This window comes from Sedimentitalea nanhaiensis DSM 24252 (assembly GCF_000473225.1).
In the GTDB taxonomy this organism is placed as follows: Bacteria; Pseudomonadota; Alphaproteobacteria; order Rhodobacterales; family Rhodobacteraceae; genus Sedimentitalea; species Sedimentitalea nanhaiensis.
The window spans coordinates 112,429-224,656 of sequence record NZ_KI421509.1 but is presented as its reverse complement, the minus strand read 5'-3'; the positions used below and the strand labels follow the sequence as shown (position 1 = coordinate 224,656).

At 62.4% G+C, this 112,228-nt stretch carries 111 protein-coding genes, 2 tRNA genes and 2 pseudogenes (2 of these 115 running past the window's edge); 49 read left to right on the top strand and 66 right to left on the bottom strand.

Features of this window, described 5'->3' with window-relative positions:
• The 3 genes from hfq to trkA all read right to left on the bottom strand — a co-directional run.
• Positions 1-26, bottom strand: the 5' end (the start) of a protein-coding gene (hfq, locus tag NANH_RS0102690) for an RNA chaperone Hfq (protein WP_027260655.1). 214 nt of this gene lie to the left of the window's left edge; 26 of the gene's 240 nt are visible here — the first part of the coding sequence; it begins with the start codon at positions 24-26; the stop codon falls past the left edge of the window.
• A gap of 129 nt (positions 27-155) precedes the next feature.
• On the bottom strand, positions 156-1,658 hold the full coding sequence (locus NANH_RS0102685; protein WP_245601383.1) for a TrkH family potassium uptake protein: 1,503 nt from the start codon (positions 1,656-1,658) through the stop codon (positions 156-158).
• A 35-nt stretch (positions 1,659-1,693) separates the two neighbouring features.
• Positions 1,694-3,070: a Trk system potassium transporter TrkA gene (gene trkA / locus NANH_RS0102680; protein ID WP_027260653.1), complete on the bottom strand. Its 1,377-nt coding sequence runs from the start codon at positions 3,068-3,070 to the stop codon at positions 1,694-1,696.
• Between the two features lie 119 nt (positions 3,071-3,189).
• On the opposite strand from trkA, the gene NANH_RS0102675 reads away from it, so the two are divergent.
• Both NANH_RS0102675 and NANH_RS25240 read left to right on the top strand, forming a co-directional pair.
• Entirely contained in the window at positions 3,190-3,675 is a 486-nt protein-coding gene (locus NANH_RS0102675; RefSeq protein WP_027260652.1) for a hypothetical protein, read from the top strand.
• 321 nt (positions 3,676-3,996) lie between these two features.
• Positions 3,997-4,260 carry a sterol desaturase family protein gene (locus tag NANH_RS25240; protein ID WP_027260651.1) on the top strand — a complete coding sequence of 88 codons (264 nt, stop codon included), beginning with the start codon at positions 3,997-3,999 and terminating at the stop codon, positions 4,258-4,260.
• Between the two features lie 255 nt (positions 4,261-4,515).
• Here NANH_RS25240 and ntrX read toward each other — a convergent pair whose 3' ends face one another.
• From ntrX to dusB, 5 genes are all read right to left on the bottom strand, one after another.
• Positions 4,516-5,931, bottom strand: coding sequence for a nitrogen assimilation response regulator NtrX (gene ntrX, locus NANH_RS0102665; protein WP_027260650.1), 1,416 nt, complete (start codon positions 5,929-5,931; stop codon positions 4,516-4,518).
• Positions 5,928-8,216 carry a sensor histidine kinase NtrY-like gene (locus NANH_RS25235; protein WP_036049295.1) on the bottom strand — a complete coding sequence of 763 codons (2,289 nt, stop codon included), beginning with the start codon at positions 8,214-8,216 and terminating at the stop codon, positions 5,928-5,930. The genes ntrX and NANH_RS25235 overlap by 4 nt, the downstream gene beginning before the upstream one ends.
• Before the next feature lie 110 nt (positions 8,217-8,326).
• A complete protein-coding gene (locus tag NANH_RS0102655) occupies positions 8,327-9,694 on the bottom strand; it encodes a response regulator (RefSeq protein WP_027260649.1) in 1,368 nt (455 codons plus the stop codon).
• Entirely contained in the window at positions 9,694-10,776 is a 1,083-nt protein-coding gene (locus NANH_RS0102650; RefSeq protein WP_027260648.1) for a two-component system sensor histidine kinase NtrB, read from the bottom strand. The genes NANH_RS0102655 and NANH_RS0102650 overlap by 1 nt, the downstream gene beginning before the upstream one ends.
• Positions 10,773-11,702 carry a tRNA dihydrouridine synthase DusB gene (dusB, locus tag NANH_RS0102645; protein WP_051372208.1) on the bottom strand — a complete coding sequence of 310 codons (930 nt, stop codon included), beginning with the start codon at positions 11,700-11,702 and terminating at the stop codon, positions 10,773-10,775. Before dusB ends, NANH_RS0102650 begins: the two co-directional genes overlap by 4 nt.
• A 242-nt stretch (positions 11,703-11,944) precedes the next feature.
• Here dusB and NANH_RS29205 point away from each other — a divergent pair.
• The 4 genes and pseudogenes from NANH_RS29205 to NANH_RS25230 form a co-directional block, all read left to right on the top strand.
• Positions 11,945-13,082, top strand: a pseudogene (locus NANH_RS29205) (bifunctional 2-C-methyl-D-erythritol 4-phosphate cytidylyltransferase/2-C-methyl-D-erythritol 2,4-cyclodiphosphate synthase).
• Positions 13,079-13,579 (top strand): phosphatidylglycerophosphatase A family protein, encoded by a 501-nt coding sequence (locus NANH_RS0102630; RefSeq protein WP_027260644.1) that lies wholly within the window; start codon positions 13,079-13,081, stop codon positions 13,577-13,579. Before NANH_RS29205 ends, NANH_RS0102630 begins: the two are co-directional and overlap by 4 nt.
• Positions 13,576-14,067: a CinA family protein gene (locus tag NANH_RS0102625; protein ID WP_027260643.1), complete on the top strand. Its 492-nt coding sequence runs from the start codon at positions 13,576-13,578 to the stop codon at positions 14,065-14,067. Before NANH_RS0102630 ends, NANH_RS0102625 begins: the two co-directional genes overlap by 4 nt.
• 132 nt (positions 14,068-14,199) lie before the next feature.
• Positions 14,200-14,678 (top strand): annotated as a pseudogene (locus tag NANH_RS25230) (ammonia channel protein); the annotation flags it as partial.
• Between the two features lie 12 nt (positions 14,679-14,690).
• Here the strand turns inward: NANH_RS25230 and NANH_RS0102610 are convergent.
• Genes NANH_RS0102610 through NANH_RS0102600 form a run of 3 tightly spaced genes read right to left on the bottom strand, consistent with a single transcriptional unit; the run spans position 14,691 to position 17,081 of the window.
• The gene (locus NANH_RS0102610; protein ID WP_027260641.1) at positions 14,691-15,992 is read right to left on the bottom strand and encodes an MmgE/PrpD family protein; all 1,302 of its coding nucleotides are present in this window, start codon (positions 15,990-15,992) and stop codon (positions 14,691-14,693) included.
• Between the two features lie 44 nt (positions 15,993-16,036).
• Positions 16,037-16,573 (bottom strand): DUF4453 domain-containing protein, encoded by a 537-nt coding sequence (locus NANH_RS25225; protein ID WP_245601381.1) that lies wholly within the window; start codon positions 16,571-16,573, stop codon positions 16,037-16,039.
• Between the two features lie 55 nt (positions 16,574-16,628).
• On the bottom strand, positions 16,629-17,081 hold the full coding sequence (locus NANH_RS0102600; protein ID WP_027260640.1) for a type II toxin-antitoxin system RatA family toxin: 453 nt from the start codon (positions 17,079-17,081) through the stop codon (positions 16,629-16,631).
• Positions 17,082-17,157: 76 nt separating this feature from the next.
• On the opposite strand from NANH_RS0102600, the gene hpt reads away from it, so the two are divergent.
• On the top strand, positions 17,158-17,694 hold the full coding sequence (hpt, locus tag NANH_RS0102595) for a hypoxanthine phosphoribosyltransferase (RefSeq protein WP_027260639.1): 537 nt from the start codon (positions 17,158-17,160) through the stop codon (positions 17,692-17,694).
• 1 nt (position 17,695) lies between these two features.
• Entirely contained in the window at positions 17,696-17,857 is a 162-nt protein-coding gene (locus NANH_RS28875) for a hypothetical protein (RefSeq protein WP_036049289.1), read from the top strand.
• Positions 17,858-17,866: 9 nt separating this feature from the next.
• Here NANH_RS28875 and NANH_RS0102585 read toward each other — a convergent pair whose 3' ends face one another.
• Positions 17,867-18,727 (bottom strand): LysR family transcriptional regulator, encoded by an 861-nt coding sequence (locus tag NANH_RS0102585; RefSeq protein ID WP_027260638.1) that lies wholly within the window; start codon positions 18,725-18,727, stop codon positions 17,867-17,869.
• Between the two features lie 96 nt (positions 18,728-18,823).
• Here NANH_RS0102585 and NANH_RS0102580 point away from each other — a divergent pair, with 96 nt between their 5' ends.
• Both NANH_RS0102580 and NANH_RS0102575 read left to right on the top strand, forming a co-directional pair.
• Positions 18,824-19,312 carry a c-type cytochrome gene (locus NANH_RS0102580; protein WP_027260637.1) on the top strand — a complete coding sequence of 163 codons (489 nt, stop codon included), beginning with the start codon at positions 18,824-18,826 and terminating at the stop codon, positions 19,310-19,312.
• A gap of 82 nt (positions 19,313-19,394) precedes the next feature.
• Positions 19,395-20,273: a cytochrome c gene (locus tag NANH_RS0102575; RefSeq protein ID WP_027260636.1), complete on the top strand. Its 879-nt coding sequence runs from the start codon at positions 19,395-19,397 to the stop codon at positions 20,271-20,273.
• 215 nt (positions 20,274-20,488) lie between these two features.
• Here NANH_RS0102575 and NANH_RS0102570 read toward each other — a convergent pair whose 3' ends face one another.
• The gene (locus NANH_RS0102570) at positions 20,489-21,919 is read right to left on the bottom strand and encodes a Glu/Leu/Phe/Val family dehydrogenase (protein WP_027260635.1); all 1,431 of its coding nucleotides are present in this window, start codon (positions 21,917-21,919) and stop codon (positions 20,489-20,491) included.
• A gap of 404 nt (positions 21,920-22,323) precedes the next feature.
• Between NANH_RS0102570 and NANH_RS0102560 the strand changes: the two genes are divergently transcribed.
• From NANH_RS0102560 to NANH_RS25215, 3 genes are read left to right on the top strand one after another with little or no spacing between them, the layout of a single operon-like run.
• The gene (locus tag NANH_RS0102560) at positions 22,324-23,955 is read left to right on the top strand and encodes a pilus assembly protein TadG-related protein (RefSeq protein WP_074920533.1); all 1,632 of its coding nucleotides are present in this window, start codon (positions 22,324-22,326) and stop codon (positions 23,953-23,955) included.
• On the top strand, positions 23,952-24,491 hold the full coding sequence (locus NANH_RS0102555; protein WP_027260633.1) for a TadE/TadG family type IV pilus assembly protein: 540 nt from the start codon (positions 23,952-23,954) through the stop codon (positions 24,489-24,491). Before NANH_RS0102560 ends, NANH_RS0102555 begins: the two co-directional genes overlap by 4 nt.
• Positions 24,492-24,494: 3 nt before the next feature.
• Positions 24,495-25,049, top strand: a complete 555-nt coding sequence (locus NANH_RS25215) for a TadE/TadG family type IV pilus assembly protein (RefSeq protein ID WP_074920531.1) — start codon at positions 24,495-24,497, stop codon at positions 25,047-25,049.
• On the opposite strand, the gene NANH_RS0102545 is transcribed toward NANH_RS25215, so the two are convergent.
• Both NANH_RS0102545 and NANH_RS0102540 read right to left on the bottom strand, forming a co-directional pair.
• Entirely contained in the window at positions 25,025-25,516 is a 492-nt protein-coding gene (locus tag NANH_RS0102545) for a hypothetical protein (protein WP_027260632.1), read from the bottom strand. The two genes, NANH_RS25215 and NANH_RS0102545, sit on opposite strands and share 25 nt — an antisense overlap.
• Before the next feature lie 57 nt (positions 25,517-25,573).
• Entirely contained in the window at positions 25,574-26,530 is a 957-nt protein-coding gene (locus NANH_RS0102540) for an NAD(P)-dependent oxidoreductase (protein ID WP_027260631.1), read from the bottom strand.
• 583 nt (positions 26,531-27,113) lie between these two features.
• Between NANH_RS0102540 and NANH_RS28780 the strand changes: the two genes are divergently transcribed.
• Positions 27,114-27,596: a Hint domain-containing protein gene (locus tag NANH_RS28780; RefSeq protein WP_161631356.1), complete on the top strand. Its 483-nt coding sequence runs from the start codon at positions 27,114-27,116 to the stop codon at positions 27,594-27,596.
• 122 nt (positions 27,597-27,718) lie between these two features.
• Positions 27,719-28,630, top strand: coding sequence for a pirin family protein (locus tag NANH_RS0102530; protein WP_027260629.1), 912 nt, complete (start codon positions 27,719-27,721; stop codon positions 28,628-28,630).
• Positions 28,631-28,648: 18 nt separating this feature from the next.
• Here NANH_RS0102530 and NANH_RS0102525 read toward each other — a convergent pair whose 3' ends face one another.
• Entirely contained in the window at positions 28,649-29,239 is a 591-nt protein-coding gene (locus NANH_RS0102525; RefSeq protein ID WP_027260628.1) for a TetR/AcrR family transcriptional regulator, read from the bottom strand.
• 78 nt (positions 29,240-29,317) lie between these two features.
• Between NANH_RS0102525 and NANH_RS25210 the strand changes: the two genes are divergently transcribed.
• The 8 genes from NANH_RS25210 (at position 29,318) to NANH_RS0102495 (ending at position 35,071) form a co-directional block, all read left to right on the top strand.
• Entirely contained in the window at positions 29,318-29,638 is a 321-nt protein-coding gene (locus tag NANH_RS25210) for a hypothetical protein (protein ID WP_051372207.1), read from the top strand.
• 78 nt (positions 29,639-29,716) lie between these two features.
• A complete protein-coding gene (locus tag NANH_RS0102515) occupies positions 29,717-31,003 on the top strand; it encodes a homoserine dehydrogenase (protein WP_027260627.1) in 1,287 nt (428 codons plus the stop codon).
• Between the two features lie 32 nt (positions 31,004-31,035).
• Complete coding sequence (glpX, locus tag NANH_RS0102510) at positions 31,036-31,998, top strand: class II fructose-bisphosphatase (RefSeq protein ID WP_027260626.1); 963 nt, start codon at positions 31,036-31,038, stop codon at positions 31,996-31,998.
• A 93-nt stretch (positions 31,999-32,091) separates the two neighbouring features.
• Positions 32,092-33,843 carry a single-stranded-DNA-specific exonuclease RecJ gene (gene recJ / locus NANH_RS0102505; RefSeq protein ID WP_027260625.1) on the top strand — a complete coding sequence of 584 codons (1,752 nt, stop codon included), beginning with the start codon at positions 32,092-32,094 and terminating at the stop codon, positions 33,841-33,843.
• 89 nt (positions 33,844-33,932) lie between these two features.
• Positions 33,933-34,007 (top strand) — tRNA-Glu (locus tag NANH_RS0102500).
• A gap of 253 nt (positions 34,008-34,260) precedes the next feature.
• A complete protein-coding gene (locus tag NANH_RS29540; RefSeq protein ID WP_281170993.1) occupies positions 34,261-34,482 on the top strand; it encodes a YodC family protein in 222 nt (73 codons plus the stop codon).
• Between the two features lie 49 nt (positions 34,483-34,531).
• Positions 34,532-34,732 (top strand): DUF6953 family protein, encoded by a 201-nt coding sequence (locus NANH_RS29765; RefSeq protein ID WP_407694652.1) that lies wholly within the window; start codon positions 34,532-34,534, stop codon positions 34,730-34,732.
• Positions 34,733-34,777: 45 nt separating this feature from the next.
• On the top strand, positions 34,778-35,071 hold the full coding sequence (locus NANH_RS0102495; RefSeq protein ID WP_027260624.1) for a hypothetical protein: 294 nt from the start codon (positions 34,778-34,780) through the stop codon (positions 35,069-35,071).
• Positions 35,072-35,149: 78 nt separating this feature from the next.
• Here NANH_RS0102495 and NANH_RS0102490 read toward each other — a convergent pair.
• Positions 35,150-35,236, bottom strand: a tRNA-Leu gene (locus NANH_RS0102490).
• Positions 35,237-35,398: 162 nt separating this feature from the next.
• On the opposite strand from NANH_RS0102490, the gene lipB reads away from it, so the two are divergent.
• Positions 35,399-36,049, top strand: a complete 651-nt coding sequence (lipB, locus tag NANH_RS0102485) for a lipoyl(octanoyl) transferase LipB (protein WP_027260623.1) — start codon at positions 35,399-35,401, stop codon at positions 36,047-36,049.
• An 8-nt stretch (positions 36,050-36,057) separates the two neighbouring features.
• Here lipB and NANH_RS0102480 read toward each other — a convergent pair whose 3' ends face one another.
• Entirely contained in the window at positions 36,058-36,978 is a 921-nt protein-coding gene (locus tag NANH_RS0102480) for a cation diffusion facilitator family transporter (protein ID WP_027260622.1), read from the bottom strand.
• Between the two features lie 131 nt (positions 36,979-37,109).
• On the opposite strand from NANH_RS0102480, the gene NANH_RS28310 reads away from it, so the two are divergent.
• Entirely contained in the window at positions 37,110-37,268 is a 159-nt protein-coding gene (locus NANH_RS28310) for a hypothetical protein (RefSeq protein ID WP_154665555.1), read from the top strand.
• A gap of 91 nt (positions 37,269-37,359) precedes the next feature.
• Here NANH_RS28310 and NANH_RS0102470 read toward each other — a convergent pair whose 3' ends face one another.
• Positions 37,360-37,794, bottom strand: a complete 435-nt coding sequence (locus NANH_RS0102470) for an HIT family protein (protein WP_027260621.1) — start codon at positions 37,792-37,794, stop codon at positions 37,360-37,362.
• Positions 37,795-38,025: 231 nt separating this feature from the next.
• Between NANH_RS0102470 and ctaD the strand changes: the two genes are divergently transcribed.
• The 4 genes from ctaD to NANH_RS0102450 all read left to right on the top strand — a co-directional run bounded on the left by ctaD (position 38,026) and on the right by NANH_RS0102450 (position 41,926).
• The gene (gene ctaD, locus NANH_RS0102465) at positions 38,026-39,699 is read left to right on the top strand and encodes a cytochrome c oxidase subunit I (RefSeq protein WP_027260620.1); all 1,674 of its coding nucleotides are present in this window, start codon (positions 38,026-38,028) and stop codon (positions 39,697-39,699) included.
• Between the two features lie 171 nt (positions 39,700-39,870).
• Positions 39,871-40,593, top strand: coding sequence for a SpoIIAA family protein (locus tag NANH_RS0102460; RefSeq protein WP_027260619.1), 723 nt, complete (start codon positions 39,871-39,873; stop codon positions 40,591-40,593).
• A gap of 25 nt (positions 40,594-40,618) precedes the next feature.
• Positions 40,619-41,413, top strand: coding sequence for an SGNH/GDSL hydrolase family protein (locus NANH_RS25200; RefSeq protein ID WP_074920527.1), 795 nt, complete (start codon positions 40,619-40,621; stop codon positions 41,411-41,413).
• Positions 41,414-41,431: 18 nt separating this feature from the next.
• On the top strand, positions 41,432-41,926 hold the full coding sequence (locus NANH_RS0102450; protein WP_027260618.1) for a DUF2244 domain-containing protein: 495 nt from the start codon (positions 41,432-41,434) through the stop codon (positions 41,924-41,926).
• 10 nt (positions 41,927-41,936) lie between these two features.
• Here the strand turns inward: NANH_RS0102450 and NANH_RS0102445 are convergent, their stop codons facing one another.
• Positions 41,937-42,401 carry a GatB/YqeY domain-containing protein gene (locus tag NANH_RS0102445; RefSeq protein WP_027260617.1) on the bottom strand — a complete coding sequence of 155 codons (465 nt, stop codon included), beginning with the start codon at positions 42,399-42,401 and terminating at the stop codon, positions 41,937-41,939.
• A 184-nt stretch (positions 42,402-42,585) separates the two neighbouring features.
• On the opposite strand from NANH_RS0102445, the gene carA reads away from it, so the two are divergent.
• Positions 42,586-43,749 (top strand): glutamine-hydrolyzing carbamoyl-phosphate synthase small subunit, encoded by a 1,164-nt coding sequence (gene carA / locus NANH_RS0102440; RefSeq protein ID WP_027260616.1) that lies wholly within the window; start codon positions 42,586-42,588, stop codon positions 43,747-43,749.
• Between the two features lie 108 nt (positions 43,750-43,857).
• Complete coding sequence (locus tag NANH_RS0102435) at positions 43,858-45,750, top strand: glycosyltransferase (protein WP_027260615.1); 1,893 nt, start codon at positions 43,858-43,860, stop codon at positions 45,748-45,750.
• A 21-nt stretch (positions 45,751-45,771) separates the two neighbouring features.
• On the opposite strand, the gene NANH_RS0102430 is transcribed toward NANH_RS0102435, so the two are convergent.
• A complete protein-coding gene (locus NANH_RS0102430; RefSeq protein WP_027260614.1) occupies positions 45,772-46,425 on the bottom strand; it encodes a GntR family transcriptional regulator in 654 nt (217 codons plus the stop codon).
• Between the two features lie 102 nt (positions 46,426-46,527).
• Here NANH_RS0102430 and NANH_RS0102425 point away from each other — a divergent pair, with 102 nt between their 5' ends.
• From NANH_RS0102425 to NANH_RS0102415, 3 genes are all read left to right on the top strand, one after another.
• Positions 46,528-47,172 carry a pyrimidine 5'-nucleotidase gene (locus NANH_RS0102425; RefSeq protein ID WP_027260613.1) on the top strand — a complete coding sequence of 215 codons (645 nt, stop codon included), beginning with the start codon at positions 46,528-46,530 and terminating at the stop codon, positions 47,170-47,172.
• Positions 47,173-47,260: 88 nt separating this feature from the next.
• On the top strand, positions 47,261-47,509 hold the full coding sequence (locus tag NANH_RS0102420) for a hypothetical protein (protein ID WP_027260612.1): 249 nt from the start codon (positions 47,261-47,263) through the stop codon (positions 47,507-47,509).
• A gap of 69 nt (positions 47,510-47,578) precedes the next feature.
• Entirely contained in the window at positions 47,579-48,775 is a 1,197-nt protein-coding gene (locus tag NANH_RS0102415) for a UbiH/UbiF family hydroxylase (RefSeq protein WP_027260611.1), read from the top strand.
• Between the two features lie 78 nt (positions 48,776-48,853).
• On the opposite strand, the gene NANH_RS0102410 is transcribed toward NANH_RS0102415, so the two are convergent.
• The 3 genes from NANH_RS0102410 to NANH_RS0102400 all read right to left on the bottom strand — a co-directional run bounded on the left by NANH_RS0102410 (position 48,854) and on the right by NANH_RS0102400 (position 51,017).
• Positions 48,854-49,981 (bottom strand): aminotransferase class V-fold PLP-dependent enzyme, encoded by a 1,128-nt coding sequence (locus NANH_RS0102410; RefSeq protein WP_027260610.1) that lies wholly within the window; start codon positions 49,979-49,981, stop codon positions 48,854-48,856.
• A gap of 125 nt (positions 49,982-50,106) precedes the next feature.
• Positions 50,107-50,565 carry an Lrp/AsnC family transcriptional regulator gene (locus tag NANH_RS0102405; protein WP_027260609.1) on the bottom strand — a complete coding sequence of 153 codons (459 nt, stop codon included), beginning with the start codon at positions 50,563-50,565 and terminating at the stop codon, positions 50,107-50,109.
• Positions 50,562-51,017: an Lrp/AsnC family transcriptional regulator gene (locus NANH_RS0102400; protein ID WP_027260608.1), complete on the bottom strand. Its 456-nt coding sequence runs from the start codon at positions 51,015-51,017 to the stop codon at positions 50,562-50,564. Before NANH_RS0102400 ends, NANH_RS0102405 begins: the two co-directional genes overlap by 4 nt.
• Positions 51,018-51,150: 133 nt before the next feature.
• On the opposite strand from NANH_RS0102400, the gene ilvC reads away from it, so the two are divergent.
• Together ilvC and NANH_RS0102390 are read left to right on the top strand one after the other, a co-directional pair.
• Positions 51,151-52,173, top strand: a complete 1,023-nt coding sequence (gene ilvC / locus NANH_RS0102395; RefSeq protein WP_027260607.1) for a ketol-acid reductoisomerase — start codon at positions 51,151-51,153, stop codon at positions 52,171-52,173.
• Between the two features lie 221 nt (positions 52,174-52,394).
• Positions 52,395-53,309 carry a DMT family transporter gene (locus tag NANH_RS0102390; RefSeq protein WP_036049284.1) on the top strand — a complete coding sequence of 305 codons (915 nt, stop codon included), beginning with the start codon at positions 52,395-52,397 and terminating at the stop codon, positions 53,307-53,309.
• A gap of 18 nt (positions 53,310-53,327) precedes the next feature.
• Here the strand turns inward: NANH_RS0102390 and glmM are convergent, their stop codons facing one another.
• The 8 genes from glmM to NANH_RS0102345 all read right to left on the bottom strand — a co-directional run bounded on the left by glmM (position 53,328) and on the right by NANH_RS0102345 (position 64,615).
• Positions 53,328-54,674: a phosphoglucosamine mutase gene (gene glmM / locus NANH_RS0102385; RefSeq protein WP_027260605.1), complete on the bottom strand. Its 1,347-nt coding sequence runs from the start codon at positions 54,672-54,674 to the stop codon at positions 53,328-53,330.
• A gap of 10 nt (positions 54,675-54,684) precedes the next feature.
• On the bottom strand, positions 54,685-55,683 hold the full coding sequence (gene folP, locus NANH_RS0102380; RefSeq protein WP_027260604.1) for a dihydropteroate synthase: 999 nt from the start codon (positions 55,681-55,683) through the stop codon (positions 54,685-54,687).
• The gene (locus NANH_RS0102375) at positions 55,680-56,600 is read right to left on the bottom strand and encodes a dihydroneopterin aldolase (RefSeq protein ID WP_027260603.1); all 921 of its coding nucleotides are present in this window, start codon (positions 56,598-56,600) and stop codon (positions 55,680-55,682) included. Before NANH_RS0102375 ends, folP begins: the two co-directional genes overlap by 4 nt.
• 559 nt (positions 56,601-57,159) lie before the next feature.
• A complete protein-coding gene (locus NANH_RS0102365) occupies positions 57,160-57,819 on the bottom strand; it encodes a cell wall hydrolase (protein WP_027260601.1) in 660 nt (219 codons plus the stop codon).
• 179 nt (positions 57,820-57,998) lie between these two features.
• A complete protein-coding gene (locus tag NANH_RS0102360; RefSeq protein WP_081710400.1) occupies positions 57,999-60,599 on the bottom strand; it encodes a putative PEP-binding protein in 2,601 nt (866 codons plus the stop codon).
• Between the two features lie 153 nt (positions 60,600-60,752).
• On the bottom strand, positions 60,753-63,053 hold the full coding sequence (gene glyS / locus NANH_RS0102355; RefSeq protein WP_027260599.1) for a glycine--tRNA ligase subunit beta: 2,301 nt from the start codon (positions 63,051-63,053) through the stop codon (positions 60,753-60,755).
• Between the two features lie 67 nt (positions 63,054-63,120).
• Positions 63,121-63,654 carry a DUF6446 family protein gene (locus NANH_RS0102350; RefSeq protein WP_027260598.1) on the bottom strand — a complete coding sequence of 178 codons (534 nt, stop codon included), beginning with the start codon at positions 63,652-63,654 and terminating at the stop codon, positions 63,121-63,123.
• Positions 63,655-63,682: 28 nt separating this feature from the next.
• Entirely contained in the window at positions 63,683-64,615 is a 933-nt protein-coding gene (locus tag NANH_RS0102345; RefSeq protein WP_027260597.1) for a glycine--tRNA ligase subunit alpha, read from the bottom strand.
• A gap of 205 nt (positions 64,616-64,820) precedes the next feature.
• On the opposite strand from NANH_RS0102345, the gene NANH_RS0102340 reads away from it, so the two are divergent.
• The gene (locus tag NANH_RS0102340) at positions 64,821-66,560 is read left to right on the top strand and encodes a serine protease (RefSeq protein WP_027260596.1); all 1,740 of its coding nucleotides are present in this window, start codon (positions 64,821-64,823) and stop codon (positions 66,558-66,560) included.
• A 65-nt stretch (positions 66,561-66,625) separates the two neighbouring features.
• On the opposite strand, the gene NANH_RS0102335 is transcribed toward NANH_RS0102340, so the two are convergent.
• From NANH_RS0102335 to NANH_RS0102325, 3 genes are read right to left on the bottom strand one after another with little or no spacing between them, the layout of a single operon-like run.
• Positions 66,626-67,600, bottom strand: coding sequence for an HAD family hydrolase (locus tag NANH_RS0102335; RefSeq protein WP_051372206.1), 975 nt, complete (start codon positions 67,598-67,600; stop codon positions 66,626-66,628).
• Between the two features lie 57 nt (positions 67,601-67,657).
• Positions 67,658-69,259: a thiamine pyrophosphate-binding protein gene (locus tag NANH_RS0102330; RefSeq protein ID WP_074920525.1), complete on the bottom strand. Its 1,602-nt coding sequence runs from the start codon at positions 69,257-69,259 to the stop codon at positions 67,658-67,660.
• On the bottom strand, positions 69,259-70,707 hold the full coding sequence (locus tag NANH_RS0102325) for a TrkH family potassium uptake protein (RefSeq protein ID WP_027260593.1): 1,449 nt from the start codon (positions 70,705-70,707) through the stop codon (positions 69,259-69,261). The genes NANH_RS0102330 and NANH_RS0102325 overlap by 1 nt, the downstream gene beginning before the upstream one ends.
• Here NANH_RS0102325 and NANH_RS29040 point away from each other — a divergent pair.
• Positions 70,706-71,491, top strand: coding sequence for a hypothetical protein (locus tag NANH_RS29040; RefSeq protein WP_154665554.1), 786 nt, complete (start codon positions 70,706-70,708; stop codon positions 71,489-71,491). The two genes, NANH_RS0102325 and NANH_RS29040, sit on opposite strands and share 2 nt — an antisense overlap.
• Before the next feature lie 145 nt (positions 71,492-71,636).
• Here the strand turns inward: NANH_RS29040 and NANH_RS0102315 are convergent, their stop codons facing one another.
• Both NANH_RS0102315 and folE2 read right to left on the bottom strand, forming a co-directional pair.
• A complete protein-coding gene (locus NANH_RS0102315) occupies positions 71,637-71,975 on the bottom strand; it encodes a hypothetical protein (protein ID WP_051372204.1) in 339 nt (112 codons plus the stop codon).
• A gap of 184 nt (positions 71,976-72,159) precedes the next feature.
• Positions 72,160-73,260 (bottom strand): GTP cyclohydrolase FolE2, encoded by a 1,101-nt coding sequence (gene folE2 / locus NANH_RS0102310; RefSeq protein ID WP_027260591.1) that lies wholly within the window; start codon positions 73,258-73,260, stop codon positions 72,160-72,162.
• Between the two features lie 442 nt (positions 73,261-73,702).
• Here folE2 and NANH_RS0102305 point away from each other — a divergent pair, with 442 nt between their 5' ends.
• From NANH_RS0102305 to NANH_RS0102295, 3 genes are all read left to right on the top strand, one after another.
• A complete protein-coding gene (locus NANH_RS0102305) occupies positions 73,703-74,284 on the top strand; it encodes a hypothetical protein (protein ID WP_027260590.1) in 582 nt (193 codons plus the stop codon).
• Between the two features lie 125 nt (positions 74,285-74,409).
• On the top strand, positions 74,410-75,072 hold the full coding sequence (locus NANH_RS0102300; RefSeq protein ID WP_027260589.1) for a DNA-3-methyladenine glycosylase I: 663 nt from the start codon (positions 74,410-74,412) through the stop codon (positions 75,070-75,072).
• Between the two features lie 73 nt (positions 75,073-75,145).
• Positions 75,146-75,829, top strand: a complete 684-nt coding sequence (locus NANH_RS0102295; RefSeq protein ID WP_027260588.1) for a hypothetical protein — start codon at positions 75,146-75,148, stop codon at positions 75,827-75,829.
• A gap of 602 nt (positions 75,830-76,431) precedes the next feature.
• Here the strand turns inward: NANH_RS0102295 and NANH_RS0102290 are convergent.
• The 8 genes from NANH_RS0102290 to proS all read right to left on the bottom strand — a co-directional run bounded on the left by NANH_RS0102290 (position 76,432) and on the right by proS (position 83,646).
• A complete protein-coding gene (locus tag NANH_RS0102290) occupies positions 76,432-76,833 on the bottom strand; it encodes a c-type cytochrome (RefSeq protein ID WP_027260587.1) in 402 nt (133 codons plus the stop codon).
• 6 nt (positions 76,834-76,839) lie between these two features.
• On the bottom strand, positions 76,840-77,253 hold the full coding sequence (locus NANH_RS0102285; protein ID WP_027260586.1) for a c-type cytochrome: 414 nt from the start codon (positions 77,251-77,253) through the stop codon (positions 76,840-76,842).
• A gap of 204 nt (positions 77,254-77,457) precedes the next feature.
• The gene (locus NANH_RS25190; RefSeq protein ID WP_051372203.1) at positions 77,458-78,180 is read right to left on the bottom strand and encodes an ABC transporter ATP-binding protein; all 723 of its coding nucleotides are present in this window, start codon (positions 78,178-78,180) and stop codon (positions 77,458-77,460) included.
• Positions 78,173-79,459: a lipoprotein-releasing ABC transporter permease subunit gene (locus NANH_RS0102275; protein ID WP_027260585.1), complete on the bottom strand. Its 1,287-nt coding sequence runs from the start codon at positions 79,457-79,459 to the stop codon at positions 78,173-78,175. Before NANH_RS0102275 ends, NANH_RS25190 begins: the two co-directional genes overlap by 8 nt.
• Before the next feature lie 87 nt (positions 79,460-79,546).
• Positions 79,547-80,515 carry a DUF6492 family protein gene (locus NANH_RS0102270; protein ID WP_027260584.1) on the bottom strand — a complete coding sequence of 323 codons (969 nt, stop codon included), beginning with the start codon at positions 80,513-80,515 and terminating at the stop codon, positions 79,547-79,549.
• Between the two features lie 43 nt (positions 80,516-80,558).
• Complete coding sequence (locus NANH_RS0102265; RefSeq protein WP_027260583.1) at positions 80,559-81,413, bottom strand: glycosyltransferase family 25 protein; 855 nt, start codon at positions 81,411-81,413, stop codon at positions 80,559-80,561.
• Positions 81,414-81,418: 5 nt separating this feature from the next.
• A complete protein-coding gene (locus tag NANH_RS25185) occupies positions 81,419-82,303 on the bottom strand; it encodes a glycosyltransferase family 2 protein (protein ID WP_051372202.1) in 885 nt (294 codons plus the stop codon).
• Between the two features lie 2 nt (positions 82,304-82,305).
• Positions 82,306-83,646, bottom strand: coding sequence for a proline--tRNA ligase (gene proS, locus NANH_RS0102255; protein WP_027260582.1), 1,341 nt, complete (start codon positions 83,644-83,646; stop codon positions 82,306-82,308).
• Positions 83,647-83,833: 187 nt separating this feature from the next.
• On the opposite strand from proS, the gene NANH_RS0102250 reads away from it, so the two are divergent.
• Genes NANH_RS0102250 through NANH_RS0102235 form a run of 4 tightly spaced genes read left to right on the top strand, consistent with a single transcriptional unit; the run spans position 83,834 to position 89,407 of the window.
• Positions 83,834-84,901 (top strand): AI-2E family transporter, encoded by a 1,068-nt coding sequence (locus NANH_RS0102250; RefSeq protein WP_027260581.1) that lies wholly within the window; start codon positions 83,834-83,836, stop codon positions 84,899-84,901.
• Between the two features lies 1 nt (position 84,902).
• A complete protein-coding gene (locus NANH_RS0102245) occupies positions 84,903-85,583 on the top strand; it encodes a P-loop NTPase family protein (RefSeq protein WP_027260580.1) in 681 nt (226 codons plus the stop codon).
• 43 nt (positions 85,584-85,626) lie between these two features.
• Positions 85,627-87,813, top strand: coding sequence for an RNA degradosome polyphosphate kinase (locus NANH_RS0102240; RefSeq protein ID WP_027260579.1), 2,187 nt, complete (start codon positions 85,627-85,629; stop codon positions 87,811-87,813).
• Between the two features lie 49 nt (positions 87,814-87,862).
• On the top strand, positions 87,863-89,407 hold the full coding sequence (locus NANH_RS0102235; RefSeq protein ID WP_027260578.1) for a Ppx/GppA family phosphatase: 1,545 nt from the start codon (positions 87,863-87,865) through the stop codon (positions 89,405-89,407).
• Between the two features lie 8 nt (positions 89,408-89,415).
• Here NANH_RS0102235 and NANH_RS25180 read toward each other — a convergent pair whose 3' ends face one another.
• The 6 genes from NANH_RS25180 to scpA all read right to left on the bottom strand — a co-directional run bounded on the left by NANH_RS25180 (position 89,416) and on the right by scpA (position 94,855).
• On the bottom strand, positions 89,416-89,826 hold the full coding sequence (locus NANH_RS25180; protein ID WP_036049280.1) for a hypothetical protein: 411 nt from the start codon (positions 89,824-89,826) through the stop codon (positions 89,416-89,418).
• Positions 89,827-89,863: 37 nt separating this feature from the next.
• The gene (locus NANH_RS0102225) at positions 89,864-90,877 is read right to left on the bottom strand and encodes an endonuclease/exonuclease/phosphatase family protein (protein WP_027260577.1); all 1,014 of its coding nucleotides are present in this window, start codon (positions 90,875-90,877) and stop codon (positions 89,864-89,866) included.
• Positions 90,877-91,557 (bottom strand): molecular chaperone DjiA, encoded by a 681-nt coding sequence (locus NANH_RS0102220; protein WP_027260576.1) that lies wholly within the window; start codon positions 91,555-91,557, stop codon positions 90,877-90,879. The genes NANH_RS0102225 and NANH_RS0102220 overlap by 1 nt, the downstream gene beginning before the upstream one ends.
• A 9-nt stretch (positions 91,558-91,566) precedes the next feature.
• On the bottom strand, positions 91,567-92,091 hold the full coding sequence (locus tag NANH_RS25175; RefSeq protein ID WP_036050324.1) for a GNAT family N-acetyltransferase: 525 nt from the start codon (positions 92,089-92,091) through the stop codon (positions 91,567-91,569).
• 149 nt (positions 92,092-92,240) lie between these two features.
• Positions 92,241-92,726, bottom strand: coding sequence for an MAPEG family protein (locus NANH_RS0102210; RefSeq protein WP_036049279.1), 486 nt, complete (start codon positions 92,724-92,726; stop codon positions 92,241-92,243).
• Positions 92,726-94,855 carry a methylmalonyl-CoA mutase gene (gene scpA / locus NANH_RS0102205; RefSeq protein ID WP_027260574.1) on the bottom strand — a complete coding sequence of 710 codons (2,130 nt, stop codon included), beginning with the start codon at positions 94,853-94,855 and terminating at the stop codon, positions 92,726-92,728. The genes NANH_RS0102210 and scpA overlap by 1 nt, the downstream gene beginning before the upstream one ends.
• Before the next feature lie 221 nt (positions 94,856-95,076).
• Between scpA and NANH_RS0102195 the strand changes: the two genes are divergently transcribed.
• Positions 95,077-95,520, top strand: coding sequence for a DUF4174 domain-containing protein (locus tag NANH_RS0102195; RefSeq protein WP_027260573.1), 444 nt, complete (start codon positions 95,077-95,079; stop codon positions 95,518-95,520).
• Between the two features lie 4 nt (positions 95,521-95,524).
• On the opposite strand, the gene NANH_RS0102190 is transcribed toward NANH_RS0102195, so the two are convergent.
• The 8 genes from NANH_RS0102190 to NANH_RS0102150 all read right to left on the bottom strand — a co-directional run bounded on the left by NANH_RS0102190 (position 95,525) and on the right by NANH_RS0102150 (position 101,852).
• Complete coding sequence (locus tag NANH_RS0102190) at positions 95,525-95,950, bottom strand: hypothetical protein (RefSeq protein WP_139236271.1); 426 nt, start codon at positions 95,948-95,950, stop codon at positions 95,525-95,527.
• Positions 95,951-96,053: 103 nt separating this feature from the next.
• Positions 96,054-98,054 (bottom strand): acetyl-CoA carboxylase biotin carboxylase subunit, encoded by a 2,001-nt coding sequence (locus tag NANH_RS0102185; protein ID WP_027260571.1) that lies wholly within the window; start codon positions 98,052-98,054, stop codon positions 96,054-96,056.
• A gap of 126 nt (positions 98,055-98,180) precedes the next feature.
• Positions 98,181-98,387 (bottom strand): hypothetical protein, encoded by a 207-nt coding sequence (locus tag NANH_RS0102180; protein ID WP_027260570.1) that lies wholly within the window; start codon positions 98,385-98,387, stop codon positions 98,181-98,183.
• A gap of 93 nt (positions 98,388-98,480) precedes the next feature.
• Positions 98,481-98,687: a hypothetical protein gene (locus tag NANH_RS0102175; protein WP_027260569.1), complete on the bottom strand. Its 207-nt coding sequence runs from the start codon at positions 98,685-98,687 to the stop codon at positions 98,481-98,483.
• A 358-nt stretch (positions 98,688-99,045) separates the two neighbouring features.
• Positions 99,046-99,402, bottom strand: coding sequence for a hypothetical protein (locus tag NANH_RS0102165; RefSeq protein ID WP_027260568.1), 357 nt, complete (start codon positions 99,400-99,402; stop codon positions 99,046-99,048).
• A gap of 69 nt (positions 99,403-99,471) precedes the next feature.
• Entirely contained in the window at positions 99,472-99,612 is a 141-nt protein-coding gene (locus tag NANH_RS28865; RefSeq protein ID WP_169730245.1) for a hypothetical protein, read from the bottom strand.
• A 214-nt stretch (positions 99,613-99,826) separates the two neighbouring features.
• Positions 99,827-100,285, bottom strand: a complete 459-nt coding sequence (locus NANH_RS25170) for a DUF6497 family protein (protein ID WP_245601378.1) — start codon at positions 100,283-100,285, stop codon at positions 99,827-99,829.
• Positions 100,286-100,319: 34 nt separating this feature from the next.
• Positions 100,320-101,852 (bottom strand): acyl-CoA carboxylase subunit beta, encoded by a 1,533-nt coding sequence (locus tag NANH_RS0102150; RefSeq protein WP_027260566.1) that lies wholly within the window; start codon positions 101,850-101,852, stop codon positions 100,320-100,322.
• A gap of 178 nt (positions 101,853-102,030) precedes the next feature.
• Between NANH_RS0102150 and NANH_RS0102145 the strand changes: the two genes are divergently transcribed.
• Positions 102,031-103,245, top strand: a complete 1,215-nt coding sequence (locus NANH_RS0102145) for a multidrug effflux MFS transporter (protein WP_027260565.1) — start codon at positions 102,031-102,033, stop codon at positions 103,243-103,245.
• A gap of 63 nt (positions 103,246-103,308) precedes the next feature.
• On the top strand, positions 103,309-104,709 hold the full coding sequence (locus NANH_RS0102140) for a helix-turn-helix domain-containing protein (protein WP_027260564.1): 1,401 nt from the start codon (positions 103,309-103,311) through the stop codon (positions 104,707-104,709).
• A 40-nt stretch (positions 104,710-104,749) separates the two neighbouring features.
• Here the strand turns inward: NANH_RS0102140 and NANH_RS0102135 are convergent, their stop codons facing one another.
• The 7 genes from NANH_RS0102135 to NANH_RS0102105 form a co-directional block, all read right to left on the bottom strand.
• Positions 104,750-104,986: a YdcH family protein gene (locus NANH_RS0102135; RefSeq protein WP_027260563.1), complete on the bottom strand. Its 237-nt coding sequence runs from the start codon at positions 104,984-104,986 to the stop codon at positions 104,750-104,752.
• 99 nt (positions 104,987-105,085) lie between these two features.
• Positions 105,086-105,712 carry a thermonuclease family protein gene (locus NANH_RS0102130; RefSeq protein WP_245601377.1) on the bottom strand — a complete coding sequence of 209 codons (627 nt, stop codon included), beginning with the start codon at positions 105,710-105,712 and terminating at the stop codon, positions 105,086-105,088.
• A gap of 83 nt (positions 105,713-105,795) precedes the next feature.
• Positions 105,796-107,451, bottom strand: coding sequence for a choline dehydrogenase (gene betA, locus NANH_RS0102125; protein WP_027260561.1), 1,656 nt, complete (start codon positions 107,449-107,451; stop codon positions 105,796-105,798).
• A gap of 82 nt (positions 107,452-107,533) precedes the next feature.
• A complete protein-coding gene (gene betC / locus NANH_RS0102120; RefSeq protein ID WP_027260560.1) occupies positions 107,534-109,042 on the bottom strand; it encodes a choline-sulfatase in 1,509 nt (502 codons plus the stop codon).
• On the bottom strand, positions 109,039-109,611 hold the full coding sequence (betI, locus tag NANH_RS0102115; RefSeq protein WP_027260559.1) for a choline-binding transcriptional repressor BetI: 573 nt from the start codon (positions 109,609-109,611) through the stop codon (positions 109,039-109,041). Before betI ends, betC begins: the two co-directional genes overlap by 4 nt.
• Positions 109,612-109,722: 111 nt before the next feature.
• Positions 109,723-110,628, bottom strand: a complete 906-nt coding sequence (locus tag NANH_RS0102110; protein WP_074920521.1) for a DMT family transporter — start codon at positions 110,626-110,628, stop codon at positions 109,723-109,725.
• Between the two features lie 39 nt (positions 110,629-110,667).
• Complete coding sequence (locus NANH_RS0102105; protein ID WP_027260557.1) at positions 110,668-111,267, bottom strand: LysE/ArgO family amino acid transporter; 600 nt, start codon at positions 111,265-111,267, stop codon at positions 110,668-110,670.
• 89 nt (positions 111,268-111,356) lie between these two features.
• Here NANH_RS0102105 and NANH_RS0102100 point away from each other — a divergent pair, with 89 nt between their 5' ends.
• Positions 111,357-112,228: the 5' portion of a LysR family transcriptional regulator ArgP gene (locus tag NANH_RS0102100; RefSeq protein WP_027260556.1), read on the top strand. The gene runs 28 nt beyond the window's last position; only the first 872 of its 900 coding nucleotides appear in the window; the start codon lies at positions 111,357-111,359; its stop codon lies beyond the right edge, outside the window.

Below are 112,228 nucleotides of genomic sequence, written 5' to 3'. Positions count from 1 at the left end.
TGAAGATTTTGTCTATCAGATGCCATTATTCAAATTCTCGCCGTTGTTCTTGCCACGTACCGCGTCTCGGTACACCCCTGATGTGCGAGTATGTCGCGCCGCGCGGGGAACTTCCACCCAAAAAATCAACCTGTTGTATGCTTGCCAGCCGCACCTTACCGGTTGCGCCACAGATCCGGCGTGAAAAGTGCGATGATGGCCAGGGTTTCGAGCCGTCCCAGAACCATCGCGACGCACATGACCGCCTTGGCCCAGGGGCCAAGTTCGACCAGCCGGATCGGCGTTTGCGCCGCCACCTCGATTAACGGGCCGGTGGTGGACAGGGTTGCGATACTGAGCACCATGGCATTTTCGAACGACACCCCCAGCGCCGTCAGCGCCAGGCAGATCACTGTCAGCGACATGGCGAACAGCATGAAGAAGACCCAGGCGATAAAGGCGCCGTCGCGCTGGATGCGGTCGCCGCTCTTGATGCTGCTGACCGATGACGGATGCACCAGAAGCTGCATCTCGCGCAGCCCGTTGAGATACAGCGCATAGACCCGCAGCAGCTTGACCCCCCCGGCAGTGGTGGCAACCCCGCCGCCGATCACCGCCAACCCCAGCAGGATCAGTCCGGGCGTGCCCAACCCGGACCATTGGCGCGCCTCATCCCAGTCCGCACTTTCAAATCCGGTGGTGGTCAGAAACGACATCACCGTGAACACAGCCCCCCACAACGCACGCAGGGCCTGCGACAGATCCTCGGTTGCGCCGATTTCGAGCGAAGCCAGCCAGTGGCGCAGGAACAGCAGCACCGGCAGCCCGACAATCAGCAACAGCGCGATGCGGAACTCGGGATCCTTGTCCAGCCGCGCCGAGGCCGCGCCCGAGGTGTCGGTGGAAAAGGTCAGCCGCGACAGGGCAAAGAACAGAAACAGGAACATCAGCGCCTCGCCCGCGATCCCGGCGCTGGCTCCGTTCATGCCGCCGACCGGCGAGATGCCCGAGGTCGCCATCACCGACATCGCATGGCTCAGGGCGGTCAGAGAGGTTTCGCCGCTGATCAGCAGCAGCATCCACAGGATCAGGGTCAGAGCGGTGTAGATCGGGACCAGAGTCACACTGATGCGCAGCAGCCGCTTGCGCGGATCGGCGCGTTGCATGCGGGTCGCGCCGGAAATGCCCCGCCCCGGCTGTCCCCGGGCCGTCACCTCGAACCCGCCCAGACTGAGCGGAGCCAGAATCGCCGAGGCCGCGACCCACATCATCATGCCACCCATCCAGCCGACCTGAGCGCGCCACAGATGCAGCGGCGGCGACAGGCGCGCAGGATCGGCGAACAGATCGGCACCGGTGGTGGTGATCGCACTGACCATGTCGAAATAGGCGTTCAGAAAACTGGTGGTCTGCAACGCGTCATGCATCGGAATCGCCAGATATACCGGCAGCAGCGCAAAGGCAAAGAGCAGCGACATCAATTGCCCCAGGGTGCCGAACCGGGGGGTTCGCCCGCCCAGCGACAACGCAATCAGGATAACGCAGACCAGCCCCAGCAGGCCGGAATAGAAGAACGACTGCGAGGCCGGGTGGTTGTTGCGCACCACGGCATAGGACGCCGGCACGAACATCGAGGCCGCGAACAACCCCCAGATCAGCAGCGACAGCGGCAGGCGCATGAGCAGGCCCGATGAAGACTGTTGCGTCTGCATGGTCAGAAGAAGTCGATCGAGACCTGCATCAGCCGCTCGACCTCGGGCACGTCGTTGGCCATTGCAAAGATCGCGATCACGTCCCGTTCCTCGATCCGCATACCGCCGACGGGGCGCATCACCTCGCCTTCGCGCATCACCGCACCGACCAGCGCGCCTTCGGGGAAGTCGATGTCGCGGATGCGCTGCCCGGCCATCGGCGAGGTCGACATCACCTCGGCCTCGATCACCTCGGCCTCGGCATCGCCGATGGAATAGACCGCGCGCACCCGCCCGTGGCGGATATGGCGCAGAATCGAGCTGACGGTGGTGGCGCGCGGGTTGATATAGGCGTCGATCCCCAACGGACCCATCAGGGGCACCAGCGTCGGATCGTTGATCAGCGCGATGGCATAGGGGCAGCCTTCGGCCTTGGCGCGCACACAGGCCAGCATATTGGTCTTATCGTCGTCGGTTACCGCCAGCATGGCATCGGCGCGGTCGATCCCGGCCTCGTTGAGCAGTGCCGAATCCAGCCCGTCGCCATGCAGCACGATGGTGCGCTCCAGCGCGTCGGCGGCCAGTTCGGCAGAGGCCCGGCTGCGTTCTATCACCTTGGCGCGGGTGCGGATGGCGCGGCCTTCCAGCGCCTTGGCCACGGTCAGTCCGACATTGCCGCCCCCGACGATCACCAGACGCTCCTGCTTTTTCTGGACCTTGCCGAATATCTCCATCGTGCGGCCGATATCGTCGGTATGGACAAAGACATAGCAATCGTCGCCGACAAACAGCTGGTCATTCGGCTCGGGGGCGAACAGGCTGCCGTCGCGGCGCACGCCCACGACGATGGACCGCAGGGTCGAGAACAGGTCGGTCAGCTGGCGCAGGGGCGTGTTCACGACCGGGCAGTCTTCGTCGATGGTGATGCCCAACAGCTGTGCCTTGCCACCCATGAAGGTTTCGGTGTCAAACGCCGCCGGGGCCGACAGGCGCTGCATCGCGGCGGCGGCGACTTCGCGTTCGGGGCTGATCACCACGTCGATCGGCAGATGGTCGCGGCGGTAGAGATCGGAATAGATTGCCGTGAGATAGGATTGCGCTCGCAGCCGCGCGATCTTGCGCTGGATCGAGAACACCGAATGCGCCACCTGGCAGGTGACCATGTTGACTTCGTCGGAATGGGTGGCGGCGATGATCATGTCCGCATCCCGCGCCCCGGCGCGGTCCAGCACATCGGGATAGCTGGCAAAGCCGGAAACGCCCTGCACATCCAGCGTGTCGGTGGCACGGCGTACAAGATCGGTGTTGCTGTCCACCACGGTGACGTCGTTCTGTTCGCCCGACAGGTGCCGCGCGATCTGCCAGCCGACCTGACCGGCACCGCAAATGATGACCTTCATGCGCTTTTGCCCTTTGGCCCGGTGGTTTCGCCGCGAGTTCAGCGATCCTGTGCATGACAGATGCCCCCAGAGCGGTCAATTCAATTGTCACCCGCAGCGATCTGGGGCAGACTGCGGCCATGAGAGCCATTTTTCGGATTATCGTGGCGGGGCTTGCGCTTGGTGCGTGTGGGCCGCTGTCGCTCTACTATCGCCCCGGGGTGTCGGTCAGCCGGATGGAAACCGATACCACACAGTGCGAAGTGGCCGCGTTGCGCGATGCGCCGGTGGCCAACCAGATCCGCCAAAGCCCGCCGATCTATTTTCCCGGCGGGCGGTATTGCACCGGCGGGGGCTGCTATGCTGCGCCGGGATATTGGGCCGGCGGCGGCGTGTACACCGTGGATTTGAACAGCGATCTGCGCCAACGCGTCCTGGATATGTGCATGGCCGAAAAGGGCTATCAGCCGGTCAGTGTGCCGCGCTGCCCGGAGGCGGTGGCACGACAGGTTCCGCCCGCCGCCACGCGCACCATGCCCGTCCTGACGCAGGGTTCGTGCGCCGTGGCCAACAAGAACGGCACCTGGCAGATCGTGACACCGCAGGCCCCGACCGCGTCCGAATAACCCGGGGAGGAGCCAGCCCCTTGCGGCAAGGGAGGTGCCGCAAGGGGCTGGGTCTGAACGGCGGTGCGATCCCCGGATCGCAGAATGCCGACACCCAGGGGCTCTAGGTGCTGTCACATGCGAGAGCCTGTTCAGGAGATTTAAAGGACAGCAGAGCGGGACAAGGCGAGCAAGATCATATCGGAAGTGAAAGGCAGCTTTTCTGCGGTCTCTTGAACCGGAGCGACGTCTGAGACGGGTGGTATATCGGTTCAACACCAGTCCGGCGGGCCGACATGACATTCCCGCCGCGGCCGTGGCGGCAGTAGCAACAAATGAGGCATGCGCTTGGGGCCATCTGCCATCGCGGTGTTGATCTTTGAGGATGTGTTGAATGGGACGTTTCTATCCAATCATTCGAATACACGCCTGCCATCGAAGCCGGATGCAGTGTTGCGGCTCGTTGTCGTGACGCCCGACATGCATCGGGTTCATCGTTCAATCTTGCCGTCAGAAACAAACAGCGACTTTGGTTTCAACCTGCCCTGGTGGGATCTCATTCCGGGAACTTTCTCGCGCAGCCAAGCGCAGGCCATAGCGGCATGACCCTCGGCATCGCGTAATTCCGGACACGCCGCGATCTTTGGCTGGATCGCCTGTTGGCTCAGCCCTTTCGCGAACCCGCGTCGGGCTATTGCATCAACAGAGAGCGACCGAAGCAAAACGAAGAGATTTGATTGCTGGCCTTCGCGCGCTGCCGAACGCTTGCAGGATGGGCTCTGGGCGGCCCTTGAGCGGGGCCCCCCGGGGTTCCAGGGTACACAGCGCCATTTGCCGTAAATACCCGGGCATTCGGGGCCCCTATTCGGCGGCCTCGGCGGTCTGTTCGTCCACATGTGCCACGCGTGCGCCCGATTTGGACGAGGTCACCACCCCCAGCGATTTCAGCTTGCGGTGCAAAGCGCTGCGTTCCATGCCGACAAAGCTGGCGGTGCGGCTGATATTGCCGCTGAAGCGGTTGATCTGGGTCAGCAGGTATTCCCGTTCAAAGGCTTCGCGCGCCTCGCGCAGCGGCAGGGTGGCCAGCGCACCGGACAGGACAACGCGGCCCTCTTCCGCCTTCTTGTCTTCGTCGCTGGGCAGTTCGTGGGCCTCGATCGGGCCAGTGCCCTCGCCCAGGATCAGCACCCGTTCGACCAGGTTCTTAAGCTGGCGCACGTTGCCGGGCCAGACCATGGTCTGCATCAGCGCAATCGCCTCATCGGAGAGCGGGCGCAGCGGCAAGCCCTGGTTGGCGTTGCAGACCTGAATGAAATGTGCCGCCAATTCGGGAATGTCCTCGCGCCGCTCTTCCAGCGACGGCACGGCAATCGGCACCACGTTGAGACGATGAAACAGTTCCTGGCGGAACCGTTCAGCGCGGATTTCCTCTTCCAGATTCTTGGTCGTGCTGGAAATCACCCGCAGGTCGACCCGCACCTTGTCATTGCCACCCACCCGCTGGAACTGTTGGTCTACCAGCACCCGCAGGATCTTGGATTGGGTGACGATGGGCATGTCGGCGACCTCGTCGAAATAGACCACCCCGCCATGCGCCTGTTCCAGCAAACCGGATTCGACCCCGCGTTCCGGCGATTCGCGACCGAACAACACCTCCTCCATGCGCTCGGGTTCGATGCTGGCACAATTCACGGTCACAAAGGGCGCGTTGGCGCGGTTGGAATGGGCATGGACATAGCGCGCGGCGATCTCCTTGCCCGAGCCTGCCGGGCCGGTCAGCATGACCCGTCCGTTGGATTTGGTCACCTTGTCCAGATTGCTCAGCAGCCCCCGAAACGCGACGCTGGTGCCGATCATATCAGCAACCGACGTATCGCGATGGCGCAGCGCGCTGTTTTCGCGGCGCAGGCGCGAGGCCTCCATGGCGCGGCGGATCACCACCAGCAGCTGGTCGATGTTGAACGGCTTTTCGATGAAATCGTAAGCCCCCTGTTTGATCGCCGCCACGGCAATTTCGATATTGCCATGGCCAGAGATGATCACAACGGGCACATCCGGGTTGTCGCGCTTGACCGATTTCAGAATGTCGATGCCGTCCATCCGGCTGTCTTTCAGCCAGATGTCCAGGATCAACAACGCCGGCGGTTCGGTGTTGATCGCAGCCATGCAATCGTCGGAATTCCCAGCCATCCGGGTGGGATAACCTTCGTCTTCGAGAATATCGGCGACCAGTTCGCGAATATCGCGTTCGTCGTCCACAATCAGAATGTCACTCATCTGCTTCCTGCCTTTTCTGCGGGTTCCTCGGCCTTGCCGCTATCTTGTTCAGAGGGGGTTTTACGTGGGAGGATATTGGTGAAACGGATCACCGCCATCGCTCCGAAATGGGATTGACCGTCAAACACCGGCGCATCCTGCAAGGTCAGGGTGCCGCCATGCTCTTCGACGATCTTGCGCACGATGGGCAGGCCCAGTCCGGTCCCGGCGTCGCGCGTGGTCACATAGGGTTCAAACAGGCGGGCGCGGTCCTCGGGCAGGCCGATCCCGTTGTCCGCGATGGTAATTTCACACCCCTGATCGAAGACCGACAGCCGGACGTGAATTTGCGGATCCAGCTCTTCTGGAGGATTTTTTTCCTTTAACGTTTCAATGGCTTCACCGGCGTTCTTGATCAGGTTTGTAAGCGCCTGCGAAATCATCGTCGCGTCCAGTTCGGCCAGCACCGGCGCGTTCGGAATATCCGACTGAATGCGCACATCCGGCTGACCGGTCTGCTGCAACAGCACTGCGTCGCGCACCAGCTGGGTCAGATCCTCGCTGCGCCGATCCGGTTCGGGCATACGGGCAAATTTGCTGAATTCGTCCACGATGCGGCGCAGGTCGTTGGTCTGGCGCACGATCACATCGGTCATCGCCACCAGCTTGTCACTGTCTTCGGTCAGCACCGGTGCGAACTTGCGCTTGATGCGTTCGGCGCTGAGCTGAATCGGAGTCAGCGGGTTCTTGATCTCGTGTGCGATGCGCCGGGCCACATCGCCCCAGGCCGCCATCCGCTGGGCGCTGACCAGATCGGTCACGTCGTCGAATGCCACAACATAGCCTTCGAGCTGGCCATCCGCCTCGCGCCGGGTGGCCATGCGCACCAGCAGGTTTTCCTGCCGCCCCTGCCGGATGACCTTGATTTCGCTCTGTGCGATCTCGCCCCCGCCCGCCTGCAGGCTGTCAAACAACGGCCCGAACTCGGGCACCGAAACGGCCAGGGACAGCTTGTGTTCGTCCCCAGACCAGTCCAGCAACCGCTGGGCCGAGCGGTTCACAAACGTCACCCGTCCCTGCGGGTCCAGCCCGACCACCCCCGAGGTCACCGAAGACAGCACCGAATCAAACATCCGCCGCCGCCGTTCGATCTGGTCGGTGTTTTCCAGCAGCCGCTCGCGCTGGCCCTTGAGCTGATGGGTCATCTGGTTGAAGTACCGCCCCAGCATGGCAATTTCGTCGTCGCCCTCTTCCTCGATCACCTGCACGTCCAGATCGCCGCCGCCGACCTTTTGCGCCGCCGTGGTCAACCGCCCCACAGGACGCGACAGCCGTTCGGCGAACCAGATTCCCAACCAGATCGCGGCCAGAATCAGGATCACCGCAAAGCCCAGGTACAGCAGCCCGAATTCGAACAGCACCCGGCCGCGTTCCTTTTCGAGCTGGTGATACAGCAGCGCGGTTTCCTTGGTTTCGTCCAACAGATTCAGGATTGCACCGTCGACGTCGCGGCTGACATAGAGAAACCGGTCGACAAAGGCATCCAGCCGCACCAGGGCACGGAATTCGTTGTTGTCCCAGTCCTGAATGATCAGCAGACCGTCTTCGCTGGCCGCCGCGATCTGCCCCTCGCTGAGTTCTTCGAAATTGAACAGGTATGACCCTTCGCCACGGGCCCGGATGTCGCCGGTGCCATCGATAACATAGGCCTCGCGCAGCCCGCGCTGAATCTGGGCCTGTCCCTGCCCCAGAAGATAGCGCAGTTCGGCGTCGTTCAAAAAAAACGTCGCCTGCCGGGCGTTGTCCAGATACAGCCCCAGAATGCGGGCGTCCTGGGCCAAATTTTCGCGGTGCTCAAGCTCGTACGCCTCGGCGGCGGACAGCGAGGTGCCGACAACCTGCCGCACCCGTTCCGAAAACCAGCCTTCGAGTCCGATATTAACCGTCAGCCCGGCAAAGACCGCCACGATCACGGTGGGAATCAGCGCCAGCAGCGCAAACACCCCGGTCAGCCGCAGGTGCAGGCGCGATCCGGCGGACTTGGCGCGCCGCGCGGCAATCATGCGGGCGATCTGCCCCAGCACCAGCGTGGCCACCACCAGGATATAGACCAGATCGGCCAGCAGGATGAACCGGATGGCCGGGGACGAGGCGCCCTGATCGAACGGCCCCAACACCATGAACGTGGCCAGAGCCAGCGCTGGCCCCAAAAGCACCAGCCCCAATGTGCCAACATTCTTGGCGCGACGCGTATGCCGCCAGCGATTGAAGCTGAGCAATGGCCTGTTCTGTGACCGTGTTGTCACGGTTGCCCTCGTAGTTGATGTGCCGCTTACGCGGCTTACCGCCAGATGTCGTGGTCTGATCCGAGCACCTATATCAGTTGGCGCCCGCTTGCCACGCTTCTGTGGCCTTTTTACATCAACTTACGGCGCCGTGTCACCTCTATATCGAGATCGGTGATTTTCTTGCGAAGGGTATTGCGGTTGATGCCGAGCAGATCAGCGCATTTGGCCTGATTTCCGCCGGTCGCCTCTAAGGCGATTTCGATCAAAGGCATCTCAACCTCACGCAGGATTCTGGCGTAAAGCCCAGGTGGCGGCAGCATATTTCCGTGCAGGTCGAAATAGCGCCGCAGGTGGCGCGCCACCGACCCGGACAGTTTCTCGGCTTCGCCTCCGCCCAGCACCGGCTCTACCTCGGGCTGGTTGCCCAGCACCACCTCGACCTCGGGGCGGGTGATCTCGTCGGCGCGGCTGGTCAGCACCAGACGGCGAATCACATTTTCCAGCTGGCGGACGTTGCCGGGCCAGCTGTACGCGCGAAACAGCGTCTTTGCCTCGGTGCCGAGCCAGCGTTTGGGGCCGCCGTCGCGTTCGCAACGGGTCAGGAAATGATCGGCCAATAGCAACACGTCATCGACCCGTTCACGCAGCGCCGGCAGGTGCAGCGACGCGCCGCTGAGACGGAAATACAGATCCTGACGCACGCGCCCCTGCTCCATCGCGGCGGCCAGATCGCCCTGCCCCGTGGCCATGAAACGCGGCCCATGATCGCCCGGCGCATCCATCATCCGCACGATGCGGGCCTGAATCTCGTCGTCCAGATCGGCGATCTCGTCGATCAGGATGGTGCCGCCCCTGACCCGCGCCAGCACCCGCGCCGGGCCTTCCAGTTCCTGCAAATCCGCCGCGCCGGCGGTGACAAAGGGCAAGGTGCGCCGATCGGAAAAGTCGTGGATCGCCCGCGCGATCAGCGACTTGCCGGTGCCGCTTTCGCCCGAAATCAGCACCGGCAGATCGGTGTTCATCACCTTGGCCACCAACCGGTACAGCGCCTGCATCACGGGGGTGCGCCCGACCAGCGGCAGATCGTCGGGGCGCTCGGCCCGTTCGGTGTCATTGCTGGCGGGGGTACGGCGTTTCAGGTCCAGCGCCCGCGCCGTGCGTTTCATCAGGTCGGGCAGATCGAACGGCTTGGGCAGGTAATCATAGGCCTCGGCCTCGGCGGCCTGGATCGCGGTCATGATGGTGTTCTGCGCCGAGATCACGATCACCGGCAGGTCCGGACGATCCTGGGCGATACGCGGCAGCATTTCCAGCCCGTTGCCGTCCGGCATCATCACGTCGCTGATCACCACGTCGCCCTTGCCCTCGCCCACCCAGCGCATCAGCGTGGTCAGCGAGCTGGTGGCGTGAACCCGGCAGCCGGCGCGGGTCAGCGCCTGGGTCAGCACGGTGCGGATCGTGCGGTCGTCATCGGCAACCAGAACGGTTCCATCCATCAGGACCTCTCCTCGTGTTCAGCGACATGCGGTGCCCGCGGCAGGGACAGGCGAAAGACGGTGCGCCCCGGCACCGAGGTGACCGAGATCCAGCCGCCGTGGTCCGAGACGATCTTGCTGACCAGCGCCAGCCCCAGCCCGGTGCCGTTTTCGCGGCCCGACACAAACGGGTCGAACACGTCGTCGCGGATCTTGTCGGGCAGACCGGGGCCGTCGTCGATGATTTCGACCTGCAAGGGCAGGCACTGGCCAGAGCCGTCGGAGCGGCGCAGGCGAAAGGAATGTTCGTAATAGCTGTGCATGCGGATGGTGCCGCCACCGGGATCGGCGGCCTCGGAGGCATTGCGCAGCAGGTTCAACACCACCTGCAACAGCTGATCGGGATCGCCCAGCGCCATCGGCAGCGATGGATCGTAATCCTCAACGATCTTCATATGCGCGCCGAATCCCAGCAGCGCCGAGCGCCGGGCGCGGTCCAGAACGTCGTGCAGGTTGACCGAACGCAGATCGGGCGGGCTGAGATTGCCGAACTGCTCGACCTGTTCGAGCAGTTTCACGATGCGCCGGCTTTCGGCAACGATCAGATCTGTCAGTTCCAGGTCATCGGGCGGCAGGTTCATGCTGAGCAATTGCGCCGCCCCCGTGATACCTGCCAATGGGTTCTTGATTTCATGCGCCAGCATCTCGGCCATGCCAATGGCGGATTGGGCAGCGGATTTGACCGAATGGCTTTGGGTCATGCGCCCGGCCAGCTCACGTGGCGACACCAGCAGGATCATGCTGCCCGGACTGTCCAGCAGGGGCGCGATCTGCAGGTTGCATTGCAGCGGCGGACGGCTGCCCGACCCCGCATCGATGTCGTTGACAAACAGCGGCGTTCCATTGGCGCGGGCCCGGGAAAACGCCTCTTCGATCGGGGCGTCGATGGCGATCTGGTCCCAGACCGGGCTGCCTTGCACCGACCGTGCCGAAGCATTCAAAAAGCCTTCGCCCGCCGAATTGGTGTCGACGATCCTGTCCTGTGCGTCGATGAGAAAGGCAGGCACCGGCAACGAGGCCCAGATAGCGGAGTCAGCGGTCATGCGGCGGCCCGCGCAGGCGGCATGAGGGCACGGGGCAACAGCAGCAGCACCTGCGCCGGATCGCGGGCGGTCAGGACCTGACGGCGCAACCCCGGCTCTGTGCCGACGTGATCCATGTACCAGCCCAGATGTTTGCGTGCGACGCGCAGCCCGAGATCGGTGCCATAGAATGACAGCATGGACTGATAGTGGTCCGCGACCAGATCCGCCAGATCTGTGCCTTGCGGTATCGTCGGCGCGGGGCTGCCCCAGAGGCCGTGGGCGATCTGCGCCAGCCTCCAGGGCATACCCTGAGCCCCACGGCCGACCATCACCCCGTCCGCCCCCGATTGCGTCAGCGCAGTGCGCGCGGTGGTGGTGTCAACAATGTCACCGTTGGCGATCACCGGTATCGTCACCGCGTCCTTGATCGCGGCAATCGCGGCCCAGTCAGCGCTGCCCTTGTAGAACTGGCAGCGGGTGCGCCCGTGGATCGTGACCATGCGCACCCCGGCGTCTTGGGCACGGCGGGCCACATCGGCGGCGTTCAGGCAATCGCGGTCCCATCCCAGCCGGGTTTTCAGCGTCACCGGCACATCCACCGCCTCCACCACCGCCTGGATCAGCCGCAGCGCGTGGTCGGGTGTTTTCAACAGCGCCGAGCCGGAATAGCCATTGGTCACCCTTTTGGCCGGACAGCCCATGTTGATATCGATGATCGCGGCCCCCCGGTCGGCGACCTGCCGCGCGGCCTCGGCCATCCAATGCGCCTCGCGTCCGGCAAGTTGCACGGCGGTATTGGCCACATCGGCGCCGAGTTCGGCGCGTTCGCGCACGCCGGGCTTGGCCTGGACCATTTCCTGGCTGGCGACCATCTCGCTGACCACCAGACCGGCGCCAAAGCGCAGGACCAGATCGCGGAACGGGCGGTCGGTGATTCCGGCCATCGGGGCCAAGAGCACGGGCGGCGTTTGCGAGCTATGGTGTAACTGTGGGATCAAGTGAGCGAACCTTGTGCGAATGCCTGCGGTTTAGCCGGATCGGCATCGGCGCACAATCGGAACCCCGGCACAAACGCCCTGCAAAAGTGCATCTGCCTATTTTTTAGGCATTCGTGCGGGGGCGATTGCCTCACCCGGCATCACGTCCTAAACACATGGCCTGATTCACCCTCAGGAAATGAACCCCGATGACCATCGCCGCCCTTATCGTCGCTGCCGGGCGCGGGACACGTGCCGGGGGAGTCAGCCCCAAGCAATGGCGCACCCTGGCCGGGGATACAGTGGCCGGACACACCGTGCGGGCCTTTGAACGCAGCCCAAGGATCGCACGGATCGTGGTGGTGCTGCATCCCGACGATATGGGCCGGGGCGTGGCATTTTCCGCACAGGGATGCCTTGTGGCCCAGGGCGGCCATGATCGCGCCCAATCGGTGCGCAACGGGTTGGAGGCGCTGACAGGCACCGGCACCAGCCGTGTTCTGATCCATGATGTGGCGCGCCCCTGTGTGTCTCAGGCGGTGATCGAAGCGGTCATCGACGCCTTGGACGGCGCACCGGGCGCGGCCCCGGCGCTTGCGGTCACCGATGCGCTTTGGACCGGGGCCGATGACGTGGTCACCGGCACGCGCGAGCGCGATGGATTGTTTCGCGCCCAGACACCGCAGGGGTTTCATTTGGCCGCCATTCGCGCCGCCCATGCGGCACATCCGGGCGGGGCAGCCGACGATGTCGAAGTGGCGCGTGCCACCGGGATGACGGTTGTCATCGTGCCCGGCGATGAGGACAATCTGAAAATCACCCTGCCCGGCGACTTTGCCCGGGCCGAACGCATATTGAGGGATCGCGATGGACATTAGGCTGGGCAACGGATTTGACGTGCATCGCTTTGGCCGAGGGGATTGCGTGGTGCTGTGCGGCATCGAAGTCCCACACGATCAGGGGCTGGTCGGGCATTCCGATGCGGATGTCGGCATGCACGCGCTGACCGATGCGATTTATGGCGCGCTGGCGCGGGGAGATATCGGTCAGCACTTTCCGCCCGGCGACGCGCAATGGAAAGGCGCCGCCAGCGACATCTTTCTGCGCCATGCCGTCGATCTGGCGGCGGAGATGGGGTTTGCGCTCAACAATGCCGACATCACCCTGATCTGCGAACAGCCCAAGATTGGTCCGCATGCCCCGGCGATGCGCTCACGGCTGTCCGAAATCACCGGGCTGGACATCGACCGGGTGTCAGTCAAGGCGACCACCTCGGAGCGGTTGGGGTTCACCGGGCGCGGCGAAGGCATTGCGGCGATTGCCACCGCGACGCTGGTGGCGGCATGAAACGGCTGGCGCAACTGATCGCCACGGTTGGCGGGGTCGGCTATCTGCGTCCGGCTCCGGGCACATGGGGATCGCTGGCCGCCCTGCCGCTGGGCTGGGTTATCCATGTGATCGGGGGCTTTCCGCTGATGCTGATCGCGGTCGTCGCAACCTTTCTGAAAGGGCTGTGGGCCACACGCGTGATGACCAAGGGCGCACAGGACCACGACCCGTCGGAGATTGTCATCGACGAGGTTGCAGGCCAGCTGATCGCGCTGCTGCCGCTGAGCTACGCAGCCTGGAACATGGATCTGGACATCGCCCGGCTGTGGCCGGGCTGGATCGCGGCCTTTGTGCTGTTTCGGCTGTTTGACATCACCAAGCCCTGGCTGGTGGGCTGGGCGGACCGGCGCGACGACGCCATGGGCGTGATGCTGGATGACGTGATTGCGGGGGTATTTGCCGCCATCGGGGTGATCGTGCTGGCCGGGCTGGCGCATGGGGTGATGGGGCTGTGACGGTTGCCGCCCTCCTGGAGCGCGCCCGTCGCGCCGGTGTGCGCATCGCCACCGCCGAAAGCTGTACCGGGGGTATGGTCGCCGCGGCGCTGACCGACGTGGCCGGATCCTCGGACGTGGTGGATCGCGGGTTTGTCACCTATTCCAACGCGGCCAAACAGGATCTTCTGGGTGTACGGGCCGACACCCTGCAGGCGGTTGGCGCAGTCAGCGAAGACGTGGCGCGCGAGATGGCCGAAGGGGCGCTGCACCGTGCGCCGGTACAGGTTGCGGTGTCGATCACCGGGATCGCCGGACCGGGCGGCTCTGAATTCAAGCCCGAGGGACGGGTCTGTTTCGGTCTTGCGGTGCAGGGCAACCCAACCCGGGTTGAGACCATCGAGTTCGGCGCACCGGGACGGGCACAGGTGCGTGCGGCGGCCCGCGACCATGCATTGGCGTTGCTGGAGCGGGGCATTTCCCTGATCGAACGGAAATTGGGCACCTGACCCTTTTGGCTGCCCCCTTTTTCCGCGGTTGCGCAATTGCCCGTTTTTTGCGCCGCCCAGGCGGGCTTGCCACTTTTCCCCGCCTGCTGTCGGCCTTAACCCCCGGTAGCAAACCGCGAAGGGGAAATACCTGCGAATGCAGCCGATACAGCCTGGATCATTGTGGCCACGGCGTTGGTCCTGTTCATGACCTTGCCGGGGCTGGCGCTGTTTTATGGCGGGCTGGTCGGCATCGTTACCGGCACCATCGCCGGGCTGGCCTCGATCACCCCGGCATCGGGATTTGTCGGCCCCGTCGAGGCCCTGGTCATCGGTGCCGTCGCCGGGGTGCTGTGCCAGGAAGCGGTAAATCTGGTACGCAATGTGCTGAGGATCGACGACACGCTTGACGTCTTTGCGGTTCACGGGGCGGGTGGGATCTTTGGTACACTCATGATCGCGGTATTCGGCGCGGGCACCTGGCCATCGTCGGCCTGTTCACCACGGTGGTGACGGTTGTCTTGGTCGAGCTCGTCGGTGTCATCACCCCGTTGCGTGTCGATGCAGAAAGCCAAAGCGATGGTCTGGACCTCAGTGCGCATGGTGAGCGCGCCTATGAGTTCAGCCGCTGACAGGTGGCGCGGTCAATCGTGCATCAGGGCGGCAAAACCCATGGCGCTGCCGCCCTGGCGCAACATCTCCCAGGCCCGCGCGGCAAGGTCCGGACCGATCAGCGACGCCGCCTTGGCGCGCACCCGGTCTTCGCGTTCGGCCCGCCGCATCGGGGCGAGCAGGTCATGTGCCGCCTCGCGCCGCACACCGTCGCGGCGCAAGACGGTCACCGCCGCCTGGGTCTCGGTCAGCGTCGCGTCGGCCTGAACCAGAACGCGGTTGCGAATGTCCTGAACACGCGGATCGGCGCAGACGGCATCGTCATAGCTGTTCAATTTCGCCGTATCGTAGCCGACCGCGCGCATCGCCAGCACGGTGGCATAGCTGAACTTGGCCCCCAGGCCTGTTTCGGGCGCTGGCTGATTGCACACGCTCATCCAGCGGGGATGGGTGCGCACGACGATTTCGGCGATCTCCGGTGCGGCAATGTCCAGCGTGCGCGCCGCTTCAAGGGCGGCATGCAGCCCGTGGCAACAGGCGTGGAACTTGTGGCTGACCTGTTCGAAGAGCCAGGTTTCACCCAGGCCGTCCAGTGCAGGATCGGTTGCGTTCTCGCCGTGATGGGTGGCGCCAAATCCGAACGCACCCTCGATGGCATCGGGATTGGCGGTCAGCCCCCCGTCGATGAGGCGCGCAACCTCGACCCCGGCGCTGGCGGCCAGGCCGGCGTTATAGGGTTTGCCCATGGTGCCGAATTGCGCCTTGAGCCCCGCCGCGCGTGTGGCCGTCAGCCCCAGCGCGTGGCCCATCGCCGTTGCGTCCAGCCCCAGAATACGCCCGGCCGCCGCCGCCGCGCCAAAAGCCCCGGATGTGGCCGTCTGGTGAAACCCGGCCTGATAATGGCCGCGGCCCAGCCACAGACCGATGCGGATCGACAGTTCCATCCCGACCAGGGCCGCTTCGAGCACATCCACCAGCGGCGTTTCGCGCGCCTCGCCCACGGCCAGAGCCGCCGGAAACACCGCGACCGAAGGGTGGCCGATATGGGCAAAATGCGTATCGTCATAGTCCAGCGCATGGCTGGTTGTGCCGTTCACAAGCGCGGCGGCGCGCGCCGGAACCGCAACATCGCTGCCGAACAGTTGCGCCTGCCCTGCCCCGCTTTCGCCCAGCGCCAGGTCACGGACGATTCGCGACACGGTTTCATCGGCTCCGGCGCGCCCCACAGCCAGCCAATCGAGCGCCGAGAGGCAGGTGATCAGCCGCGCATCTAAGGTTGCGGCAACCGGGGCCGTTGCGAAGTCGGCCAATGTCGAAGTCAATGAACTGCTCATGGGCGCAAGATATGTCGGATGGGCTTGCCCATAAAGGCCAAAACTCAGGGAATGAAATCGGTGCAGGACGACCCGTTCGGAGCGTAGACCCATCCGGCGCTTTTCATCGCTTCGCCGTAAGGCACATGGGTTGTCACATACGTCCAATCCGCGACACTGAGATGATTGTACCCCACATCATCGCCCGGCATGATTTTACCGATCACCTGAAAAGGTTCCTGATGTCCGGCGTACAATGGCGTTTCAGGACCGGACCAGCCGATGCATTTGCCGGGCAATTCATCCAATACCGGCAGGCTGGTCAGCACCTTGCGGAAATTGATGTCGGGCAGATCCAGCCAGGTCCGGTTGGTATCGACCCGACACCCGATCCGGGCTTCGAGCGCCTGCACCTTCTGTACTATGTCGGTTTCACTGGGCGACAGTTCGACCTGCCGCCCGGTACAGTCGCTGTTGTCGAAGACGGTTTGCCCCAGGACGCTACCAAAGCAATACCCCGCCCGATCCATGACGTGATTGCGCGTCATCCACAGGTCGTCGCAGGCACCGTCCGCAAGGACCGGAGTGACGGGGACAAGCATGAGGGCAACCTGGATCCAACGCATGCTGGCAGATTGCGCAGCGCCGGGATCCGGGTCAAGCCCCAGGGCCGTAGAGTTCCTTTGCCCGCGCCTCGAAAGCGCGCACGATGTGTTGCATCGCCTCGTTAAAGACCAGGCCGATGATCTTTTGCAGGATCGCGTTCTTGAATTCGAAATCGACGTCGAACGACACGTCACAGCCCGTCGGGGTATCGTTGAAGGCCCAGTTCGATTTCATGTATTTGAACGGGCCGTCGATATATTCGGTGTCGATCCTGCGGGTCTCGGGCCACAGCATCACCCGGCTGCCAAAGCGTTCGCGAAACACCTTGAAGCTGATCACCAGATCCGCTTCCATCAATTGCGCCGCCCCCATCGGGGTCAGCTTGCGCACCCGGGCGGCGGCGCACCAGGGCAGAAATTTCGGATATTCGGCGACATCGGCCACCAGATCGTACATCTGCCGGGCCGTATAGGGCAGCGGACGGGTTTCTGAATGGTTTGGCATCAGTCAATGGGGCCGTTTCTTGGGTGACAGTGGCGCGTCATGTCGTATGTTGGCGCCAAAAGATCAAGGGGACAGCATGACAGAGCGTCCATATGTCATCGACGAAATGATTACGGCCAAGGCCATCGCCGCTCGAATCGAGACGCTGTGCCGCGAAATCGTCGCGGAGTTCGGCGACACCGACAAGTTGGTTGTGGTAGGCCTGTTGCGGGGCAGCTTTGTGTTCATCGCCGATCTGGTGCGCGAGCTGGATCTGCCTATCGAGGTCGATTTCCTCGAAGCGTCGTCTTATGGCGATGCCACCGAAAGCAGCCGCGAGGTGCGCATTCTCAAGGACCTGCGCGGCGCAATCGAAGGCCGCGACGTGCTGGTGGTCGAAGACATCGTGGACACCGGGCACACGCTGAACCACGTGACCCATCTGCTGGCCAGCCGCAATCCGGCGCGGCTGAAATCCATTGCCCTGCTGGACAAGCCCAGCCGCCGCGAGGTGGATTACCGCGCCGACTGGATCGGCTTTGACATCCCCGACGAGTTCGTTGTCGGCTATGGCATCGATTTTGCCCAACGCAACCGCAACCTGCCCTATATCGGCAAGGTGCGGTTCACCTGAGATGCGCTGGCTGTTGCGCATGTCCCGCTGGGCGCGCAACCCGCCCTCCGCGCGCCGTGTGGTGCTGGTGTTTGGCGTGATCGCGTTGTGCCTCGGCATCGTGGCTCTGGAATGGCTGGGCCTGTGGCCCGAGTGGGCCACGGCGCAGCGCATGCGGCGCTGACCGGCGGCCCTAGCCGGTACCGCCCAACAGACCGGCACGCTGTGACAGATAGTCCAGAATCCGGTCGCGCACGATGCGGATACGCGGCACGTCGCGCAGATCGGAATGAGTGCCGACCCAGATCGGCACCGAGATCCCGGGCATGGCCGTCGGTCTGCGGAGCAGCCCGGCGGTGGTGTCTCCGACAAACACCGGCAGGATCGCCGTTCCCATGCCCAGCAGTGCCAGTTCCCGCAGCACCAGGAAACTGTCGGCCCCGGTGGTAATCTGATCCTGCCGAACATGCGTCGCCATCCATTGCGCCGGGGCCGATCGCGCCAGCGGCCCGGACAGACCCAGCCATGTCTTGGCGGCACCCGGCCGGGAATAGGCCGCAAAAGCCAGATCCGAGCGCGTTTCACCGGCCATATCCTCGGGCAGGGTCTGAGTGGGACGCACCGAGATATCCGCCTGCATGCGCGTGAAGTCCAGATGGTTGTTGCTGCTCAGCAGGTCGACTTTCAGTTCGGACGATTCGGATTTCAGCCGTGCCACCAGCGGCGGCAATATCAACTGACAGATCGAATCCGTGGTCGACACTCGAACCACGCCACGCAACGGCGCCATTGCCCCGTGCATAAGACGTTCCACCGACAGCACAGCATTCTCGACCTCACGGGCGGCTTCGATCACCCGCGCCCGGTCCGGCAACACACGATAGCCGGTGGCGGTTTTTTCAAACACTGCACCGCCGTGGTCGGCTTCAAACGCCGCCACCCGGCGCAGGACCGTGGCATGGTTGACTCCCAGCCGACGTGCTGCGGCGCTGACCGAGCCATGCTCGGCCACGGTCAGCACAAAGCGAAGGTTGTCCCAGTTGAGGTTGTGCATGAATGATGAGGCACTCTGCGTTTTTTTCCAGTATATCTAGAAATCGACACATGTATACTGACCCGAGTGACACGGTTTTCCCCATGGAGGTTCTCGATGAAATACGGATTTGGACTGATTGCAGGTGCAGCGATTGCGGCAGTTGTCGGCACTGCGGCCATCAGCGATAACGGCCCCGACACCAAGGCGATCAATGCCGCCGTCAAGGCGCGGCAGTCTCAAATGACATTGTACGCGTTCAACATCAGTCTGTTGGGCGGCATGGCCAAGGGCGATGTCGAATATGACGCCGCCGCCGCCAGCGCTGCTGCGGCCAACCTGGCCGCCTTGTCCAAGCTGGATCAGTCCCGGCTGTGGCCGCAAGGGTCCGACAACGTGGCCCTGGGGGACGAAATGACCGAGGCCCTGCCCGCGATTTGGGCGGCAGACAGCGACGTCGGCAAAAAGGCCATGGCTCTGGCCGACGCCGCAACCGCGATGGAGGCGGCAGCGGGTGGTGGGCTGGACTCACTGCGCGGCGCCATCGGCCCGTTGGGCAAAAGCTGTGGATCCTGCCACGAGACCTATCGCAAAGCCGACGACTGATCCCTATGTTCCCTGAAGACCCCGGGGGCGGCCTTGGCCGCCCCTGAAACGTGACACCTCGATAAGCAGGCAGGCCGGACCGATGCGCAGTTTTTTGAAAGTCGTGGTGATTCTGGGTCTTGCTGTAGCTGGTGCGCTTTGGGTGCTGAGCCGGCCGAACACTCTGCCCGCGGATGCAATGAACGGGCTGGTCGGGGACCCGGAGCGGGGCGAGACCGTATTCTGGGCGGGCGGCTGTGCGTCCTGCCATGCCGCCCCCAAGGCCGAGGGCGAAGAAAAACTGGTGCTGTCCGGCGGCTATCGCATCGACAGCCCGTTCGGAACCTTTCTGGCCCCCAATATTTCACCAGGCCCGGCCGGCATCGGCGCGTGGAGCGCGCAGGACCTGGCCAATGCGCTGATCGCGGGCGTATCGCCCCAGGGGCAGCACCTGTATCCCGCCCTGCCCTATACGACCTATACCCACATGCGGACGCAGGATGTCGCGGATCTGAAAGCGTATATGGATACGCTGCCGGTCTCGGACGTTGCCAGCCTGCCGCACGAGCTGTCGTTTCCGTTCAATATCCGGCGCGGGCTGGGGCTGTGGAAACGTATCAACCTGACGGAAGAGTGGACTCTGACCCAGGCATCGACACCCGAAATCGAACGCGGGCGGTATCTGGTCGAAGCCCTGGGCCATTGCGCCGAATGCCACACGCCGCGCGACATCACCGGGGGGCTGGACCGCAGCCGCTGGATGCAGGGCGCGCCCAACCCATCGGGCAAGGGCAAAATTCCGGCCATTGATCCGGCGAACCTGACCTGGAGCGCGGGCGATATCGCCTATTACCTGGAGACCGGTTTCACCCCGGAGTACGACAGCGCAGGCGGACAAATGGCCAAGGTCGTGGCGGGCATGGCGCATCTGGACCCCGACGATCGGGCCGCTATTGCCGCCTATCTCAAGGCCCTGCCCTGACCGACCGGCTTTGCCGGAACCATGGCGAATGACGCCACAGGCATGTTCTGTTTCAACGGCGCCGAGGATCGACGGATGTTGGTCACTGGACACCCAGGAGCCGCATTTTTTCCTTACCGCGACGGGGGGCGCAGCGCGCACATCGGTTCTGCGGCCCACCGGGCTGTCTCGTTCGCGGGGCGGCCGTGGTGCCGCCCCTTTTTCGCTTCCGGCCGCTACAACCCCTTGGCGCGGTAACTGGCAGCGACCTTTTCGATCGACACCAGATAGGCGGCGGTGCGCAGATCTTCGACATTGTCACGGCTGTGCCAGACCGCGCGCATCGACTGATAGGCAATGCGCATCGTGTCATCCAGACCCGAGCGGACCAGTTCCAGTTCGTCCGCGCCGCGCAGATATTTCTTTTTGAAGTCCGGGGTCATCGACCAGGCGTCGCCGAGATACCGGTCAAGGCGTTCCAGTTCATCAATCACCAGCTGGTGACGCGCCTCTTCCTGACGGCGCTGCATCCGTCCGAAACGGATATGGCTGAGATTCTTGACCCATTCGAAATAAGACACGGTGACACCACCGGCGTTGGCATACATATCCGGAATAATGACGGTGCCTTTGGCGCGCAGAATGTCATCGGCCCCGGCGGTGATCGGACCATTGGCGGCCTCGATGATCAGCGGTGCCTTGATGCGGTCGGCATTGGTCAGGTTGATCACCCCCTCCAGAGCGGCCGGGATCAGGATGTCGCAGTCTTCCTCCAGCACCGCGCCGCCTTCGGCGGTATGGGCCGCGTCCGGAAAGCCGGTGACCCCGCCCCGTCCCTTGATCCAGTTGTAAACCGCATCCACATCCAGCCCGGCCGGATTAAACAGCGCGCCGTCCCGTTCGATGATGCCCGTGACGATCGCGCCATCTTCGTCGGCCAGGAACTTGGCAGCGTGATATCCCACATTGCCCAACCCCTGCACGATGACGCGTTTGCCATCCAGCGAGCCGCTGAGCCCGGCCTTTTCGATATCTTCGGGATGGCGGAAGAATTCCTGCAGGGCGTATTGCACCCCGCGCCCGGTTGCCTCGACCCGGCCGGCGATGCCGCCCGCGTTCAGCGGTTTGCCGGTGACACAGGCCCGCGCGTTGATATCGGTGGTGTTCATGCGCGCATATTGATCGGCGATCCAGGCCATCTCACGCTCGCCCGTGCCCATGTCAGGTGCTGGCACATTCTGGCTGGGATGGATCAGGTCGCGCTTGGCCAGTTCATAGGCGAACCGGCGGGTGATCAGTTCGAGCTCGTGCTCGTCATACTGGCGCGGGTCAATCCGCAATCCGCCCTTGGAGCCGCCAAAAGGCGCTTCGACCAGGGCACATTTATAGGTCATCAGCGCCGCCAGCGCCTCGACCTCGTCCTGGTGCACATTGCTGGCAAAGCGGATGCCCCCCTTGACCGGTTCCATGTGTTCGGAGTGGACAGAGCGATAGCCGGTAAAGGTCTGGATCTGCCCCCGCAGCCGAACCCCGAAACGCACGGTATAGGTCGCGTTGCAAACCCGGATCTTTTCCTCAAGCCCCGGTGGCAGGTCCATCAGCGCCACCGCGCGATTGAACATCAAATCCACACTTTCGCGAAAACTGGGTTCGTGCTTGAGGGTCATTTCCGGTCCTTCCAAAATGAGCAACGACTCGCTGTCGTTGATGTCGTGCCTCTCAGACTATGACGAGATCATTAATCAGTGCGACCTTTTTGAGCAGAATGTGAAACCGCAGACTCGCCCCGTTTACAGGTTTCAGTGTTTCACCGGCCTATTTCGGCGATTGTAGCGGGATGCGAAACGGTGAAGCGGGGCCGCGGCCATCGTCGCGAAACTTGTACATTTATGGCATGAATTTTGACAGATTTCGCCCAATTTCGGACAAGATTTCAAGCCATTCAGGTCCCGAGTTAATGTATCCGGCGTTTCAGATGCCGCCATTGGCAAAGAGGTGACACATGAATTTTCGGCCAGGACCGACCAGGATCAGAGAACCGAACGGGCCGGTGTCACCTTGGCTTTGCACAATGGGGTATCTGACCAAATTCCGGCGCGACGAAAGTGGCGCAATGCTGATTTTCTCGCTTTATGCCTTTCTCATCATTCTGTTGATCGGCGGTATCGGGGTCGATCTGATGCGATTTGAGCGCGACCGCTCGCGGTTGCAGTACACGTTGGACCGTGCGGTTCTGGCCGCCGCCGACCTCGATCAGCCCATGCAACCCGAATCCGTGGTGCAGGACTATTTCGCCAAGTCCGGGCTGGGCGACTATCTTGCGTCGGTCTCTGTGGATGAGGGCATCGGATACCGGGTGGTCTCGGCCACGGCCAGTGCGGATATGAATACGTTGTTCATGCATATGAACGGCGTCGATACCCTGACCGCACCAGCGGCAGGCACTGCGGAAGAACGGATCGACGGGGTCGAAATTTCGATGGTCCTGGACGTCTCGGGATCGATGAACCAGAACAGTCGGCTGCCCAACCTGATCGTCGCCGCCCGCGATTTTGTCGACACAATGGATGAAAACAGCGCAGAGGGCGACCTGTCGATTTCCATCGTGCCCTATGCAACCCAGGTGTCGGTTCCGGATGTGTTGATGCAACAGTTCAACGTCTCGGACGAGCATGAGTATTCCAACTGTATCAATTTCGAAAGCGCGGATTTCGACAGCCCGTCCCTGTCGGCATCCCAACCCTATCAACGCACCATGCATTTCGATCCTTGGAAGGACTATGACGGGATGGACAATAATCCAAAGGTGTTGATGGGCGACAACAGCAGCACCCTGCCGGTATGCGAAGCTTTGCCTGATCGTGAAATTCTGGCGATGCAAAACGATGTAACGGTGCTGAAGAACTACATCAGCAATCTGACGGCACGCGGCAACACATCGATCGACGTGGGGATGAAATGGGGCACCGCGTTGCTGGACCCCAGCCTGCGCCCGGTCATCGGCGAGATGATCGCCGCGGGCGCGGTTCCGGCCGAATTCGCCAACCGCCCGCAGAGCTACAACGACGGCGAGACCCTGAAAGTGCTGGTGCTGATGACCGACGGCGAGAATACCAGCCAATATTACGTTAATGACGGGTACCGCGAGGGTCCGTCCGACCTGTGGTTCAACGACGACGAGGACCGCTGGTCAGTCTACTACCCGCCCTATGACGCCTATTACTGGCCGCATGAAGACAAATGGGCAGACCATCCCTATGGGCAGGACGGCATGGGCTGTGTCGGCTACGATACGTGGAACTGGTCCTGCCAGGACCGGACCGAGGACGGATCGGCGGCCAACGTCGAATACCCGGATCTGTGGGCGTATGTATCGCTCAAAGCCAATGTCAAACGCCGGTATTATCCGTTCATGAACGATAGCACCGCCTATAGCCAATGGTATTCCAGCGTTCGCAACTATGTGAACGCAACCGTCAAGAACGCCCGCACCAAGGCAATCTGCGATACCGCCAAGAACCAGCAGATCATCGTCTTTGCCATCGCCTTTGAGGCCCCCAGCAACGGGCGCGCCGTGCTCAAGGACTGTGCCAGTTCCGACGCCCATTATTTCGAGGTCAAGGCCGACGGAAGCGGCATCAAGATCGACGATGCGTTTGCCTCGATCGCCAGCTCGATCCGCAAGCTGAGGTTGACCCAATGATCCGTTCATTCCTGCAACCGGCACGCCGGTTTCTGCGCCGCGAAGACGGTGTTGCGACCCTCGAATTTGTGCTGACGTTTCCGGCGATGCTGATGATCATGTTGTCCAGCATCGAAGTGGGGATGATGACACTGAACCATTCCGGGCTGGAGCGCGCCATGGATCTGACCGTGCGCGACATTCGCCTGAGCACCGGCACCGCACCGCAATATGACGAGATCAAGAACCGGATCTGTCAGCGCGCCGGGTTCATCAAGGATTGCGGCAACAACCTGAAACTGGAAATGGTCCAGGTAGATCCGCGTGACTGGGTGGGTGTCTCGCGCGAGGTGACCTGTACCGATGCCTCTAAGGAAGTGCAGCCCAAGACCATGTTCAAGAACGATGCCAAGGACAACGAACTGATGATCCTGCGGGCCTGCGCCAAGATCAAACCGATCTTTCCGACCACCGGGCTGGGCAAGAGCATCAAGAAGGACGGCGCCGGTCAGTACGCGCTGGTCTCTACTTCGGTCTTTGTCCAGGAACCGAGGTAAGCCATGTTTAAGCACCGTCTGATCCGCCGCCTCAGGGCCTTTGCCGACGACACGCGCGGCAGCATCATCGTAGAATTCGTGATCGCGATCCCGTTCATCTTCTGGTCGTTCATGGCCTCATATGTCTATTTCCAAGGCTACCAGCAAAGCGCGTCCAATTTGAAGGCCGCCTATACGATCAGCGACCTGATTTCGCGCGAGACCAGCGATATCAACGACGCCTATATCGACAGCATGGTGAACCTGTTCGACATGATGACACGCACGCCCTCCAACAGCTCCATGCGGATCACCGTGATCCGCTGGGACGGGCCGGACAACCGCTATTATGTCAACTGGTCGGCCAATCGGGGTTTTCCCGCAGAGCTGACCGACGCAAACGTGTCAGACCTGGCCGACAGGTTGCCAACCATGCCGGACAATGAGATCGTCATCCTTGTCGAGACCAACAACGAGTTCGAGCCGCTGTTCAAGATCGGCCTGAACGATCTGGTCCTTGAGAATTTCGTCTTTACCCGTCCGCGTTTCGTCGATCAGATCAAATGGCTGGACGCCTGATCGCGTTCGGCCAACCGCGTTGCCAGCGCCTCGGCCATATACTTGGCCTGATGGGCGGGGGTGACGCCGCCAATCCCGATCCGCGACCCGAACCGCCACCACAAACCCGGTCGCCAGGCGCGCGCGCCCGTGGTGCGGGTGCGCAACAGAAACCCGTTGGTCGGCTTGAAGGCGAACGATCCGCGCTGCACGGACTTGATGTCGGACAGGCGCGCGATCTCGGCTCCGCTGCTGTCGCGCAATCCATCATCGGTCAATTCGATCCGGAATGCCGTCGCTTGCCACAGACGCAAGGCGATCCACAGAACCACAGCCGCCAATCCGATCAGAACCGTCTGCCACAGCGGGTTGGGCGGGCTCGAAAACGCCCCGTAGACCATCAGAAACGCTATGGCCGCCAGCATTCCCACCCCGATCCAGCGCCGCACCGCGCTGGCCTCGATCACCGCGCGCACGTCGTGGTCCATGTCCCGCCTTTCGGTTGTTCAAAGACGGTCTAAACCGAATTCGCCGTCAGGAAAAGATCACTCGGCGACCGGGCGGTGTGGCATCACCTCGGCCCCGGGTTCTTCGGGTTCATCGTCGCGTATCTCAGCCGGAAAGCCGGGCGCGCGAATATCCAGCCCGGTCGCCTCTTCGAGACGCCGGATGATGTTGGGGGACAGTTCGCGCGGGCCGTACCGTTTGATCCCGTCCGCAAAGATCTCGATCAGCTTCGGACTCAGCTCCAGCGGCACACCGGCGCGGTCCGCCACCTGCTGGAACAGCCCGATGTCCTTGGCGACCAGATCCATGGTAAAGGAAATGTCGCGACTGCCGTTCAGGATCACCTGGCTTTCGGTCTCGTGCACAAAGCTGGTTCCCGAACTGATCCGGATCGCTTCATATGCCACATTCAGGTCCATTCCCGCCGCCTTGGACACCACCAGCGCCTCGGCACAGCTGACCAGATTCGCGGTCGCCAGATAGTTCGTCACCACCTTCAGGACGCTGGCGCTGCCCAGATCGCCAGTGTGCAACACCCGCCGCCCCATGATCGTCAGCAAGGGCAGAATTCGTTCGAATGTGGCCCTGTCACAGCCGGCAAAGATGCTGATGTTACCGGTATCCGCCCGATGGCAACCGCCCGATACCGGACAATCCACCGCCGCGCCGCCGCGTGACAGAACCTCGCCGCCCAGTCGTCTGACCTCGACCTCGTCCGTCGTGGACATCTCCATCCAAATCTTGCCGGGGCCGATTTCAGGCAGCATCGCCTCCATCACTGCGGCGCTTGCCGCCGGGCTGGGCAGGCAGGTGATCACCGCGTCGCAGGCGCGCATCATCGCCGCCGGATCGCCGCCAGCGGTCGCGCCACGGGCCACCGCCCCGGCGACCAGGTCGCTGTTCAGGTCATGTACGACCAGCTCGATACCATTGCGCAACAGGCTGCCCGACAGCTTGCCCCCCACGTTGCCAAGTCCAATGAAGCCGATGCGCATGACGGGTCCTTTCACGGTGCGGTTTTGCTGCAACTTCGCGTGCCCGTAAACGACAGTCGCCTCTGTTTGCGACCTTCCCTAAACGGTCTTTACCTTAACAATGCTGTTCTTTGCCGCCGATCGGGGCGCGCCTGGCCGTTGATCTGCAACGTTTCGCGCCAGCGCAACCGGGGCAAGCCTGCGGAGTGGTGGCACGGAGCCGCCAGACGCTGGGGGCAAAGCACCCGTTTGATGCGAGCAGGCTGACGATCTCGCCGCATGGGTCAGATTGTTTCCTAAAACCACATAAAATCGTTTTATTTTAACCAGCTAAATGAGAATCTGTAGAAAATTTCATTCAATTCAATATTCTATTCGCATGAATATTTGGACACATTTCAGGGCGTCAGCCGACGCACGCCAGGCCGAACGCCCTGGCGCAGACCACCCGGGTCCCCACAGGCCCGCAGGATCCGGTGTTGCGACACCAGAGTGCCATGTGCCTGCTGGAGGCGGTCTGCCGACCAAGGGAGGCCGTCCGTCTGCGCGCGATCACAATGCACGGGACGCGGATCTGCTAAGCGCGGTGATGCGGCAAACCGCTATGCCGGACACATCCGCCCAGACCCGCACGGTCGCGAAACCGGCCGGCCCGATCTTCTGGACCTTGCCCGGTTTTGAGCGACGGTGCCGGGTGTCCACCAATTTTGGCGAGTTGCCAATTCAGGCACTGCGCGTGCGCGACAAGGTCAAAACCCTGTCCGGTGGCTATAAGGAAGTGCAGTGGATCGACGAGATCCGGCTAGACGCCGATTTCCTGTCGCGCCATCCCGAGGCGCAACCGGTATATCTGCGTACCAAGGCGCTGGCCGCCGGACAACCGACGCGACACATGCTTGTGTCACCAGCCCAGGTGATTTGCACCGATGGCCGGATCGGCACCAAAAAGACCGGGCCCGCCACCGATTTCGAAGGTCATCCCAGCATATGCCGGGCCCCACAGGTCGAAATCACATACTATCGGTTTCATTGTGGCGAACCGGTTACGGTCTGTGTCGAGGGGGCCTGGTTCTGCGTCACGCCCTGATTTGGGCAGCCCGACCGCCCGTATTGCGCATTTGCGCACAGAACCGGTGAGATGGCAGAGATTGCCTGCCACCGCCGCGCGCCTATCTGATTGCCAAAGAGGCAAGCCCAGGAGGCCACGATATGTCCCTCAGACCCACAGTTGAGACCCGCAAAGCCGTTCCGACCATCGAGGGCGCGGGGGTGAAACTGCACCGCGCATTCGGCTTTCAGGATCCGTCCGAGCTGGACCCGTTCCTGTTGTTCGACGATTTCCGCAACGAACGTCCCCAGGATTATCTGAAGGGGTTTCCATGGCATCCGCATCGCGGCATCGAAACCATCACCTATGTTCTGTCCGGCAGTGTCGAACACGGCGATTCGCTGGGCAACACCGGGACGTTGGAGGCCGGAGACGTGCAGTGGATGACCGCCGGGTCCGGCATCATGCACCAGGAAATGCCGCACGGAAACGAGCGCGGCCAGATGCATGGTTTTCAGCTGTGGGGCAACCTGCCCGCGGCGCAAAAGATGACGGCGCCGCGCTATCAGGACGTGACCGCCAAGGATATTCCCGAGGTGATCGACGACGATGGCACCCGTGTCCGGGTCATCGTCGGCAGCTTCTGGGGCCGGACCGGCCCGGTCGACGGCATCGCGGCGGATCCGCAATATCTGGATGTCTCTGTCCCGGCGGGCGTGAAAAAGACATTTCGCATCGACACCTATCGGCGCGCCTTTGCCTATGTCTTTCAGGGCGCGGCAGCCTTTGCCGACGCCTCGGCCCCGGCGGGCGTGCTGCTGGAAAAAGAGGTTGCCGGGCAAGAGGTGAACATCCGCGACCTGTCAGGCGACCGCACGCTGATCCGCTTTGGCAGCGGCGACGAGGTCACGGTTCAGGCAGGTCCCGACGGAGTCCGGTTTCTGTTGATTTCCGGCGCGCCGATCAACGAACCGATTGCCTGGCATGGGCCGATCGTGATGAACACTCAGGAAGAATTGCGGCAGGCGATGCGCGATCTGCGCAACGGCAGCTTTATTCAACCGGCGCATTGAACCGGTCGCAGGATTGCGTCAGGCGGCCGCCACCGCCTTGCGCACCATATCCCAATAGATCGTTTCCACCTCGCTTACCGACAAGCGCCCGCCGCTGCGGTACCAGGTATTCACCCCGGTCAGCATGGCGATCACCGCCAGGGTTGCGATCTTGGTGTCGGGCACGGTGAACAGGCCCGATTTCACCCCGTTCTGCAGGATCTGTTCCAGCTGATCCTCATAGGTACGGCGCAAACCTTCAATGGTCGCGAAATTCGCCTCATCGAGATTGCGCAGCTCCATATAGGACACAAAAACGGCGTCCGGACGTTGCAGGTGAAAGGCAATGTGAAAGCGGGTGAAATCCTCGAGCTGTGCCATGGCGGTATCGGGTAACCCTCGATCCGCGCGGGCCTGCAGCAATTCTTCCATGTGGCCCTGCATCAGGCTGAACAACAGGTTCTGCTTGTCGGGGGTATAGTTGTACAACGCCCCGGCCTGTACACCGACCTCGGTCGCGATCCGGCGCATCGAGACCGCTGCATAGCCGTGGCGGGCAAACAGCTGAAGAGCGGCCTCGCGGATGCGAGGCCCGGTGATATCGGAATGTGAACCGGTGGTACGTGCCATGTCCTGACGCTATATGAACGGTTGTTCAGAAAAAACCCCTGCTTGCGCCTTTTCCGACAAACAGGCACACACTGATCCATGTTTTTGTCCGAGGTGCCGATGCCGCCGACCCGCACAGCCCTGATTTCCGCACTGATCGCGGTCTGCCTGACGGGATGCGGCAGGGCGCCCGAACTGGACGCCACCATCCCCGACGGCCTCAGGACAGCCGATTTCCCGGCACTGGTGCCGATCGAAACCCTGATCGACCCGCTGCCGGGTTCGCTGGAACAGTCCGAAATCGAGCTGCAGAAACTGCAAATCCGCCACGAAAACCTGAGGTCGCGGGCCAATCGGTTGAACCGGCCAATCGTCGATGAGCAAACCCGCGCACGCATGCGGGCCGGGGTTGCCGGATAGGCGGCGCCAGTTGACGCGTTGCACCGCTGCGCCGAACCGGCTAAGGCACATCGAAACGCAAGATCAAGGGACAGCTTTATGACGACACCGTTGCGCCTGGGAGTAGCAGGTTTGGGAACCGTGGGCATGGGCGTCGTGTCCATTGTGCGGCGTCAGGCGGCGCTCTTGGCCGCGCGCACCGGTCGGGATATCACCATCACCGCCGTCTCTGCCCGCGACGCAGGTAAAGATCGCGGTCTAGATCTGTCGGCCTATGCCTGGGAGAGCGACCCTGTCGCATTGGCGCAGCGGGATGACGTGGATGTGTTTGTCGAACTGATGGGCGGCGAAGACGGCCCAGCCAAGGACGCAACCGAGGCGGCATTGGCCGCAGGCAAGGACGTGGTCACGGCCAACAAGGCGATGTTGGCAATCCACGGTCAATCCCTGGCCGAAATGGCCGAGGCCGCCGGCCGCGTCATCCGGTTCGAGGCCGCCGTTGCCGGCGGAATCCCGGTGATCAAGACACTGACCGAGGGGCTGGCCGGAAACGAGATCACCCGCGTGATGGGGGTGATGAACGGCACCTGCAACTATATTCTGACCCGGATGGAGAACGCGGGCCTGCCCTATGAAACCGTATTCAAAGAGGCCGACGATCTGGGCTATCTGGAAGCCGATCCGACGCTGGACGTCGGCGGCATCGATGCCGGGCACAAGCTGGCTTTGCTCAGCTCTATCGCCTTTGGCACCGTTCCGGATTTCGACGGCATCGAAATCGAAGGCATTCAGCGCATCGCCATCGAGGACATCCGGCAGGCCGCCGACATGGGCTATCGCATTAAGTTGCTGGGCGTGGCACAGCGGACCGGGCGCGGGCTGGAGCAACGCATGCAGCCCTGCCTTGTGCCTGCCAGTTCGCCTCTGGGGCAATTGGAAGGCGGCACCAACATGGTGGTGATCGAAGGCGATGCAGTGGAACAGATCGTGCTGCGCGGACCCGGCGCGGGCCAGGGTCCGACCGCCAGTGCGGTGATGGGCGATGTTTGCGACCTGGCCCGGGGATTTCGGATGGCGACCTTTGGTCAGCCTGCGACAACGTTGCAGAGCGCCCCTTCGACCCGCGCGGCCCTGCCTGCGCCCTATTATCTGCGCCTGGCGCTGCTGGACAAACCCGGCGCGTTGGCCAAGATCGCCGCGATCCTTGGCAATTCCGGGGTTTCGATTGACCGGATGCGCCAGTATGCCCATTCCGAGACGGCCGCACCGGTGCTGATCGTCACCCACAAAACCACCCGCACCGCGCTGGACGAAGCATTGGCGGCGATTGAAAAAACCGATGTGGTGGTGGCCCCCCCGGTCGCTTTGCGCATCGAGAGCGTCTGACCCAACCCAGTTCCCCAACAGGAGTTACATTCATGACCGGAACAATAGAATTCCATGACCGCCTGCTGTCGCTGGGGCTGGCCCGCGTCGCCGAACAGGCCGCGCTTGCCTCGGCCTCGCTGGTTGGGCGCGGCGATGAAAAGGCCGCCGACCAGGCCGCCGTCAATGCGATGCGCGAACAGCTGAACCTGCTGGATATCGCCGGCGTCGTGGTGATTGGCGAAGGCGAACGCGACGAGGCCCCGATGCTGTACATCGGCGAAGAGGTTGGCACCGGAAATGGCCCCGGCGTCGATATCGCGCTGGACCCGCTGGAAGGTACCACGCTGACGGCCAAGGACATGCCGAACGCGCTGACCGTGATCGCCATGGGGCCGCGCGGCTCGATGCTGCACGCGCCGGATGTGTATATGGAAAAGGTCGCCATCGGCCCCGGCTATCCCGAGGGCCTGATCACGCTGGACATGCCCGCCGCCACACGGGTGTCGGCGCTGGCCACCGAAAAGGGCTGTTTGCCGTCCGATATCACGGTCTGCATCCTGGAACGGCCGCGTCACGAAGAGATGATCGCCGAGGTGCGCAGCACCGGCGCCTCGATCCGCCTGATCACCGATGGGGACGTGGCCGGGGTCATGCATTGCGCCGAATCCGAAAAGACCGGCATCGACATGTACATGGGCTCGGGCGGCGCACCCGAGGGTGTGTTGGCGGCGGCGGCGCTGAAATGCATGGGGGGGCAGATCTATGGCCGCCTGCTGTTCCGCAACGACGATGAAAAAGCCCGCGCGGCCAAGGCCGGGATCACCGATCTGGACAAGATCTACGGGCGCGACGAGATGGTGCAGCAGGACGTAATCTTTGCCGCCACCGGTGTGACCGGCGGCACCCTGCTGGCGGGGATCAAACGCGAGCCGGGTTGGTTGACCACGCAGACTCTGTTGATGCGCTCCAAGACCGGCTCGGTGCGGCGGATGGAATACCGCACGCCGGTCTGACGCCCCGGACCTGAGCGGGCTGCCCCGGCGGGCCAATTGCGCAACACCAAGGCCGGGTCCAAAGGGATCCGGCCTTTGGCGATGGAGGACAGGATGGCATTTCTGGGTGTCGAACACTCGCTGACAGGGCGGCGCTGGGTCGGGCCGGACATCGAGACCGAGCGGGCCTCGGATGCGATGGTACAGGCGACGGGGCTGCCTCGGGCGGTCTGTCAGGTGCTTGCGCGCCGGGGCATACCGCAGGCCGAGGCCACCGCCTTTCTGACGCCCCAGCTGCGCGATCTGCTGCCCGATCCCCGCGGACTGAAGGACATGCAAGTGGCAGCCGCGCGGTTTCTGGTCGCCGTTCAGCGCCGCCAGCGCATCGCCATCTTTGCCGATTACGACGTCGATGGCGGCAGCTCCGCATCCCTGCTGATCAGCTGGCTGCGCGACATGGGGCTGACCGCGACCCTGTATATCCCGGACCGCATCGACGAAGGCTATGGTCCCAATGTGGCGGCGATGCAGCAGCTGGCGGCTGCGCATGACCTGATCGTCTGTGTCGATTGCGGCACCCTGTCCCACGAACCGATCGCTGCCGCCGCAGGCACCGACGTGATCGTTCTGGACCACCATCTGGGCGGCGAGACCCTGCCGCCTGCGCTGGCGGTGGTGAACCCCAATCGTCAGGACGAAAGTGGCGATCTGGGCTATCTCTGTGCCGCCGGCGTGGTGTTTCTGATGCTGGTCGAACTGCGCCGCCAGATGCGCGATGCCGGTGGTGGCACCGGTCCCGATCTGATGGCGCTGCTGGATCTGGTGGCCCTGGCCACGGTGGCGGATGTGGCGCCGCTGATCGGGGCCAACCGGGCGCTGGTGCGCCAGGGGCTGACCGTCATGGGCCGCCGCGCGCGGCCCGGGCTGGTGGCCCTGGCGGACGTATCGCGTATGGATGCAGCCCCCAGCACCTATCATCTCGGGTTTCTGCTGGGTCCCAGGGTCAATGCGGGCGGACGCATCGGCAAGGCGGATCTGGGCGCACGCCTTCTGTCGACCGCGTCCGTTCCCGAAGCCCAGGCACTGGCCGAGCGGTTGGACGCCTTGAACGCCGAACGCCGAGACATCGAGGCCGTCGTGCGCGCCGCTGCGTTGGAACAGGCCGAAGCGCGTGGACTGGACGCACCGCTGGTCTGGGCCGCTGGCGAAGGCTGGCACCCCGGCGTCGTGGGCATCGTCGCCTCGCGGTTGAAAGAGGCCGCGAACCGCCCCGCCATCGTTATTGGCCTGGACGGGAACGAGGGCAAGGGCTCGGGCCGGTCGGTGTCCGGCGTTGACCTGGGCGCGGCGATCCAGCGGCTGGCTGCGGAGGGTCTTTTGATCAAGGGCGGTGGGCACAAAATGGCCGCCGGGCTGACAGTCGCGCGCGATCAACTGGAGCCGGCCATGCAGCGGCTGTCAGAGCTGTTGGCAAAACAGGGTGCTGACCAGCGCGGGCCGGCAGATCTGAAATTGGACGGCACCCTGATGCCGTCGGCCACCAGCGTCGAACTGATCGAAGAGATCGAGTGCGCGGGCCCCTTTGGTGCCGGTGCCCCTGCCCCGCGCTATGCTCTGCCGGACCTGCAAATCCGCCATGCCCGCCGCGTCGGCGAGTCACATCTGAAACTGTCGCTGGCCGACGGTATGGGCGGCAGCCTGAACGCCATCGCTTTTGGCGCGTTCGACACCGATCTCGGGGCGCGGCTGACCGATCATGGCGGTGCCCGCTTCCACATGGCGGGCCGCCTGGAAATCAACACCTGGAACGGGCGGCAGTCGGTCCAGTTGCGTCTGGATGATGCCGCCTCTGCCAGCGGAGGCTGATACATGGAAAATCAGATTTCTTGGCCCGTCCGTGTTTTTTTCGCTTGCGCCCAAACCGGCGATTGCCTAATGAACCGCTCACTAACAGTGGCCCGTTCGTCTATCGGTTAGGACGCCAGGTTTTCAACCTGGAAAGAGGGGTTCGATTCCCCTACGGGCTGCCACTTATCCCTGTAAAGTATTGTATTTACTGGATAAATTCTTAGCCGCCGCGCCTTGCCTAAGCATTGTCTAATGGGTCCAAGGCCACAGAACCGTCTCAGAATACCCGGAGAACGCTCACGAAGACGTGAATACACTTCGCGTGTCGCCCTGTCGGCACCGCTGCGTCAAACCATTCGACCGGACGCACTACGTTAGCCTCGTTCTGGGCTACGACGCAATATCGCATATGATGGCACAAGATACGTCCACCTATTGCGAAAGAGGAACTACATCACGTCCGCTAAGTTCTCCCCCGGCGATATTGTTCAACTTAAATCTGGCGATCCCGCGATGACCGTTTCAAAGGTCGAGACAGCTTTCGGTTCGAGCAGAGAAGGTTACAACTGCAAATGGTTCAAAGGCGATTCGAAGGAACGTACCCATTTCGAAGAAGAAACATTAAAAGCGTACGTTGCCCCACAAAGCCATGACTGAAGCGGAAGCCGCGCAATGGATGCTAGATGAATACAAGGAATTTTGATTATTGTATCAAGAAGCTGTCGCAAGTCACCTCTTTCAATTAAACGAAGAGACATTGGCATACTTCGACAAGTCTTCGAACTTGTGCCTTGGCAAAGACGTATTGAAGATTTTTAACCAACTTACGTCCGAAGCTGTCTATGAACGTACGGGCAAGTTCTGGCGCATTCGGCTTGAAACCGATCAGCCGGGGCGACAACAGTGAAGATGTTTCCGACCCGTAATTGCGGCGAAGGCACAAGGTTCTTGTATGGATAGCGTTACTTCCGACATACTTACTGTTTTAGGCTTGGCTATTACCCTTGCCGGGGCTTGGATCACGGCCCGCGCTGTTATCCTAAAGGAAGACGACGCAATCGATATTGGACTTGCTAGGTTTTCCGGCAAAACACGCGAAGAAAATTTGCGCCTCCCCATGGTGCAAAACCTGCTTGCGTCTTCGCGTGGGGCGCGGCGGGGTTTGCTTTTCATTGCGGGCGGAACCGCGTTGCAGATTGTGCCAATAGCCTTTCGCCTGATTTCGCTGGCCATCACATCACCTTAAAATGGATCGTCAGGCACCTATGTGTGACATTTTACAGGGCTAAAGACCTGTTCTTATGTTATTTTAAGGAGTTGGAGATGGTGCGGCCGAGAAGACTCGAACTTCCACGGGTGTTACCCCACAGCGACCTCAACGCTGCGCGTCTACCAATTCCGCCACGGCCGCACACCTAGGCTTGGTGAAGCCGGGCTATAGACCAACGCCTGCGGCTTGTGAAGAGAAAAAGCAGGCGGCGGCGCCCCCCATTGGCGGGACCGGTACAGCAACCGCGCTTTCGCTGCTCCCGAGGGCTTTTCCCCTTTGCCCGGGCAGGCTAAAGCATGGGGTATGGTAGAGTGGATCACATCGGACGGGATGACGGACTATCTGTCCGCAGTTGCCTTTATGGAGGCGCGCGCCGCTGCGATTGCCGAGAGCAGAGCCGAGGAATGTATCTGGCTGCTCGAACACCCGCCGCTGTACACCGCCGGCACCAGCGCGCGGCCTGCGGATCTGACCGATCCGCACCGTTTCCCGGTCCACGAGACCCGGCGCGGCGGGCAGTATACCTATCACGGGCCGGGGCAGCGGGTGGTCTATGTGATGCTGAATGTGGGCCAGCGCGGCCATGATGTGCGCGCCTTTGTCAAACAGCTGGAAAACTGGGTGATCGCGGCGCTGGCCGAGTTCAATGTCACCGGCCACATTCGCGAGGGCCGTGTCGGGGTCTGGGTCGAGCGCGACGACAAGCCCCGCACCGCCACCGGCGCCAGGGCCGAGGACAAGATCGCTGCCATCGGCATCCGGTTGCGCAAATGGGTCAGCTTTCACGGCATCTCGATCAACGTCGAGCCAGATCTGGAACATTTCGGCGGCATCGTGCCCTGCGGAATCACCGAACATGGCGTCACCAGCCTTGTCGATCTGGGCCTGCCGGTGACGATGGCCGATGTGGATGTCGCGTTGCGCCGCAGTTTCGATACGGTTTTCGGCAGCTAACGCCCGGATCAATGCCCGATCAGCTGCGCCCCGCTACAGCCGTGGGCGGCGCTCTCCAGTTCCAGTGTGGTATGGGCAATGCCAAAGTTGCGCGCCAGACGCGCCTTGAGGTCGGAACGGATCGCCTCGGCACCGGGCCAATCGGTGCTGGCGACCACCACATGCGCCTGCAGTGCCGCCTGGTGTTCCTGCATCAGCCACAGGTGAACATGGTGTACATCCTCGACACCCTCCGCCGCGCGGATGTCGGCGATGACGTCCCCGGTGTCCACTCCCACCGGTTGCCCCAGCATCAGAACCCGGATGACGCTGCCGATCTCGGCCTTGACATGCCACAGGATGTAACCGGCGATCAGCAAGGTCACCAGCGGATCGACCCAGGTCCAGCCCTTGAGGATCACCAAAGTCCCGGCGACGATGACCGCAACCGACCCCAGCGCATCGGCGACGTTATGCAAAAAGGCGGCGCGAATGTTCATGCTGTCGCGTGACATCGAATAGGTCAGCGCCGCTGTCACCAGATCGATCACCAGCGCGATGACCGCGATCCAGACCACCAGCCAGCCGTCAATGGGTTGCGGGTCAAAAAAGCGCGCAACCCCTTCGTAAACCAGATAGATCGCAATCACGACCAGCGTCGTATAGTTGACCAGCGCCGCCACCACTTCGACCCGCCCATACCCGAAACTCATCTGCGCATCCGCCGGGCGCCGGGCGATCTTGCGCGCGGCAAATGCAATGATCAGCGCCACCGCGTCGGAAAAATTATGCAGCGCATCCGCGATCAACGCCAGCGATCCGGACAGCAGCCCGCCGATAACCTGCGCCACCGTCAGCGCCATGTTGACGGCCACGGCCCAGGCCACCCGGGCATCCCCGGCCTGCGGATCGATGTGATGATGATGGTGGCCATGATGATCGTGCGGCATGAATCGGGTCCTTTACCAGTCGCAAGTGGCAGTCTAATATCTTTAGTCGCTAGAGGTTCAAGAGGTATTGCGTTGTTTTCTATCGGCGAGATGGCACGGCGCACGGGATCAGGTGCCGACGATCCGGTTCTATGAGCAAAAAGTTCCTGCTGCCCGATTTCGATCGCATCTCTTCAGCTTGCGATGGCAACCATGATCATGGTTGCGCCGCGCGGCATGCTTCCGGCGATACGGCCGCCGCCAACTGCATCGGCCACGCACCTGATCATTTCGGCCTTTTCCGTCGCTGAAAACACAGTCTCCAGCACCTGGATCTCCATGGATGGCATATCCCATCTCGCCGTTTGGCGTTGCGAAAACGACCGGCGAGACGATCGGCGCCTAAATGCTCAGAGCGGCGCGAATCCGTTCGGCATGACCCGCGATCTGCTCCATGTCGCCCATGTTCCCTGGCGGGCGCAGACGGACATCGGAATGGCGCGGCAGGATGTGAAAATGCAGGTGAAACACTTCCTGCCCTCCGTCCGCCTCGTTGAATTGCTGGATTGTCACCCCGGTGGCCCCAAAGGCCCGCATCACCGCGTGGCTGACCTTTTGCACCGTCTCCATCACCGCCGCCAGCTGGGCCGGACTGGCATCCAGAATATTGCGGCAGGGCGTTTTTGGAATCACCAGGCAATGACCGTCCGCACGCGGCATGATATCCATGAAGACCAGCGTCGCGTCATCCTCATAGACCCGGGTCGATGGAATTTCGCCACGCAGGATCTTGGCAAAAATGTTGTCTGGATCGTAAGAAGCGGAAGCCTCGCTCATGAAAAACCCTTTCTGCGGCCTGAAACGTTTTGCGGTTTGTGAGCCGCACCAGAGCGCCCGTCAAGCCCGAGAACGGGCGGCGGCGGGCTCAAATGCAAGGGGGCGCGGCAATTTATCTTGATCCAGATCAAACTCGGCCATTGAAGCCTCCTTACTGCCATTCTAAAACCTGAAAGGAGCACACGCGTGCCGTAACCTCGGTGCGCGGCCATTTTCAACAGGAGGCGCCAAATGGCAGACGCAGCCATTCATGGTCACGAGCACACGGACGAGCGCAGTTTCTTCACGCGCTGGTTCATGTCCACCAACCATAAGGATATCGGGATTCTGTACCTGGTCGTTTCCGCATTTGCGGGACTGATTTCGGTCGGGTTCACCGTCTACATGCGACTCGAGCTGATGGAGCCCGGGGTGCAGTACATGTGTATGGAAGGCGCCCGGCTGATTGCCGACTCGGCGGCGGACTGTACGCCCAACGGTCATTTGTGGAACGTGCTGATCACCGGCCACGGCATCCTGATGATGTTCTTCGTGGTGATTCCGGCCCTGTTCGGCGGCTTTGGCAACTATTTCATGCCGCTGCAGATCGGCGCGCCCGACATGGCGTTCCCGCGGATGAACAACCTGTCCTTCTGGCTGTATGTTTTCGGCACCACCCTGGCGGTGTGCTCGGTGCTCGCACCGGGGGGCAACGATCAGGCCGGATCGGGCGTGGGTTGGGTTCTGTACCCGCCACTGTCGGTGAACGAAGGCGGCATGTCGATGGATTTCGCCATCTTTGCCGTGCACGTTTCCGGTGCCAGCTCGATCCTGGGTGCGATCAACATGATCACCACCTTCCTGAACATGCGCGCCCCCGGCATGACCCTGTTCAAGGTGCCGCTGTTCAGCTGGTCGATCTTTGTCACCGCCTGGCTGATCCTGCTGTCGCTGCCGGTTCTGGCCGGTGCCATCACCATGTTGCTGATGGACCGCAACTTCGGGTTCACCTTCTTTGATCCCGCAGGCGGCGGCGACCCGATCCTGTATCAACACATCCTTTGGTTCTTTGGCCATCCGGAAGTGTATATCGTGATCCTGCCCGGTTTCGGCATCATCAGCCATGTCATCGCCACCTTCAGCCGCAAGCCGATCTTCGGCTACCTGCCGATGGTCTGGGCGCTGATCGCCATCGGGGCGTTGGGCTTTGTGGTCTGGGCGCACCATATGTACACGGTCGGCATGACGCTGAACCAACAGGCCTATTTCATGCTGGCCACCATGGTCATCGCAGTCCCCACGGGCGTCAAGATCTTTAGCTGGATCGCCACCATGTGGGGCGGTTCCATCGAACTGCGCGCGCCGATGCTGTGGGCCTTTGGCTTCCTGTTCCTGTTCACCATCGGTGGCGTCACCGGCATCGTGCTGAGCCAGGCCGCCGTGGACCGCTATTATCACGACACCTATTACGTGGTGGCGCATTTCCACTATGTGATGAGCCTGGGAGCGGTGTTCGCGATCTTTGCGGGGATGTATTTCTACCTGCCCAAGATGAGCGGACGGATGTATCCCGAGATGGCGGCCAAGGTGCACTTCTGGATGATGTTCATCGGGGCCAACCTGACCTTCTTCCCACAGCACTTCCTGGGCCGTCAGGGCATGCCGCGGCGCTATATCGACTATCCCGAGGCCTTTGCCTACTGGAACTACTGGTCGAGCCTGGGCGCGTTCCTGTCCTTTGCGTCGTTCCTGCTGTTCTTCGGCATCGTCTGGTACACGCTCACCCGCGGTGCCCGCGTGACCGAGAACAACCCCTGGAACGAGTATGCCGACACGCTGGAATGGACCCTGCCCTGCCCGCCGCCGGAACACACGTTCGAAACCCTGCCCAAGCAGGAAGAGTGGGATCACAAGCACGCCCACTAAGCGAAACCGAAAGATCTGCAATCAAGGCCCCCAAGCATCGCTCGGGGGCCTTTTTACTGCGCGGTTCGGTCACGGACAGCGGGGTTGAACAACGGTCGGACATGGTGTTCCCTGAACCGGCCCGGACCGCGTGCCGCGGGGGCAGACCGCATTGCACCCGGAGAGTGCCCCATGATCGAAGCCATCCCTGTAAATGACCAAGGCGTCATGGAAATCCATTTGACGGGCAAACTCACTGCGCCGGACTATCACGACATCCTGGCCCCGGCTCTGGATCAGGCGCTGACCGAGCATCACCGGCTGCGGATGCTGGTGCACATCGGACCCGGGTTCGACGGGTTCACACCCGGTGCCGCCTGGGCCGATATGCGCCTGGGTCTGCGTCACTGGACCGGGTTCGACCGGATCGCGGTGGTGACCGGTTCCGACTGGATCGAGAACGCGGTCAAGGTGATGGGTTTTGCCCTGCCCGGCCCGGTCGAAACCTTTGATCTGGACGAGCTGGACGAAGCGCGCCGCTGGCTGACGGAATCGCTGGGCAGCATTCACGTGACCGCCCTGGACAACGGCGTGCTGCATGTCCAGCTGATGGGCAAGCTGGACGCCGAAGCCTATGAGCGCGCCGAAGACGGCCTGGACGCCTATGTGCGCGAACACGGGGCGTTCAAGCTGTTGCTGGACCTGCGCGAATTCGATGGCTGGCAAGGTCTTGCGGCGCTGGGGGATCACTTCAAGCTGGTCCGCGATCACCACCACATCCCGACCCGCGTGGCAATTGTCGGTGACGAGGGTTGGCAAAAGCTGGCGCAAAAGGTGCTGCGCCGGTTCATCTCGGCCGAATCCCGGTATTTCGACGAAAGCCGGTTCCACGAGGCCAAGCAGTACCTCGCCTGACCGCACCCGCCGGAGTCCGGTCACCATGTCACGAACCGTCGACATCCTGTCCCGAACGGTGCTGCTGCCGCTCTTGGCGGCACAGGGGCTGCATGTGCGCCGCAAAGCGCTTATTCTGCCCGAGGCCGAAGGCCCGCGCGCGGGTATCGACGGCACCGGCCCGGATCTACATCTGCTGGTGCTCGGCGATTCTTCGGCTGCCGGTGTCGGCGTGGCCCGCCAACAGGATGCGTTGAGCGGACAGTTGGCCGCCGCGCTGAACCCGCATTTCCGCCTGCATTGGCGTCTGGAGGCGCGCACCGGCGAGACCACCCGGTCGACCCTCGCACGGATGCGCGACATCCGCCCCATGCGTACAGATGCGGTGGTGCTGGCCCTGGGCGTCAATGACACCACCCGCCTGGCCGCGCCGGGTGGCTGGTTGCGACGACAGCAGGCCCTGTATGACCTGCTGCGCCGGGACTGTGGCGCGCAGCAGATCTATGTCACCGCCGTTCCGCCACTGGGTCAGTTTCCGCTGTTGCCACAGCCGCTGCGCTGGGTGTTGGGCCGACATGCCCGCGGGTTGGACCTGCACCTGCAACGCCTGCTGGCGGATCAACCCGATTGCACCCACATCAGCCTGAACCTGCCGCCGGATCCGGCGCTGATGGCCGACGACGGGTTCCACCCCGGTGCGCGCGTCTATCGCCACTGGGCTCGGCTGGTGGCAACCCGCATTCGGCAGGACTTTGCCCCCAGCGCGGGCACAAATACCGTTGGCGGATCCCACCTTCAATCACCTGATGCCTCCGCCCAATCACCCGACGCCCCCGAATGATACCGCAAGCGCAGCGCCATGCCCTATAGCTGGACAACAGCCGACCCCACCGCGCCGACCCGCGAGTTGCATCTCTGGCCACACCAGTCGCTGCCGCCAACGGGGTTTGCCGGATTTATCCTGGCCACCTTTGCGATGATCCTGATCCCCCTGCTCGCGCTATTGGGCAGCGTATTGCTGTGGGGACTTCTGCCGTTTCTGATGCTGGCAGTGGGCGGTATCTGGTTCGCACTGGCGCGCAGCCGCCGAAACGCCCGGATCCTAGAAATTCTGACCCTGACCCGCGAACGCGCCCATCTGGTGCGCCACAATCCAAACGGCGCGACCCAAGAATGGACCTGCAACCGCTATTGGGCAACCGCGCAGATGCACCGAAAGGAGGGTCCGGTGCCACATTATGTCACCCTGCGCGGCGGCGGGCGCGAAGTCGAAATCGGTGCCTTTCTGTCCGAGGAAGAACGCATCGCCCTGTACCAGGAATTGCAGCGCGACCTGCGGCCTCTACCGCGATAGCCGCCAGGCGTTACCCGGCGCAGAGACGCTCCTTGACCAGCGGGCCGACCTTGCCGAAATCCATCTGGCCGGTGTAGCGGCCCTTGAGTTCGGCCATCACCTTGCCCATGTCGCGGATCGATTCCGCACCGGTCGACTCGACCGCCTTACGCACGGCGGCGGCAACCTGATCGGGGTCCAGCTGTTTGGGCAGAAATTCCTCGATGATCGCAATTTCCTGCAATTCGCGCTCTGCCAGATCCAGCCGCCCGCCCTCTTCATAGGCACGCGCGCTTTCCTGACGCTGCTTGGCCATCTTGCTGAGGATCGCCAGCACTTCGGCATCGCCGACTCCGCCCTCTTTGCCTTCGCCGCGCGCCGCGATTTCCTGATCCTTGATGGCGGCACAGATCAGCCGCAGGGTCGACAGGCGGGTCGTTGCCTTGTCACGCATCGCCTGTTTCAGGGCCGTATTCACCCGAGAACGCATGTCCATATCTTCTGTTCCATCCCCATGGATTAAGAAACCCCGACTCTATCTAAGGAAAATGAGCGGCACAACCATGCTGTTCTCCATTCAACCCATTGAAAACAAACAATGTCGAGATTCCTGCCCAGCCTTGACCACACCCGACAGGCCCCTTAGGTATCCATCAGTTCAGCCCAAGAGGAGTCGCGCCATGGCCCATTCGGCCCCCTCCAAGCCCACGGCCTGCCTGGCCCTGGCGGATGGTTCAGTTTTTTACGGCACCGGCTTTGGCACCACCGGACAAACCACTGCCGAGCTGTGCTTCAATACCGCGATGACCGGCTACCAGGAGATCATGACAGACCCGTCATATGCGGGACAGATCGTGACCTTTACCTTTCCCCATATCGGCAATGTCGGCGTCAACGGAGACGATGACGAAACCGCCGATCCGGTGGCCTCTGGCATGGTGGTGAAATGGGATCCGACAACCCCCAGCAACTGGCGTTCGACCGAGGATCTGCGCGACTGGCTTGCGCGGCGCGGACGCATCGCCATCGGCGGCATCGACACCCGCCGCCTGACCCGCGCGATCCGCCAGCAGGGCGCGCCGCATGTGGCCCTGGCGCATGATCCGGACGGCAATTTCGATCTGGCGGCGCTGGTCGCAGCGGCGCGCGGATTTGCCGGGCTCGAAGGCATGGACCTCGCCCGCGAGGTGACCTGTGCGCAATCCTATCGTTGGGACGAGATGCGGTGGGCCTGGCCCGAGGGATATACCCGCCAGAATGACCCAAAACACAAGGTCGTGGCGCTGGATTACGGGGCCAAACGCAACATCCTGCGCTGTCTGGCCAGCGCCGGCTGTGACGTGACCGTTCTGCCCGCCACCGCCACCGCCGCCGAGGTTCTGGCGCATCGGCCGGACGGCGTGTTTCTGTCCAACGGTCCGGGCGATCCGGCCGCAACCGGCAAATACGCGGTTCCGATGATCCGCGAAATTCTGGACACCACCGACATTCCGGTCTTTGGCATCTGTCTGGGTCATCAGATGCTGGCGCTGGCCCTGGGGGCGAAGACCATCAAGATGAACCACGGCCACCACGGTGCCAATCACCCGGTCAAGGATCTGGAAACCGGCAAGGTCGAAATCACCTCGATGAATCACGGATTTGCCGTCGACGCCCAAAGCCTGCCCGAGGGAGTCGTCGAAACTCACCGCTCGCTGTTTGACGGCTCAAACTGCGGCATCCGCATGGCGGACCGGCCGGTCTATTCCGTACAGCATCACCCCGAAGCCAGCCCCGGTCCGCAGGACAGTTTCTATCTGTTTCAGCGCTTCGCGGCAGCCATGGCGGCGCGCGTACCCGCCTGAACGGCCTGCACATCCGGGCATCTGGAAAATTTTCTCTTGTTTACGGACCGTTAACCCTGTTCCCCCACGCTAAGGCCTGAATTTGTCTTAGCGTGTTGGACCGCTCGAATGAGCCCTCAGAATCTGCGGTTGCTGGCCAACGGCCCCGCCCCCACCCTGCCGCTGGATGCGCCGCGCCAACCGCTGGGCCGCTATCTGGTCCAAAACGGTGTCATCACGCCCGGCCAGCTGATCCGCTCCTTGCGGCTGCAGCTGACGCTGAGGGCACCGATCGGCGAGATACTGGTCTGCGAAGGCTGGGCCAGCCGCGCGGAAATTCAGGCCGCTCTCGCCCAACAGCACGGTATCGCGCAGGCGGATCTGACCCGCCAGCGCCCGGATCCCGGCCTTTGCGGACAGATGCCGTTTGCATTCTGGCTGCACCACCGGGTCATTCCCTGGAAAAGGCAGGGGCAGGCGGTACTGATCGCCACCGATCATCCCGATCAATTCGAATGTGCCCGCAAGGCTTTGTCAGACACGTTTTCCCATGTGGTTCCGGTACTGGCGACCGACTCCCAGATCGAGGCGGCCATCGCCGATCACTTTGCCGCCCCAATGGCAGAGGCGGCGGAATGCCGCGTGCCGGCCCGTTTCAGCTGCCGCACCTGGCAATCCGGCAACCGGCTGATACTTCCAATGATGCTCTTCGCCCTGCTGACGCTGTTGATTCTGGCACCGGTCATGACGCTGGGCGTGCTGAGTCTGGTGGCGATCTCCACGCTGGCGATGTTCGCGGCGCTGAAACTGACCGCCGCCACCGTGCATCTGGTGGGGCATCGACACCTGACCGCACCTACCGCGGGCGGCGACCCTGTCACGGCCCCGATCCGGCGGCCCAAGGTTTCGGTTCTGGTGCCGCTGTTTCATGAAAAAGAGATCGCCGGCGCATTGATCCGCCGCTTGGCGAAACTGACCTATCCCAAGGCGCTTCTGGACGTGATTCTGGTGCTCGAAGAACACGACGAAATCACCCACGCCACACTGGAGCAGACCCATTTGCCCGCCTGGATGCGTGTCATCCGGGTGCCCGCCCATACCGGGCTGACCACCAAACCACGGGCCATGAATTATGCGCTGGACTTCTGCCGCGGCGAAATTATCGGCGTCTGGGATGCCGAGGACGCACCGGTGATGGACCAGATCGAACATGTCGTCAGCCGCTTTGCCCAAGCCCCGCCCGAGGTGGTCTGCCTGCAGGGCATTCTCGACTATTACAACCCGCGCACCAACTGGCTGGCGCGCTGTTTCACCATCGAATACGCCAGCTGGTTCCGGGTCGTGCTGCCCGGTATCGCCCGTATGGGGCTGGTTGTGCCCCTGGGGGGCACGACGCTGTTTTTCCGGCGCGACAAGCTGGAAGAACTGGGCGGCTGGGATGCCCACAACGTCACCGAAGATGCCGATCTTGGGGTGCGGCTTTGCCGCGCCGGATATCGCACCGAGCTGATCGACACGGTCACCTACGAAGAGGCCAATTGCCGCCCCTGGGCCTGGGTCAAGCAGCGCTCGCGCTGGCTCAAGGGGTTCATGGTCACCTACCTCGTCCATATGCGCAACCCGCGGCAATTGCTGGCCGATCTGGGCCTGTGGCGGTTTCTCAGCCTGCAGGCGTTTTTTGTCGGCACCCTCAGCCAGTTCCTGCTGGCACCGGTCTTGTGGTCCTTCTGGCTGATTCTGATGGGACAGGACCACCCCGTACAGACTCTGGTGCCCAGCGGCGCCATCTACGCCATGTCAGCGCTTTTTGTGCTGGCCGAACTGATGGTGATTACCATCGGCCTGGTGGCGGTGTCGTCGCCCGAGCGGCGGTTCCTGATGCGCTGGGTTCCGACGATGATGTTCTATTTCCCGCTGGCCGCGCTGGCCGCTTACAAGGCGTTGTACGAGCTGGTGATGGCACCCTACTATTGGGACAAGACCCAACACGGGCATGCAGAATCCGAATTGCCCGCCACCTGAGTCGCGGCTTCATACGGGGTCCTACCCCGACCGCTCCCGCGCGCTCGCATCCTGTTGCAGGCGGGTCATGAACGCGACCGAGATGTGATCCTTGAGCGCCTTTTCAGCCCCCGGCTCGTCGCGGGCTTCAATGGCCTTGACGATCCCGTCATGTTCACCCTGCGCGATCTCGCCCCGGCCCTGTGCGGCCAGCGACGTGGTCGCCATCAGCGCCATCGTGCGGTGCACCAGATCCAGCTGCTGCACCAGATACCGGTTGTGCGAGGCCAGATGAATCTGCTTGTGAAACCGCCGGTTGGCCCGCGACAGCGCCGCCGGATCGTTGACCAGCGCATTGTCCGCCGAGACCATCGCGCGCAGCACCGACACCTCTTCGTCATTGGCATGGCGCGCGGCCAGTCGTGCGGCCAACCCTTCCAGTTCGCGGCGCACGACATACAGCTCGGCCATCTGGTTGTGATCCAGCGACGCCACGATCAGCGACCGCCCGTCCCGCTCCAGCAGGGACTGGGTTTCAAGCCGTTGCAACGCCTCGCGGATCGGCGTCCGCGACACCCCGAACCGGTCGGCCAGATCGCTTTCCACCAGACGGTCGCCGGGCTTGAAAACCCCTATATCGATGGCTTCCAGAATCAGGTTGTAGGCGTCTGTTTGTGGCTGTTTGGTCTGCGACATCCGGCCTCCTCCCGTTTTCCGATTGCCCTTGTCTACAGGGGCCGCCGCCCGACGATCAACCCCGCCGTTGATTTGCCCCCACCGCTAGCCTAGAGGTGGGACATGGTCAAAGACGCCTTTTCGCATGTCACCACCTGGGTGTTCGATCTGGACAACACCCTGTATCCCCCCCAGGCCCGCCTGTTCGATCAGATCGAGCAGCGGATGACACAATACGTCATGGACGCATTGGGCGTGAACCGCCCGGAAGCGGACCGGCTGCGCAAACATTATTGGCAGCTTTACGGCACCACTCTGGCCGGGCTGATGCGTGAACACGACGTCGACCCGGCGCCCTATCTGACCCAAGTGCATGACATCTCGATGGACCACCTGGAACAGGACGCGGCCCTGCGCGCCCATATCGGCGACCTGCCAGGGCGGCGCATCGTCTATACCAATGGCACCGCGCCCTATGCCGAACGGGTCCTGGCCGCGCGCGGGCTGAGCGGTCTGTTCGATGCGGTTTACGGTGTCGAACATGCCGGTTTTTTGCCCAAACCCGAGCGCGCTGCCTTTGAGACGGTATTTTCCCGCGACGGCACCGAACCCACCCTGGCGGCGATGTTCGAGGACGATCACCGCAACCTGGCCGCCCCCCACGAGATGGGCATGCGCACGGTGCATGTCGCCCCCAAGGCGCATTTGGCAAACCATGTCCATCATCATACCGACGATCTGACGGCATTCCTGAAAACCGTTATCTGAAATGCGTCATTGCGACAATCTGCACCTAGCGGCCAAGCGTAAAATGCCTATTTCAGCCTCACGAACGCGCTGAACAGGAGAACAGGCCATGAGCCTCGCAGACCCATCGCGCCGCGCCCCGTTCTGGCAGCGGCTTTTCTTTCGTATTCCGGTCATCGGCTGGGTTGCCCGCGATCTGATGTATGGCGACAAGGACAACATCTGGTACGCCCTGGGCGGCTTTGTCTGTCTCTGGATGTCGCTGGCCCTGATCTTTGGCCTGCCCGGGCTTTACCTGCCGGCACTGGCTCTGGTGCCGGTTGTGTTTCTCACATTGCTGCTGATCACCAGGGGCTGACAGCGGACAGGATGTCGCTTGGCAATCCGATCCATTGCCCCCTAGGTTGGCGCGCAGCGGAGGGCACACATGAGCGAAACCTGTGACATCCTGATTTCGGGCGGCGGCCCCGCCGGGCTCAGTGCTGCGGCGGCATTCGGGGGCGCGGGGTTCGACGTGATCTGCGTCGATCCAACGCCTCCGATCACCGAGCGCGACGCCGATGGGGCGGACCTGCGCACCACTGCGATACTGCAACCGGCCCGTGCGCTGCTGCAGGGCTGCGGGCTGTGGGAACGTCTGGAACCGCATGCCGCGGCTTTGCAGATCATGCGCATCGTCGATGCCGGGGGCGATGTTGCAACGCCCCGCGTGGTGCGGGAATTCAATGCGGCCGATCTGTCCGATCAACCCTTTGGCTGGAACCTGCCGAACTGGCTGTTGCGGCGTGAAATGGCTGCGCGGCTGGCGGCCCTGCCCAATGTCGATTTCCGCCCCGGCACCGGCACCAAAAACCTGTTTACCCGCGAAACAGAAGCCCGCGTCGGGCTGAGCGATGGCAGCCGGGTGCACGCGCGACTGGTGATTGCGGCGGACGGGCGCGGCTCGCCCATGCGCCAGGCCGCAGGGATCGATGTACACACCACCCGCTATGGGCAAAAAGCGCTGGCCTTTGCAGTCACCCACCCGACGCCGCATGAAAATGTCTCGACCGAGATCCACCGCAGCGGCGGTCCCTTTACCCTGGTGCCCCTGCCCGATCACGATGGAAAACCCAGTTCCGCCGTGGTCTGGATGGAGCATGGGCCGCGGGCGGTCGAACTGATGGCGCTTCCAGAGGCCGAGTTCGAAGCGGCAATGAGCGCGCGTTCATGCCAGTTGTTCGGCCCCCTGACCCTTGTATCGCGACGCACGATCTGGCCGATCATCAGCCAGCAGGCCGCGCGGATGGCCGGCGAGCGGCTGGCGCTGATGGCCGAAGCCGCCCATGTTGTGCCGCCCATCGGAGCGCAGGGGTTGAACATGTCGCTGGCCGATCTGCGCCTGCTGGTGGATCTGGCACAAGCCCGCCCCGAGGGGCTGGGCGACAGCGCGATGCTGGACGCCTATCACAAAGGCCGGATCAGCGATGTGAAACTGCGGGTGCAGGGTATCGATCTATTGAACCGGGCCTCGATGGCATCGGCGCGCCCGCTGCGCGATGCCCGCGCGTTGGGGCTGAACGCGGTTTATGCCCTCGCTCCCGTGCGCCGCACGCTGATGCAGATGGGATTGGGCGTCCGCTAGCGCCGTGCCCGGCTTTGCCGATGGGACTGGGGCGCTGCCCCAGACCCCGGAGTATTTCCGGCAAGAGGAAAACGCGGTTTAAAGCACCTGATCGAGAACCCGCTTGAGGCGGGCGATCGTCGCATCCACATCATAGAGCTTGTCCAGCCCGAACAACCCCAACCGGAAGGTGCGGAAATCTTCGGGTTCGTCGCATTGCAGCGGCACACCGGCGGCAATCTGTATGCCCTGGGCGGCGAATTTGCTGCCATTCTGGATCGCCGGATCGTCCGTGTAGCTGACCACCACGCCCGGCGCGCCAAACCCTTCGGCGGCGACGGAAACGACGCCCTTGTCGGCCAGCATCGTGCGCACCCCATCCCCCAGCGCCCATTGCGCGGTACGCAACCGGTCAAACCCATAGTCGCGGGTTTCCAGCATCGTGTCGCGGAAGTCGCGCAGCGCGTCCGTCGGCAAGGTGGCGTGATAGGCATGCCCGCCGCCCTCGTAGGCGGCCATGATCTGACGCCACTTTTTCAGATCGATGGCAAAACTGTCCGATATGGTGTCCTCAAGCCGGGCCTCGGCGCGGGTCGACAGCATAACCAGACCGGCGCAGGGCGCAGCGCTCCATCCCTTTTGCGGGGCGCTGATCAGCACATCGACCCCGGTGGCGGCCATATCGACCCAGACACAGCCCGAAGCGATGCAATCCAGCACCATCAGCGCGCCAACCTCATGCGCTGCCGCGGCCATCGCGGTGATGTAATCGTCGGGCAGGATCACCCCGGCGGCGGTTTCCACATGCGGCGCAAACACAACATCCGGGCGGCTGTCGCGGATCTCGGCCACCACCTCGTCAATCGGAGCGGGGGCAAAGGGCGCGGGGCTGGTGTTGCCGGTCTGACGCGCCTTCATCACCTTGGTTTCGGCGGTCAGCCCGCCGGTCTCGATGATCTGGCTCCAGCGATACGAGAACCAGCCGTTGCGCACCACCAGCACGCGGGCGTCGCGCGCAAACTGGCGGGCCACGGCCTCCATGCCATAGGTGCCGCCGCCGGGGATCACCGCGACAGCATTGGCGTTATAGACCTGTTTCAGCAGATCGGAAATATCGCGCATCACCTGTTGGAACTGCTGCGACATGTGGTTCAGAGAGCGGTCGGTGAAAACCACCGAGAATTCTTCCAGACCTTCCGGGTCTACGGTATCAAGCAGCGCAGTCATGGCGATCTCCTATATGAGTTGGCCCTGCATATCCCGCCGGGCACCGGATTTGCAAAACCTGATTCACCCAAAATCGCTGTGGCATATCGGCGTCTGTCGTCCTTGGGAAACCCCTGGCGCCGATGCTAACCGATCGGGCCGGGCCGGCGCTCTTCGGACAGCAGCACATTGGCCTCAAGATCGCCCGCCCCCGGCAACGCCATGATACGACGGCGCAGCACCCGTTCAAAATCGGCCAGATCGCGGGCCACCACCCGCAGGCGGTAATCATACAGACCCAGCACATGCTCGACGGTCTGCACCTCGGGAATGGCACTGACTGCGCGTTCGAAATCCTCCAGACTGACCCGTCCCTTGCGCGCCAGCTTGACCCCCAGAAACACGGTCACCCCGAACCCCAGCGCCTCGGCATTCAGCCGCAGCCGCCGCCCCCGGATCACACCGGCCTGTTCCAGCCGCCGGATCCGCCGCCAGGTGGCAGGTTGCGACAGGCCGAACCGGCGCCCCAGCGCGCCCGCACTCTGGCTCGCGTCACGTGCCAGCGCCCGGAGCAGCTCGCGGTCGAAATCGTCCAACTCGATCATATCGGCAACATCTCATCGCTCTTGATCCGGCTGATCTGCATCAGCGCCTCGATATCGGCGATATGCGGCAGGGTCAGAATGCGGGTGCGATAGATCTGCTGATACTGCGTCATGTCCCGCGCGATCACCGACAGGCGCACGTCCACACGCCCCAGAAAGGTCTGGATCTCAAGCACCTCAGGCACCTCGCGGGCGGCCTCGATAAAGGCTTCAAAGGCGCGCGGCTGGGTCTTGTCCAAAGTCACGCGCAGAGACACCTCGACGGCATACCCAAGCACCGCCCAGTCGATCACCGCCTCGACCCCCAGGATCACGCCCGCCGCCTGCATCCGGTCCAGCCGCCGACTGCAACGCGCCGCGCTCAGGGCCGTGCGCTCGGCCAGATCGGCCGCCGTGAGCGTCGGATCGGACTGCAACAGGCGCAGCAGGCGGCGGTCGGTATCGTCAAGCATGATTATTTCGCATATTCTGAATATGACGAATGAATTTACCGAAATCAAATCAATAAATCCAGCTTTTCCCTCTCACATCCCCCGCGCCGCTCGGGTACACCCGGCGCAGAACACAACGGAAAGGAACGCCATCATGCGCGTCTATTATGATCGTGACTGCGACATCAACCTGATCAAGGACAAGAAAGTCGCCATTCTGGGCTATGGCAGCCAGGGCCATGCCCATGCGCTGAACCTGCGGGATTCCGGCGCCAAGACTCTGGTCGTCGCCCTGCGCGAGGGCAGCGCCAGTGCCGCCAAGGCCGAAGGCGAAGGCCTGCAGGTCATGGGCATCGCCGAGGCCGCTGCCTGGGCCGACCTGATCATGTTCACCATGCCCGATGAACTGCAAGCCGAGACCTACAAGAAATACGTGCATGACAACATCCGCGAAGGTGCGGCCATCGCATTCGCCCACGGTCTGAACGTGCATTTCGGCCTGATCGAGCCCAAGCCGGGCGTCGATGTCATCATGATGGCCCCCAAGGGCCCCGGCCACACCGTGCGCGGCGAATATACCAAAGGCGGCGGCGTGCCCTGCCTGGTCGCGGTCCACAACGACGCCTCGGGCAAGGCGCTGGAGCTGGGCCTGTCCTATTGCTCGGCCATCGGTGGCGGCCGCTCGGGCATCATCGAAACCAACTTCCGCGAGGAATGCGAAACCGATCTGTTCGGCGAACAGGCGGTGCTGTGCGGCGGTCTGGTCGAACTGATCCGCATGGGCTTTGAAACCCTGGTCGAAGCCGGTTACGCGCCGGAAATGGCCTATTTCGAATGCCTGCACGAAGTGAAACTGATCGTCGATCTGATCTATGAAGGCGGCATCGCCAACATGAACTATTCGATCAGCAACACCGCCGAATACGGCGAATATGTCAGCGGCCCGCGCATTCTGCCCTATGACGAGACCAAGGCGCGGATGAAAGCGGTTCTGACCGACATCCAGACCGGCAAGTTCGTGCGCGACTTCATGGGCGAAAACCAGGTTGGACAGCCGTTCTTCAAAGGCACCCGCCGCCTGAACGACGAGCACCAGATCGAAAAGGTCGGCGAGACCCTGCGCGGCATGATGCCGTGGATTTCCGCCGGCAAGATGGTCGACAAGGCCAAGAACTAAGGCATTCCGGCTTTGAACCAAGACATCCGGTATCACCTATCGCGTTGAAATCTCGGATTTCAGACAGCGATGGGTGATCCAGGTTCAAGTCGAAATGCCATGAGCCACGGCCCGGTGCGCAAGATCGCGCCCCAATCCCGCCATAAAGCGGGCCTGCTCCGACCCCGGCGCCGATCGCAAGACCGCGCCGGGGTCCTGTATTTCAAAACTCCGGACATGACATGCAAAGCCCTGAAATATCGCGTAAAAGCTGGATCATGGTCGCCGTCCTGGGCTTTGTCTGGGGCGGCACGTTCCTGGTGATCGAAATCGCTCTGCGCGGGATCACACCGTTCTGGCTGGCCGCCGCGCGCATCGGGTTCGGTGCCCTGCTGACCACGTTGGTCTGGCAATTGCGCGGCGGCGCGCTGTTCACCCGCCCCCCCACAACGGCACACCGGATCAACCTGATTGCGGTCGGCGTGCTCAGCTCGGCCCTGCCGTTCATGCTGATCTCGTGGGGGCAGCAATTCGTCACCGCCGGGTTCACCGGCGTATCGATGGCCAGTTCCGCGCTGATCGTGCTGCCCCTGGCACATTTTCTCGTGCCGGGCGAACGAATCACTCCGCGCCGGGCCGCCGGGTTCATGATCGGTTTTGTCGGCGTGGTCATCCTGATCGGCGGTCAGGCTTTTGAAACGACCGGACTGGCGCTGGAACTGCCGGGGCGCATGGCCTGTGTCACCGCCTCTGCCTGTTATGCGGTCAGTTCGGTTTTGATGCGCCGCCTGCCTCCGGTGGACCCGGTGGGCTTGTCCGCCGTTCTGTTGCTTCTGGGGGCGATTGTAGTGATCCCACTGGCCTGGGCAATCGAAGGCCCGCCCCCGGCCACAGACGCCAAAACCCTGTGGGTGCTGGCTTTTCTGGGGCTGGTGCCCACCGCGGCGGCGAATCTTCTGCGCGTCACGGTGGTGCGCACGGCGGGGCCGGTGTTCATGTCGCTGGTCAACTACATGGTGCCGGTCTGGTCGGTGGTGCTGGGCGCGGTCCTGCTGGGCGAACCGCTTCCCGCTGCCCTGCTGGGGGCGCTGGCACTGATCCTGTCCGGGGTGGCGCTCAGCCAGTATGGCGCGCTGCGGCGGCTGTTCTCGCGCTAAGCCGCGCGCCACCGGATCTCAGGACGAAACCGCCTCCGAAACCGCATCCACCACGCTGTCCACGGTGCGCTCCAACAGTGCCGCGTCCTCGCATTCGGCCATCACCCGGATCAGCGGCTCGGTGCCGGAGCGCCGGATCAGCAACCGCCCCTTGCCGATCAGCGCGCCTTCCGCTCTCGCAATCGCGCTCTGCACGGCGGGCAAATCCAGCGGCTGCGCCCCCTCGCCATAGCGCACGTTCTTCAGCAGTTGCGGCACCGGGCTGAATTGCCGGGCCAGCGCGCTGGCCGGTTGGCCGCCACGCACCATCTCGGACAGGAAATGCAGCCCTGCCATCAACCCGTCGCCGGTGGTGGCATAGTCGCTCATCACGATATGGCCCGATTGCTCACCGCCCAGGTTGAACCCGCCCTCGCGCATGCGCTCGACCACATAGCGATCCCCGACTCCGGTGCGTTCCAGCCGCAAACCGTGGTCGGACAGGTGCCGTTCCAGCCCCAGGTTTGACATCACCGTCGCCACCAGCGCACCGCCGCTCAACTGCCCATCCGCCGCCCAGCGGGTCGCCAACAACGCCATCAGCTGATCGCCGTCCGCCACGGTGCCGGTCTCGTCGATCATGATCACCCGGTCGGCATCGCCGTCCAGGCAGATACCCACATCCGCCCCATGCGCAATCACCGTTTCCGCCGCCGCGCGGGGCTGGGTCGAGCCGCAGTTGCGGTTGATGTTAAAGCCATCCGGCGCCACCCCAACCGGGATCACCTCGGCTCCGAGCTCCCACAGGATTTCGGGCGCGGCGCGATAGGCTGCCCCATTGGCGCAATCGATTACCACCTTCAGCCCGTCCAGCCGCAAATCCCGCGGCAATGACGACTTGACCCGCTCGCCATATCGGAACCTTGCATCGTCGATCCGCTTGGCGCGACCGATATTGTCCGCCGCGCTCGGCTCGACCCCCGCATCGATCAGCGCCTCGATCTCGACCTCGGCCTGATCCGACAGCTTATAGCCATCGGGACCGAAAAACTTGATGCCATTATCCTCCGCCGGGTTGTGACTGGCGGAAATCATCACCCCCAGATCGGCCCGCATCGAACGGGTCATCAGCCCCACGGCCGGCGTCGGCACCGGACCCAGCAGCAAAACGTTCATGCCGGTGCTGGTCAGCCCGGCAGTCAGGGCGTTTTCGAACATATACCCCGACAGGCGCGTATCCTTGCCGATCACCACGCGATGCACCCCACCGGCCTCGCGCCGGAAATAGCGCCCCACCGCAGACCCGATACGCAACGCCATATCGGCGGTCATCGGATGGGTGTTGGCGGTGCCGCGCACCCCGTCGGTTCCAAACAGTTTTCTCATTACACGCCCCTTACCTTGTCGCCATCCACAAACGAACCGCCTGCGCCGTCTCGGCCACATCATGCACCCGCAGGATCTGCACGCCCTGCGCCAGCCCGGCAAGCCCCACAGCAATCGAGCCCGGCACACGGCCGTCCGCCTGCGGAGCCTCGCCGATGGTCCCGATGAACCGCTTGCGCGACACCCCCAACAGAATCGGACATCCCAAGCCATGGAACAGGCTGATATTGCGCAAAAGTGTCAAATTGTGGGCCTGTGTCTTGCCAAAACCGATGCCCGGATCGACCACGATGCGCGCCCGCACAATTCCGTGGCCGACCAGCGCAGTAACCTGCCGGTCGAGAAAGTCATAGACATCCAGCAGCACGTCGTCATAGCGCGGATCCTGCTGCATCGTCGCCGGATCGCCCTGCGCATGCATCACACAGACCGGCACCTGACGCGCCGAACACAGCGGGGCAAGCATCGCATCATGGGTCAACCCCGAGACATCGTTGACCAGCACCGCCCCCGCATCCAGCGCCGACCGGGCCACTGCGGCCTTGCGGGTGTCGATCGAGATTGGCACCGCACTGGCGTTTCCGATCGCCCGGATCACCGGCGCGGTACGCGCGATCTCTGTCTCTTCGGGCACCGCTTGCGCGCCGGGGCGGGTCGATTCGCCGCCCACATCGATCATCGCCGCCCCCTGCCCGACCATCTCCAACGCCGCGCGGCGGGCAATCTCGGGGTCAAAATGCACGCCGCCATCGGAAAAGCTGTCCGGGGTGACGTTCAGAATGCCCATGATCTGCGGCGCGGCCATGTCTAGCCCGGCAATCGGCGCGCGTGGCGTGACCAGGCGGGCCGCCACCGCCGCAGGCAGATCATCGGCCCCCACAATACGCGGCGGTGCATCGCGATCCAGCAGTTCCACATGGGTGAACCACAGCGGGCCACCCGCCAGAAACGCCGCGCCTTCGGGGCGAACGGCCCCGTGCTGCACCAGCGGGCGCGCATAGACGCTCACAGGATGGACTGCTCCACCGGCACCGCGCACAGTGGCACGTCGGCATCGTCGGGCAAGGCGGCTCCGATCACCATCATCTCGTCCGCCTCAAACGTTGCCGCGAACCAGGCCGCCAGGGCCACCGCGTCCGATGGCGCCGCCGAAGGGCCATCTACCGAATCCAGCACGATCTTGGACGGGGCCCAGACACAGATCTGGCCGTTCTTCATGGCCCAATCCAGTTCCGTGCGTGTCGCCACCACCTTGCAGCGCAGATCCCGCGCCGCCAGTCTCCAGGCGTTCTGCTCGATGGCCAACAGGTCGATCCGCCGCTGGGTCATCTTGTGCCCGGTGCGCGGCACCGCCAGGTCATGCGCCCCGACACACAGCACCAGCGGGCGGTCGCGCGCCGCCATCTGGTCGATCCATCCGGTCAGATTGTCCGAGGCAATGGCCGAACTGGACAGGTACATCAGCCGCGGGTGCGGGCGGTCGGATTCATGCGTCGACGGCGTGACCTGATCGCGCCCGCGCACGATCTCGACCCCCAGCGCACCGGGGCCGCGATCCAGCTTTTCGATCCGCACGAACACCCGCATCGCCTGCGGCTCCAGCAGGATACGCTCGGCGATGCGTTCGGCCAGGGTTTCCAGCAGGTTCAGGCGTTCTTCGGCCAGCTCATGCGCGATGGCCTCGGTCACCCGGTCATAGGACAGGATGCGGTCGACATCGTCATCGACCGGCCCGGTCAGCGGCTGCACCTCGACCACCACGTTGAAACAGATCCGCTGGGTGGTGCCGCGCTCGGCCTGAAAGGCCCCGATCTCGATCTCGGCGATATGGTCGCGCAACGAGATCCGGTCCAGCGGTCCGGGCTGGGCCGTCGCTGCGGCACGTTCAGAGGGATGCGCAAAGGCAAGGCGGACTTCAGAGCTCATGCGGTCGGCTTTCGGAGAGGTCAGGGACAAGACGGGCTGGCCGCCATCATATCAGCCGCGCGTGACGGACGAAACCCGCGAAGGTCAGCTTGCCGAGGATTCGCGCCCGGTTGCCCAAACCCGTGAACCCGCCCGGCGCAGCCCCCCCTGCGGTACCGATGCGGATATGGTGCATAAGAAAGGGGAATGCATATCGCTCCAGATCTGCGGTCTCTCGCGGCGTTCGCCTTATCGCTGAGTTCCGCCCGATTGCAAATGCGCGAACGAGTGAGGTCAGCCGCTGCACACCCTCCCTGGAATGCAACGGCTGACCCCGATCCGGCCTGCGACACATGGCACCCCCAGGGGCACGGCAGTGGCGGCCAGCGCGCGCATCGTCTCACCAGCGGGGAGTCTCCCGGCCCCGTCAGTGTGGGCGCTTCCCTGCCCCGTGGCGGGACGACGCGATATCACATTTCCGTCGCGGCACGTCTGGTGCCATTACAAACGGTTTTCTTTGCCATGCCCCGTTCCGGGATAAAACCCCGTCCCGACGGGGCAACCAGCAGGCACAAATGCCTCAGTTGCTGGCCGTGCGATAGGTATGGCGGTAAAAGACATGCACCCCGATCCGCGCGGTCTGTTTATAGACCCGGGCCCAGGACGGGCGCACCGATGTGGTGTGGTAATGGGTGGCACCTGCGGTCAGGTCCGCCTTGGTTCCATCGATCACCGCACGGGCGACTTTCGAAACCCGCTCAAAGGCTTTGCGCTCGGCGATAACCTCTTTGCGGCCATCGCAGGTATAGGTAAACTGGCACTGATACTTGCGTCCGGTGCCCTGTTTGATCACCCCGCACAGCGTATCCGGATACCGTTCGCTCTTGACCCGGTTCAGGATCACCTCGGCGACGGCGAACTGCCCCTTTACGGTTTCGCCGCGGGCTTCGAAATACAGCGCTTCGGACAGGCAACGCCACTGTTCGCCCCCCGCCGCAGGCGGCTGGGCGTCGAGCCAGCTTTTGGAATAGCTGGCGACAAGCGGCTTGACTTCTCCCTTAGGTTGTGTTGCGGTCAGCAAGGACTTGAGATACGGACCCAGACCTTTTTTGGCTGTAGAAACAGGTGTGACTTCAATCAAATCGGTACGGTCGGTTTCGGCATGGGCACTGGATGAAAACAGGCCCACCGGCAACGCCAAAGCCCAACAGACCGTGGCAGCGGTCAATAGTCGGTTCATAATATCCCCCAAAAAACAGTCCGCGCTGTGCCCTCCCAAGACCAGCGCAAGGCAGCGCATACCCAAGATTTTTCCGAAGGTCCAGTTTGTGGAAAATTGCAAGCGAATTTTGGCCGATAGAGGACACAATTTCCAGACTTGCCTGTGCTGGAAGCTTACCAGATATTGATTTTCTCGGCCTAGCTATCGCATATCTTGTGCCCGATCGCCAATTGTGCGGCAGCTAGTCGCGCCACCGGAACCCTGAACGGCGAACAGGATACATAGTCGAACCCGACCGAACGGCAAAAGGCAATCGATTCGGGATTTCCGCCATGTTCGCCACAGATCGACAGGGTGATTCCCGGATTGCTGGCGCGACCGCGCTCCGCCCCGAGCTTCAGCAGCTCGCCCACCCCGTCGGTGTCCAGTACATGAAACGGGTCTTCGGGAAACACGCCCTGATTCACATAGTCCGACATGAACCGCCCCGCATCGTCGCGCGACAGGCCATAGGTCATCTGGGTCAGATCGTTGGTGCCAAAACTCATGAACGACGTCATGGGCGCGAACTCGGCGGCGCGCAGACAGGCGCGCGGGGTTTCCACCATCACCCCCAGACGAAAATCAAACCTGCGCTTCTGCTCGGCCTGTACGGCGGCGGCCACCGCATCGATGCGCGCCTTGACCAGTTCGACCTCGCGGCGGGCCGACACCAACGGGATCATGATCTCGGGCACCACTGGCGCACCATCCTTGCTGGCCGCCAGCGTCGCCTCGAAAATCGCCCGCGCCTGCATGTCGTAAATCTCGGGCACCGTCACGCCCAACCGCACACCGCGCAGCCCCAGCATCGGGTTATATTCCTCCATCGCCTCGATCCGGCGCACCACGTCGCTGACCGGCAGATCCAGCGCCTCGGCCAGTTCGCGCTGACCGGTGCGGGTGGCGGGCAGGAATTCGTGCAATGGCGGATCGAACAGGCGGATGCAGACCGGCTTGCCCTGCATGATGCGAAACAGCTGGGTGAAATCCTCGCGCTGCATCGGCAGCAACCGTTCCAGCGCCGCCGCGCGCCCCGACGGGCTCTGGGCAAAGATCATCTCGCGCATCACCGTCATGCGGCCGGGATCAAAGAACATATGCTCGGTGCGGCACAGTCCGATTCCCTGAGCGTCGAAATTGGCCGCCGTCTGGGCGTCCGCAGGGCTGTCGGCATTGGCACGGATGCCGATGTCGCGGGCGTCGTCGGCCCAGCCCATCAACTCTTGAAACGCGTCATCCAGCGTCGCCTCGAGCATGTCCGGCTGGCCCACCAGAACCTGCCCCGAACTGCCGTCGATGGTGATGATGTCGCCATCGCGAAACACCCGTCCGTCCGGCGCTGTCAGGGTTTTCTTGCCCTTGTTGAACTTCAGCGTCGACGCCCCAACGATACAGGGCAACCCCAAGCCGCGCCCGATCACCGCCGCGTGGCTGGTGATGCCGCCGCGCTCGGTCAGAACACCGGCGGCGGCATGCATGCCGCGAATATCCTCGGGCGAGGTTTCGCGCCGCACCAGAATACAGGCCTCGCGCCGCGATGCCGCTGCCTGCGCCTCGGCCGAGGTGAACACGATCCGCCCGCTGGCCGCCCCCGGGCTGGCGGCAATGCCGCGCGCCAGCACATCGCGCCGGGCATCCGGGGCCACCTGCCGGTGCAACAGCTCGGTCAGCGCATGCGGATCCACCCGCATCACCGCCTCCTGCGGCGTGATGATCCCGTCGCGCGCCAGCTGCACCGCGATCCGCACCGCCGCGCGGCTGCTGCGCGCCACCCGCACCCCGTCCAGAATATGCACATGGCCGCTTTCGATCACAAATTCGACCTGCATCTCCGCCCGCAGCTTTTGGCGCATCAGCGCCGCATGGGCCTTGAGCGCGGCAAACGCCTCGGGCGCGGCTTCTTCCAGCGACGGGCCGCGCGCGTCCCTGGCCAGATACAGCGCCGCCGCCCCGGCCCCCAGCGCATCGCGGCCCTGGCTCTGGCTCAGATAGCGCCCGGTCACCTGTGGCTGACCGGTGGCCGAATTCACCAGCTGCAACACCCCCGAACCGCATTCGCCCTGCCCCAGCCCCGGAATCATTTCCTGCACCACCAACCCCAGCCCGGCATCTGTCGGCGCGCCCTTGGCCTGACGCAGCAACCGCGCCGACGTGCCCTCCCACGCCCGGGCCATCGACCGCAGCACGCCGGCCAACTGTTCTTTCGGGTCCTGCGGAAAAGGTTCGTCGGTCTCTGCCTCATAGGCCTGCAACGTTTCAGCCAGCCCCTCGGCGGGGTCCTCGGACACCTCATCGAACAGGTCCGGGTCCAACCGGGCGACATGGATCGCATAGGCCTGCACAAACCGCAGATACAGCGCCGCTGCTGCCGCCGCGCCCAGCGACGCACAGACTTCGCGGTGGCGTGCGTCATTCATCCCGATGTTCAGAACCGCCCCCGGCCCGCCCCAGTCCGGATCTTCCGACGACGGACGCACGCACAACAGCGTCTCGGGCGGGAATTCGCCCAGAATCGCGGCGATATCCGGCAACTCGCCCTCGGCAATGCGATGCACCGCCTCAAACGACAGCGCCACGGTGCGCGGCACCGGCATGTCCAGCCGCACCAGACGCTGCAGGCATTTGGCACGTCCGCCATGGGTATTGGCCGCCAGCGGGGCGGTCGGGGTGATCAGCGTGGTGTTCGGATTGTTCTGCACTGGGTTTCCGCGTTCGGTTGCTGCACTGCGGCGCTCGGTCTTCTGCCGTTGCAGCATAGGCGCAAGCCGCACCGACGCAAGGAAAAGCTTGCAGTTGGCAAGAGGCACCGGCGCAGAAAACAAGGGGCGCCGCGCCCGAACGGCGCGTTTGCCGGGGCTAGACCCGGTCGCAGGCGAAACTGTCCACCGGACAATTCCCAGAGAGCCTGCTCACCCCTCGATCCGCGTCAGATCCGCGACCGAGCTACAGATCTGGCGGATCTGGCTCAGCAGGTTCAGCCGGTTGCGCCGCAGGATTTCGCTGTCGGTATTGACCTGCACATCCTCGAAAAACGCGTCGATCGGTGCGCGCAATGCGGCCATCGCCGCCATCGCCGCCGGAAAATCCTGGGCCGCCAGCGCCGGGTCGATTTTGGCCTTGGCCGCGTCCAGCGCCGCAAACAGCGCCTTTTCGCTGTCGCTCTCGGCAAATTTCACATCCGCGCCATAGGAATATTCCACCCCGTCCTTGGCCTCGGCCTGGGTGAGGATATTGTTGGCCCGCTTGAACCCCTGCACCAGGTTTTCACCATCCTCGGTCGCCAAACCATCGTTCAGCGCCCGCGCGCGTTTGACCAGTAAGGTCAAGTCATCACTGCCGGGCATGGCAATGCAGGCGTCGATGATGTCATGGCGAATGCCCTGATCGCGAAGGTAGACCTTGAGGCGGTCGTGGATGAAGGCGAGGAGGTCAGATACAACTGACGTGAAGCAACGGAACTGAGCAACTTCAACATCTTCCTTCACGAAGCTCGGCAGCTCCAATTTAGTGGTCCACGCATCCAAAAAACGATCTGGATTTTCGCTTTTGTAGAAATATACAATCTCTCGAATTGGCAGAAGATCATGTGAGAACTTCGGCGCGATTGCGTTTACCTTAAATGGGGCTTCGGGAGTCGGGTTGCCAATGTAAAGCCAATTTGAGCGTAGATTATTAGGGAAAAGCAACTCCAAATATGCTCTTCTGATTGCATCAATGAAGTTAATACTGAGCCCATTTTCCAACACCAACCGAATAACCCCCAGCGCCGCGCGGCGCAGGGCAAAGGGGTCCTTGCTCCCGGTGGGTTTCTCGTCGATCGCCCAGAACCCGGTCAGCGTGTCCAGCTTGTCGGCCAGTGCCACCGCCACCGACAGCGGCGCGGTGGGCACGACATCGGATGGGCCAAGCGGCGAATAATGTTCCTGCGCCACGGCGGCGACCTCGGCGGGATGGCCTGCGGCCTCGATGTAATACCGCCCCATAAGCCCCTGAAGTTCCGGGAATTCATAGACCATCTCGCTGGACAGGTCGGCCTTGGCCAGACCTGCGGCCAGGTCCGCCTGATCGGCATCGGCCCCGACCGCGGGCGCAAGTTCGCGCGCCAGCGCGGCAATGCGGCGGATCCGGTCGCCCTGACTGCCCAGCTTGTTATGGAACGTCACGCTCTCAAGCGCCTGCGTCCAGACGCCCATGTCCGATCTGGCCACCCGCAGATCGTTGTCCCAGAAGAACTTGGCATCCGCCAGCCGGGCCGACAGCACCTTTTGATTGCCCGCCAGAATCGTTGCACCATTGTCCGCCGTCTCGCGGTTGGCCACGGTGATGAACCGGGTGATCTGCCCGCTTTTCGGATCGCGCACCGAAAAGAACTTCTGATGCTCGCGCATGCTGGTCTGCAACACCTCGGGCGGCAGGTCCAGAAACTGCGTATCAATCGTTCCCATCAGCACCACCGGCCATTCCACCAGACCGGCCACCTCGGCCAGCAATCCCTGATCCGGCACCACCTCAAGCCCGGCGGCAAATGCTAAGTTTGTGGCATCCGCCCAGATGTGATCGCCGCGTTCCCCGGCATTCAGCACCACATGGGAACGCTTTAACTTTGCCTCGTAATCATCAAAGGAATTTACCGAAAACTCTCCCGGTGCCATGAACCTGTGACCCTGCGTGGTGGCCCCGGCGGTGATCCCGTCCAGGTCCAGCGGCACCACCTGATTGCCATCGGTATCCGACAACAGGCACAGGATCGATTGCAGCGGCCGCACCCAGCGCAGACTGCCGTCGCCCCAGCGCATCGACTTGGGCCAGGGGAAATTTCGGATCGTCGTCTCAAGCACTTCGGCCACGATCTCCGCCGCCGGACGCCCGGGTTTCTCGATCAGCGCGAAATACACCGCCCCCTTGGGCGTGTCGCGGGTTTCCAGCTGATCGCGGCTCAGACCCGCACCGCGCAAAAAGCCCTCGATCGCCTTGTCGGGCGCATCCGCCCGCGGCCCCTTGCGCTCTTCGCGCAGGGTGGGCGAATGGGCCAACAGCCCCTGCACCGTCAACGCCAGACGGCGCGGCGTCGAAAATGCAGCGGCGCTGGCATAGGTCAGACCGGCCTCGACCAGCCCGTCGGTGACGCGCTTTTTCAGATCCTCGGCGGCGCGGCCCTGCATTCGGGCCGGAATTTCCTCGGAAAACAGTTCAATCAGCAGGTCGGGCATCGGGCGTCCTTACGTGGTCTTGCGCGGCTGCATAGCATCTGCGCCAGCGGTGTCGAGGGGGCGGCAATCAACTGCCGGGATCATGTTCGGGCTGCGGGCATTCCTCGCCCACGACAGTGCCGTCATAGGCCTTGGCACCGCAATCGTTCAGCTCGTTCCAGGCGAATCCGCGGCCATCGTCGGTGATGACCACGATGCGGTCGACGCCGTAATGCACGTTCTTCTGCCCCATAAACACCCGCGCGCTGCCGTTCTGGATCTGCGCGGCAATGGCGGCGGCGTCAAAACAGTCAAACCAGCCCGGCGCATTGCGCGGATCGGCCCCCGCGATGTCCCAATAGGTCTGCGACAGCGCGGCGGGGTCGGCGGTGGTGTCAAAACAGGCGCGATAGCGGATCGGCGAGCTGTCGGCGTCAATGGCGCGAAACCCGGAATGCGGGATCGGCTCGGGCGCATCGGTCGCCAGCGACACGATGGCGACATCCTCCGGGCCGCTGGCCGCGACCTCGTGGTAATAGCCATAGACCTGCAGATAATACATCGCCCCGCCTGCAATCAAACCGCAAACCAGCAGCGCGACGGCCAAGACCTTGCCCATCATGACGCAGCCCGCCGCAACCGGCGCAGGCTCATGCCGCCTGCCGCCCTCCGGCGGCGGTCATCACGAAAGCATCCGCGCATTGCTTGGCCAATGCCCGCACCCGCCCGATATAGGCCTGCCGCTCGGTCACCGAAATCACCCCGCGCGCGTCCAGCAGGTTGAAAATATGCGATGCCTTGATGCATTGATCATAGGCGGGATGCGCCATGATGATGCGCTTGCCGGTCTTGGGGTCGTCCGCCGGATGCGACAGGATCGCGGCGCATTCGGCTTCGGCCTCTTCAAAGTGACGCAACAGAACTTCGGTATCCGCAATATCGAAATTCCACCGGGCGTATTCCTCTTCGGTCTGTTTGAACACGTCGCCATAGCTCAGCGGTATGGGCGATTGCGGATCGTTGAACGGCATATCCATGACGTGATCGATGCCCAGCACATACATCGCAAGACGCTCCAGCCCATAGGTCAGCTCGCCGGACACCGGGGCACAATCATGGCCGCCGACCTGCTGGAAATAGGTGAATTGCGACACTTCCATGCCATCGCACCAGACCTCCCAACCCAACCCCCAGGCCCCCAGCGTCGGCGATTCCCAATCGTCTTCGACAAACCGGATGTCATGCAGTTCCATGTCGACGCCGATGGCCTGCAGGCTGCCCAGATACAGCTCCTGCAGATCGGGCGGGCTGGGTTTGATCAGCACCTGATACTGATAGTAATGCTGCAACCGGTTCGGGTTCTCGCCATACCGCCCGTCGGTGGGGCGGCGCGACGGCTGCACATAGGCCGCCGCCCAGGGCGTGCTGCCCAGGCTGCGCAGCGTGGTCGCCGGGTGAAACGTGCCCGCCCCGACCTCCATGTCGTAGGGTTGCAGGATGGCACAGCCTTTGGCCGCCCAATAGGTTTGCAGACGCAGGATGATCTCCTGAAAAGAGCGGGGCGGCGTGGTCTGATCGGTCATGCGGCGGCTTCCCTGTCGGTGTGGCGGTCGTGCGGCCCCGGCCCGCAAGGGCGGTTTCAGGGCCGGTTTTACCTAAGCCCGACGCCAGGCGGGGTCAACGGCGCAAAGCAGTCCCGTCAGGTTTGAATGCGGCTTGAAAAGGCATGGCAATTTTAACGTTTTCCTGATTATCTGCACGAAACCGAAAGCAGGCTGAGATTGAATGATGACAAGAGTATTCGCGCTACTGGTATGGGCGCTTGCGGGACTGACCGGCACCGCGTCGGCGCAACAGGGCAATGAAACCGGGGTCTGGGTCCAGATCGAGGCCCATCCCAGTCTGACCACCGCACAACAGCGCGCCCAGGACTATGCCGCCCGTCTGGCGGATGTGAACGGCTTTTCGCTGGGCGGCAGCTGGTATGGCATTCTGCTGGGTCCATACCTTCGCGACGATGCCGAACGCGTGCTTCGCACCTATCGCGCCGACCGGCTGATCCCCCGCGACAGCTTTATCGCCTATTCGCGCAATCTGGGCGCGCAATACTGGCCCGGCGGGGCCAATGTACTGAACCGCGGCGTGATCGCCGCCCCGCAACCCGCGGCCCCGACCGTGGCGGCGCAGACCGCCGAGCCGGTTACCCCGGCCGATGAAACCCCCGCCGAGGCACGGCGCGGCGAACGTCTGCTGAGCGCCGGACAACGCAAGGACCTGCAAACCGCCCTGCGCGCGGCGGGGTTCTATAACGCGGCCATCGACGGGGCCTTTGGCGCGGGCACCCGGCGCTCGATGGCCGATTGGCAGCTTGCAAGCGGTTACGAGCCCACCGGCGTGCTGACCACCCTGCAACGTCAGGCGCTGATGGATCGCTACAATGCGCCGCTGATCAGCACCGGCATGCGCCGGGTGCACGATGTGGGTGCCGGAATCGAAATCGACCTGCCCATGGCCGAGGTCGGATTTGCCCGTTACGAACCGCCCTTTGCCCATTACGACGCTACCGGCGATCTGGGCGTGCGGCTGTTGTTGATCAGCCAGCCGGGCACACGGGCCACCCTGTACGGGCTGTATGACATCATGCAGACGCTGGAGATCGTGCCGCTGGACGGTCCGCGCAACCGCGGCAAGGACCGCTTCACGCTGGAAGGGCGCGGCAAGGGCATGGTGTCCTATACCGAGGCGGCGCTAGCGGACGGCCAGATCAAAGGTTTCACGCTGATCTGGCCCGAGGGCGATGAGGCCCGCCGCCTGCGGGTTCTGGACGCGATGCAGGCCAGCTTCACCCGCACCGACGCGGTGCTGGATCCCGCCACCGGGGACTCCGCGCAGAGTGTCGATCTTCTGTCCGGGCTTCAGGTGCGTAAACCCCGGCTGACCCGGTCGGGGTTTTATGTCGATAACCGGGGCGCGGTGGTGACCACCGCCGATGCCATCGAGGGCTGCGCCAGAATCACGCTTGACGATGAATACCCTGCACAGGTGGCGGTCTCGGACGCCGGGCTGGGGGTTGCGGTGCTGCGTCCGACGCAGGCCCTGGCGCCGATGTCGGTGGCCCGGTTCCGCCGCGACAAGGGCCGCCTGCAATCGCCGGTCACGGTGTCCGGGTTCAGCTATGGCGGCGTTCTAGGCGGACCGACCCTGACCCACGGCACGCTGGCCGACGTCAAGGGGCTGGCCGGTGAATCCGAGTTGACCCGCCTGGCATTGAACGCCCTGCCCGGCGATGCCGGCGGTCCGGTGATCGATGCCGCGGGTGGCGTGCTGGGCATGCTTCTGCCGGCCCGGAACCCGAACCGCGACCTGCCACAGGATGTCAGCCTTTCCGCCGATGCGGGCGCAATCCGCGCGGTTCTGGATCGGGCCGGGTTGCAGGCAGCCGACAGCGACCAGACCGACAGCCTGGCACCGGGCGATCTGAACCGCGTCGCCTTTGGCATGACCGTTCTGGTCAGCTGCTGGGACTGACACCGTCACAAACACAGATGCCGCAGCGCTTGCGGCTGCGGCATCTCACTTCCCGGTCGGCGGTATCACTCGCCAGAGGACCAGATCGTCTTCCAATCCTCAGCCATATCGACCAACAGCCAGCCCCGGTCCCCGGCCTCGTCCAGCCCCCGTTCCAGCCCGCCGATGCTGCTGTCGCGATCATAGGCATATTCGCGCTCTGCATCGGTGTGATGCACGATCATCCCGAACCGCGCCCCTTCTCCTGCCGTGGTCCATTCCAGCATCTGGAAATCGCCATCCGAATTGCCCGCTGCAAAGATCGGCCGCCGCCCAATGCGGGTGTCGATGGCGATCGGCTTTCCCTCTTTGTCGTCATTAAAGAACAGGCCCGGATCCTTCATCACCACCGGGTCGCCGTCAATCACCTGATAGCTGGAATTCAGAATGGTGCCGATCACCTGTTGCGGGGGAATGTTATATGCCGCGTCGGCAAAGGCGCGCATAAAGTGGATACTGCCGCCGGACACGATATAGGTTGTGAACCCCTCGTCGCGCAGATAGCGCAACAGTTCCAGCATCGGCTGATAGGTCATGTCATCAAACGCGCGGCCGGTATCCGGGTGCCGCGCGGTCTGCATCCAGCCCTGTACCACCTCGGTGAACTCATCGACCGAAATACCGCTGTGCGAGGCGCTGATCACCTCGAACAGCCCGTCCCTCCCCTGGGCAAACACGCCTTTGATGTCCCCGGCCGCCGCCGCCTTCAACGCATCGCTGGTCAAAATCGACGGATCCTCCCTGGCCAGTTCCGCAACCCGGTTCACCGCGAACAGAAGCTGGGTATAGACCGGCTGCTCGACCCAAAGCGTACCGTCGTTGTCAAACACCGCGATCCGTTCGGCGGGGCTGACATAGCTGTCGCCATCCACATCCGTGACCCGTGCGACAAATTCGGTGATCCGGGCCTTGGCATCGGTATCGTTCCATGATGGCAACGGATCGGCCTGCCCCGCCCCCGCCATGACGATCATCACCACGATCATAGGTCGCAACGACATGATAACTCTCCCTGCTGGATAACTCAGGCCCAACAGGACCGGTCCGGTTGCATCTTGTCAACCGCGCAGGATATCCGGCGTGACATGGACCAGCGTCGGCCCATCGGCCGCAAACGCCGCCCGCACCGCCGCCTGCAACTGCTCCAGCGTTTCGGGGGCCACCGCATGGGCTCCAAACGCCTCGGCCAGCTTGCAGAAATCCGGGTTGCGCGCCATCACCGCGTTGGGGGCGATCTGCGCACCTGTCATGCTGTCCTCGATCTCTTTCAGCTTGCCATTGTCCCACAGGACGATCGGCAGCGGCAGACCCAGTTCGACCGCCACGCCCAGCTCGGCCATGGTGTAATGGAACCCGTAATCGCCAATGATCGCCATCGTCGGCAGACCGGGCCGCCCGACCGCCCCGCCAATCCCCGCAGGCAGCGCATAGCCCAGCGTCCCAAAGCCGTAAGGGTGATGCCAGTGGCCGGGCCGATCCATCGCCCAGATCTCTTTCGCCACATAGGCGAACTGGGTCATGTCGGAATAGATCATCGTATCGGCCGGCAGGGCCGCACGCAGGACCTCGCAGATCGGCACGATGCCGGGGCGCTCGGACTCGGTTTCGGCCCGCCAGCGCGCACAGGCCTGCGCGACCTCGTCCTCGGTCCAGTCGGTGTTTGCCGCGCGGCCTTCGGTCGCCGCCTGTAACACATGTGCCACCTGTGCGGCATCCGCCAACAGCTTGACGGTGGCGCGCTGGCCATCCGCCAGGATGGCCGGATCGATATCCACCCGCACCAAAGGTGCCGTATGGCCCAGCTCGCTCCGCCACAGATCGACCTCGGCCAGTTCGGTGCCCACCGCCACCACCAGATCGGCGCCTCCGATCACCTCGGCGCTGCCCGGCCGCGCCAGGGTCGAGCCGAAATCCAGCCCATAGCCCGCCCCGACACAGCCGCGCCCGGCATAAGTCTGAAAACAGGCCGCGCCCAGCTGGCGCATCACCTGCCGCCAATCGGCCCCGCGCGCGCCGCCACCCAGAATGAACAGCGGACGGCGCGCCGCCTTCAACAGTTCCAGCAGCGGCGCGATATCCGCCGCGCTCCCCTGCGTCCGCACGGCGGGCAAATTCGGTGCAGGGGCCCGGTCGGCCTCGGCCCGCAGCTGTGCGATCGGCACCTGAATATGCTTGGGGCGCGGACGCAAGGTTTCAAACTCCTCGAACGCCCGCTCGATCAGCCCATACGCCGCCGCCGCCGTCAGCGCGGTTTCGGACCAGTCACAGACGGTCGCGGCGGCGATTTCCTGATCCTTCATCTGGTGCAACTGCCCCCGGCGCGCGGCGGTCTCGTCCAGACACGAGGAAATCGCCAGCACCGACACCGAATCGGAATAGGCCTGCCCCAGCGGCGTCAGCGTGTTGCACAGGCCCGGTCCGGTGATCACATAGACCACGCCGGGCCGCCCGGTGGCACGGGCATACCCATCGGCCATGAACCCGGCCCCCTGTTCGTGCCGCGCCAGCACATGGGTGATCCCTGCCTCCTGGATACCGCGGTACATTTCCTGATTGTGAACGCCGGGAATGCCAAAGATCACGTCGACTCCGCGATCGTGCAGCATATGGGATATCTGCGCCCCCAGCGGGCGGCGGTTCGGATCGATAGCGGCCGGCATCAGGCTCTCCAGAATTGTACGGTAACAATGACATAGACCGCCATCAGTTCCAGGCGACCGATCAGCATGGCGATGGACAGAACCCATTTGGCGGCGTCATTCAACGGGGCAAAGTTTCCCGCCGGACCGATGATATCGCCCAGCCCCGGTCCGATATTGCCCAACGCGGTCGCCGCACCTGACACGGCGGTGGTGAAATCCAGCCCGGTCAGGGCCAAAAGCCAGCTGACCACCCCCAGCGTGACGACAAAGAAAACAAAGAACGACATCACCGAACTCAGCACATCGGCGGGCACGACCCGCCCCTCGTAGCGCGGCGTGAACACCCCGTGCGGGCTGCGAATGCGCTGCAACTGCGCGCGGATCGAGGCGAACAACAGCTGATAGCGAAAGATCTTGACCGAACAGGCGGTGGACCCGGCACAGCCGCCGATCAGGCCGATGAAAAAGAACAGAGTGATCAGCAGCGGCCCCCAGCTCATGTAATCGACACTGGCATAGCCGGTGCCCGAAATGATCGAGGTGATGTTGAACAGAGCCTCACGAAAGGACTGCTCCCAATGGTTCGGAAAAATCCGCTGTAATTCGAACCACATGACCAGAACCAGCACCAGAATGGTGCCCAGAAACGCCCGGATCTGCGAATCGCGCCAGATCGCCGTGGTGTTGCCGTTGATCAGCTGGACATAGCGCACAAACGGCAATGCGGCGAGAATCATGAACACCGACGCAACATATTCCGGCGGGCCGGAAAACGTGCCGAACGACGCATCGTAATTGGAAAACCCGCCGGTGGACACCGTGGTGAGCGCATGCACAAGCGCGTCGAAGAACGTCATGCCCAGGATCAGATAACAGAGCATGCAGGCCGCCGTGATCACCACGTAGATCACCGAGATACGGCTGGCGATCTGGGCCGCGCGCGGCAGGATCTTGCCCATGGTCTCAAAGGCTTCGCTGCGGAAAATCTGCATGCCCCCGACCCGCAGCTCGGGCAAAAACACCATGGCAACGACAATGATGCCGATACCGCCAAGCCATTGCAGAATGCCCCGCCACAGCAGAATGCCACGCGGCAGGGTGTCCAGCCCCGACAACACGGTCGAGCCGGTGGTGGTCAGCCCGGACATCGCCTCAAAGAACGCGTCGGTAAAGCTCAGATCGGTGGCCCCCATCATAAAGGGCATGGCCCCGAACAGCGGCAACGCAACCCAAACCGAGGTGGTGAGCAAAAAAGTCTGCTGAATGCTCAGCCCCTGTTTGACCCCGTTGGAACAGCTGATCGCAATCAGCCCACCGGTCAGAATGGTGATCACCGCGCTTTCCAGGAACACCGGCCAATGCGCGCGCCCTTCGATCAGATCGGCAAGCATGGGCAACAGCATGGTCGCACCCAAAATCGCTACCAAAAGGCCGATCACATATCCGACGGGACGCAGGTCAATCATGGGGCGCAGCGTTGGCGGCACCGGGCCGAACTGTCAAGCGCCACCCGGCCCCGTGCCAACAGGGAACGACGGCCCGCGTCTGGCGCAGGCCGTCGGTCGGCGTCACGTGGTCTTGGGCGCCGGTTTGGTTTCGGCGGTTTTTGCAGTGGTTTTTGCCGCAGTGCCCGCCGCCTTGGCGGATGCGCGACGGGTGCGCGTCTTGCGGGTGGTGGTCTTCTTGGCCGCAACCGGTGCCTTGGCCTCGGTCTCCAGCGCCATTGCGGTCTGCACCGCAGCTTTGGAGTCAGCCTTCGCAGCCGGGGCCGACGCGGCTTTCGCAACCGGGGCCGCAGCGACTTTCGCAGCCGGGGTCGGCGCAGCTTTCGCAACCGGGGTCGGCGCAGCTTTCGCAACCGGGGCTGGCGCAGCCTTCGCAACCGGGGTCGGCGCGGTTTTCGCAACCGGGGTCGGCGCGGTTTTCGCAGCCGGGGTCGGCGCAGCCTTCGCAACCGGGGCTGGCGCAGCCTTCGCAACCGGGGCTGGCGCAGCCTTCGCAACCGGGGCCGGAGCGACTTTCGCAGCCGGGGTCGCCGCAGCTTTCGCAGCCGGGGCCGCAGCCGCCTTCGCAGCCGGGGCCGCAGCCGCCTTCGCAGCCGGGGCCGCCGCAGCTTTCGCAGCCGGGGTCGCAGCCGCCTTCGCAACCGGGGTCGCAGCCGCCTTCGCAACCGGGGTCGGCGCAGCCGCTTTCGTAACAGCGCGCCCTCTCTCGGTCACAGCAGCCGTGAGGGCGCTGACCGGAAGATAGGGGGCCCGCATTGCCGAGCGTGTCATGATCTGCATGATGCGGATGTTCGTGCTGATCGCAAAACCAGCGGCGCGCATGTACGCCGCTTGGATGTGCAGCGGGTTGGGAATGGGTGTCATGTTGAATTGCTCCGTATTTCGATCTGTCATTCTGTCTGCTGGCCAAAGCCAAAGCACCGCGGCCCGCGATCGGCCAGCCGCGCCCGATTGGCGATTGTGCGGTCCGACAACGGCCCGATCACCGCCTGCATCACCCGGTCCGGGCCACGCCCGTTCAGGGCGGTCAAAACGCCTGCAACCAGAGCCTCGGTGAAAGCCGGAGCCTTTTCGCGGATCATCTCGTCACATTCCCCCGGCGGAACCGACCAGGTTCCCGACATGCCCCACAGCCGCATCGCCACGATACATTGGGTGTCCACCGTCATCTGCGCGACGGAATTCCAGGTCTTGGCCATATCGCTCGCGCGGTCGATGGTTTCGTGCATATGCTCACGCCTCCGCCTCATGCCCCGCCCCGGAGAATCCGGGCCATCGCACACGGGCTTTTTGGCACCATATCACGTGATTCGCGCGGATGCAGCAATTTTTGCTGCACTGCGGCATTTCTGCAGGATTACGCCTCTATCCCCTGTACGGCTCGGGGAAATTCCCGGGTCCAACAGGCCGGTTTCAGCCCGGATGTACCAGGGTAGAGAACAGTTTGGGGTCCAGACTGCCGCTGGCAAAGGTCTCGCCCTGAATCAGGATACTGACCGCATCGTGGCTGTGCAGGCTTTCCTGATGACTGGCGACAACCCGGAAATCCGCGATCCTGTGATCCGCCTGCAACTGCTCACAAAACAACCGCGCCGCGTCCTCGACAAAAATCGGATTGGCGGCGTTCAACTCGGCAAAGGCCTGTTCGTCCTCGCGTTTGACCATCACCTGGGTTTCGGTCGGCACCGCGCGGCGGCAGGCGTCGATCAGGTCTTCGAACCACAGGCAATCGGATTCGCGATCCAGCTGAACCGAAATCCGCGCCACCGAGCGTTGCGAATGCGGCGTCGCCAGTTGCCCGCGCATCGCCCGCGCATGCTCGCTCAGCTCCAGCGAACAGGGGCAGGTCGACGAATAGACATAGTCCAGATGCATGATCTTCTGGCGCACGCCCCCGGTTTCCACCAGTTCCAGCGCGATGTCGTAATACTGGTATCCCGACAGGCCCGACCGCAGGCTTTCGACCTTCATCGGGAACGAGAACCGCATCTGGATCCGCGCATCGAAACTGTCCAGATCGGATTTGTACCCATCCAGTGCCGCTTCCATCACCTCAAAGCTGAACGTGCGTTCGGAATGGGCGTAAAAGCTGCGCATGATGCGCGACATGTTGATGCCCTTCTTGTCCGCCTCCAGACTCACTGTGCCGGTGATCGAGGTTTCCAGCGTCAGATCGCCGGAATCGCGGGTGTGAAACCGGATCGGCAGGCGGAAATTCGAAATCCCCACGTGCTGGATCTGCTGTCTGGAACCCCGGATCAGACTGGACGGCCCGTTCTGCAGATCCGGCAGGCTGTCGCGATAGGCAGCATCGACGACAAAATCCTGCGGATAGCTGCGCGACAGCGACGGGTAATTCAGCCCTGTCTGCGGCAACAGCCGCGCAACCGACGGATCAAGCGCCAGGATCTCGGCCTCCGATGCCTGCCGTGCCCAGGCCCGCAGCACATTCAACGCCGCTTCGGCCTCGCTCCGGTCGGGCAGTTGCTCGCGTTCAGGCGTATGGATGTTCATATCACGCTCCGATCTTGCCCGGCTGGGCGGTTGCAGACTCTAACATAGGGCCGGATTGCACATTTAGCCAATCATCTCGTCAGGCATCTGGAAGATTTATTTCCTGATGGGAAAGATTCTACCCCTCTCCTGCGGTCGCGTTAACCGTCTGGCGGCGCATGCCCTGTTAACCCGCCCCGATACGGCCCCGCGTATGGACGCGATATGTACAGGGTATGTACGGGGATCATACGGTGAAAACCGCCGTTAACCCAACCCGTTCAGCCAAACAAAGTCATTTTGGACCCATCCCGGCCACACCCGTTTACCTTTTGTCAACTTGGGTTGACGAAGACTCGGTTCGGGCTCCAAGATCGGTTTCAAAAGGTCGTAACGCGGCAACCGGGACCGGGCGGATGTTTTCTGCTACAAGACCCGTACCGAACCATTACACGAGGGCCTGATGGCGCGTCACTTTTCCGTTTTCTTCACGACCTTGCTGTTGCTCTGCGGGACTGTCGCGCCGGCGCAGTCCGTGGACTGGAAAACGATCGGCGATTGGCGCATCTCCTACTACCCCGGCTCGCAGGGCTGCCAAGCCTTTGTTCTGTACGAAGATTACACCGCCTTTTTCATCGGCTTCGACCACACCCGCAAGACCCCGGCGCTGGATGTCACCATTCTGGACCGGCGCTGGTCGGCGATGAAGGACGGGGCCGAATACAAGGTGCAACTGCGCTTTGGCACCCAGCCCGCCTGGACGCTGAACATGGATGGCGTGATGCTGAACGGCCTGCCGGGGCTGAACATCCTGATCGACGCCACCGATGCGCATCAGTTCATTGCCCAGTTCCAGCGCGAACGCACGATGCAATGGCAGCACGGCGAAACCCGCCTGGGACGCTATCCGCTGACCGGTTCGCGCAAAGCCTTTGAAGAGATCCGCCGCTGTCAGGCCCACCACGACGCCACAGCATCCGGCGCCATACGCCCGATGGCCCGCACGCCCGAAACCCAGGTCGAACAGACCGCCGCAGCCGAATAGAAAATCCCATTAAGATACTGTAAAGATTAAATAATAAAGGCCACGCCGATACTGGAGCAAACCAAAACGGTTGCAACGGCACATTGTCAGGGGCAAGGTTCTCCCGGTATTTTCGGAGGATTACCATGCGCGACTTCGACCGGATTTTCGACATGGCTGCCGCCCGCCACGGCGGTAAGACGGCGCTGAACGCACAGCTCACGCCTCCCGAGACCCGCGAAAACCTGGCGCAAGTCCCAGAAGATCGCTGGCTGTCCACCCTGACCAAATGCGTCTTTCAGGCCGGCTTCAACTGGAAAGTGATCGAAGCCAAATGGGACGGATTCGAAGCCGCTTTTGACGGCTTTGACGTCGGCAAATGCGCCATGATGGATGACGAAAAATTTGACGCCCTGCTGCGGAACCCGGCCATCGTCCGCAACGGCACCAAGATCGCCACGGTGCGCGACAATGCCGCCTTTCTGCTGGACCTGCGTCAGGACGGCGGCGCGGGAAAGGTATTCGGCAGCTGGCCTTCGACCGACTATATCGGGCTGCTCGATCTGCTGAAAACGCAAGGCTCGCGCCTGGGCGGCAGCACGGCGCAATATGCCATGCGCTTCGTTGGGCGCGACGGCTTCATCCTGTCCCGCGACGTCACCGCCCGCCTGATTGCCGAGGGGGTAATCGACAAACCCGCGACCTCGAAAACCGCCCTGCGCGCCGTGCAGAATGCATTTAACACCTGGATGGATCAGTCCGGGCGCCCGCTGACCGAGATCAGCCGCGTTCTTGCTATGAGCCTTTGACCCGGCTCAGAAAAATCGCGTTTTGCGCATCCGGTGTCTACCCCACCTCAGAGCAACGGGCTATCATCGTGTCATGATCCTGCGCACCCTTCTCATCCTGTCCCTGCTCGCCGCTTGCGGCCGCCCCCTGACCGAAACCGAAACGCAGTTCGCCAAGGCTCTGCAGGGGTCGCAGCTGGACACAAGCCGGGTGCGGCTGGTCAAGGGCGCGCCCGTCGCCGCCGTCACCTTTCGCCGCAAACCGCGTCCGCGTATTGCCTGTCGAGAGCGCATTCTGCCCCCGGTAAAAGAGGCCGTGGTGACCAGCAAACCGGCGGCTGTCACCCTGTTCAACCGGGTCTTTTTTGTTGGTGACTGGTACCTGGACAACTACATGCCCGACTATCCCGAACGTATGTACCTGATCCAGTCCATGCTGCTGGCGCATGAACTGACCCACGTCTGGCAGTGGCAGAACCGGGGCCGTACCGGCTATAGCCCGATGCGCGCCGCCGCCGAACACGGCAGCGTGGACGACCCCTATCTGTTCGATCTTGACGGCGCACCGGACTTTCTGAGCTATGGGTTTGAGCAACAGGGCGCGATTGTCGAAGAATACGTTTGCTGCCGCGCCCTGGCACCGGATGCGCCGCGCACACAACGGCTGCACGCCATGTTGCGGGAGAGCTTTCCGGTCGCGGACCTGCCCGGACCCCAGCGCGAAAGCAATGTCTATCTTCCGTGGAAAGGTGCCGAACTGGACGGGATCTGCGCCTAGCTCACAGGGTACGATCCAAAGCGGCCAGGTGACCATATTCGATGTGCCCTGACAACGGTCCCGGCGGGCAGTCCACACGCATACGCAAAGCCGCGCGCGTTCAAGGGATTCGCTTTTACCGCCGGCAGAAGACCCGCAAACTGGCGCGCTAACGCGCCGCTTTCAGCCGGTGCAGACCGGGATCCGCTTCTGAAAATATCGAGCGCAATGCTGTTCTTCGCTGTCCCATGCCTGTCGTACAAAACAAGGCGGTTCCGTCTATCCGGTCAAAGGGACGGTCACCGAACAGATCCGGGCCCGCGCGATGCCCCCTGGACGGACGCGGTACAGGCACCGTACTCCGGTGGTACAAGGGTCTGGACGGCTTGGCCCATTCCTTTTCAGCAGATTACTGCGCAAGCTTTCAAGATGACTGGTGCCGACTCCCGTATCTGCCGCCACACTCACCCGATCTCAGTCAGCCTTCTCGTGGCTCAATGCCCATCAGCGACGGGGCGGCACCCGGACATTCGACATGCTTGTCGAAGTCAGCCATCTGCGCCCACGCAGCACTGCCGGAGCGGCTTTTGCGAGGCCGGACAGGGATCCCGCCAAAGGCCCGATTAGGGTACCTGAATGCTTTCCAGATAGGCCAGCAAAGCCGCGAGCGGGCGCGGTGTCGGGGTCATGATCCCGTCAACCTCGACCGGAACCAGATCCCCCTGCAGCAATGTGCCGAATTCCGGCATCGCTTCCTGCGACACCCGTCCATGCCCATAGCCGTCGATCTGCGACATGACCCGCGCGCGTGGAAAGCTGCCGTCATTTCTGGCCGAGATTTGCGTCAGGTCCGGTGCCACCTGCCCACCGATCAGCGCATTGCCCCCCGTGCCGCGATAGCCGTGACAGGCGGTGCAATTCTCGACGAACAGCGTTTCACCCTCGCCAGGTTCCGGCATCTCCGCAGGCCCACAGGCGGCCAGCGCGAGCAAGACTGAGACCGTCGCCCCGAACGCAAATTTCATGCCCGGTTATCCCTCGTTTGACGATTGCAACGACTGCAAATAGCCCAGCAGGTCAACGATTGCCCGGCTGGTCAGGACCGGCTGGCCGCTGGGCGTCTTGATCGACGCATCCTCGCCTTCGAAAAAGTACCCGTAAACCGGCATCGGACTGCCGTGGCTGACCAGCGGGTCGCGCCCATCGATGCGCCGGATCACCCGTTCGGTGGGGAATACACCATCGTTGGACTCTTGCAGCCGGGTCAGGTCAGCGGGCTTGACCAACAGTACCGAGGCCATCGGTCCCTGCCCGCCCGCCTCGATACCATGGCACGTTGCACAGTGTATTTGAAACAGTTCGGCCCCCTTGGCCGTATCCTGCGCCAACGCCGGACCGCCGATACAAATTGCAGCGGCTGCCAGTGCGGATCGGACGGTCTGCATTTACTTTCCCTCCCTGGGTTCACCAATCGTCGACCGAGGGCCATCATCTTAACATGCCTCCCCCATCGGGCAGGCCAGCACATCTCAATGATCCCTGCAGACAGAGTTGGACAGGTCCATAGCCCGTGCCATGATCCAGATCAACCGCAGCAAAGCTCTGCGCCTGACGCCCTGCAAGGCACACCCAACGCGGCGCGCTCGCATTCAGTCGGACTGTAAGAAACCCGCGCCCGCCTGCTGGCCGGTGATTTCGGTCAGACGACCGTTCTCCAACCGCAACACCCGGTCCATGCGCGCAGCAAGCTCAAGGTTATGGGTTGCGATCAGTGCCGAAAGCCCGGTGCCTGCGACCAGTTCCATCATCGCGGCAAACACCTGGTCCGAGGTGTCCGGATCCAGGTTTCCGGTGGGTTCATCCGCCAGCAACAGGCGCGGCGCATTGGCCAGTGCGCGGCAAAACGCCACCCGCTGCTGTTCGCCGCCGGACAGGGCGGCCGGACGATGATCGGCACGGTTTGCGATGCCGACCCGGTCCAGCAACTTCATTGCCCTCGCTTGCGCCGCCGAGCGTCCCACACCATTGGCCAGCTGCGGCAACAGGATGTTCTCGGCGGCGCTGAATTCGGGCAGAAGGTGGTGGAACTGGTAGACAAACCCCACATCTCTACGCCGCACCGCCGTGCGGATCCGATCGCTCTTGCCGGTCATGTCCTGCCCACAGATCGTCACCCGGCCCTGATCGGCCAGGTCCAGCAGACCGGCGATATGCAACAGTGTCGACTTGCCCGCACCCGAAGGTGCGACCAGCGCCACGACCTGCCCCGGAGCGATACTCAGATCAGCTCCGCGCAACACCTGAACCGCCCCCGGTGTGCCGGGTTTGTAGGTCTTGGTCAGGCCGGTCAGTTCCAGCACGGGTTCACTCATAGCGCAACGCCTCGACAGGGTTCATCTGTGCTGCGCGTCGGGCCGGAAACAGCGTCACCACAAAGGACAGACCCAGCGACAGGCCCACGGCGGACATCACATCCGACAGATGCAGTTCCGCAGGCAGGTTATAAATGCCGCGGATCGACGGATCCCAGACGCCACCGCCCATCATGTAGTTCACAAAAGAAAAGATCGGGTCGATATAAAGGGCAAACAGACAGCCCAGAATAACCCCCATACAGGTGCCAATCAGCCCGGTGAAGGCCCCGCAGATAAAGAACACCCGCATGATCGCCCCCTCGGTCAGACCAATGGTCCGCAGGATGCCGATGTCACGCCCCTTGTTCTTGACCAGCATGATCAGCCCGGAAACGATATTCATCGCCGCGATCAGCACCAGGATCGACAGGATGATGAACATGACGTTATCTTCGACCTCGAGTGCGCGCAAAAACCCGCCAGACGCATCGCGCCAGGTCCAGCTCTGTGTTCGATCTCCGGCCGCGCGCAGAATATCGGGCGCCAACGAATCGACGTTTTCGGGATCCGCAACCATCACCTCCAATTCGTCCGCCACGCCCTCGCGGTTGAAAAACGCCTGTGCCTCGGCAAGGGGCAGATAGACCCGCGTACGGTCGATGTCATAGCGCCCGGCGGTAAAGACATAGATCACCTCATAGGCATTGACCCTCGGGCTGGTGCCAAAGGCTGTGCGTACCCCGTTGGGCGAGGTCAGCTTGATCCGGTCGCCCACCCCGGCCCCGATGGCGCGCGCGACGCCGGACCCGAGCGCGATGCCCTGATCAAACCTGGACAGGTCGCCATAGGACTGTTCGGATTGCGCGATACCGGGCAGGCTGACAAGGTTCTCGGCGGAAATGCCAAAAACCTCGACCCCGGAACTGTTCGACCCCAGGCTTGCCAGCACCTGCCCCTTGACCAGCGGTGCCACCCGGGTCACCCCCGGCACCTGTGCCACCCGTTCGGCCATCGCGTCATATTCCGCGATTGTCCGGTCCAGCCGCCCCTGTGCATCCAGCGTGCCGGTGGAATAAACTGTCACATGCGCATTCGCCCCCAGGATCGTACCGACAAATTCCGACCGGAATCCGGACCGGACCGCCAGCGTGGCAATCAGGGCAAACACCGCCAAGGTGATGCCGACCAGACTGATCCAGGTCATGACGCTGACGCCACCCTCGGCCCGGCGCGCGCGCAGATACCGCCAGGCAATCATCCATTCGAACGGCGCGAAAGGAGGAGGATCAGACGCCATCAGGCGGGTTTCGCTTGTTTCATCGGGAATTTCCGTTCTGCGTTTCGCTGTTGCACCGTCCCGATCTATCCGTAACCGGGCGCGGGCTCAATCGGTGGTTTCAGGGCCAAACAGCGGGCGCAGGTCCAACCCGGCAGAGTCATATATGCCGATGATCCGGCTCCGCTGCTGCTGTGAAAATTGGGCGATGGCATTGCGATGCAGACCAAGCGTCAGAGGAGGCCTGCTTTCGGCCTCGTCGAGGATTCCATTGATCGTCTCGGCCCCGTATTCTTTCCAGATCCCCAGATGCCGCCCTTGATAACGCGAATACCAGCGACCGACGTTGCCCTCGTTCTTCAAGCACGAAGCAAATAGAAGCATGAATTCGGACGGTCGCTTTTTGGAGGCAAACAACGCCTGCACCGAGCCGAAACGCTGGGCGACTTCGTCCAGCACCCGCAACATCAACTGGCGGTTCACCGGATAGGGCGTTTCATACCCGGTGGTTTCCGGTATGTCGTCAATGTCCACCGGAACGTCCAGCGCCCGTAAGCTGTGGCGCAGCCAACTGCGGTGATACACTGGCTCGGGGACGTTATACACAGCACAGGCCCGGTTCTGGTCATCGAAAAATTCAGCAGGGTCCAGGTTGCGCAGCAGGATGTTCTTGGCGTCCAGGATCAGCATCCGGTCGGTACTGGCAGCGCGCGCCGAGGCCAGCTTTAGCGCCTGTTGCATGCGGTACCCATTGCCCCCCCGCCAGCCTTTGCTCGCCAGAAACGGCAACCGGTTGCGATGCTCGACATAGAGAAATTCAAACGGAGTTCTGCGGCGGCTGCGCGTCACACCAAGCAAGACATCGTCGCCGCCCAGAATGCGCAGCTTGCCGGCCAATGCGCCGTATTCGGGGGCTATTTCGTTCAGTTCCGCCCGAAGCCCGGTCTCATCGACATCGTTCATGATCACCAGAACCTCGGCAATGTCGTCCGGGGCCACGAACCGGGCGATGGACCGGGCTTGATACCGCAGCAACTCCACGTCGCCGGAAAACACAATCGTCACAAGGGTCAGCATTCATCCGGCTCCCGGTTCTTTGGTATCATCCTGCATCGCCAGCCTAAACAGGCCCATCCGCACGGCCACCGTGCCGATAATCGGGCAAGTCGTCGGCCAATTGCGGCACCGCCAGCAGGCCGCCAGCGGCAGTCAACCGACGATCCGCCCCCAGGGCAATCCGGGCTTTGATCAGGGCCCGGCGTCCTTCCTTGGCCAATCTGTATAGGGCCGGACCTTTATCCGCCTTTGGCGTCGTGCCCGGCGCGTCGCGCTCACTGTGGGCAATTTCGCCGGGGATCGGCCCCGTCAGCCCCTGCACACAACACATGCCCTGCACCGCAACGGCGGGAAACAGTTGCACCGGAGCAAGACCTGGGCGGGCGGCAAAAACGAAATCGTCCAGGGTGGCGCAATAGCTTTGCGATGCCTCGATCAGCATCCCTGCTGCCCGCGCATTCAGCGCATAACATGCCGCGCTCGGCACCGCCTCGACGATTGGGCGCACGGTCCAGCCGCCCATGGCCTGTGCGGTGCCATAGCGGCGGGCGGCGTTGAAACCGTCCAGCTTGATCACCCCGTAACATTCCAGATCCAACGCGGCCAGCGCGTCGCCAAAACGGCCCGAGATCAGGATGTCATCCTCGCAAATCACTGCGCCCTTGGGATGATGGTCGCACACCTGCCGCCAGAGGGCGCGGTGACTCTCAAACACCGCCTGCTCGCTGGCTGTCAGCTCCCATCGGTCACCCCAGCTGTGCGGTGCATATCCCGATGCGTGAAAGTCAGATGCGCGGGCATCCACGGCAGAGAATCGATGCACCGCATCTGTCATGCCCGCCGCAGCGAACTGCGCGCGGACAAAATCCCAGCGCGCCGGAACCCGTTCCAGATTGATGACGTGAACCGGCAAGCTCACCGCTATCACTCCCCTCCGTATCTGCGCCAGGGCTGCAGGGCCCGGCGCAGCGACTTGGAAAACCCGTGGCGCGCGGAATGACGGATCGCAAGGGGCGCGTTTTTGTCGGTCATGACCTCGAACATCAGGTTCAACGGCATATGGCCGCGAATGTAAAAGCGCTTGTACTCCTCCAGCGTCAAGCCGGCGGCGGCGCGACGGTTGGCAAAATAGCGTTGCCAGATGCGCGCATAATCCTGGGCCACCCGGTCATCATCGCCCGACACACCACGAGTCCAGAACAGCGACACCGGCCGGTCCACACGCACACCATCATATCCACCGCTGACCATCCGCAATACCAGATCGTAATCCGCCGCAACCCGAAAGGCAGTATCATGGCCCCCCAGCGCATTGAACACCGAGCGCCGGATCAGAACCGAGTTGTGACAGAACGGCATGCGCTGCAGCACCGCCCGCAGGCCGGTGCGCCGTGCGACCGTTTCACGCCCCTGACTGTCCTGGCTGGCGGTCGCGCCATAGGCATAGTCGGGCCGGTGCTTGTGCAACTCCGCCTGCATGGCTTTCAGTACATCACCCGAGGCCAATGCATCGTCGGAATTCAGAAACAGCACATAATCGCCGGTGGCCCGGGCCACGGCCCGGTTCATGCCGTCATACAATCCCTCATCGGGTTCGCTGGCAAACACGGTGCGAGGCAAATCCGCAGTTACCTGCCGGATCATCTCCTGCGTTCCGTCGTCCGAACCGCCGTCCTGGATCACGTGCTCCAGATCGGTCAACCCCTGTTCCTGCAGGCAGTCCACCGCCCGGCGAAACGCATCCTCGCGCCCTGCCTCGATCAGGTTGAAGGTCGCGGTTACGACCGAGATCGAAGGCAGGCCCGGCATCCTCAGTCGATCACGCCATAGATCCGGGCAACTTTCTCCACGGCCTCTTGCGGCGTCAACTCTTCGCTTTCGCCGGTACGCCGGCTGGTCAGCTCGACCACACCGTTCTTCAACCCGCGCGGGCCAACCGTGATGCGCCAAGGCAGTCCGATCAGATCCATTGTGGCAAACTTGCCCCCGGCGCGTTCCTTGCGGTCGTCATACAGCGGCTCCAACCCCAGGGCTGTCAGTGAACCATACAGCGCCTCGCAGGCCCCGTCGGCCTCGGCATCGCCCTGTTTGAGGTTCACGATCCCGCAATGAAACGGGGTCACGCCCTCGGGCCAAATGATGCCCTTGTCGTCATGGCTCGCCTCGATGATTGCCCCCACCAGGCGCGAGACCCCGATGCCGTGGCTGCCCATGTGGACCGGAACGGCGGCGCCATCGGCGGTCTGCACCGTTGCTCCCAACGCTTCGGAATATTTAGTGCCGAAATAAAAGATCTGCCCGACCTCGATGCCACGCGCGGTACGGCGGCGGTCCTCGGGGATCTGGTCGAACAGCGCCGGGTCATGGGTTTCATCCGTGCGGGCATAACGGCTGGTAAATTCTTCCAGAATCCCCTGACACTGCGCCACATCGTCATAATCGATGGCACGGTCGCCAAATGTCAGATCGGTGACGGCGCTGTCATAGAACACTTCGGACTCGCCGGTATCGGCCAGCACCAGGAATTCATGGGTATCGTCGCCACCGATCGGGCCACTGTCAGCCCGCATCGGAATCGCCTGCAGACCCATGCGTTCATAGCTGCGCAGATAGCTGACCAGATGCCGGTTGTAGGCATGCATAGCCGCAGCCTTGTCCACGTCAAAGTTATAGCCGTCTTTCATCAGAAATTCGCGACCGCGCATGACGCCGAACCGGGGGCGGACCTCGTCACGGAATTTCCACTGAATGTGATACAGAGTCAGCGGCAGATCCTTGTAGCTGCTGACATGGCTGCGGAAGATGTCGGTGATCAGTTCCTCGTTGGTCGGCCCGTACAGCATGTCGCGCCCGTGCCGGTCGCTGATCCGCAACATTTCTTCGCCATAGTCGTCATAGCGCCCGCTTTCGCGCCACAGATCGGCCGATTGCAGCGTCGGCATCAGCATCGGGATATGCCCGGCGCGGATCTGCTCTTCGTGCACGATATTCTCGATCTTCTTCAGCACCTTGAACCCCAGCGGCAACCAGGAATATATCCCAGCCTGGGCTTGCTTGATCATTCCGGCCCGCAGCATCAGCCGATGGCTGACGATCTGCGCCTCGGCGGGGATCTCTTTCAGGACAGGCAAAAAATAGCGTGACAGGCGCATGAGCGGTCTCTTTATGGAACTGGGTTCAACGCGGTCTATGCCAAAGCAGCACCTCAGGCAATCGGGGACAACAGAAATGAGTGCCTGCGTCCAATTTCCTGTGTATATCTGGCGTTCCAGGGGTGCTGTCCCTTGAAACCCGCCCTCTCTTGGGCGATTTGAGGCCCAACAGGACTGAAAGGCGCGCATGGCACTTCCCGTCAAGGATCAGCTCAGATATTGGGGCATCGCCACCGTGGTGTTCGCCGTGGTCCTTTGGTTTCTGGGCGACGTGCTGCTGCCCTTTGTGCTGGGCAGCGCGATTGCCTATTTCATCGATCCCGTCGCCGACCGGCTGGAACGCGCCGGGCTGTCTCGGGCGGCGGCCACGGCCGTCATTACCATTATCGCCGTCCTGGTGGCGGTTGTCATGGGCCTGTTGGTGATTCCAACCCTGATTTCGCAAACCATCGATCTGGTCAACGTGATGCCGCAGTTGCTGCGCGATCTACAGGCCTTTATCACCAAACAGTTTCCCTCGATCCTGGTCGAGGGGTCGACCGCGCGCCAGACGCTGACCTCGATCGGCGACGCCATCAAGGAACGCGGTCCCGCGTTGATCGAATCGCTCGTCGGTTCCGCGCGTTCGGTTCTGAATATCGTGATCCTGCTTGTGATCGTGCCCGTGGTCTCGGTCTACATGTTGCTGGACTGGGACCGGATGATCGCGCGCATCGACGCGCTGCTGCCGCGCGACCATGCGCCGGTAATCCGCAGGCTGGCCGGCGAAATCGACGACACCCTGGCCTCGTTCATTCGCGGCATGGGTACCGTCAGCCTGATTCTCGGCACCTATTACGCCATCGCGCTGATGGTGGTCGGGCTGCAGTTCGGACTGGTGGTGGGCTTTGTCGCCGGATTGGTGACCTTTATCCCCTATCTCGGAGCAATGATCGGTGGCTCCCTGGCCATCGGCCTGGCGCTTTTTCAGTTCTGGGGAGAGTGGACCTCGATCGGGCTGGTGGCGCTGATCTTCGTGATCGGACAGGTCGTCGAGGGCAATTTTCTGACCCCGAAACTGGTTGGCGGGTCGATCGGATTGCACCCGGTCTGGCTGTTACTGGCATTGTCGGTGTTTGGTGCGCTGTTCGGCTTTGTTGGCATGCTGATCGCGGTTCCGGTGGCGGCGGCGCTTGGTGTGCTTGCACGTTTCGCCGTCGATCAATATCTGAACAGCATGCTGTATCGCGGCCAATCCGATCGGGACACCCCCTAGCGTGGCCGAACAACTGAGCTTTGATCTGCCGGCAAAACCGGTTCTGGGCCGGGACGATTTCTTTGTATCGCCGGCCAATGCGCTGGCCGTCGCCATGATCGACTCGCCGCAAACCTGGCCGGGCGGCAAGCTGGTGCTGACAGGACCCGGCGGGGCTGGAAAGACCCATCTGACCCATGTTTGGGCCGCCCAGACCGGCGCACAGATCCTGGCTGCTGTGGATCTGTCCAGACAGGAAATCCCCTTGCTGGCTCAGGGCCCGGTAGCGGTCGAGGACGTGCCCGACATCGCATCAGACGCTCCGGCGCAGAATGCGCTGTTTCATCTGCACAACCTGCTTATGGCCCAGGGGCAGCGGCTGTTGATGACCGGTCGGCTGGCACCCAACCTGTGGAACCTGTCCTTGCCTGACCTGCAAAGCCGCGTGCAGGGGGCGGCCCATATCACGCTGGACGCGCCGGACGACAAGCTGCTGGCGGCGGTGCTGGCCAAGCTGTTCGCAGACCGGCAAATCACGCCGAAGCCGGATGTGATCCCGTATCTTCTGCACCGCATGGACCGCTCGTTTCTCGACGCCACCCGCATCGTCGAGCGGCTGGATCGCGCCGCGTTGGCCCAGGGGCGCACTCTGTCACGACGTCTGGCAAGTGAGTCGCTGGAAGCCGATGACACAAACGACTGATACAGTTACATTCCCGTCACATTATGACAGTAAGGCCGGCACCATGACACATGCAGATTTCCTGGCTTCGCCATTCCCGCCCGCCGTTTCCCTTCCTGATCTGGACATCACCGGACCGGGCCGTTTCTACAATCGCGAACTCAGTTGGCTGGGCTTTAACTGGCGGGTGCTGGAAGAAGCCGAGAACATGCGCGTTCCGGTGCTCGAGCGGCTGCGCTTCCTGTCGATCTCGGCCAAGAACCTGGACGAGTTTTATACCGTCCGCGTCGCGGGATTGCGCGAACTGGCCCATGCGGGCAACACGACCCCGGCCGCCGACGGTCTGTCCCCCGCCGAGCAACTGGTGCTGATCAACGAAGATGCGCGCAGCCTGATGCAGTCCCAGCAGCGGGTTCTGACCGCTCTGGAAGCCGAAATGCAGGAGGCCGGAATCTCGGTGCTCGAGCGCAAGGATCTGACCGATGAGGACAAGACCTTTCTGGCCGACGTCTTTCTGAACCGGGTTTTTCCGGTGCTATCGCCGCTGGCGATCGACCCTGCACATCCTTTCCCGTTCATCCCGAACACCGGCTTTTCGCTGGCCCTGCAGCTGGAACGGCAAAATGACAAGCGCGTCCTGCAGGCGCTGTTGCCGATTCCGCATCAGATCGACCGTTTCATCGCCTTGCCATCCGAGCCGGGGCAGCACCGGTTCCTGCCGCTGGAAGAACTGTTGCTGGAACATATCGGCAGCCTGTTTTCCGGCTATCGGCTGAAAACCCATTTCGCCTTTCGCGTATTACGTGACAGCGATCTGGAAGTCGAAGACGAAGCCGAAGATCTGGTGCGTGAATTCGAAGTGGCGCTAAAGCGGCGGCGGCGGGGCGAAGTTGTACGGATGACCCACTCGTCTGGTGCGCCCGAGAAGCTGATGGCAACGGTCATGCAGGAACTCGCTGTCGGTGAAACCGAAGTTGTCGAGGTCGAAGGCATGATCGGCATGGCCGATCTGGACGAACTGGTTCTGGACAACCGCCCGGACCTGCTGTGGCCGTCCTTTACCCCGCGCATCCCCGAGCGGGTGACCGATCACGAGGGCGACATGTTCGCCGCCATCCGGCAAAAGGACATGCTGCTGCACCATCCCTATGAAACATTCGACATGGTGGTGCGCTTCCTGACCCAGGCCGCACGTGATCCCAATGTGGTGGCGATCAAACAAACCCTGTACCGAACGTCCAAGAATTCGCCCATCGTCGAAGCCCTGTGCGAAGCGGCTGAAGACGGAAAGTCGGTCACAGCACTGGTCGAACTCAAGGCGCGGTTCGACGAAGCCGCCAATATCCATCAGTCCCGCCGCCTGGAACGCGCCGGCGCGCATGTCGTCTATGGATTTATCGACCTCAAGACCCATGCCAAGATCAGCACCGTGGTGCGCCGCGAAGGCGACAACCTGGTCACCTATACCCACTACGGAACGGGCAACTACCACCCGATCACGGCGCGCATCTATACCGACCTCAGCCTATTCACCTGCGACACTTCGCTCGGGCGGGACGCCACCAAAGTGTTCAACTTCCTGTCAGGATATGCTCCGCCGGATGCGCTGGAGAACCTGGCCATCTCGCCCCTGAAGCTGAAGCCACGCCTGCTGGAGATGATCGAAGCCGAGATTGCCCACGCCAAGGCAGGAAAGCCCGCCGAAATCTGGGCCAAGATGAACGCCCTGATCGACAGCGAGGTCATCGACGCATTGTACCGCGCCAGCCAGGGCGGCGTGAAGATCAGCCTGATCATTCGCGGCATCTGCGGGATCCGTCCCGGCATCAAGGGGCTGAGCGAGAACATCCGGGTAAAATCCATTGTCGGGCGGTTTCTCGAGCATTCGCGCATCGTCTGTTTCGGCAACGGTGCCGGCCTGCCCAGCAAGAAAGCGCGGGTTTACATTTCTTCCGCCGACTGGATGGGAAGGAACCTGAACCGGCGGGTGGAAACCCTGGTCGAGATCAATAATGCCACGGTCAAAGCCCAGATTGTCAGCCAGGTCATGGCCGCCAACCTGGCCGATGTCGCGCAAACCTGGGTGATGGGTCCGGACGGAAAGTTCACCCGCGCATCGCTGACAGAGGGCGAGTTTGCATTCAACTGCCACCGGTTCTTCATGGAAAACCCCTCGCTGTCGGGTCGCGGATCGGCCGGGGCGTCGGATGTGCCCAAATTGACGCATACCGACGAAACCGCAGGCAATTGACCGCCGCCCGACCATCGCGCATTTTGGACCGAGGCCACGCGGGGACAAGATGAATTTGCAAACCGATTCAACCAGCCCCGAGTGGGACCCATTTGGACGCCCGCTGTTTGATAGCCCCAGCGCCCGCGCCTTGTCGCGGGTCGGGGTGGTCGATGTGGGCTCGAACTCGGTCCGGTTGGTGGTGTTTGACGGTGCGGCACGCAGCCCGGCCTATTTTTATAACGAAAAGATCATGTGCGGCCTCGGCGCCGGCTTATCCGAGAGTGGTCGCCTGAACCCCCTGGGTCGCCAACGCGCCCTTGCGGCGATACGCCGGTTTCAGCATCTCGCCAAAGGTATGGATCTGCCGCCGCTGACGGCGGTGGCCACGGCAGCGGTGCGCGACGCCGAAGACGGGCAGGATTTCCGCGACGAGGTGATGCGCGAGACCGGATTGCGGATCTGGGTGATCGATGGCGAGGAAGAGGCCCGCCTGTCCGCCCAGGGCGTTTTGCTGGGGTGGCCCGGTGCCTATGGGCTGGTCTGCGACATCGGCGGCTCGTCGATGGAACTGGCAGAAGTCAAAGGCGGCCGTGTGGGCAAGCGTGTCACCTCGGCGCTGGGACCGCTCAAACTTGCCGGCATCAAGGGGGGCAAGCGGGGTCGCAAGATTCAGATCCAGGACACCCTCGTCCGGTTGAGCGAACAGATGGGACAGCAACGCGATCGGCTGTTTCTCGTCGGCGGCAGTTGGCGCGCCATTGCCCGCATTGACATGCTTCGACGCAACTATCCGCTGCATGTGCTGCACGAATACCGAATGACTGCCCGCGATGTGCGCGCCACCATTCGGTTCATCGAAAAATGCGATCCCGAACAGGTGCGCAATGATGCCGGTGTATCATCGGCCCGCATGGCGCTGGTCCCGATGGCCTGCGAGGTGCTCGAACGGCTGGTACGCACGTTCAAGCCCAAGGACATCGCCGTTTCAAGCTATGGCATCCGCGAGGGGATGCTGTACGAGCAAATGCCGCAGCGGTTGCGCGACCGTGACCCTCTGATCGAAGCCTGCCGCTTTGCCGAATCCAAGGACGCGCGGTTTCCGGGCTTCGGCCGCACCCTGTACAATTTTGTCATGCCACTGTTCAAATCCGGCACACCCGCCCAGAAACGGCTGGTTCGGGCCGCTTGCCTGTTGCATGACGTCAGTTGGCGCGCGCACCCGGACTATCGCGCCGAGATCTGTTTCGACAACGCCACGCGGGCCAATCTGGGTGGGTTGAAACACTCGGAACGGGTGTTTCTGGGCATGGCCCTGCTGCACCGCTATCGCAACAAACGCGAAGGCACCCGATTTGAAGAGATGTTCGGCCTGCTGGACGAAAAGCGCCAGCTTGAGGCCGAGGTTCTGGGCAAGGCGATGCGCTTTGGCGCGATGCTGTTGATGCAAGGCGGTACCAATACCAGCAGTTTGCGCTGGTTTCCCAAGAAGCGGCACCTCCAACTGCGTCTGGCGACCGATGCCCAGCCGCTGTTTGGCGAAGTCGCCGAGGCGCGGTTGCAATCTTTGTCCGCCGCGCTATCCGCCGATCTGAAAATCACCGTTCTGCGCTGACGCGCCAATCAGAGGTCAATCTGCCCTGTCGGAGGGTCCGTTTTCACCTGTGGCGCGACCTCGGGGTCCGGGTCCGGCACTGTATCTGACGGCACTTTCTTGCGCAGGATGATATCGCCATTGGGCAGAATCTCGGGCGGGCGATACGCGGTCCAATCCTTGACCTGATCCAGCATCTCGCCAAAGGCAGGCCCCATTTCCTCGAGGAAACTGAACATGGCCGGTCCATATTCGTCGGACAGTTTGCGCATATTTTCCAGTGCCGGCGACATCTCGTCCCGCAATCCTTCCAGAAACATCTCCATGCCCCGCTCCATCAGACCGGGGCTGTCGTCAGACTGCTGCGCGGCCAAGGGACCTGCGGCAAAAATCGCGACCAGAGCGATACGGCAAGAAAATACTGCAGCAAGCGGTTTCATCAGTCCAATATAGGGTGACGACGCGGGTTGTCCAAGCTCAGATATCGATATCCAGCGACACCGGGAAATGATCCGAAGCCTCCAACAGCGCCAGACGCAGTTCCTCGAACTCCCAGCATTGGGCATCATCGAACGGATGCCAGATACGCCAGTCAGGCGCGCGCGCCAAAAGGTCGGGCGATATCATCACATAGTCCAGCAAGGCCTGCAGATAGCGGCCTTCTTCGTTCAGGCGAAACCGTGCGGTACTGGGCATTGCGCCGATACGGCGCTGCAACGCCTGACGCGCATGGGGGTCATACAGATCGTCGCCCACCAGGATTTCGACAGACGAACGACCGAACAGATGCTCGTATTCGTCCAGACCGGGCCCATCGTTCAGGTCTCCCATCAGGATCAGCGGTGTCTTATCGGCCAGATGGCCATCGATTCGCGCCCGCAGCCAGATCGCCTGCGCCAGTTGCTTGCGCCGGTTGGCAATCGACAGGCGCATCGCGGCATCACGGCTGGTGGCCCCGTGCGGGGCTTTGGATTTCAGGTGCGCGCCAATCATGCGCAACCGGGTTCCCGCCGCCGTCCTCACCGCCAGTTCAAGCGGAGGCTTGGAAAACTGTACCAGATCTTCGGTGGCGTCGATATCCAGATCGATGCGAAAGGTTCCGTCAAAGCGCGGCGCATCCGGGCTGCCCTTTTTCCCGACCTCATGCCCGATCGGGTCGTGCGCGGCGCTCAGTACATCGGGGTCGAAAAGCAGCGCGATTTCCTGGTGGGTATCGTTGGCAAAGCCAATCACGGCCTTTCGGGTACGCAGGTCAAAAGCTGCGGCAAAGTTCTCCAAGGCCCGCACCGTACGCTGCTGCCGTCCGGTGTTGGGGGCCTCTATGATCATCACCGCATCCGCGTCCAACGCGGAAAAGACCTTGCCCAGGGCCTCGATCTGCTGCGCCCGCGTCACATCCCGCCGCCCCGACCAGCGGTCATCGACCAGCAACCGGTCCTGATCGTCAAACAGGTTGGCGAACCATTCCACATTATAGGTAGCCAGGCGCATCACGCGGCCATGTCGTTAATTTCTTCCCAGGCCCGGTTGATATCGATCATACGCTTTTCCGCCATCTTGACCGCCTCGGCGGGCACTCCACGGGCGATCATGCTGTCCGGATGGGTTTCTCGCACCAGCCTGCGCCAGGCGCGACGGACCTCGGGCAAGGGCGTCTGCGGAGCGACCCCCAGCACCGTATAGGGGTCGGGCCGTGCATCCGGCACGAACCGCGCCCGCAAAGCACGAAACTGGGCATCGGGAACGCCGAAGATATCCGCCACATCTTCAAGAAACCGGTTCTCGTCAGGGTGATAGAACCCGTCGGCCATGGCGATGTGAAACAGCCCCTCCATCAGGTCGCACAGCGCACCTGGATCGTCGGCGAACATCCGCTGGATGCGGCTGGCATAATCCAGGTATCCGGCCACATCGGTGCGCGCCAGGTTGAACACACGGGCGGCGCCGGCTTCGTCCGCCTGCGCGATCTGGAACACTTCGCGAAAGGCGGTGACCTCGTCGCGGGTCACCTGCCCATCGGCTTTGGCCATCTTGGCCCCCAGCGCGATCACCGCGATGGCAAAGGCGACGCTGCGTTCCGGACGGGTACGCAACCGGTCAAAAACCGCCGTCAGGCTTTCGCCCTGAGACAGCGCGGCCAGCGCGTCGGATATGCGGGTCCAAAGAGACATGGCTCCAGCTTATCCCGCCAACGGTCCGGTGTCAGGTGCGCCATCTGGTCCCACAGGCAGAATTTTCTGCATCAGGATCAGGTCCAGCCACTGCCCCGCCTTGAACCCGACCTGCGGCATCTGCCCGACCAGGGCAAAGCCGAGCGCCGCATGAAAGGCAATGGCACCGGGATTGGCGCTGCTGATCCCAGCCACCAGAACATGCACGCCCTGCGCGATAGCGATAGATTCCAGCCGCTGCATCAGTGCGCGCCCTACGCCCCGTCCGCGCGCCACCGGGTCCAGCTGGATCGAATGCTCGCGGGTAAGAGCATACCCCGGCCCGCTGCGGAATGTGCCAAGGCTGGCAAAGCCGATCACCCGGCCCTCGGCCTCTGCGATCTGAAATCCCTCTTCATGGGCGGCGATGTCGCGCCGCACCTCGTCAACGCTGCGCGGGACGGTGGTAAAGGTAATCAGCGTGTCGCGGATGATCGGGTTGGCGATGGCGCAGATGTCTTGCGCATCTTCGGGCCGCGCGAGACGCAGTATCATTGCAACGCCCGGCCCAAACAAGAACCCGGACCCGCTTCGGCCGTCTCTTGCCGTGCCGCGCCCGCTGCTGCGATGTGCTCCAGCTTCATCGTCGCCCCCATATCGCTTTGCACAAGCGTATGTCAGGTCCGCCGGGTTTTGAAAGCCCGTCAGACCACCCAGACCGCCAAGGCCCAAAGCGCCGCCAGAACCGTGGGATAAAACGTCGCGGCAAAGCCAAAACCACGCAGGGGTGGCGACACGTGATAACCGATCCAGAACGCCAGCCGCGCGACCGAGAAACCGATCCCCAGCGCCACAACGACCGCGCCGCCCAGAACCAGTGCCACAAACGGCCAGATCACCAGTGCAAGAACCAACTGTTCAAGCGTATTGGCGAGCACCCGCTGATCGATCCAAGCGGCACTGCCCGGTGTGAAATCGGCGCCATCTATGATCGCGTCATCAAAGAACCGGCGTTGCGCCAGCCGCCCGATCATCGCAACCATCACCAGACCCGGCACCAGAAAGGCACCGGGCAAGGCCAGCGGTGGCGGCAGATAGGGCAGCCCCGCGATCTGCACGCCGCCGACGATCACCAGCGCCCACAGGGCGCCGGCGGCCATGCCCAACAGAATCGTGGGCCGCTTGTGCATCAATCCCGGGCTTTGCGGATCATGCGCAGGATATCCTGCGCCGCTTCGGGGATATTGGTGCCCGGCCCAAAGATCGCCTTGACCCCGCTGTCATACAGGAACTGATAGTCCTGCTGCGGGATCACGCCACCGCAGATCACGAGGATGTCCTCGGCCCCGGATTCTTTAAGCGCTTGCACCAGTTGCGGGGCCAGGGTCTTGTGCCCGGCGGCCTGCGAACTGATGCCAATCACGTGCACGTCATTGTCCACCGCATCCTGAGCCGCCTCTTGCGGGGTCTGAAACAGCGGGCCGACATCCACGTCAAATCCGATGTCGGCAAAGGCGGTGGCAATCACCTTGGCGCCACGATCATGTCCGTCCTGGCCCATCTTGACCACCAGCATGCGCGGGCGGCGGCCTTCGGTCTCGGCAAAATCCTCGACCGATTTCTGGATCAAGGCAAAGCCTTCGTCACCCTCGTAGGCGGCACCATACACCCCGGCCAGTGTCTTGACCTCTGCCCGGTGACGGCCAAATTCCTTTTCCATTGCCATGCTGATTTCCCCAACAGATGCCCTTGCGCGTGCAGCCTCGATCGCCGCCGCCAGTAGATTGCCCCCCTCGCGCGCGGTGCGCGTCAACTCGTCCAGCGCGGCATCACAGGCGCTTTCGTCGCGATTGGCGCGGATCTTTTCCAGCCGGGCCACCTGTGACGCCCGCACGGCATCATTGTCGATGTCCAGAATGTCGAGATGATCCTCTTTCTGAAGCCGGTACTTGTTGACGCCGACGATCACCTCGTCTCCACGGTCGATCATGGCCTGCCGCGTGGCGGCGCTTTCCTCGATGCGCAGTTTGGGCAGACCGCTGGCCACCGCCTTGGTCATGCCACCCATCTCTTCGACCTCTTCGATCAGTTTCCACGCTTCGGTGGCCAGATCGTGGGTCAGCTTTTCCACATAGTAGGATCCGGCCAGAGGATCGACCACATTGGTGATGCCGGTTTCCTCTTGCAGGATCAGCTGGGTGTTGCGCGCGATGCGGGCGCTGAAATCCGTGGGCAGCGCGATCGCCTCGTCCAGCGCATTGGTGTGCAGCGATTGCGTCCCGCCCAGGACCGCCGACATCGCCTCGTACGCGGTGCGCACCACGTTGTTGTATGGGTCCTGCTCTTGCAGGGACACGCCCGAGGTCTGGCAATGGGTGCGCAGCATCAGCGATTTGGGGTTCTTGGCACCAAATTCGGTCATAATCCGATGCCAGAGCAGGCGCGCGGCGCGCAGCTTGGCCGCCTCCATGAAAAAATTCATCCCGATGGCAAAGAAGAACGACAACCTGCCCGCAAACTTGTCCACGTCCATGCCCCGTTCCATCGCAGTGCGCACATATTCGCGCCCATCCGCGAGCGTATAGGCCAACTCCTGCACCAGGTTCGCACCCGCCTCCTGCATATGGTAACCCGAGATCGAAATGCTGTTGAATTTCGGCATGCTGGCAGAAGTATATTCGATGATGTCCGCGATGATCCGCATGCTGGGTTCGGGCGGGTAGATATAGGTGTTGCGCACCATGAACTCTTTCAGAATATCGTTCTGAATGGTGCCTGCGAGTACGGATTTGTCATGGCCCTGCTCTTCGCCTGCGACGATGAAGCTGGCCAGGATCGGGACCACGGCACCGTTCATCGTCATGCTGACGCTGACCTTGTCCAGCGGGATGCCATCGAACAGGATCTTCATGTCTTCGACGGAATCGATGGCCACTCCGGCCTTGCCCACATCCCCCGCCACGCGGGGATGATCGCTGTCATAACCGCGATGGGTGGCCAGATCGAAAGCAACGCTGACACCCTGTTGACCGGCGGCCAGACCGCGGCGGTAAAAGGCGTTGGATTCCTCGGCGGTCGAAAAGCCCGCGTACTGCCGGATTGTCCAGGGTCGTCCGGCATACATCGTCGCCTTGACACCACGGGTAAAGGGGGCCGCGCCGGGTATCGTACCCAGGTGATCGACGTCTTTCAGATCCTCTTCGGTATAAAGCGGCTGAACCGGGATCCCTTCCAACGTGTTCCAGGTCAGATCCTCGACCGACCGTCCGCGCAGTTCCTTTTCAGCCAGTGCCTTCCATTCGTCTGTCTTGCTTGTCATCGTATCTTTCCCTTGTCCTTTCTGTCCGAGGCAGATCTTGGCCCACCAAATTTCTGCCCGGTGCTTTCATCGTTTTTGCGCTGCCACGCGCCCCATCGGGCGCTCATATGGCGTCATTTGCATATACTTCGCGATAAACCTCGGTCTTGTTGCGCGCGGGTGCGAAATCAACGGTCGCATTCACCGCATCCGCCCCTATATTCAGTGCAACAGGAGACAGAATGAAACGCATCTTGGCCATTGTTTTTGCCGCATTAATCACCCCCGGCATCCATGCACAGCAAACCGTTGACAACACCACCAGTGGCCTGATCCGGCCTGCGGGCGATAGCGATTTGCGCGAATTCCTTTGGATTAACCGCCCTGTCGTGGTGTTCGCGGATTCCCCGGCGGATCCGCGTTTTGCCGAACAGGTCGAGCGTCTGCAGGACGGCATCGACATGCTGATCGATCGCGACGTCGTGGTTCTGACCGACACCGATCCGGCGGCAGCCTCGCCTCTGCGCAAGAAACTGAGGCCACGAGGTTTTATGCTGGTGTTGGTGGGCAAGGATGGCGAGGTCAAGCTGCGCAAACCGCTGCCCTGGACCGTGCGCGAAATCACCCGTTCAATCGACAAGACGCCGGAACGGGAACGCGAGGTCAACCAAAAGCGCGGGTTCTGAACCATCAGACGCTGCCCCGGGCGAAGAACGCCCGCTTGTGCGTCCGGTCCAGCACCGCCAACGCGTTACCCGAGGGATCAAAGAACAGCACCGTATCCGCCGCCGTCAGCGCCGCGAGATAGCTGTGTTGAACCTCATCGGTCATACAGTTCTTGGCGGCCACCCCGGAAGAAAGAATGCCCAAGCCCCCGGGCAGATTCGCGCTCATGATCGCCTCGGAGACCGAGGTCGGGCTGACATCGGGCACATCAAAGGCCACCGCCGTGCCCTCGCCCAACAGCCGCATGCCCTTCTTGATGGTGCGAACCACCGGAATGGTGTCGCGGATCTCGATCCCTTCCAGCGCAAAAACACCCGCAGTGCATTCCAGCGATGAGTCAAAATACGAGGTGTCGCCCAGAGCCAGCCATTGCCCTAATTCTGCGCGCACGGCGCTCTCGCGATCCTGCGCACAGCCGGACAGGCCGACCACGCACAGCGACCCGAGAAAGCTACCCGCAATTCTGCAATATGACCGAGGACGGATCACCGGATCACTCGAATTCCATGATCACATCATCGACCGCCAGGCTGTCGCCTGCTGCGGCGTTGATTCTGGACACCACGCCCATTTTCTCGGCCCGCAGGATGTTCTCCATTTTCATCGCCTCGATGGTACACAGAGCCTGCCCCTCCTGGACCTCATCACCGACTTCGGCATGGACCCTGACAATCAGACCGGGCATCGGACACAAAAGCAATTTCGAGGTATCCGGCGGCAGTTTTTCCGGCATCAGCGCAGCCAGTTCCGCCTGACGCGGTGTGCGCACATGCACGCGCAGATCAGCACCCCGACTGCGGATACGGAACCCGCCGCTGATCTTGCCCACCTTCAGCACCAGAGGCACTCCATCAACGTGCAGGTTGGCCAGTTGATCCCCCGGGGTCCAGTCGCTGGTCACCCGCATCTCGCCGCCATCCGCAAACCGCACGGTCGACCCCTTGGGGTCGGCGGCGATCTCCGTTTCATACCGTTGGCTTTGCACGTTCACCACCCAATCGGTGCCAACCTTGCGTTCATGATTGTCCATCCGCCCTGACACACGGGTGCGGCGGATCTCGGCCACGCGATGCATCGCAGCGCAAGCGGCAGCGATGCGGCGCAGATCGGGTTCCGGCAAATCAACACCGATGAACCCTTCGGGATATTGTTCCTCGATAAACGCAGTGGTCATGTCCCCGGCGATAAAGATCGGATGATCCATCACGGCAGCCAGGAACGGCAGATTGTGGCCGATGCCTTCGACCTCGAAACTGTCCAGCGCCACACGCATACGCTCGATCGCCTCGGCCCGTGTCGGTGCCCAGGTGCAAAGTTTGGCGATCATCGGGTCGTAATACATGCTGATCTCGCCGCCCTCATAGACGCCGGTATCATTGCGCACCACATGGCTGTCATCGGCAACCTCGGCGGGCGGGCGATACCGGCTGAGGCGACCGATAGACGGCAGAAAGCCGCGATAGGGATCTTCGGCATAAAGCCGATTCTCGATCGCCCAACCGTTCAGCTTGATGTCATTCTGGCTAAACGGCAGCTTTTCGCCGTTCGCCACCCGGATCATCTGTTCGACAAGATCGACACCGGTGATCAGTTCGGTCACCGGGTGTTCCACCTGCAGGCGGGTGTTCATTTCAAGGAAATAGAAGTTCTTATCGCCATCGACAATGAATTCTACTGTGCCAGCGCTGGTATATCCCACCGCCTGCGCCAGCGCCACCGCCTGCTCGCCCATCGCACGGCGGGTGGCCTCGTCCAGGAACGGGCTGGGAGCCTCTTCGACAACCTTCTGGTTGCGGCGCTGGATGCTGCATTCCCGCTCGCCCAGATAGACACCGTTGCCGTGGCTGTCGCACAGCACCTGAATTTCGATATGGCGCGGCTGGGTGACGAATTTCTCGATAAATATCCGGTCGTCGCCAAAGCTGCTCGCGGCCTCGTTCTTGGAACTTTGAAAGCCCTCGCGCGCCTCGTCGTCGTTCCAGGCGATGCGCATGCCCTTGCCACCGCCCCCGGCACTGGCCTTGATCATCACCGGATAGCCGATCTGGTTGCTGATCTTAACTGCGTCATCGGCATCTTCGATCAGCCCCATGTAGCCGGGCACGGTGGAAACGCCGGCCTCTTGGGCGATCTTCTTGCTGGTTATCTTGTCGCCCATCGCCTCGATCGCACCCACCGGGGGGCCGACAAAAGCGACGCCCTGAGCTTCCAGAGCCTGCGCGAACTTGCTGTTCTCGGACAGAAACCCATAGCCCGGATGCACCGCTTGTGCACCCGACTGGCGAACGGCCTCCATCACCTTGTCGATCACGATATAGGACTGGTTCGCCTGTGGCGGGCCAATGCGGATCGCCTCGTCCGCCATCTGCACATGCAGCGCCTGCCTGTCAGCGTCCGAATAGATCGCAACCGTTGTGATACCCATTTTCCGGGCAGTCTTGATGACACGGCAGGCGATTTCGCCGCGATTGGCGATCAGGATTTTTTTGAACATGGGATATCCTTGAAATTTAGGAGGGAAGAACGCCAAAAGCCGCGCACGGGATGTATCCTGCGCGCGGCTCTTGGGTTCGGAATGGTACGGGTTGCCGGAGTCGGGATCAGCCGGTCATTGGCGCATTCAGCATTTGCCGGGATTTTCCTGACAATAGAGAACGTTTGCCCCGGCACCCAATGCGGCGCCGCCCAGTACACTGCCGTTGAGGACTGCGGCAGTACCTGCGCCCGCGCCTGCCCCCAGCAGTGCCTGTTCGCCCACCGTGTCGCCACAGCCCGCCAATCCGCCGAGCAAAGCCAGAACCGCCGTCGTTTTGCAAAAACGTTGCATCTTTGATATCCTTTCAATGGTTCGGTTATCAGAGATGAAACGTCCGCTATGTGGATTTTGTTCCGCCCGATCGTCAGACAGCGGTGGTCTGGGTCAGTTGCACTTGCCCGGATTGAGGTCGCAATACAGGATATTGGCCGCAGCCCCGGCCGCCGCGCCGCCATAGACGTTCCCGTCCAGCGCCGCCGCACCGAGGAAACCCACCCCCGCGCCGTATAATGCCTGTTCGCCCGTGCTGTCACCGCAGGCCGCAAGGCCCGCGTATACGGCCAATGAAATCCAAATTGATGCTGCTCGCATTTCGCCCCTCCTTCTGGTGTTTTGGTGGCTTGTGCCGCCAAATGCCGCGTGAACAAAGTCGCCCGCAACACAAATTTGCGGTCCTGGTCCATATCGGCCAAACTGTGCCGAGCCCCGATACCATCAGAAGTACCGAAAGAAATGGGCAGGCCATTGCCAACGGCAACAACCTGCCCACTCAGGGAAGGGGTATGGAATAGGTAGTCTGCAAACGGCGCGGGATGGAATGGAATGGAAGGGAAAGTTGCGCCACCTACAACCATGACGGTGTCATAATTCCCAGAGCTCGCCAAGTGCGCGTTTGACCCGACGTCACTTTGGGCGTTTTTTTGCCGATTATTAACCTTTTCCTGCAAGATCACGCCGACCACCGGGCGAATATCTCGGGAAAGCTGGACTGGGCCACCGCGACATCGATTACCAGAAGCGCCTCGTAACTTGCTGAATCGAATGGATCTTCTGCCGGAACGATCTCGCGCTCGAACAGCCAGCTCAAGCGTCCGGCATCCAGATTGCCGCGTTCAAACGGTTTATCGCCAAACTGCTCCCAAAGGGCCGACATAAAGCCGGCATCCGCACGCCGGTCCGCCGGTTTGCGATCCGCATAGCGTTCTCGACGGGTCAGCGGCGTGACCCCCTTGGGATTCGGACGGCGAATGGTGAACTGATAATCCGTACCCGGCAGGCGACCGGGAAATCCACGATGTTTCAGCATGGTTGCCCCCCATTCGCGGCATGGGGCGTCGACAGAACCGGGATCCGGGCCGGTCCTGCGAATGAAGTGTCAGAACTTTCCGGTGTAGCTGCGGGCCACGGAAATCGGTTCTGGTTCGGCGATGACAAATTCTTCCTGTGTCGACATTTCACAGGCGGCAAGGACGACCAGTATGCCCCCCATTGCCAATCGCGAGATGCACTTTGACATCCGAGTCTCCTGACTGCTCCACTATGTTGCGCGGGACGATGATCGCCCTGCAGCCCCTCGTTGGGGGGGCAAGCCGCTTGGCTGCGACCTTGTGGAACCATAGCCGAAAACCCGCGCCCACAACATCCTTTAGACGGGGCGATGGCGGGTTGTGGCCGTCGCGCAGCACTCGCCATCGCCGAGCGGCAGGGCATCGCAACATATTGTAGTCGCATCAGAACTCCTCCCAGATGCAGGTTGCGCTTTCGGGACGGTAGGCCTCGAAAAACTGTGTCGCCTCCGAATCGGGCGTACCAAAGGGCACATCCCGGTCCGAAAGCGAAATGACCACCCGATTCGCCGATAGTCCGTAATCGGCCAGATAGGGCAACACCAAAGCGCGGCAGAGGTGATCCATATCGCTGGCCGCTTGTGCGTATTCCACCGTTCCGGTGCCCCGTGCAATCTGTGGCGCAACAAACCGGAAACGGACCCAGGTTTCCCCGGAGCGTTCATCGATCAGAACCTCGTTCAACTCGATCTGCTGCCCCGAAGGCACGTCGATACCCTGCCCCGCCCCTGCGGCGCCCGCGTTCAGCGCCACACCCAATGCCACGCACAATCGCCATTGTGGCGATCTCGCACCCCCCTCAGGGGTGCGGGCCGCTTGCTGACCGATCCCGAGCCGGGTCATGGCGATCACGCTCCGATAAATCAATTGCGCGTTGCTACAGCGGAATGTTGTCGTGCTTTTTCCATGGATTCTTCAACGACTTGTTGCGCAGGCTGGCGAAGGCCCGGCTGACCCGCGTCCGCGTGCTGCGCGGCATGATCACCTCGTCGATAAATCCGCGTTCGGCAGCGACAAATGGGTTGGCAAACCGGTCCTCGTAATCCTTGGTGTGGGCCGCGATCTTGTCCGCATCCCCCAGGTCGGCACGGTGAATGATCTCGGTCGCGCCTTTGGCCCCCATCACTGCAATCTCTGCCGTCGGCCATGCATAGTTAAAGTCGCCGCGCAGGTGCTTGGACGCCATAACGTCATAGGCTCCACCATAGGCCTTGCGCGTGATCACGGTCACTTTCGGCACTGTCGCCTCGCCATAGGCAAACAGCAGCTTGGCACCGTGCTTGATCACGCCCCCATATTCCTGGCCGGTTCCCGGCAGAAAGCCTGGCACATCGACAAAGGTCAGGATCGGAATTTCAAACGCATCGCAGAATCGCACGAACCGCGCCGCCTTTCGGGAGCTGTCGATATCCAGACAGCCCGCCAGCACCATCGGCTGATTCGCCACCACGCCAACTGTCTGACCTTCCAGACGGATGAACCCGGTGATGATGTTTCTGGCGAAACCTTCCTGAATCTCATAAAAATCACCTTCGTCCGCGACCTTGACGATCAGTTCCTTCATATCGTAGGGCGTATTGGCGTTTTCAGGAATCAATGTGTCCAGCGACGCCTCGACCCTCCCCGGTTCGTCGAAGAACGGGCGCACCGGTGCCTTGTCACGGTTGTTCAGCGGCAGGAAATCGACCAGGCGGCGCACCTCGGCAAGAGCCTCGACGTCATTCTCAAAGGCGCCATCGGCCACTGAAGATTTCTTGGTATGGGTTGAAGCGCCCCCCAATTCCTCCGCCGTGACAACCTCGTTTGTGACCGTCTTGACCACATCGGGGCCGGTCACGAACATGTAGGAGCTGTCTTTCACCATAAAGATAAAGTCGGTCATTGCCGGGCTATAGACCGCGCCTCCCGCACAGGGCCCCATGATCAAGCTGATCTGCGGAACAACGCCAGATGCCATGATGTTGCGCTGAAAGACCTCGGCGTAGCCGGCAAGCGATGCAACACCCTCTTGGATCCGCGCGCCCCCCGAGTCGTTGATGCCGATCACCGGCGCACCGTTCTGCATCGCCATGTCCATGATCTTGCAGATCTTCTGGGCGTGGGTTTCAGACAACGATCCGCCAAAGACCGTAAAATCCTGACTGAACACATAGACCATGCGCCCGTTTATCGTCCCCCAGCCCGTGACGACACCGTCGCCATAGGAGCGCTGTTTCTCCATCCCGAAATCGGTGCAGCGATGGGCGACAAACGTGTCAAATTCCTCAAAGCTGCCTTCGTCCATCAGCAGGTCGATCCGTTCACGCGCTGTCAGCTTGCCCCGGGCGTGCTGCGCATCGATGCGCTTCTGCCCGCCACCCAGTCGGGCATCCGCCCTACGGCTTTCCAATTCGGAAAGAATGTCTTTCATGGTACATGTCTCCCTGGAGATTTTGCCGGACCCTACATTGTGTGCCACCTGCACCAAAGAGGAATTTGGAATATTTGCAAATTTTACACCAGCGATAAAATGCAAAACGCAAATTAGATAATTAACACTTGAACCTATGGACCGGAAGATCAAGGTGGGACAAAAGCGAAAGCACATCATGACCGACTCGACCAACATACGCTTCGTGAACGGGCGCCCCCCGCCGCATATTGCAACCTTGATCATGATGTCTGGGCTGTCGGCGCTGGCGATGAATATCTTCCTGCCCAGCCTGCCCCACATGACCGAGCATTTTGAAACTGACTATCGGTTGATGCAGTTGTCGGTCGCCCTGTACCTGGGCGCCAGTGCTGTGCTCCAGTTGTTCATCGGGCCAATCGCAGACAAGCTGGGTCGCCGCCCCGTGACCCTGTGGGGTATTGCCCTTTTCCTGTTGGCGACCGCAGGCTGTTTGATCGCACCCACGGTCGAGATTTTCCTGCTGTTTCGCATGAGCCAGGCAATCATCGCGGTCTGCATGGTGCTCAGCCGGGCGGTGGTGCGCGACATGTACCCGCAGGACAAGGCTGCCAGCATGATCGGCTATGTCACCATGGGCATGGCTGTTGTGCCGATGATCGGCCCCGCCATTGGTGGGGTGCTGGACGAGCTTTTCGGCTGGGAGGCCAATTTCTGGTTGCTGATCATTCTGGGCTTGCTGCTTTTGCTGCTGGTTTGGGCCGATCTGGGCGAAACCGGGGGCAAGAGCGGTTTGACCCTGCGCCAGCAGTTCGGCGAATATCCCGAACTGCTGACCAGCCCCCGGTTCTGGGGCTATTCGATGGCCGCTGCCCTGTCCTCGGGCGCGTTTTTTGCCTATTTGGGCGGCGCGCCGTTTGTCGGCACCGAGGTATTCGGTCTGAATCCAGGCGAATTGGGCTTATATTTCGGCTCTCCGGCAGTTGGTTACTTCATCGGCAATTTCCTGACGGGCCGGTTCGCAGTCCGCTTTGGCATCAACAAGATGATCCTCTGGGGCTGTGCCTCGTGCTGCCTGGGCCTGGTCCTTTCGCTGCTGGCCATGATGGCCGGAGCCGACTCGCCACTGAGCTTTTTCGGCTTTATGGTCTTTGTCGGGCTGGGCAATGGACTGGCCATGCCCAATGCCACCGCCGGGATGCTGTCGGTGCGCCCGCATCTCGCGGGCACCGCGTCCGGTCTGGGCGGGTCGATCATGCTTGCTGGCGGTGCAGCGCTGAGCGCGCTGGCGGGTGCCCTGTTGACGCCGGAAACCGGAGCCTATCCGCTGTTGTGGATGATGCTGATCACCTCGGCCCTGAGCATGGTCGCGATCCTGATGGTCATCGTGCGCCAACGTCAGCTGGGCCTCTAGGTGCTTGCGCAGACCGGTTTGCAAACCTAGCGTAGTCTGAAATTGGATTTGCAAAGGCGCACCATGGCCACACAGAAACTATATGCCGGCGCCAAGCTGCGCGAAATGCGCACGCGGCTGGCTCTGACGCAAAAGGACTTTGCCGCAAAGCTGGGTGTGTCCCTGCCCTATTTGAACCAGATGGAGAACAACAACCGCCCCGTCAGCACCACCGTGGTACTGGCGCTGGCGCAGGAATTCGGCATGGACGTGACCGAGTTGAGCACTGGCGACAGCGAACGGCTGGTCAGCGACATGCGCGAAGCGCTGGCGGACCCGGTCTTTGCCGACACCATGCCGCCTGTGGCAGACCTTCGCCTGACCGCATCCAACGCCCCGGCGCTGGCACGCGCCTTTATCGAACTGCATCGCAGTTATCGGCAGACCCATGAAAGGTTGGCCTCGCTGGACGAGGCCCTGGGGCGCGAGGATGCCCGAAACCAGAACAGCCCCTGGGATGAGGTGCGCGATTTTTTTCACTACTGCGACAACTACATCGACGCGGTTGACCGTGCCGCCGAGAATTGCGCCAGTCGGGCCAGCACGGCGCAGGACATCCGCGCCACCGCATTGGCACAGCTGACAGAACGTGGCGTTGTCGTGGCCCTTACCGACATGAGTCCGCTGCGCCAGTTCGATGCCGAACGTAAGATCCTGCGACTATCCACGCGCGCCACACCGCAGACCCAGGTATTCCAGTTGTTGCTGCAACTGGCCTTGCTGACGCAGGACAAGTTGCTCGAGGCAACGCTGGATCTTGCCCGGTTTCATTCCGACGCCGCCCGCGCCATCGCCAAGATCGGTCTGGCCAACTATTTCGCCGGGGCCGCGCTGATGCCTTACGGGGCATTTCTGGCGACGGCTCAGGAGTGCCGTCACGATCTGGAGCGCCTCAGCCTGCAATTCGGGGCTTCGATCGAGCAAGTCGCGCACCGGTTGTCCACGATGCAACGGCCCGGCGCCAAGGGAATCCCGTTCTTTTTCGTCCGGGTCGATCAGGCCGGTACAATCACCAAGCGCCACAGCGCGACGCGCCTGCAATTCGCCCGCTTTGGCGGTGCGTGCCCGTTATGGAATGTACATCAGGCGTTCGAGACGCCAGGCCGATTTCTGCGGCAACTGGCGGAAACTCCGGACGGGGTACGCTATATCAGCCTGGCGCGCGATGTGTCCAAACCGGGTGGCTCATACGGGGCACCGGTGCGCCGCTACGCCATCTCTCTGGGCTGCGAGGTGCGCCATGCCGGTTCGCTGGTCTATGCCGATACGCTGGACGTCAGCAATGCAGGGACGTTTGAACCGATCGGCATCTCCTGCCGGATTTGCGAGCGCAAAACCTGTCACCAGAGATCCGTGCCACCGCTCGAGCGGCAACTGACCATCGATGAAAATGAACGGGGGGTGCTGCCCTATCAGGTCAGCTGACGTTCCGGCACACTTTGGGGCGTGCCGGAACGCGAGGTCATCATGCTGACAGGATGCCCCAGATCTGATCCTTGAGCAGGCCGCGTTTCTTGCGCATCTCGACCTCGGCCAGTTCTTCGACCGGCTCGACGTTGGTCTCCGCGCGATGCACGGCGCGATTAATCTCGTGATACTCGTCAAACAGCTTGGCAAAATGTGCATCGGACTGCTTCAACTCATGCATCCGTTCGACGCTGTCGGGGAATTCCTCGGCCAGCTCATGTGGGGTGTGAGACATCTGTTCGCTCCTTTTATCTCTTGTTCGGCGTCAGGGTATGACACGTTTCCAATGCCGTACATTGACGCGGATCAAACCACCGGCACAACTTGCAAATTTTCACCGCCGGGCGGCGCGCCATCCAGCTGCGCGGGCCTCGGCCGCACTGCAAAACCAACGCTCGCCCTTGGTTGTGTCGATTTTGGTACGCCGATAGTGGTGCTGACCCGAAACATGATAGATCCGCACCCCCCTGGACGAGATGTTGCCCTTGATCGTACAGCCTGAAACCGATGTGGCCGCCGTGCGCGAACGTTGTGCCGCACGATAGGCCGCGGGTGCCTGAACCACCGTCCCATGCAGACCGCGCCCGCTCTGTGCGGCCCCCTTTTCGTCCAGATCGTAGTCCATCGAATATTTGCGATAGGCAAATGACAGACCGTCCCGAACCAACTGACGCGCAACATCCACCCCGTCGATATGGCAGCGCGTAACACTCCGGCCGTACCGGTCCCGATCGAGCCTCTCGCAAAGCGCCTGACGGCCTCCATAGCGCCGATCCACCTCGGCGGTAGCCCAACGCCCGCAGGCCCATGCGGTGCCGTCATTACGCTGGCAGGTCTGTGCCGCCTCGGGCGCGTCGATCCCGAACAGGCGCACCCGCTCGCCCCCGACATCCCATGTATCCGCATCGATGATCCGCACCGCTCCCGCGGGATCGGCAAACAGGACGGATGGCAGAAGCATGAGAACGAAGGCAGCACAAAGTCTTAACATGTGCCTGTATGGCCCGCGCTGGCACGGCCATCAATAGCTCCCGTTAAAAATGCTTAACGCTGCGCGATCTGCCAGTTCGGGTGGATCCACGGTTCGTCATTGGCAGCAGGCAGGCTGCGTCCCAACAGATGATCCGCGACCTTTTCCCCGACCATGATCGACGGTGCATTCAGGTTTCCATTGGTGATACGCGGAAAGATGCTGCTGTCGGCCACGCGCAGCCCATCCACCCCGATCACCCGGCCTTCCGGGTCGACGACCGCATCCGGATCATCGACCCGGCCCATCCGGCAGGTGCCACAAGGATGATAGGCACTTTCGGCATGTTCAGCGATGAACGCGTCCAGTTCGTCATCGGTTTGCACATCCGTACCCGGCTGGATCTCGTGGTTCACATAGGGTGCAAAGGCGGGTTGATCAAAGATCTCGCGGGTCAGACGGATGCAGGTGCGAAAATCCGCCCAGTCCGACGCTTCGGACATATAGTTGAAGCGGATCACCGGTGAAGCGGCTGGATCGGCGTCCCGCAGGGAAACTCTGCCCCGGCTTTTGGCGCGCATCGGCCCGACGTGCGCCTGAAACCCGTGCCCCTCGGCAGCGACCTTGCCATCATAACGCACGGCGATGGGCAGAAAGTGATACTGGATGTCCGGATAGGGCACTCCGGGGCGGCTGCGAATAAACGCGGCGCTTTCGAACTGGTTGGACGCGCCCAGTCCAGATTTTGCAAGCAACCACTGCGCCCCGATCATCGCCTTGCTGACCAGGTTCCAGTGTTTGTACAGGGTGACCGGCTGGCTGGCTGCCATCTGGATGTAAAGTTCCAGATGATCCTGAAGGTTGCCCCCGACACCGGGCCGGTCGGCCACAACGTCGATGCGATGTTCGGCCAGATGCCGCGCCGGGCCGATGCCCGACAGCATCAGCAGCTTGGGCGAGTTGATCGACGACGCCGCCAGCACCACCTCGCGGCGGGCGCGGATGACCTCGCAGCTGCCCTTGCGCTGAACTTCGACCCCGATGGCCCGCCCCTCTTTGATCACCACCCGGCAGGCCAGACCGCGGATCAGGGTGCAGGTGTCACGCTTCAACGCCGGTCGCAGATAGGCATTGGCCGCCGACCAGCGCCGTCCGCGCCAAACTGTCTGGTCCATCGGGCCAAAGCCTTCCTGCTTTTGCCCGTTGTAATCGTCTGTGGTCTCGTACCCGGCTTGGTTCCCGGCCTGCACAAACGCATCGAACAACGGGTTGTGGCGTGGTCCCCGCGTGACATGCAGCGGCCCGTCGCGGCCACGCCAATCCGGATCACCGCCATGACCGCTGTCATGCCAGCTTTCCATCCGTTTGAAATAGGGCAGCACGTCGGCATAGCCCCAGCCATTCGCGCCTTGTTCGGCCCAATGGTCGAAATCCATCGCATGACCGCGCACATAGACCATACCGTTGATGCTGGACGAGCCGCCAATCACCTTGCCGCGCGGGCAGGCCAGCTGGCGATTGTTCAGATGCGGTTCGGGTTCGGATCGATAGCCCCAGTCATAACGCGCCATGTTCATCGGATAGCTCAGCGCGGCGGGCATCTGGATGAACGGCCCCGCATCGGTGCCGCCGTGCTCGATCACGATGACCGAAGCGCCGGCCTGCGACAGGCGGTACGCCATCGCGCAACCGGCGCTGCCTGCGCCAACGATGACAAAATCGGCCTCCATTATGGGAACTCCTTACCAAAGACGCCGTTGCAAGCCGCTTTCATGTCTTCGGTTGCGCTAATTCTGGAAATGGGAAGATTCATCATCCGCCCCTCGGGAATCTCTGGTTTTCCTCCAGAACATTCAGGTCCATGTGGTTGCGCATATAGCGTTCCGATGCTTTCTGCAGCGGCTGATAATCCCAGGGGTAATACCCACCCTGACGCAACGCTTCGTAGACCACCCAGCGCCGAGCCTGACTGGCGCGGACGTCGGCATCAAAACGCTCCAGATCCCAGCGGGCTTCGGATTGGGCACGCAGAGTGTGCAGGGTGTCCTGATGCACCGGGTCCATGGCCAGGTTGGTCAACTCGTGCGGATCCGCCTCGAGGTCGAACAGTTGATCAGGGTCCAGCGCACAGCGGTTGTATTTCCATTTCCCGTACCGCAGCGAGACCAGCGGCGCATCCGAACCCTCGGCGGCATATTCCATGGCCACCGGTTCGGTGCGCTCGGTGCCATTGGCCAAAGGGGTCAGGTCCTGTCCGTCGGTCCACGGCGCAATTTCGGCCATATCGACACCGGCCAGCGCCGCCAGCGTCGGGGTCACATCCAGCGTCGAGACCGCCGTTTCGATGCGTCCGACGGGCAGATCGGGGGCGGATATCATCAGCGGCACACGAGACGATCCGTCAAAAAAGGACATCTTGAACCACAGGCCGCGTTCGCCCAGCATGTCGCCGTGATCCGAGACAAAGACCACGATCGCCTCTTGCCCGGTGTCCTCGACCACCTGCAAGATTTCACCGATCTTGTCGTCCAGATATGAGATATTGGCGAAATAGGCCCGGCGCGAGCGGGCAATATCCTCGGCGGCGATGTCAAAGCTGCGCCAGTCATTGGCGTCAAACAGGCGCTTTGAATGCTTGTCCTGATCGTTGTAATCTATCGCCGGGACCGTCGGTGCCAAGTGATCGCAATCCTCGTAGAGATCCCAGTATTTGCGCCGCGCGACATATGGGTCGTGGGGATGGGTGAAACTCACCGTCATGCACCAGGGACGATCGTCGTGGCCCCGCGCCAGATCGTACAGCTTGGCGGTGGCGTGAAAGGCAACCTCGTCGTCGTATTCCATCTGGTTGGAAATCTCGGCCACCCCCGCCCCGGTGACGCTGCCCAGGTTGTGATACCACCAGTCGATGCGCTCTCCGGGCTTGCGATAATCCGGCGTCCACCCGAAATCGGCGGGATAGATGTCCGTGGTCAGGCGGGTCTCAAACCCGTGCAGCTGGTCCGGGCCGACAAAATGCATCTTACCCGACAGACAGGTATGATACCCGGCGCGGCGCAGATGATGGGCATAGGTTGGAATATCGCTGCGGAATTCGGCGGCGTTGTCGTAAACGCCGGTGCGGCCGGGCAGTTGCCCCGACATGAAGCTGGCGCGCCCCGGCGCACAAAGCGGGCTGGCAGTATAGGCATTGGCAAACCGGGTCGAACGGGCCGCCAGACGTTTCAGGTTCGGCGCATGCAGCCAGTCGGCGGGGCCATCGGGAAACAGGGTTCCGTTCAGCTGGTCGACCATCAGGATCAGGATATTGGGTTGGGTCATTGGCGAGGGGCTTTCAACATATCCAACACAGAAAGGGCATGTGCCGTGGCAATCTGCGGCGCGTCGGGATCATTCAGCGCCGAGCGGATGTACAAGCCGTCGATAAGAGCCGCCAACGTGTTGGCCGCTGCCACCGGATCCGCCGAATAAGGCCGCAAAGCGTGGCACAGGTTGGACCTGATCCGGTTCTGATAGATGTGCCACAGCCGCAGCGCCTGATCGTTGGTCTGGGCCATGACATAAAACGTCATCCAGGCGCTGATCGTCTGTGGCGTGAAACAGGACCGCGCGAAACAGGTGCGAATGATCGCCGCCGCGCGCTCACTTGCAGGCGCGCGGGCCAGTTCGCTGCGCACTTCGGCTCCGAAATCCGTCAGAATGCGGCGCATGGCGGCGACAAAGATATCCTCTTTTCCACCAAAGTAGTGATGCGCCAGAGCGCTGGACATACCTGCCCGCCGTGCGATCTGGCTTACGGTCACATCCAGTGATCCGGCCGCGCCTATTTCCGCGATTGTGGCCTTGACCAACGCATCGCGCCGTAAGGGTTCCATTCCGATCTTGGGCATGCGCCGTACTCCGCCGTGGGTTCGGAGCGAGGTTAGAATCTGTTTATTGACTCGTCAATCAACAAAAACGATCCACTCCCGTCCGTGAACCCGCCCGTAAAATCGGCGGGTTCAGACCTTGGTTGCGGGAGTTGGCGGCGTGATCGGCTGGTGTTTGAGCATATATTCACGCCAGGTGATGAAACTGACCGCACCCAGGATCAGCCCGCCCCCCAGCACAACCCAGATGTCCACCGGTTCGCTGAACACCAACGCGCCCAGCGCAGTCGCCCAGACCAGTTGCAGGAAGGTCACCGGCTGCGTCACAGCCACCGGCGCGGCGGCAAAGGCCAGCGTCATCGTATAATGGCCCGCTGTGGCAAAACAGGCCACGCCGAACAGGATTCCCAACTCGGTCAGGGTCGGCGTGACCCACACCGCATAGGCAAAGGGGGCCAGCGCGATGGTGACCCAGATCGACAGCATCCCCACAACAACTGCCGCATTGACCCGGTCAACTGTAAACTTGGCCAAAAGGTAGCTTCCGCCAAACACCACCGCCGCCAGCAGCATTGCCAGATGGCCAGGCTGTACCTCGCGAAACCCGGGTCGCAGAATGACCGCAGCCCCGATCAGCGCCGCGACCACGGCCGCTATGCGCCGCATGGCCAGTCTCTCACCCAGAAACATGGCCGCTCCCAGAGTGACATAAACCGGGGCCAGATAGTTGATCGCCGTTACCTCGGCCAGGGGAATTCGGGTCATCGCGTAGAACCACATCATCACGCCCATTGCATGAAAAATGCCACGTATCGCAAACAACGCCATCAGACGGCCATTCAGCCGGGTATTCAACATCGACGGCAGCATCGGCAACAGGAACACCAGCCCCAGCAAATAGCGCAGAAAAGCCTGTTCCGCGGGCGGTATGCGCGGCCCCAGGAACTTGACGATCGCGGTAACGGCAACAAAGCACAGGCCAGTCACCAGCATCCACATGATTCCCACCAGAGGCCGGGATGTCGGGGCGATACTCATACAGGGGTTCAACACCCAATCCGATGCGGATTCAACCCTTCACATAACAAGCAGTTTCGCGGCAATTGCCCACATGGTCAGTCCGATCAGCCCATCCAGCACCTGCCACGCCCGCGGACGACCGAAAAACGGTGCCAGCAGGCGCGCGCCATACCCCAAGCCAAAGAAAAATGTGAAACTGGCACATACCGCCCCAAGGCCAAATGCCAGCCGATCCGAATATTGCGCCGAAATCGACCCGATCAGAACCACCGTGTCCAGATAGACATGCGGGTTGAGCCAGGTAAAAGTCAGTACCGACAACAGTGTCGCCAGCAATGTGCTGCCATCGCCGCCCCCGGCATGCAGCGCCGCGCCACCGCGCCAGGCGTTGCGCAGGGCAAGCCCGCCATAGCAGATCAAGAACGCAGCCCCGCCAAGGCGCATCGCCAGATCTAACCAGGGCGCAAGCATTGCCAGATGACCAAACCCGGCCACCCCGACGGCAATCAGCACCGCATCTGACAGGGCACAGGTCAGACAGGTCCAGAACACGTGTTGCCTGCGCAATCCCTGGCGCAGAACAAATGCATTTTGCGCCCCGATGGCCAGGATAAGGCTGAAACCGAGGAAAAAGCCGGGAAGAAAAGCGGATGACATTGCGGCAACCCCTGTATGACCCTCGTTTGACTAAGGCCATGAGACGGCGTAATCCAGTTAATCATCATCATCGCAGATAAGAGATGCTAATGCAGTTCGATCCTCATCACCTGGCGGCGCTGGCGGCAGTGTTGCGCTGTGGCAGTTTTGAGGCGGCGGCGGGCGCGTTGGCCGTGACCCCTTCGGCGATCTCGCAGCGCATCAAGGCATTGGAGGATCGTGTTGGCACGGTTCTGATCCGGCGCGGCCCGCCCTGCACCGGAACATCCGCAGGTCTGCGCCTGTCCAAACATGCCGAGGATGTGGCCCTGCTGGAATCCCAAGTCAGCCGCGAATTGTCTTTGCAGCGCCAACCCGGAAAGGTTCATCTGCGCATCGCTGTCAATGCCGACAGCCTGGCGACCTGGTTCGTGGCCGCGATGGCTGCGGTGCCCGATATTCTGTTCGACCTGGTGATTGACGATCAGGATCACAGTGCCGACTGGCTCAGGCGCGGCGAGGTCAGCGCCGCCGTGACCGCACAGGACAAGCCGGTCACCGGTTGCGACGCCCTGCCACTGGGCGCTCTGCGCTATGTCGCCACCGCTAGCCCGGCCTTTATGACGCGCTGGTTTCGGCACGGGGTCACTGCCGAAACGCTGGCTCGGGCCCCCTGCCTGACCTTCAACCCAAAGGACATGTTGCAACGGCGTTGGATCACGCAAACGGTGGGGGCGCGCCTGTCGCCCCCGGCGCATTACCTGCCGTCGACCCAGGCCTTTGTCGATGCCGCGCGCGCCGGTCTGGGATGGGGCATGAACCCGCAGGTTCTGGTCGACACCCTGATCCGGGACACCCTGCTGATACCATTATGCGCCGACGCGCCGTTGGACATACGTCTGACCTGGCAGGTCAACCGCATCATGGGAACGGCCCTTGCTCCGGTCACCCGCGCGATCCGCGACGCCGCACAAGCGGGGTT

Bases quoted from the DNA above. Each gene is read 5' to 3' on its own strand.
- betA (WP_027260561.1), bottom strand. From the start codon at position 107,451: ATGGAGGCCGATTTTGTCATCGTTGGCGCAGGCAGCGCCGGTTGCGCG.
- NANH_RS25240 (WP_027260651.1), top strand. From the start codon at position 3,997: ATGCGCTTGGGGCCATCTGCCATCGCGGTGTTGATCTTTGAGGATGTG.
- hpt (WP_027260639.1), top strand. From the start codon at position 17,158: ATGACAGAGCGTCCATATGTCATCGACGAAATGATTACGGCCAAGGCC.
- NANH_RS0102630 (WP_027260644.1), top strand. From the start codon at position 13,079: ATGAAACGGCTGGCGCAACTGATCGCCACGGTTGGCGGGGTCGGCTAT.
- NANH_RS0102525 (WP_027260628.1), bottom strand. From the start codon at position 29,239: ATGGCACGTACCACCGGTTCACATTCCGATATCACCGGGCCTCGCATC.
- ilvC (WP_027260607.1), top strand. From the start codon at position 51,151: ATGCGCGTCTATTATGATCGTGACTGCGACATCAACCTGATCAAGGAC.
- NANH_RS28875 (WP_036049289.1), top strand. From the start codon at position 17,696: ATGCGCTGGCTGTTGCGCATGTCCCGCTGGGCGCGCAACCCGCCCTCC.
- NANH_RS0102390 (WP_036049284.1), top strand. From the start codon at position 52,395: ATGCAAAGCCCTGAAATATCGCGTAAAAGCTGGATCATGGTCGCCGTC.
- NANH_RS0102685 (WP_245601383.1), bottom strand. From the start codon at position 1,658: ATGCGCCTGCCGCTGTCGCTGCTGATCTGGGGGTTGTTCGCGGCCTCG.
- NANH_RS25175 (WP_036050324.1), bottom strand. From the start codon at position 92,091: ATGATACTGCGTCTCGCGCGGCCCGAAGATGCGCAAGACATCTGCGCC.
- NANH_RS0102400 (WP_027260608.1), bottom strand. From the start codon at position 51,017: ATGCTTGACGATACCGACCGCCGCCTGCTGCGCCTGTTGCAGTCCGAT.
- NANH_RS0102325 (WP_027260593.1), bottom strand. From the start codon at position 70,707: ATGATTGACCTGCGTCCCGTCGGATATGTGATCGGCCTTTTGGTAGCG.
- carA (WP_027260616.1), top strand. From the start codon at position 42,586: ATGGCCCATTCGGCCCCCTCCAAGCCCACGGCCTGCCTGGCCCTGGCG.
- lipB (WP_027260623.1), top strand. From the start codon at position 35,399: ATGGTAGAGTGGATCACATCGGACGGGATGACGGACTATCTGTCCGCA.
- NANH_RS0102130 (WP_245601377.1), bottom strand. From the start codon at position 105,712: ATGCTTCTGCCATCCGTCCTGTTTGCCGATCCCGCGGGAGCGGTGCGG.
- NANH_RS0102220 (WP_027260576.1), bottom strand. From the start codon at position 91,557: ATGTCTCTTTGGACCCGCATATCCGACGCGCTGGCCGCGCTGTCTCAG.
- NANH_RS0102275 (WP_027260585.1), bottom strand. From the start codon at position 79,459: ATGGCGTCTGATCCTCCTCCTTTCGCGCCGTTCGAATGGATGATTGCC.
- NANH_RS28780 (WP_161631356.1), top strand. From the start codon at position 27,114: ATGCCGGACACATCCGCCCAGACCCGCACGGTCGCGAAACCGGCCGGC.
- NANH_RS0102315 (WP_051372204.1), bottom strand. From the start codon at position 71,975: ATGCACGAAACCATCGACCGCGCGAGCGATATGGCCAAGACCTGGAAT.
- NANH_RS0102515 (WP_027260627.1), top strand. From the start codon at position 29,717: ATGACGACACCGTTGCGCCTGGGAGTAGCAGGTTTGGGAACCGTGGGC.
- NANH_RS0102270 (WP_027260584.1), bottom strand. From the start codon at position 80,515: ATGCTGACCCTTGTGACGATTGTGTTTTCCGGCGACGTGGAGTTGCTG.
- ntrX (WP_027260650.1), bottom strand. From the start codon at position 5,931: ATGAGTGACATTCTGATTGTGGACGACGAACGCGATATTCGCGAACTG.
- NANH_RS0102295 (WP_027260588.1), top strand. From the start codon at position 75,146: ATGATCCTGCGCACCCTTCTCATCCTGTCCCTGCTCGCCGCTTGCGGC.
- NANH_RS0102375 (WP_027260603.1), bottom strand. From the start codon at position 56,600: ATGAGCTCTGAAGTCCGCCTTGCCTTTGCGCATCCCTCTGAACGTGCC.
- NANH_RS25200 (WP_074920527.1), top strand. From the start codon at position 40,619: ATGTCACGAACCGTCGACATCCTGTCCCGAACGGTGCTGCTGCCGCTC.
- NANH_RS0102175 (WP_027260569.1), bottom strand. From the start codon at position 98,687: ATGCGAGCAGCATCAATTTGGATTTCATTGGCCGTATACGCGGGCCTT.
- NANH_RS0102305 (WP_027260590.1), top strand. From the start codon at position 73,703: ATGGCGCGTCACTTTTCCGTTTTCTTCACGACCTTGCTGTTGCTCTGC.
- trkA (WP_027260653.1), bottom strand. From the start codon at position 3,070: ATGAAGGTCATCATTTGCGGTGCCGGTCAGGTCGGCTGGCAGATCGCG.
- folE2 (WP_027260591.1), bottom strand. From the start codon at position 73,260: ATGAACATCCATACGCCTGAACGCGAGCAACTGCCCGACCGGAGCGAG.
- NANH_RS0102360 (WP_081710400.1), bottom strand. From the start codon at position 60,599: ATGCTGCAACGGCAGAAGACCGAGCGCCGCAGTGCAGCAACCGAACGC.
- NANH_RS0102330 (WP_074920525.1), bottom strand. From the start codon at position 69,259: ATGCCGGCCGCTATCGATCCGAACCGCCGCCCGCTGGGGGCGCAGATA.
- NANH_RS0102135 (WP_027260563.1), bottom strand. From the start codon at position 104,986: ATGTCTCACACCCCACATGAGCTGGCCGAGGAATTCCCCGACAGCGTC.
- NANH_RS0102285 (WP_027260586.1), bottom strand. From the start codon at position 77,253: ATGCAGACCGTCCGATCCGCACTGGCAGCCGCTGCAATTTGTATCGGC.
- NANH_RS25225 (WP_245601381.1), bottom strand. From the start codon at position 16,573: ATGCTTGTCCCCGTCACTCCGGTCCTTGCGGACGGTGCCTGCGACGAC.
- NANH_RS0102410 (WP_027260610.1), bottom strand. From the start codon at position 49,981: ATGACTGCGCTGCTTGATACCGTAGACCCGGAAGGTCTGGAAGAATTC.
- NANH_RS0102165 (WP_027260568.1), bottom strand. From the start codon at position 99,402: ATGCTGAAACATCGTGGATTTCCCGGTCGCCTGCCGGGTACGGATTAT.
- NANH_RS28865 (WP_169730245.1), bottom strand. From the start codon at position 99,612: ATGTCAAAGTGCATCTCGCGATTGGCAATGGGGGGCATACTGGTCGTC.
- NANH_RS0102145 (WP_027260565.1), top strand. From the start codon at position 102,031: ATGACCGACTCGACCAACATACGCTTCGTGAACGGGCGCCCCCCGCCG.
- NANH_RS28310 (WP_154665555.1), top strand. From the start codon at position 37,110: ATGAGCAAAAAGTTCCTGCTGCCCGATTTCGATCGCATCTCTTCAGCT.
- NANH_RS0102430 (WP_027260614.1), bottom strand. From the start codon at position 46,425: ATGTCGCAGACCAAACAGCCACAAACAGACGCCTACAACCTGATTCTG.
- NANH_RS0102195 (WP_027260573.1), top strand. From the start codon at position 95,077: ATGAAACGCATCTTGGCCATTGTTTTTGCCGCATTAATCACCCCCGGC.
- NANH_RS0102560 (WP_074920533.1), top strand. From the start codon at position 22,324: ATGGGGTATCTGACCAAATTCCGGCGCGACGAAAGTGGCGCAATGCTG.
- NANH_RS0102570 (WP_027260635.1), bottom strand. From the start codon at position 21,919: ATGACCCTCAAGCACGAACCCAGTTTTCGCGAAAGTGTGGATTTGATG.
- NANH_RS0102140 (WP_027260564.1), top strand. From the start codon at position 103,309: ATGGCCACACAGAAACTATATGCCGGCGCCAAGCTGCGCGAAATGCGC.
- NANH_RS0102290 (WP_027260587.1), bottom strand. From the start codon at position 76,833: ATGAAATTTGCGTTCGGGGCGACGGTCTCAGTCTTGCTCGCGCTGGCC.
- NANH_RS25215 (WP_074920531.1), top strand. From the start codon at position 24,495: ATGTTTAAGCACCGTCTGATCCGCCGCCTCAGGGCCTTTGCCGACGAC.
- NANH_RS0102600 (WP_027260640.1), bottom strand. From the start codon at position 17,081: ATGCCAAACCATTCAGAAACCCGTCCGCTGCCCTATACGGCCCGGCAG.
- NANH_RS0102185 (WP_027260571.1), bottom strand. From the start codon at position 98,054: ATGTTCAAAAAAATCCTGATCGCCAATCGCGGCGAAATCGCCTGCCGT.
- glmM (WP_027260605.1), bottom strand. From the start codon at position 54,674: ATGAGAAAACTGTTTGGAACCGACGGGGTGCGCGGCACCGCCAACACC.
- NANH_RS0102345 (WP_027260597.1), bottom strand. From the start codon at position 64,615: ATGACCGATCAGACCACGCCGCCCCGCTCTTTTCAGGAGATCATCCTG.
- ctaD (WP_027260620.1), top strand. From the start codon at position 38,026: ATGGCAGACGCAGCCATTCATGGTCACGAGCACACGGACGAGCGCAGT.
- NANH_RS0102650 (WP_027260648.1), bottom strand. From the start codon at position 10,776: ATGACCGCTGACTCCGCTATCTGGGCCTCGTTGCCGGTGCCTGCCTTT.
- NANH_RS0102250 (WP_027260581.1), top strand. From the start codon at position 83,834: ATGGCACTTCCCGTCAAGGATCAGCTCAGATATTGGGGCATCGCCACC.
- NANH_RS0102300 (WP_027260589.1), top strand. From the start codon at position 74,410: ATGCGCGACTTCGACCGGATTTTCGACATGGCTGCCGCCCGCCACGGC.
- NANH_RS0102225 (WP_027260577.1), bottom strand. From the start codon at position 90,877: ATGCGCCTGGCTACCTATAATGTGGAATGGTTCGCCAACCTGTTTGAC.
- NANH_RS25185 (WP_051372202.1), bottom strand. From the start codon at position 82,303: ATGCCGGGCCTGCCTTCGATCTCGGTCGTAACCGCGACCTTCAACCTG.
- NANH_RS25180 (WP_036049280.1), bottom strand. From the start codon at position 89,826: ATGAAACCGCTTGCTGCAGTATTTTCTTGCCGTATCGCTCTGGTCGCG.
- NANH_RS0102655 (WP_027260649.1), bottom strand. From the start codon at position 9,694: ATGGATGGAACCGTTCTGGTTGCCGATGACGACCGCACGATCCGCACC.
- NANH_RS0102435 (WP_027260615.1), top strand. From the start codon at position 43,858: ATGAGCCCTCAGAATCTGCGGTTGCTGGCCAACGGCCCCGCCCCCACC.
- NANH_RS0102470 (WP_027260621.1), bottom strand. From the start codon at position 37,794: ATGAGCGAGGCTTCCGCTTCTTACGATCCAGACAACATTTTTGCCAAG.
- NANH_RS0102335 (WP_051372206.1), bottom strand. From the start codon at position 67,600: ATGTCGTTGCGACCTATGATCGTGGTGATGATCGTCATGGCGGGGGCG.
- betI (WP_027260559.1), bottom strand. From the start codon at position 109,611: ATGCCCAAGATCGGAATGGAACCCTTACGGCGCGATGCGTTGGTCAAG.
- glpX (WP_027260626.1), top strand. From the start codon at position 31,036: ATGACCGGAACAATAGAATTCCATGACCGCCTGCTGTCGCTGGGGCTG.
- NANH_RS0102425 (WP_027260613.1), top strand. From the start codon at position 46,528: ATGGTCAAAGACGCCTTTTCGCATGTCACCACCTGGGTGTTCGATCTG.
- NANH_RS29040 (WP_154665554.1), top strand. From the start codon at position 70,706: ATGGGGCGCAGCGTTGGCGGCACCGGGCCGAACTGTCAAGCGCCACCC.
- glyS (WP_027260599.1), bottom strand. From the start codon at position 63,053: ATGCCCGACCTGCTGATTGAACTGTTTTCCGAGGAAATTCCGGCCCGA.
- NANH_RS0102540 (WP_027260631.1), bottom strand. From the start codon at position 26,530: ATGCGCATCGGCTTCATTGGACTTGGCAACGTGGGGGGCAAGCTGTCG.
- NANH_RS0102180 (WP_027260570.1), bottom strand. From the start codon at position 98,387: ATGCAACGTTTTTGCAAAACGACGGCGGTTCTGGCTTTGCTCGGCGGA.
- NANH_RS0102365 (WP_027260601.1), bottom strand. From the start codon at position 57,819: ATGAACCGACTATTGACCGCTGCCACGGTCTGTTGGGCTTTGGCGTTG.
- NANH_RS0102675 (WP_027260652.1), top strand. From the start codon at position 3,190: ATGAGAGCCATTTTTCGGATTATCGTGGCGGGGCTTGCGCTTGGTGCG.
- NANH_RS0102575 (WP_027260636.1), top strand. From the start codon at position 19,395: ATGCGCAGTTTTTTGAAAGTCGTGGTGATTCTGGGTCTTGCTGTAGCT.
- NANH_RS25190 (WP_051372203.1), bottom strand. From the start codon at position 78,180: ATGAGTGAACCCGTGCTGGAACTGACCGGCCTGACCAAGACCTACAAA.
- NANH_RS0102150 (WP_027260566.1), bottom strand. From the start codon at position 101,852: ATGAAAGACATTCTTTCCGAATTGGAAAGCCGTAGGGCGGATGCCCGA.
- NANH_RS0102585 (WP_027260638.1), bottom strand. From the start codon at position 18,727: ATGCACAACCTCAACTGGGACAACCTTCGCTTTGTGCTGACCGTGGCC.
- NANH_RS0102105 (WP_027260557.1), bottom strand. From the start codon at position 111,267: ATGTCATCCGCTTTTCTTCCCGGCTTTTTCCTCGGTTTCAGCCTTATC.
- NANH_RS25210 (WP_051372207.1), top strand. From the start codon at position 29,318: ATGTTTTTGTCCGAGGTGCCGATGCCGCCGACCCGCACAGCCCTGATT.
- NANH_RS25170 (WP_245601378.1), bottom strand. From the start codon at position 100,285: ATGACCCGGCTCGGGATCGGTCAGCAAGCGGCCCGCACCCCTGAGGGG.
- NANH_RS0102350 (WP_027260598.1), bottom strand. From the start codon at position 63,654: ATGATGGGCAAGGTCTTGGCCGTCGCGCTGCTGGTTTGCGGTTTGATT.
- NANH_RS0102445 (WP_027260617.1), bottom strand. From the start codon at position 42,401: ATGGACATGCGTTCTCGGGTGAATACGGCCCTGAAACAGGCGATGCGT.
- NANH_RS0102545 (WP_027260632.1), bottom strand. From the start codon at position 25,516: ATGGACCACGACGTGCGCGCGGTGATCGAGGCCAGCGCGGTGCGGCGC.
- betC (WP_027260560.1), bottom strand. From the start codon at position 109,042: ATGACCCAACCCAATATCCTGATCCTGATGGTCGACCAGCTGAACGGA.
- NANH_RS0102110 (WP_074920521.1), bottom strand. From the start codon at position 110,628: ATGAGTATCGCCCCGACATCCCGGCCTCTGGTGGGAATCATGTGGATG.
- NANH_RS0102420 (WP_027260612.1), top strand. From the start codon at position 47,261: ATGAGCCTCGCAGACCCATCGCGCCGCGCCCCGTTCTGGCAGCGGCTT.
- scpA (WP_027260574.1), bottom strand. From the start codon at position 94,855: ATGACAAGCAAGACAGACGAATGGAAGGCACTGGCTGAAAAGGAACTG.
- NANH_RS0102405 (WP_027260609.1), bottom strand. From the start codon at position 50,565: ATGATCGAGTTGGACGATTTCGACCGCGAGCTGCTCCGGGCGCTGGCA.
- NANH_RS0102610 (WP_027260641.1), bottom strand. From the start codon at position 15,992: ATGAGCAGTTCATTGACTTCGACATTGGCCGACTTCGCAACGGCCCCG.
- NANH_RS0102415 (WP_027260611.1), top strand. From the start codon at position 47,579: ATGAGCGAAACCTGTGACATCCTGATTTCGGGCGGCGGCCCCGCCGGG.
- NANH_RS0102450 (WP_027260618.1), top strand. From the start codon at position 41,432: ATGCCCTATAGCTGGACAACAGCCGACCCCACCGCGCCGACCCGCGAG.
- NANH_RS0102460 (WP_027260619.1), top strand. From the start codon at position 39,871: ATGATCGAAGCCATCCCTGTAAATGACCAAGGCGTCATGGAAATCCAT.
- NANH_RS0102530 (WP_027260629.1), top strand. From the start codon at position 27,719: ATGTCCCTCAGACCCACAGTTGAGACCCGCAAAGCCGTTCCGACCATC.
- NANH_RS0102340 (WP_027260596.1), top strand. From the start codon at position 64,821: ATGACAAGAGTATTCGCGCTACTGGTATGGGCGCTTGCGGGACTGACC.
- NANH_RS0102555 (WP_027260633.1), top strand. From the start codon at position 23,952: ATGATCCGTTCATTCCTGCAACCGGCACGCCGGTTTCTGCGCCGCGAA.
- NANH_RS0102240 (WP_027260579.1), top strand. From the start codon at position 85,627: ATGACACATGCAGATTTCCTGGCTTCGCCATTCCCGCCCGCCGTTTCC.
- proS (WP_027260582.1), bottom strand. From the start codon at position 83,646: ATGCGCCTGTCACGCTATTTTTTGCCTGTCCTGAAAGAGATCCCCGCC.
- NANH_RS0102580 (WP_027260637.1), top strand. From the start codon at position 18,824: ATGAAATACGGATTTGGACTGATTGCAGGTGCAGCGATTGCGGCAGTT.
- NANH_RS0102495 (WP_027260624.1), top strand. From the start codon at position 34,778: ATGGATAGCGTTACTTCCGACATACTTACTGTTTTAGGCTTGGCTATT.
- recJ (WP_027260625.1), top strand. From the start codon at position 32,092: ATGGCATTTCTGGGTGTCGAACACTCGCTGACAGGGCGGCGCTGGGTC.
- dusB (WP_051372208.1), bottom strand. From the start codon at position 11,702: ATGGCCGGAATCACCGACCGCCCGTTCCGCGATCTGGTCCTGCGCTTT.
- NANH_RS0102210 (WP_036049279.1), bottom strand. From the start codon at position 92,726: ATGCACAAGCGGCCCACGATTCTGTTGGGCATGGCCGCCGGCGCCCTG.
- NANH_RS0102480 (WP_027260622.1), bottom strand. From the start codon at position 36,978: ATGCCGCACGATCATCATGGCCACCATCATCATCACATCGATCCGCAG.
- NANH_RS0102235 (WP_027260578.1), top strand. From the start codon at position 87,863: ATGAATTTGCAAACCGATTCAACCAGCCCCGAGTGGGACCCATTTGGA.